The organism is Paenibacillus radicis (ex Xue et al. 2023) (assembly GCF_024722015.1).
Classification (GTDB): Bacteria; Bacillota; Bacilli; order Paenibacillales; family NBRC-103111; genus Paenibacillus_S.
In genome coordinates this window covers 1-115,343 of record NZ_JANQBD010000018.1, presented here as the reverse complement: position 1 = coordinate 115,343, position 115,343 = coordinate 1, and the positions used below count along the sequence as shown (strand labels likewise).

Below are 115,343 nucleotides of genomic sequence, written 5' to 3'. Positions count from 1 at the left end.
GATGTATTTAATAGTATACGTTGAACCCACGTTCACCACAATCGGAACTGAGCTTCTTCAAGCGAAGTTACTTCATTTTATTCCGGTTAGGGTACAGTCATACAAGCAATGCGTCATCCCTCTACATATCATAAGCCATGCATATCTTCACGGGAAAATTACAAGGATAGGAAGTGAAAGTCGTGGCACAAGGCGTCGTGGACGTATATGTCTCGAAAGATCAGAGCGAAAATTCATTAATGCTGATAGCCAATTGTGGAGGCGGACTGCCAAACGACCTTCATCTTATTAGAGATGGAGCTAAGGTAACGCTTAAAAGAGGGGATATAGAGAAGAGTATCGTAGTAAATCATGAAATAGGCGCTGAATGTGCTTTTAACTATATAGAAATGGATACTAATACTGCGAAAACTTTCGGGCTTCAAGACGGCAGCCGAGTATTGCTAAATTATGATCCGGAGTCAAGGAATCTCCAGATTCAGCGCTTGACGAAAAGTCGAGCCAACGGGCTTCTCCTGCCTGATCCTCGCAAAACCCGTACTGGAGCTATCATCATCGGGTTTTCTCTCTTGAGCTTGTTGGGCATTCCGCATAAACCCGGCACCTCCATAACACTTCGGTTAAATTCGGTCAGCCAAAAAATGAAGGTTCTCGTTCCATCCAATGAGTTGGATAGCGACCTGCGTTTAGCCCCAAGTACGCTGCGTAAATTCGGACTTGTCCCCGGGAAATTTCTCACGCTGGAATACGACCAAACCTCCAAAACATTATCGGTCTTGAACACTTCAGCTATAGCTTCCAAACAGAGAAAATCCACTAGAATTAAACCCATAAAAGCGATAAAACCGGCAACGATGGAAAAACCAGTAAAAGCATCGGGAGCTCCCATGAAAATGAAGAAAGTGGGAAAAAGTATCGCACAAAAAATTTCAAAGAGATCAAACAGCGTAAAAATAACGGGAGCGTTGGCGATACTAGCTAAAAAAAATCGTATGGGAACATTAAAAACATTGACCAAAAACAGAAAACGAATATTATGAGCCCCTTGTCCACTATGAAATATCTCTCAGAGTCAAGACACAAGAAAAGACACTGTAAACAGAAAATTCTGTAACGGTGTCTTTATTATTTGGAAGCTCGATATTCCCAGAGCTGCAATGCCGCTCCGATCATCCCGCCCCAATTGCCATTGTACATATTAGAGTGAGTGACAATGGGGTTGGCATGGATGAGGAACAGCTTCAGCGGCTGAAGGATCGTCTTGCCTAGTCAAGCCAGCTTATCCAAATAAATGCTGCTTACAGGCTGTCTAAGTTGTAAAATGGTATTAAAAATCTTTTCTGGAGGCACTTAGTCATGGACATCAAAACGTTAACCCGTTACAGTTTGTCAAAAAAAGGATCATTTGAAGAATACCCTTTCGGTGCTGATGTTTTAGTAATCAAAGTGGCTTCAAAAATATATGCGCTGCTTACTGTACGAAATAATCAACAAAATATCAGCTTGAAATGTGATCCTTTTATAGCCGAAAGCTTAAGACAGCAGTACCCGTCTATTACTCCCGGCTATCACTTAAACAAAAGTCATTGGAATACAATTATTTTGGATGGTTCTGTTTCAGAGGCAGAATTATTAAAAATGATTGATCATTCCTACGAACTGGTTTTTAAAGGATTAAAAAAGTCAGAGAAGGAAGCCATTCTTCAGCAATTGTAGACTAAACTTATCTTTAATCTTTGAGTTTGACTTCAACCCCGGTTTTGAATGATTGTGTGGCCGCTTCAGCGATCTGCTGTGCCGCTTTGCCATCTTCTGCCGTAACAGACGGCGATTCACCCTGTAGTATGCAATCGATAAAATGCTTCATTTCTAGCTGATAAGCATCCTTGAAGCGCTCAGGAAAAGAAGGGACAATATCGTGGGTACTGCCTTTTAGTGTCAATATACGTAAATCATGATGCTGAAGCGAACCAATCTGTATAGTCCCTTCCGTTCCCACAACCTCACTGCGAATATCATACCCGTATAAGGCGTTGCGGCTCGCCTCCACATCCCCCGCCGCGCCCGAAGCAAACCGCAAATAGGTAAGCGACTGATCCGAATCATGCAGCTCCTCCATGAAGGAATGCACCAGAACAGCGCCATGTGCGGTTACAGAGTCCACCTCGGAGTTCATCAGGAACCTGGCAAGGTCATAATCGTGAATAGCCATATCGAGAAAAATCCCGCCGCTGCTGCGGATAAACTCGGCTGGAGGAGATGACGGGTCGCGTGATAACGCTTTAAAATATATCGGCTTACCGATATCCCCTGCAGCAATTCGTTTCTTGGCTGCGGCATAAGCCGGGTCGAAGCGGCGCATAAACCCGACCTGGCATTTAACATTGTACTTCGCAACGGTGAGAATCACATCATCGGCTTCTTCCAAATGCAGGGTCACCGGCTTTTCTACAAAAATCGATTTTCCGCATTGGGCTGCCTTTTTGATCAACTCTGCATGTGTGCCTGTCGGGGTAGCAATTACTACAGCATCAATATCCGTGCTTTCTAACACCTCATTCGGATTATCTGACCACCTCCCAACACCCAACTCCAGAGCTACTTGCTCAGCTCGCTGCAGATTAGCATCCACAACACATACAAGCTCCGCGCTGTTGATCCGTCCTGCCACGTTTTCTGCATGCCAATAGCCTAACCTCCCTAAACCAATCACCGCAACACGAACATTACCTTTCATCTTAACATCTCCACTCTAATGGAATAGACTGCTTAATCACTCATAGAAAGCGCTATCATCTTAATCAGATTATCATAATCCTTAAGGGTTGGATACACATCCTGTTCCTTATTCTCACTTCTACCTGGGCCTATGGCTTCGTTCAACCTTAGCCGCAGCGGCAGTAACCACCATAGTAAGGATCGCCCCATACATCGCTAATTCCATGTCATGCTGAGTGTCCCAGGGGTCTCCCTGCGTTCCAAGAAATAACGTGCCGATCTCGGGCGCAACCAGTAGAGCAACCCACATTTCAAACAGCTCATAAAAAGCTCCGCTCGCAAGCACCAGCACAACAGGCAGGGCATAATCCCATAATCCTTTTGGTCCCATCGATCTCACAATGAACTCCCTGATAGGATAAGCTAGGAGCAAGCCGTATGAAAAATGAACAACTCTATCGTATCCATCCCGTTCCGTATGAAACAGCTCCCGAATCCACGAGTCCAATGGTGTAGTGTGATACGAATAGTTAGCGCCAAAAGTATGCAATACAAGGAATACGACAATAAGAAGATAGGACATATTCGTAAAAGCAAACCGCCGATAGGTCCCTACCAATCCTGTAATCGTTGCAAAAATCAATAAATTTTCCAAAAACCAATTAAACCGGTTGTATGGCTCTATCGCCATTAATACCCAGAATAGTAAGTAAACCGCTAACAAAGCTTGCAGCATACGGTTGCTTCTAAACGGGCGTGTGAAATCATATAGACCATCTATCATTGTTGGTACCCCCTTTTTTAAAATCAGTGTACCAACACGCCCCATTTTCCATAAGTACTAAATTTGCATAGAACCAAACATTTGTTCTCATTTGGATCACGTAACAGACAAAAGGAAAAACGGAGACGCGAAAACGCGTAACTCCGTTGGTTTGGGTTCTATCAATATTGATCGTTTATTTCCTAATTACTTCAAGGGGCTCATGATGTCCATAAAAAGTTTTTTCTCTTTTTACCGGGGCTGTCCATTTCACAGCATTGGAGATGACACGATGGATATCTTTGTTGTGATAAGTAGGATAAGTCTCATGACCCGGCCGGAAATAAAAGATTTTGCCTTGACCGCGACGATAAGTGCAGCCACTGCGGAATATTTCCCCTCCCTCAAACCAGCTAACGAAAATCAATTCATCAGGCACAGGGATGTCAAAATGCTCCCCATACATTTCCTCCTCCGGCAAATCTATAAAGGGGCCGATTCCCTCAACAATCGGGTGAGAGGGATCAACTACCCAAAGCCGCTCCTTCTCATCCGCCTCTCTCCATAGAAGGTCGCAGGATGTACCCATCAGCTTGCGGAATAATTTCGAATGATGCCCTGAGTGCAGCACGATTAAGCCCATTCCTTCATGAACTCTTTTGCAAATACGATCGACAATGTTATCTTGAAACCCCTTATGATCAACATGCCCCCAATAAATGAGTACATCCGTATCATTCAGCACTTCTTCAGTCAATCCATGCTCAGGTTCGTTAAATGTGGCCGTTCTAAGCACAAGCCCATTCTGCTCAATCCCGTCGGCAATAGCTCCATGTATTCCTTTTGGATATATTTCGGCTACCTCCGGTTTCCTCTGCTCTTGCAGAAATTCATTCCAAATCGTTACTTTAATCATGCATTCAGCTCCTTTTTAAGTTAATAATGGATACCATTCCGTCAATTGCTTCTCGCAACGCCATCACTCGATGAATCAATAATCATTTGCATCACTTGTTGATTGCGGTAACCATCCATAAATGTTGGGAACAGAGGGGAATTGGATTGATTTTCTAAAGTGTCCACAAAGTCCTGAAGCATCAGTTTCATATTCCCCGCATCCAGGTGAACGATTTTATCAATCCGCTCCAAGTTTTCTCCATTTCTAACACTCAAATGAACTTCATTCGGTTTTTCAACGGAAATTCTAACGGTTCCCAAATCACCAAACAAAGTTATATTAAACTGATTATCCGTTCCAATTGCATTCTTATGCGTATAAAATGTGCCCATTACACCTCCAGCAAGCACACATTGGAATCCAGCAAAATCATCAACATCTACTTTAACGAGCTGATTAGTTCTTGGATCCACACGATGATCGATAAAGGTACTCATCATGCCACTCACCCTGGTAAACTCTCCTACAAAAAAACGGGCCGCATCCACCATATGAGATCCAATATCAGCTAAAATACCTGTACCCGCGACTTCTTTGCTAAATCTCCAAGTATATTCATGGTTAAACATGGGGGCATTTTCCTCTTGTAAATAGTGGGCTGCAATATGCCGTATTTGACCTAGCGCCCCTTGCTCCACAAGCTCTTTAACATATTGAAAGCAGGGTCTGTAGCGATATGAAAAACCAATCATACAAGAAATCGGATTTTTCTCATATAAGGCTAACAACTCATCCGCCTCCTCCATCGTTCGTGTGAAGGGCTTTTCCGAAACGATTGGTTTACTGAATTCAATAGCGCATTTTAATATGTCAGCATGATATTTATTGGAAACACCTGATATTACAAAATCGATGTCAGGATCAGCGATAAGCTCCTTGAAATCGCTGTACCTTTTGTCGGAAGCCAAGCTTAAACGGTCACCCACTTGTTCAACTGCTTGCGTATTCACATCACAAATGGCGGCAACCCTTGTATTTGCGAGCTTCGACAGATTGTTCATATGATAATCGCCGATTCCCCCAAGCCCAATAATGCCAACGTTCCATATTTTTCTACTCATTTTATCCTCCTTAAAGTGAGTTTCGCTATAGCGAAACTTTCTTCGTAAGCATTTGCTCAGGAAATGGATGAACAAGAATCTCTTTCTATTATTTTGCTTTCCACCCATATATTTTCCGGGAAATATCCTGGCAGCACATCTAATTTGTGCATTAACATTTTGACAGCTTGAACCCCCAGCTCCGAGGGCTGCAAATCCATGCTTGTTAAAGAAGGGTTCGATTGATACATCATGGATAGATCTCCGCATATTACAAATAAAGACACATCTTCTGGCACCCTAAGCTCCAGATCCTTGATAGCATTCATTACGCTAAATGCAGTGCGGTCATCATCTGCGATAATAGCCGTTACTTTTTTCTCAAACTTGCCTAGTGTTCGTATCGTCTCTTCATATCCGTAATCCATATATTCACTGGAAAGTATAGCAGGCTTATGATGAATCATGTGTTCTTCCAGCTCGATATGATAATCCTCCATTGCCTTTATGAAGCCCGCTTTTCTATCAATCGATACGGTCATAAGCTCGTTTGCATTTAAAAACATAATGTTCCTATGGCCCTTGTCTATCAAATATTTGCATATGGAATAAATAATCATCAAATTATCACTATCCACACTCGATGTGTGATTTATATTGGCATTCATTACCCGACCGACTGTGACGAATGGAATTTGTCCTTGATGCATAAGGTTGATTCGCTCATCATCAATGGCAGGACTCATGACAATCGCACCATCAATTGGATAACTCGACAGGAATGGTGTTTTTACTTTTTGCACAGGAATCATATCAAGTAAAACCCTGTATCCGTAGTAGGCAGCCTCTAATATAACTCCGTTAATAAATTGATTGTGAAACGCGCTAAAGAAGAAGTTTCCATGAGGGATCGTTAACCCGATAGCCATTGTTTTCTTGGTCACCAAGCTGCGCGCAATATGATTAGGCACGTAATTCAATTGACGGGAAACCTTCATAACCCTGTCTGTTACTTCTTGGCTCGTACGTCTTTTTTGGCTAAAAACATTGGATACGGTCCCTTTTGAGACTTTCGCCAATCTGGCAACATCATCAATTTTGGCCATCCCTTGTTAAGCTTCCTTTCCGCACTCCAATTGTTGATTAAGCTTTTCCGCTAAATCAATCAATTCCAGCGGTTCGCTGATCGTATAGTCCGGTATCTCGCTATCATCTGCATGCAGCTTAGGATATCTTGGCGTCCAGCTCAGGAAAACACTTCTAATCCCCATTTGATTGGCTCCCTTAACATCCCGGCTCAAATTGTTGCCCACCATAATAATTCGGGAGCAGTCCTGCTCGCTAAGATCCAAAGCTCCAATCGCTGCTTTGAACATACGGGAACTTGGCTTAAAAGCCTTAACGGTTTCTGAATACACCATCGTAGTAAAATAATCGTACAAGCCGTTTTGCGTCAAAATATTTTTGAACGATTGCGCATAACCATCCGCTACAATAGCAAGTGTATAACCACGCTCAGCCAGTGTCTTAACCATCACATCTGCTCCTGGAATTACATTGGCTTGAATGACGATATCGTGCTCATCCCGTATCTCCGTTCCCTCGTCAATAATCGTATCCCCACAGTCCAGAAAAATAATTAGCTTCTTAGGTTCGGTAACATCCACTGTATTAGGATTCATTTTTTACACCCCTCAATTTCAATTCGTCTGCATAGTGGCATGAAACATAATGGTTTTCACTTACTGCGCGAAGCTCTGGCTTCTCCTGGGTACACTTATCAGTCCTGTAAGCGCATCTGGGATGAAAATGACAACCGCTAGGTGGATTCGCCGGATTGGGGACCTCTCCTTCAAGTATAATTCTATCCTTTTTATAATTCGGGTCAGGCTCGGGTACGGCGGACAAAAGCGCTTCCGTATAAGGATGCTTAGGGTGAGTAAAAAGTGATTCAACAGATGCTAATTCCACAATTTTACCCAAGTGCATAACAGCTACCCTATCCGATATGTTCTGGACAATAGATAGATCATGGGAGATGAAAATATACGTGATCTGCAGCTGCTCCTGCAGGTCCTTCAGCAGATTTATAATTTGAGCTTTAATCGAAACATCCAGAGCTGAAACAGCTTCATCGCAAACGATTAATCTGGGCTCGGAAATTAGTGCTCTGGCGATAGCTATACGTTGTCGTTGCCCACCGGAAAAGGCGTGGGGATATCGTTTGAGGTAGCTGACATTTAATCCTGTTTTTTGTGCGATTTGGGTAACCTTGTCATCAACTTCCGATTTGGTCAGCTTAAAGTTGGCAATCAACGGCTCGGAAATAATATCATACACACTCATTCTAGGACTTAAAGATGAATAAGGATCTTGAAAAATCATCTGAATATCTTTTCTGTATGTTTTGAATTCTTTACCGCGAAGCCCTAGAAAATCAACCTTTTCTCCGCCATCCGTATGATAGATCACTTGCCCTGACGATGCATTCATTCCCCTTACGATACATCTGCCTAAAGTCGTTTTTCCACAGCCAGACTCACCGACGATGCTCAAGGTTTCACCCTCTAACAGCTCAAAAGATACATTGTCCAGCACTCGAATGGAGGAAGGCTTACTAAATAATTTGTTTTTAGATTTCACTTGGAAATCTTTGTTCAGATTGTTTACAGCTAATATGGGTTTAGACATATTGATCACCTTCATCCTCATCCTTATACAAAAAGCATCTAACCATATGATTGTCGGAGAACCGAGTTTTGGGTACGGCTTGCCTATCGCATACACCCTCAATCCTATCGCTGCAGCGATCATAAAAGCCGCACATGGGAGGCATATTTATAGCCATCGGAACTGTACCCTCGATAGATTCCAAACGCTTATTTTTGTTCCCGCCTAATCTTGGCATCGATCTGAGCAGCCCTTTCGTATAAGGGTGTTTAGGATTATTGAAAATCTCCTCTACTGTCGATTGCTCCACAATTTTCCCCAAATACATAACAGCCACTTCATCGCACATTTCTGCGATTATGCCAAGATCATGTGTCACTAAGAGAATGGCCATACCAAATTCCTTTTGCAGCCCTTTCATTAATTCCAGCACTTGTGCCTGAATCGTTACATCCAGTGCCGTTGTTGGCTCATCAGCGATCAACAATTCCGGATTGCAGGACAAGGCCATAGAGATCATCGCTCGCTGCCGCATTCCACCGGAAAACTCATGCGGATATTGATCGAATCGCTTCTCTTGATCGGATATGCCAACCTTGCTAAGCATTTCAAGCGCAATTTGCTTAGCTTCTTTTTTATTTTTGGTGCGATGGATTAAAATCGATTCCATGATCTGATTTCCGATTGTGTACATGGGTGAAAATGCAGTCATCGGCTCTTGAAAAATCATTGAGATTTTTCTGCCTCGAATAGAACGAATCTGTGGGCCACGCGGATCCAAGGATAGCAAGTTCAATTGATTTAACGTCTTCTCAGAGGAGGAGTGATAAACAATTTTGCCTGAAGTTTCACACTCTTTGGGATTGATGCTAATAATAGCTCTGCTGGTTAGGCTCTTACCACAGCCTGACTCCCCAACAAGACCTAAAGTTTTACCTTTTTTTATTTCGAAGTCCACTCCATCTACGGCGTTCATTTCCCCGTTATCCATTTGGATTCGAATTTTCAGGTCCTGAACGGAAAGAAGGGGCTGTTCAGATTCAATTGGCGATGCTTGAGCTGTCATAATATCCCCTCACCCTACGCTAATATGGAATTCAATTATTTCTTATATGGATCCGCCGCATCACGTAATCCATCGCCTAGAAAGTTAAAAGTTAATACAGTAATGATTACAAAACCTAATGGGATCAGCTTCCACGGGTATAACGCAATATTCTCAATCTGCTGAGCCTCCTGAAGCAATACTCCCCAGCTGGTAGCCGGTGAACGGATACCAAGTCCAAGAAAGCTCATTGCCGTCTCACCTAGAATCATACTCGGTATGGCTAATGTGGTTGCTACAACCAGATAACTAATAAAACCTGGTAAAAGATGCTTAATAATAATTTTCGTATCGCTTACACCTGCGATTTTGGCTGCTAATACATATTCTTCATTTTTTAAAGAGATAAACTTCCCTCTTGCAACCCTTGCCAGCTCCGTCCACCCAATAAATGCGAATATAATTACGATGTAAATATACATCGTTACGACGGGTATGCGTGCCGGTATTGCTGCCGATAATGCCATCCATAAAGGAAGTGTAGGAAATGAACGAATAATTTCAATGATCCGCTGAATCACAGAATCTATCCATCCCCCAAAATACCCCGATACTCCACCGATAATAAGTCCCAAGACAAAACTAATAGCAACTCCTAATAGAGGAATACTTAATGAAATTTGACTGCCCAGAACAATGCGTGATAGTAAATCTCTCCCCATCCCATCCGTACCGAATAAAAACAGGCGCCCTGGCTCATCCACTCCAAATAAATGTTTATTGGTTGAAAATAAGCCTAGAAACGTATAGCTTTCACCCTCGACAAAAAAGCGGACAGAATAGCGGATTTTCTCGTCTTGCACAAACACTTTTCGTAGCGTAACCGGGTCTCTTGCTGATTTTAGTTCATTAACAGCAGGTCTAAGCTGAAACTTACCGTCTGCATCTTTAAAGCTCACCTTAGTCGGAGGGGCATTCACATATTTGCTGTCATAGCTCTGTAGACCATAAGGCGCTATAAACTGTGCAAATATGGCGGTAATATAGAACAGCGATAAAATAAATAAGCTGATACGAGCCAATTTATGCTTCTTCAGCCTTACATACATAAGACGCCATTGCGAGCTGTAATACGCATCATTGGATTTGGCTGGTTTACTAATATTTGTTCTTTGTTTGCCAATTATCGGTATTGTTTTCATAGATCACATTCCTCTGAACTCTGTACGAATTTTTGGATCCAGCCATGCCAGTAAAATATCCGAAATCAATGTCCCGAGAACGGTTAATATAGCCATGAACAATAACCATGTACCAGCCAAGTACATGTCTTGACCTAATAAAGCGTTATACATCACGGGTCCCTGAATCGGTAAATTCAAGACAATCGCCGTAATGGTCGAGCCAGTGAAGATCGATGTTAGTGACCACCCAATTGTACTTACGATAGGATTCATAGCCGCGCGTGTTGGATATTTAAGCAATATTTTCGTTTCGGACAAGCCCTTGGATCTTGCCGTTACCACATTCGGCTTATTTAATTCGTCTAACATTTGTCCCCTCATAACCCGAATAAGCTCAGCTGTATTGGCCAGACCTATAACAATCACAGGGATAATCATATGCTTCAATAAGTCAAGGACTTTGTCCAGAGACCAGCCTGCATTCACATATTCACTTGAGAAAAGACCCAACAGCGGATTGCCAAAATACACATAAGAAAGATACATCAATATGATCGCCAATAAAAAATGCGGTGTAGCCATACCAAGAAAGCCAATTGCAGAATACAAATAATCGCCTATTGAATATTGCCTTACCGCACAGTAAATGCCTATAGGAATCGCCACTGCATAAGTAAAAGCCATAGTTACTAAGGAGACGATTATCGTTAACCCCATGTATTGCTCAATGACGACCATCACAGGCTTGTTATAGGTGAAGGAATAGCCAAAATCGAAATGAATAATAATATTTTTCATCCAAACCAGATATTGGATATACCAGGGTTGATCTAATTTAAGACTTGCTCTCATTTCATCCATGTCCTGCTGTGTCATTACATCACCCGCAATAGACATCTTAGCCGCGTAATTAGATACATAATCGCCGGGAGGAAGCTGAATGATGTAAAAGACGATTACGGAAATAAAAATAACGACGGGTATTACCAAGATGATTCTTCTCAAAATATATTGGAGCATCTTGTATCCTATCCTCTCCGGTTAATTCGAAGATGCAGCTTAACCCCATAGAGGGGAATTTAAATTCCCCTCATTATTATTTAAAACTACTTACGGTTTGATAAAAAATTGTGAAGGATGCCCATGTCCAAGGCTGCGGAATTCATCCGCATACACCAAATCCTTAGGAACATTGCCCACCTTGTTTGATGCAATTACAAGCCGAGGTGTCGGGCCTGCATAACCAATAATCCACTGATTTTTTTGATGAAGCTTAATAATCTCATTGCTCCATTTATTTATTTCCTCTTTACTTGCAGAAGCTTTTACTTTATTCCAGTAGTCAAGGATCAAGGCTACATCCCCTTCGGGTTTAACCCCTTCTTTACCATTTGAAGACGAATACAATCCATAATGTCCATACCATGGGGTAATGACTCTTAAAGGAACAAGCGTATCAGGACGGAAGGCAACATTGACTACAGAAATATTCTCGGTAGTTGCCGGGATTTTATTTGAGTATTTCAACTCTTGGTGGGTTCCTTGATCCACAACCTTCAGGTCAACTTTAATACCGACGCCTTCATAGTACTTTTTAATTAATTCCAAGAAAGCTGCGGTGTTGGTGCTGCCTTCAATAATGGTAATGGTTAAATCCGAACCGTCAGCGTTTAAACGGAAATTATTCTTATCGCGTTTGGTCAAACCCAGCTCATCCAAAAGCTGATTCGCACGGTTTTTATCGAATATACTCCACTGATCTGCCCAGCCTTTTTGATATCCAACCAAGCCTTCAGGTACAGAAGCCTGCTGGGGAGCACCTAATCCGTTCGTCGCAATCTCCGAAATTTCTTTACGATCTACAGCAACCGACAATGCTTCTCTAAATTTAATATCCTGGAACAGCTTTCGCAGATTAGGATCCGGAATGGTCTGATTGAATTGCAGACCCGCGCTTGACCAGGTTGGAGTAGTCCAAGGGAGCACCCGGAAATTCGCTTTTTTCTCATTTTCCTTCAGTACTGTGAAGTCTTTAAAGTCAAAATCCAGCAGGTTATAATCTCCCGCTAATGTGCCAAGAATTCTTTGCGCAGGATCTTGAACCTTGGTAGCTACGATACGATCCATGTAAGGAAGCTGATTTCCTTCAGCATCGACTTTCCAGAAATAAGGATTGCGCTCCATAATAAATTGGTCGCTATTAGGGTCGTTTTTAGCTACCCAAGCTCTTACTGTTGGAATTTGCGGATATACCCAATAGTAATAGCCTGTTGCAACCAGGAAAGATTTCACATCTTCAAAGCCCCATTTTTTAGCAACCTCAAGAGCTTTATCATTACCTATAAACTCAGGAAGAATCGTTTTTTGGAAATGCGCAGGCGCATGGAACCACTTGTTGTCAATGGCGACACGCTCCAAGAACTGCACGCTTGGATATTTATGTACGACCTTAAAGCTATAATCATCAATTTTGGTAACCGTAGCTAAAGCTTTTTCTCCAGTCACAGGATCAATGGAGTAATAGGCATCATAGATTTTTTTGCCGAAGGTTTCTTTAGTAAGCATATACTCCCAATAGAAAAGAACATCATCGGCCGTGAAAGGCATCCCATCTGACCATTTCATGCCTTTCCTTAAGTAAATGGTGAATTCAGTTGAATCTTTATTAACGTCATAGCCTTTCGCTACATTCGGTTCAATTGTACTTCCATCCTTGTTGAATCGGAAAAGCGCTTCCTCTGTTGGTTGGCCAACAGCCCAACGGTCATTAGGACCTCCCCACGGCATTTTCCAATCACCGCCGAATTTGCCTATCTCCTCTACAACCTTCTCAACCATGATATCTTCCTTAACTGGCATACGTTCAGTCACAGCTTTTAAAGATCCTGCACTGACAAGCTTTGTTAACATTGGAGCTTCTTTAAAGGCTTCAATTTTTTGTGGAACAACAGGTATGGGAGTCGGCTTCACTTCTACAGTTGTTTTTGCAGTTGGATCACTTTCACATGCTGACAAGATTATGACTAGGATCAGAATCATCAAACAAAGCAACCCATTTTTTTTCAAACTAATCCCCTCCATATGGATATAACGTGCTTCAATTCTTATTCGTAAAATACTTGTAAAAATCTACTGTTACTGTAACCTCACCTCCAAGCGCATTAAACCGGTTTAATAAACTTCAATATTTATTGCTTCTGCCTTTTTTGTTGGCTGAAATCACATTTTATTAAACCGGTTTAATAAAATTGATAAAAGAAAAGTTTACACTTAATCTCTCTCTAAAGAAGAACATTTGGTGTCTGCTTTACAGTACAACTCATCTTCTCTTAAACCGGTTTAATAAGTAATAAATGGAATTGTAAGCGTTTTATTATTTGTATCGTACATCTTAATAAATCTTATTGCAATAGTTTTTTTGCAGCGTTTAAGGAAATATTTGTTAAACATCCATTAATAAGGATGGCTTCAGGCAAAATAAAAAAGCCTATCACTCCATAAGGGGCAAACAGGCTTAAGCTTTATTAACGTTCTTATCTTTGTCATCGCCATGCTCGTCTTCTTCTTCTTTTTCTTCCTTTTGCTCCTGAAATTGAACATTTGTTTGCCCTGTTATGTAATCAAACGGGTTATATCGACTGTCCGGAATTTTGTTCTTTATAATTGTTTTAGTCATAATATAAATGATCAAAATGAACACCGGAGCAATTAAAGATAATAAGACAATCGAAGTAAAATCCATACCTTGATCCTCCTTTAACCTTAGCATACGAAAATTAACAGGCATATATACAAGCACATGAGCTTAAAGGAAAATCATTTAAAAAGGTACCCTTAGAGACTTTTCCCTTAGGATACCTTTATCTTATACTATCTGGAGTCGAACTAGCAAACTTTGGAAGTCTCCTTGAAGTGTCTCGGTAAGCTTAGAGCCGCGTAAAGAAGCTCATCTCCTCCAGATATCTCATTTTGATCCACCCACAGGCTTGTGTTCATATAATTTATTTCCCGTAAAATTGAATTCTTTGAATAGCTCCATCCTTGTCTATAATAACCAAACGACCGCTGGATTCCATACTCATTTTTACGATTCGTGTCTTATCCTTTATATGCATGGACAGGTCTTCTTTCAATAAAATGTTTCCATTAACATCAATGTGGTATAATGTCTTTCCCGAAATCACATAAAACTTCTCCCCATACGCACAAATTGAATCAATTGCATCCGGGATTAACAACGCCTTTGCAGAGGACTTGTATTGGGTTGAATTCAACTCCACTTGAGTTAACTGCTTGCTGCCTGCATCAAGTATGGTCAGTTTGTTGGAGTCCCATATAGCGGTGGTCGCTCCGCCTGAGAAGCGAATATGGTTCCCAACCTCTAACGGAGAAGCTAGTACGCCCTGCCTATCCCAGTCGATGATCCAGAGATTGCCTTGCTTAACATCACTTACCGCCATATGCCCTCTTCCATCGGAAACAACGAAGTCATGCTCGGTCAGCGCCTCTCGATCCTTTATAAAGCCTACAGCCAATATATCAGGTACGATTTGATTAATTATGGCTAATCTTATATCCTTGCTCCAGCTAGAAGTCAATACATAATTATTTCTCTCGTCAAAATAAATTCCATCTGGATTATCTGCGGTTTTCACTAGGGTCGGGGGTTGTTTCTCATCCTCATACACGAATGTCGGGTAAGGACTCAAGTCCTTCCATGCTTTTGTGTCGTAACTCCATATCTTAATCATTTGATTTTCCGTTTTGATCCATATATTTCCATGTTCATCCGTTATGAGTTGTTGAATTCGGCCACTAGTCTTTTCATTGTAAAGTCCTTGCTTGATTAATATTTCCGCTTCCGGAACCTTTAGTTTGGGACCAACAGGAATAATCCTTGGGAGCGGTACGTACTTGAAGTCTTCATTCGTTATAAACCTCAATCTGCGAATATTTCTCAGTTCTTCATCATAAAAGATCAAGTTCCCTGAAGAATCGAAAGTAAAAGAAGTGAACTCCTTTATGCTATATAATGACACTGGGTCAAGGGCTACTGGATACATTAGTTTTAATCCGTTATAGACAAACTGATTCCCATCATCAATAAATGGCTCCAGCTTTCCTTCCAGATCTAACGTCGAAATGCTTTTTCCTTGAGAAATATAAAATCTATCCTCTCTAACCGTTGCAAATTTAATATTGTCCGCTTTTACAAAAACTTTGGAAATTAATTGTTTTGTATTCAGATCAACTTTCATAAGCACCATAGTGCCTTGGTCCAGAATATAAAGTCCTGAATCTTTCACAAGAGCAGTTAGCGGCTTTCCACTGAAAGCAATATTTATTGTCCAATCCACTTTGGGTCCATTAGAACCAAATCTACCTATGTAACCTTTCTTGCTGTTACTGAAGATATAATCCCCATCTTGAAGTTGAATGATAAAATCTTGCGCTGCAATCGAACTTCCTTTATCCGCTTGCGCCACCAGCTTGCCAGTTGAACCAGTAAGAGATTGAATGGATACAAAATCAGGAACATTCCAGTTAGCTGCAAGCTGCAAATCCTTTTGATTAGATGATAGCAATAGCTTGACAGGAACCATACCATCCACAAACGGTTTCTGTTCCTTCGTATTAGCATTGACCTTGTCAGTACCAGAAATATTAAATGTGTCCGAAAACTTAAAAGTGCTTATGGCCCCCCCATTTTTGTCCAGACTGCGAACGGTGGGCATCGGAGTCCCTCTGTAATATTCAGTTTGGATAAAATAGATGTTATTCTGAGCATCTAGTTTCAGATCATTAAATTCATGATTGATTCTTGTCCCTTTTGAGCTAGATGACCCACTATCTTTACTATAAGTAACGGCTATATCATCAGCAAGCGTATCAACGATTGCATAGAGAGGCTGCACAGCTCCCTTATGAATCGAAGCTGCTCCTGAAGATAGTGCTGGAGAATCCGTCTTCGACGCTGCACCTCCTGCCGGTAGTGGAGCATCCTGAGGGAAAGCTTTCGCCAGCATTACTGCCGCTTCAGCTCTCGTGAGAGCAGACTTGGCACGTACTGTGCCATCCTCGAAGCCTGAAAGGATTCCTTTTTCAACGGCGATTTCCAAATCTTTTACAGCACTGGGCGCAATTGAATTAACATCCTTGAACCGCTCTTTCAATTGCATCTGTTCGCTGCTGCTCCACTTCTTGATGCGTACAATAGCTGCTGCTACATCTTCGCGCAATGCGGGTGAGTCTGGAGCAAATAAATCCTGTTCTGACTGGGCTTGATTTTGTACAAATGCTCCTTTGAGAGCTTCTGCAAAAGGCTTGTACCAGGCAGCTTGATCTACATCACGAAATACAGAGACAGATGATGCACTGGAATCTGTTCCACTTAATTGAGCCGCTTTGTACAGCAGCGAAGCAAATTCAGCTCTTGTTAAGGTCCGTGAAGGCTGAAAGGTTCCATCCTGATAGCCTTCGATAATTTGTTTGGCAGCCATCTTTTGAACGGCTTCATAGCTCCAATGCGATTCCGTAAGATCCGGAAACGATCTTTTTTCTACAGCGGCTGTTTCTGCACTAGCTGTTCCACACCATGCTGCCAAAAGCAATCCACTAACTAAAACAGTCCTCAACCGACTTGAATTGCTCAACGACCCCACCGACCCATAACATGTATTTTTATGCATTTTCAGCTATTCATTCTATTACAGCCTTATTATAGAATATAACGAATTCTTCTGCTCTGTCTAAAGAAATTTTGACAATTCACCCCATTTTTTTTGCTATAATAGCTAATAGATAGTGCATACATCACAAATTTAAGATGGAGGTTGAATCAATTTGAGTAAAGAATTGTCTCAGGAAGGATATTTCGGAGAGTTTGGCGGCAGCTTTGTTCCTCCGGAACTGCAAGAGGTGTTAGACTATTTAGCTGCACAATTCAATAAATATAAAGATGACCCTGAATTTAATGAAGAATATCGATATTATTTAAAGGAATATGTGGGTCGTGAAAATCCGTTAACCTTTGCCCAGCAATTGACGGCCAAATGGGATGGGGCTAAAATTTATTTAAAGCGCGAGGATCTCAATCATACTGGAGCACACAAGATCAATAATGTCGTAGGCCAGATTCTGCTTGCCAAACGTATGGGAGCCAAGAGAGTCATCGCAGAAACAGGCGCGGGACAGCATGGTGTAGCTACTGCAACTGCGTGTGCTATGTTCGATATGGAATGTGTCATTTATATGGGAGCGGAGGATACACGTCGTCAGGCTTTGAATGTATTCCGTATGGAGCTGCTCGGGGCTACCGTAATTCCTGTCACCAAAGGACAAGCCCGATTAAAAGACGCAGTTGACGAGGCTCTCAACGATCTTATTCAAAATTATAAAAGCACCTTTTACTTATTAGGCTCTGCTGTGGGACCTCACCCATTCCCAACCATGGTCAAACATTTCCAATCCATCGTAAGTGAAGAGTCCAAACGTCAAATATTGGAGAAGGAAGGACGTCTTCCCGATGCTGTATTAGCATGCGTAGGCGGCGGAAGCAACGCAATAGGCGCATTTGCTCACTACATCGAAGAACCTTCCGTTCGACTGATTGGGGTTGAGCCCGACCAGGCTCCCACATTAAATGAAGGTGTACCTGGTATCATTCACGGATTTAAATGTTTGGTATTGCTTGATGAGAACGGAAATCCAAAGCCTACCTATTCGATAGCTGCAGGCTTGGATTACCCTGGTATCGGCCCAGAGCACAGCTTCTTAAAAGTATCCGGACGCGCCGAATACGTAACCGTTACAAATCAAGAGGTTTTGGAAGCATTCCAGGAGCTATCCCGTGTTGAAGGAATTATACCTGCCCTTGAAAGTGCTCATGCCGTGGCCTACGCTAAGAAGCTCGCTCCGACAATGAGTAAGGATCAGATTATTATCATCAATCTATCCGGACGCGGGGACAAGGATGTTGAGCAAGTATTTCAAATGCTTAAATAATTGCCTTTCCGGCTCATAAAGTTATACACTTGGTATAGAAAAGGAAGCTTACGGATTTCCGCAGGCCTCCTTTTTGTCTTATTTTTTGGCTTCATAGAGCTGTACTCTTTGTAAATTGCCTCTCTCATCGAGCAGCATCAGTCGTCCATTCAAATCCATACTCATCTTGTGAATGAGCTTGCGCTCCCTCAGATAACCCGCTAAGTCTTCTGTCCAACTGATGCTCCCATTGGTTTCAATACAATAAAGCACGGTCCCCGACATCACATAAAATTTATCTTCATGGGTGCTGACGGCATCAATCGTGCCTTCGATTTTTAAATCTGCTATTTGTGCAGCATACTGGTGATCATTTATTTTCACTTGCGTTAATGTTTTATTGCCTGTATCCAATACACTTAGCTTTTGTTCATCCCAGATAGCCGCTGTAGATTTCCCTGAATAACGTATTTCTAGACCTACCTCAGACGGTAAAAGCTTATAGCCCTTGCGATCCCGATCAATAAACCACAGCTCTCCCTGGCTTACATCACTCACAACCATTTGACCTGTGCCATTAAAAGCAATGAAATCTTTTTCAGTAATTGGACCTTTATCTACCATATAACCAACGGTTATTGCTTCTGGAGCGATTGCATTTATCGATGCAATATTCAAATCCTGGCTCCATGCTGTCCTGTATATCATTTTATTTCTTTCATCGAAATACAGTCCACCCGTAAATGTGTACATCATAGGATCAAGTCGTTTCTGTTGGGCATCATAGTAGTCAAACTTCAGACCAAAAAAGTAATCCATACTTTCCCATGTAAATGAGTCTTGACTCCACAATCGCAAACGATTTAAAGGTCGTTTTTTTTCTAAGACGTATAAATTACCTTGTTCATTGTTAACCATGCTTATGACCATATTTCCTTGTTCGTCTTTTTGATAACCTATGTCTTGGTTAATGAAATCCGCCTTGGGTTTCGCCAATCTATTAGCTGTTTGAGCAACAGTGAGAGGCTTGGGTTCAATCGTCTGCTCCTTGACAAATCTTAGCCTGCGAATATTCGAAGATTGGTTATCTAAAAAAACAATATTCCCTGATGGTTCGAAAGCAAATTCACTAATCTCCATAATGCCAGGTTGATTCCTTGTATTCGAAAAAGATATATTACTTGAGCTTAAATCATTATAAACCAGCTGCTTCTCCTCTAAAAATGGCTCGATACGGCCCGCTAAATCAACCGAAAGCAGATTTTTACCCGTAGAAATATAAAATTGGTTGTCTTTTACAGCAGCGAAAACGATGTTATCTGCTTGAACAGCTATTTTTTCGACTACTTTTCTTAATTGAAGATCTACTTTAATGATAGTTTTCGAACCAGGATCCAATATATATAACAGTTCTCCTTGTACAAGTGCAGTCAAAGGCTTTCCACTAAAGCCAACCGCCGCTATCTGCTCATTTTCCCCATCTCCAGGTTTAATCCTTTGTACATTTCCATTCGTTATATCACTAAAAAGATAGTCTCCATTCGGGTGCTGAATGATAAAATCTTGTGTTGTCATCGTGGTGCCTTTTATCGTGTTCACAAGAGCTATCTTTTTGTCAGAAAAAGAGAATAACGACCAAAACTTACCGTTAATCCAGTTCACTATAAATTGTTTTTCTGAACTATTGACGGAAGCTAGTATTTTGATTGGTGTAAGATCATGCTTCGTAATAAGCTTTTGCTCTCTCATCTTATCAAATAGGGGACCAGATAATGAGGCTATCATAGAATCATCCACAGTCTCTACGGTTGAGGCAAGATGAGCATCCACGTTGAGCCGCTCTATCGTAGAAAAACTTACTGAAAAACCTTTAGTCGTTTGTACAAAATAAATATTTCCCTGAGAATCGACTGTTAAATTAGTTATGGGGAGTTTATCAAGTACACTGCGACCCGAATCATAGAGATTACCCTTATAAGTTACACCGACATCTTCCCCCAGCAAATCAACAATTGCATAAATCGGTTTTGGATTCAACGCTTGGGTCTTAATTGGAACCTCAGGGATTTGGGCTGCAGCCTCCGATTTCTTAGCCTGCTCCTGTTCCGTCGATGAAGATATCTCTTCTGAAAATGCCTTTGTTAATACGACAGCTGCTTCCACTCTTGTCAAAGCGGCTTTCCCGCGGATTGTTCCATCCTCGTAACCAGAAATAATGCCCCGCTCAACCGCGGCAGCCAGATCTTGCGCCGCGCCTTCCGATATACTGTTAAAATCATTGAATTTGGACTGCAAATCTGCCGGCTTTCCTCCAGCCCAGCCTCGTAATCGTACAATGGCAGCCGCCACATCCTCACGCAAAGCAGGTGCATCAGGATTAAAAACTTCCGTTTCGCTCTTTAACGAATTTTGTACAAACGTCCCTTTCAACGCATCTGCGTAGGGCTTGTACCAGGCAGAGGAATCCACATCTTTAAACACTGTTGCGGAGTCCGCCTTTTTTTCGTTCAGTTGGGCTGTTTTATACAACAACGCTGCAAATTCCGCTCGAGTCAGTGTCTGATTGGGGCGAAAGGTTCCATCCGGATAACCCTCTACAATCTTTTTCCCATACATTTCTTGAACAGCCTTGAAGCTCCAATGGCTCTCCGGTAAATCGGTGAAGGAGCTCTTATCAAGCGCAGCCACCCTTGGTTCATCGATATGGCTTAATGCTGATAGCAAAATAACAGCCATCATAAGCTTTGGCATAGTTTTATAAACTTTCAAATTTGCACCCATCCTTTTACCTATATGAAATCTTTTCAAATACTTATTTTAGCATATTAAGGAATAAATTGGTCAAAAAAATCATAGGACAAATTTACTGGAGCATACAATTATAAATAACTAATTAAGAGGTGAACCCGATGACTAAAAAATCAGTGACTTCCATGACGTTGGGACAGTTCATGGACAGACCGCAGAAAAAAAACCGTCACCGTTCTGTATTGTTTATGAGACTGCCTGGCGGGAAAAATACAGTAAAGTTTTTCCGCTATATATTCAGCTAACAAAAAAAAGCTTGAGGCACAATCATGCCCCAAGCTTTTTTTATGATTTTGCTGCTATTATTTGCGGCCCAACACATGAATCGGATGGCCCAATGCCACTTCAGCAGCATCCATAGTAATTTCACCTAATGTAGGATGCGCGTGAATCGTTAATGCAATATCTTCAACAGTTGCGCCTAATTCGATAGCCAGTGCCATCTCAGCGATCAGGTTCGATGCTTCCGCTCCAACAACCTGTGCACCAAGCAGCAATCCGGAATCTTTATCGCCAATCAGCTTCACGAAGCCTTCAGACAGGTTCATCGTCAAAGCGCGGCCATTAACGCCATAAGGGAATTTACCGACAGAAAGGTTGATTCCCTTCTCTTTGGCTTCGGTTTCGTTCAAGCCTACACTTGCAATCTCCGGATCGGAGAAAACAACGGCAGGGATGCATTTGTAGTCTACTACACTTGGAAGTCCAGCAATGGCTTCTGCCGCGATCTTGCCTTCGTAGCTGGCTTTATGAGCCAATGCCAAGCCTGCAACGATATCACCAATTGCATAAATATGCGGCACGTTCGTTTGGCACTGCTCATTTACCTTGATAAACCCACGCTCGCCGATTTCAACACCTGCTAATTCAAGCGAGAGATCTCCATCTGTATTAGGACGACGTCCAACTGTTACCAGTACATATTGAGCGGTAACTTTTTGTTCTTCGCCTTTTACTGTGAAGGTTACTGTAACATCTTTATCCGTTTGTTCACAGCCTTGAGCCAGCGCTTCGGTGAATACTTCAACGCCGCCTTTTTTCAAGTTGCGTCCAACCAAGGTTGACAGCTCTTTCTCAAAGCCAGGAAGTACAGAATCAGAACCTTCCAGCACCGTTACTTTCGTACCCAGCTTGGAATAAGTTTGCCCCAGCTCGATGCCAATATAGCCGCCGCCGATGACAACCATGCTCTCAGGAATTTCCTTAAGATCAAGGGCTTCCGTAGAGGACAAGATACGGCCTCCGAACGGGAAGGTTTTTAACTCAATCGGACGGGAGCCCGTAGCGATAATGCAATGGTTGAAACGGTAGCGAGCTGTTTCATTATCGTTAAATACTCTTGCTTCATGGTCATTGATGAACAAAGCTTCACCATTAAACACTTGAATTTTATTGCCTTTAAGCAGTTGACCGACACCGCCGGTCATCTTCTTCACAATACCTGATTTCCATTCTTGGACCTTGCTGAAATCAACCTTCACATTCTCAGCTGTGATCCCAATGGAATTATTATGGGTAGCAGCTTCATACTGATGGGCTGCATTGATTAATGCCTTGGAAGGGATGCAGCCACGGTTCAAGCATACGCCCCCAACCTCGGATTTATCGATAACCAGTACGCTTTTGCCTAGCTGTGAAGCACGAATTGCCGCCACATAACCGCCAGGACCCGCACCGATGACTAATACGTCTATTTCGACGGAAGCATCTCCTACTACCATATCTTACACCTCCATAATTAGAAGCTCTGGATCAGCCAACAGCTGCTTAATGTAGTTCAAGAAGTTTTGAGCTGTTGCGCCATCAATAATACGGTGATCAAAGCTTAGGGACAATGCCATAACTGGAGCGATAACGATCTCACCATTTTTCACAACCGGCTTCTCAGTGATACGGCCTGTTCCCAGGATCGATACTTCAGGGAAGTTAATAACCGGTGTAAAGAACATACCGCCAGCGGAACCAATGTTAGTGATAGACAGTGTGCCGCCTTTCATTTCCGCAGGAGCCAGCTTACCGTCGCGTCCCCGTGTTGCCAAATCTTTGATGGATTCAGCGATAGACCAAATATTTTTGCGGTCCGCGTCATGGATAACCGGAACGATCAAGCCGTTATCCGTGTCCGTTGCGATTCCGATATTGTAATATTTTTTGTAGACAATTTCGTTCTTCTCTTCGTCGATCATTGCGTTCATTGCCGGGAATTGACGTGCTGCGGCAACCAATGCCTTAACAATGAATGGCAAGTAAGTCAGCTTGACGCCTTTCTTCTCTGCCGCTGCTTTCGCTCTTCCGCGCAAGGCGACGAGCTGTGTGACGTCGACTTCGTCCATCAATGTCACGTGCGGAGCCGTGTACACGGATTTGACCATTGCATTCGCGATTGCTTTGCGAATGCCTTTCAATGGAACGCGTTCTTCGACGCGTTCGCCTTGCACTGCTGCTGCCGGTGCTGCAGCAGCAGGAGCCGCTCCAGCTGCTGGCGCTTCGCTTGCAGCTGCAGGTGCCGCCGCAGGCACGCCGCCGCCTGCCGCAAAAGCAAGAACATCTTCCTTCGTCACGCGGCCATTAGGCCCGCTAGGTGTGACTTGTGCGATGTTCAAGCCTTTCTCGCGCGCGAGCTTGCGCACGCTTGGCGTAGCCAAAGCCTTGCCAGCGGATGCTCCCGCTGTTGGTGCGGCCGCAGGGGCTGCGCTAGCCAGCGGTGTGTCCAGCTGCGAGTTCGCGACGTTCGCCGCGATAGCTCCGCCAACCGCACACTCAGCTTCCGGCTCAGCAGCAGGAGCAGCTGGTGCCGCAGGTGCGCTTTCGCTGTGTCCGTGGCTCGCTTGCTGAGGCATTTCGCCTTCAACTTCGATTGTAGCGATTAAATCGCCGATCGTACAAACGGTGCCTTCGCCAACTTTGATATCGACGATTTTACCAGCTACTGGGGATGGCACTTCTACTGTGGACTTGTCATTCTGCACTTCCATGATGATCGTCTCATCATTGACCACGTCTCCCGGCTTTACAAGCCACTTGACGATCTCACCTTCGTGAATTCCTTCGCCAAGCTCAGGGAATTTATATTCGAATACCGCCACGATTTGCAACCTCCTAAGTATGGCGTACGCGGGAGTTGTTGGTTTGGGTCAATAGGTAGGAGCATCGCAAAAGCAACCGTTCCGGTTCCGACAAATACAACCGCCTCCGGCCGCTCTTGAAACCAGGTTTCCTTATTCTATAAGACATCTCAATGAAGAAACCTGTTTTCAAAGGCGGCACGTTAACTCTCCGGTCGGTCGTATTTGCCTCCACCTGCACTAACTATGCGGTGACCATACCTATAAACTCCAAAAATCACAATCCCGATACGCTTGGGATATATAGAGCAGGCTTGCATGTGTATCTGCAAGCCTATTAGTATTTATTAACCATGCAAGGTGCCATGTACCTCAGCACCTCCTAATTACTACCTCGCCTAGAAGTACGGTGATTAAAAAGCGGAGAGGGCGGAATCATTCTGGAGAAGCGTTAGCGTTCCCCTTTGTCCCCGGATTTTTACCGCTAAACGGTAATTATTCAGAAAAATCGGGGGACAAGAGGGATCGGAAGAATGATCCGCACTCGCAGCGGCAGTTGATCATCGAACTTCTAGAAATCCAAAACTTTATTTAAACCAGCTACGATACGAGCCGGGTTAGGCAGCCATTGGTCTTCAACTTGAGCAAAAGCATATACAGTGTCCGGAGGTGTTACGCGAAGCACTGGAGCTTCCAGGTGAAGGATCGCTTTCTCATTAATTTGAGCGATAACTTCAGCAGCGATACCTGAAGATTTTTGTGCTTCTTGTACAACAATTGCACGGTTCGTTTTCTTAATGGATTCAACGATAGTGTCGATATCAAGCGGCATCAAGGTACGAAGATCGATAACTTCGACTTTGGCTCCGCGAGCTTTTTCGATTTCTTCAGCAGCCTTCAAAGACGTATGAACCATAGCACCGTAAGTAATAATGGTAACGTCTGAGCCTTCGCGAACTACGTTCGCTTTACCGATAGGCACGGTGTATTCGCCTTCCGGCACTTCGGCGCGGAAAGAACGGTACAAATTCAAATGCTCCATGAAAAATACAGGATCGTTATCACGGATTGCAGAAATCAACAAGCCTTTTGCATCATAAGGATTGGAAGGAACAACTACCTTGATACCAGGCGTTTGTGTAAGCAAGCCTTCCAACGGATCTGTGTGAAGCTCAGCTGCTTTTACGCCGCCGCCAAAAGGAGTTCTGAATGTAATTGGCGCATTGTAGCGGCCGCCGGAACGGTAGCGCATACGTGCTGCCTGGATGGCAATTTGATCCAAAGCCTCATAGATAAAACCAACGAATTGAATCTCGGCAATCGGACGAAAGCCTTGAATCCCCATACCTACAGCTAAACCGCCGATTGCGGATTCTGCCAGAGGCGTATCAAATACGCGATCTTCTCCGAACTCAGCTTGCAGTCCTTCCGTTGCACGGAATACACCGCCGACTTTACCTACATCTTCCCCGAATATTACAACGTTAGGATCGCGCTGCAGCTCTACGCGCATTGCGTCCTTGATCGCTTGAATCATTGTCATTTGTGCCATGGTCTGCTTCCTCCTCTTTAACCGATATAATCCGCTTTTTGCTCTTCCAAATGATGCGGTGTAGTTTCAAACATGCTATCAATCAAGCCTGGAATCGTCATTTTTTCCGTTTGCTCTGCTTTTTTAATTTCTTCGGCAACTGTATTTTTTGCGTCTTCCACAGCTTTATTTTCATCTTCTTCAGTCCAAAGACCTTTAGCTGTCAAGTAAATACGGAAACGGTTCAAAGGATCTCTTGTTGATTCCCAATCAGCCGTTTCTTCCTTAGTACGATATTTGGACGGATCATCACCGGACATGGAGTGAGGCAGGAAGCGGTAAGTGATAGCTTCGATCAGCGTTGCGCCTTCACCGTTACGGCCGCGTTCAGCAGCATCTTGAACAGCTTTCACTACAGCAAGCACGTCCATTCCATCTACTTGAACACCTTTAATACCAGCAGCTACTGCTTTATGAGCTACCGATGCTGCAGCAGTTTGCTTGGAGAAAGGAGTTGTGATCGCATAACCGTTATTTTGAACGACAAAAATCGTTGGCAGCTTGAACGCTCCGGCAAAGTTCATGCCTTCATAGAAATCGCCCTCAGAGGAGCCTCCGTCACCCGTGTACGTAATCGCCACACGCTTTTCGCCGCGTTTTTTAAATGCCATGGAAACGCCCATCGCGTGTAAAATTTGTGCTCCAATAATGATTTGCGGCATAAGTACATGCGCATCGGCCGGAATTTGTCCGCCATGCTGATGGCCGCGTGAATATAAGAAAGCTTGATACATCGGAAGACCATGCCATACGATTTGCGGCATATCCCGATAGCCTGGACAGATAAAATCATCTTTATTTAAAGCGAACTCGCTGCCGATCATTGTCGCTTCTTGTCCGGAAACCGGAGCATAGAAACCAAGACGTCCTTGACGGGTCAAGTTAACAGCACGTTGATCCCATGTGCGCGTAAATACCATGCGTCTCATCAATTCTTTCAATTGATCGTCAGTCAATTTCGGCATTTCATTTTCATTTACAATGGTACCATCAGGTGCTAAAACGGATAAAGGAAGCACCTCAGATACGGCCACTTCGTATGGCTTACTCATGTACATTCACCTCAACGATAGATTTTCGTGCCTTGAAACTGGAGTTTCTGTTATAGTAGTATTATAAACCTGTTTTCCGTAATAAAACAACTACCCTCCTGAATTATATGATCTTTTTCGAGAATACGCTATATAACAGTTTCAAAAAACATATAATACAGATGATTAAATTTCAGCAAACTATTATAATACAACAGGAGGACAACCCTATGGATGACTCGTTCTATTACAAACGAAACATTGTCAAGGAGCTCGTTCCGTCCAGCATTTTAAGTGAACACCGTACAGTACGTATCTCATTACCGCCGGGCTATCAGGAACTTATCTCCTACCCTGTTATTTATTGTCAGGACGGAGAGCAGTTCATAAATTTCGGCAGAATCGCCACTCATATGAACCGTTTGGTTTACGATGAAGGCGTTGAGCCCGCTATTATTGTTTGCGTCGATACGATAACAGACGTCCGTACATCCGAATATGCCCCTGAAGGTGCGCTTTTTGACGATTATTGTCGATTTTTCACTCAGGAGCTGCTGCCGTTCGTCGAGCAAAAATACCCGGTACGTACTTCCCAATCGGAGCGCATTTTGGCGGGGGATTCATTGGGAGGTACCCTATCCTTACATCTCGCCTTAGATTATCGTGACCTATTTGGCAAAGTTATATCCTTATCAGGGGCATTTTTACAATCAACACAGGAACGGATTGCGAAGGAAGCCGATTTATCTTGGTTGGAGCTGTATATGCTGATCGGCTTGGACGAGCAGGAGGTAATAACGGAGCGTGGAACGTTCGATTTCCTTGAGGCAAATCGGCTTACCCGGGAGCTCCTCGAAGCAAGGAACTGTCAGTTAACTTACTTCGAGAAGCCGGGCAAGCATTTATGGGGCTTCTGGCAAAACGAGTTGCCCGCCGCGATGAAGCTTTTTTTGTAAATCTAACTTATCGTCTATACCTCGAAGCTGCTCATCAATTCGCGAATGAAGGTTTGGATCGAAGCACACATGTACGTCTCTTTTCGATAAACAATTCCGACGGATTTTTGAGGCACCGGGTCTTGGATGGGGATAGCCCGGATGCCCAAGCTCCCGATATTTTTTAAATAAGACCGCGGCAGGACGGCTCCTCCAATGTTGCTTTTAGCCATCTGAAGTAATGAATCCAGGGTGGACAACTCAAGAATTGGCTTTACGACAAATCCATACTGTGCGCAGTAGTTGTCCATCATTTGACGAACCAGGAATTTTTTCTGAAGCATCATGATCGGGTAGCTCTGGAGATCCTTCATTTCAATGAAACGAGCCTCTGCCAAGCTGCTGCTATCTGAAACTACCAACTGTAATTCTTCGTTATATAAAGGAATACTTTCAAGCAGATCGTCCTCAAGCGGCAAAAATATAACGCCTATATCCAGTTGATTCGTCAATAACCCTTCCTTAGTTTCGTCCGTAGCCAGCTCTGTCACAGAAAGCTCAACGCCTGGAAATTGTTTGTAAAATGAGATCATCGCCGATGTAAGCAGATGGTTGCCAGAACAGCCGATACGCAATCTTCCCCGCTGCATGCTGCTTAATTCATTTATAGCGGCCTTAGCTTGGTCTAACTCGTGAAATAAATTCAGGCTGTGTTTTAAAAGAATTTCTCCCGCTTCCGACCTATAAGTTTTTTTACCTATTCTCGTAAATAAAGGCGCCCCTACCCGATGCTCCAGCAGTTGGATTTGATGACTTAGTGTGGATTGACTGATCCCAAGCTTTTCAGCCGCTCTCGTAAAATGCAATTCCTCACATACCGCAATAAAATATTCCAAAAGCCGATGCTCCATACCCGTTCACCTCGCCCTATAATAATCGATGTTATCTATAATAATAAGAACCAATTCATAATTGATCAATGATCTATGATCTCTTATAGTTGGAAGTAGAGATGTATTTATTGCCAATTGAGGGGGAACCTGATCGTGAATCCAATACGTATAGAACTAAGCAATCAGCTCAAATCGAAGCCAGACCAACAATCATTAGGCTTTGGCAAGCATTTTACCGACCATATGTTTTTGATGGATTATTCCGCAGCTGAAGGCTGGCATGAACCTCGTATTGTCCCTTATGCCCCATTTGTACTTGATCCTGCAGCTATGGTGTTTCATTATGGCCAAGCCGTTTTCGAGGGATTAAAGGCTTATCGTTCACATGATGATCAAATTCTGTTGTTTCGTCCTGACAAAAACGCGCAGCGAATCAACCTCTCAAGCGAAAGAATCAGTATACCGCCCATTGATGAAGCTTTTTTCGTGGAAGCCCTCCAAACCCTTATCCGCATTGAAGCGGACTGGATCCCCTCTACAGAAGGAACCTCTCTATATATCCGCCCCTTTATAATTGCCACTGAAGCGGCTCTAGGCGTACGCTCATCCGATCATTATTTGTTTGCTATCATTCTTTCTCCGGGGGGTGCCTACTATGAGGAAGGCCTGAAGCCTATACGTATCTTCGTTGATAATCATTATGTAAGAGCCGTTCAAGGCGGCACCGGTCATGCCAAAACACCGGGCAATTATGCATCCAGCTTAAAAGCACAAATGGAAGCAAAGGAACAGCATAACTGTTCTCAAGTACTGTGGCTTGACGGTATCCAGAGATCCTATATCGAAGAAGTAGGGAGTATGAATGTTTTTTTCAAAATAAACGGCGAAGTGATTACCCCTGAATTAAACGGCAGCATTCTGGAGGGGATTACCCGCAATAGTGTTATCCACTTGCTAAGGCAATGGGACATCCCGGTAACGGAACGAAAAATATCTATAGATGAAATCATGCGCGCATCCGATAATGGATTATTGGAAGAGGTATTCGGCACCGGAACGGCAGCCGTCATTTCACCGGTAGGCGGGCTGTATTGGAACAGCCGCGATATTGTAATTAATCAGGGCATAACAGGGGCCTGCTCGCAAAAGCTATACGATACTTTAACTGGGATACAATGCGGTAAAGTGCAAGATGAGTGGGGATGGACAGTAAAATGCTAAGCTGCTTATATAGCAGCTTTTTTGCTGTCTGAAATTAAGACTTTCAAGGGAACTCTGAACATTTCTGGTTGAGGGAATAATAGAGTATACTTTTGATAGAATACGTACTGGAGGAGTGAAAAACGATTTTATGGAGCAATATAGCACTTTAATTGGCGTTGTTTTGGAAAAGCTTGATCAAACCTATAAGGATTTGAAGTTCAATTATAACGGCCTGGATTCTATTCTTAAGGGACATTCTGCCGAAGAAGCAGCTAATACCCCTGAACTGATAACTATAAAAGACCTGCGCGATACTTATGGCGAGCTTATTGAGCGGCTGGAAAGTCGTCTCCCCGGCATAAAGGAATGAATACTCATTCCTTCACGACTGGCAGGTATACGTTGTGATGACGACACTGCTCTGCTTCCAACCGCATATTTCGCTGCAACTTGCCCTCTTGCTCATGCTATCCCATAGCGTGCCTTCAGCATGAGCACTGTCTCCGCAATTTGCTGCTCATCAGGCAGTTGAAGCGGAGCTTCGCCTGCCGCTGCTGCCAGCTTGCGCTCTCGTACCGTTTGCTTCACGGAATCAACGAACCGCTGCTCATCGCACAGTCCGATCAGCTCCTCCAGGCTCCCCATGCTGTGCTCGTCCACCTCCGGAAAGGACTGCTCATCAGCTCCCTCAGCCGCTATGCGGTAAAACTCGCGGGCCAGCGCTGCTTTGCTTTCGCCGTCGCCGCGAACGACTACGAATGCCTGCACAACGATAGCTTTTGCCTGCCGCCGCTGTGCAATGCCACAAAACTTGCGCCCTCCGATGCTGAGATCATAATCTCCCGGGCAATAGGAGCCCTTGATCTCCCCCTTTTCCACATCTGGAGATAAGGTTTGCAGCGTGTCCTTGATTAAATGATACATCGTCTCGAAATCATGCCGATAATCGATCTGTCCTTGACGCTTGGGCATCACGAGTGAAATATTAACGACCCCCAGATCAAGCGGGACCGCAGCTCCACCGGAGTTGCGTACGGCAACCGAATACCCTTGAGATTCCAGCCACTGCTTAGCTTTCACAGCTTGCGGCAGACGGCTGTCTCTAAGTCCCATAACCAGCGCTCTCGGATGCCGCCACATATGTACAATCGGCGTCCCTCCCTCGCCCACCTGCCTGCATAACAGCTCTTCCATCGCAAACGGAACAAGCACTTCGTCATGTGCAGTATGCTGTGTACGGTCCCAAATCAACATACCGCCAGGTAAAGACCATTGCTTTGCTTCCATACGTACACACCTCTTTTTTCTACCAAATTTAGTTTCTCAACATAGGCTCGTATTGCCTGAATGCTGCCGCTAGCAAACCGCTTCTATTCCATCAAGTTGCAACTGAATCTTGTGAGGAAGGCTTTTTATCCAACAAGTAAGCAAGCCCCATAGTCGAAATTAGCAATAAGCCCGTAACCCAAAATACACTGTGGATCGAGAACACGCCGCTTATTACACCTCCTACTAAAGGTCCAAGCATCCCACCCAATTGATTAGCTGTCTGGTTGAGTCCAAAAGCCTGCCCACGGAAATCGCTTGGAGTTGTTCGAACAATAAGCGCATTCAATGCCGGAAACACCGCACAAAAGAAAGCCCCATAAATAAACCTGACAATAGAAAATCCCCATATATCATGAAACGGAATTTGCGCAAGATTGCCAAGCCCGCCCACTAATAATCCCACTAGCAATATTTTCCGAAATCCGATTTTATCTCCCAATCTCCCCCACCGAGGCGCAAAAATAAGACTGGCTACTCCAACTACTGAAAACACTATACCCGCCAACAGCGAGGCATCTTTGACTGAGCCGCCAATTTCAACAATGTACAAAGGCAATACCGGTTCGATAGTCATTACAGATAACTGGGTGAGAAGGGTTAACAGCAGCACGGTCATGAGTGCACGATTTCGCGCCAACAGCTTAAGTGATCCGAAAAAAGGAGGGCGCAGCTTGCCTGCAACAATTTTTTCCTCCTTCACCCAAATCAGAATTAATAGTGTCGCCATTAAAACTAAAACTCCTGCACTGGCAAAAGCAACCCGGTTGTCCAATAATTTGGAAATAATTCCCCCAAGCAGCGGTCCCATAATACCGCCGGTTGCTGTAGCAGTAGACATCATAGAAAGCGCATAACCTACTTTATTCTCAGGTGTGTTCGTACCGACTAACGCAATCGATCCTGGAATAAACCCGGTCAGCAATCCTTGCGCGATACGCAAAGCAAGCAATTGATAGGGACTTGTAACAAATGCTGTAAGTATGTAGATCGCACATATGACAAGACCTGCCCGCACAATCATAGGCTTTCGCCCATATTTGTCACCCATTGCCCCCCAGAATGGCGCCGAAATGGCACCTGCCAAAAAAGACGAGCTAAACAATAAGCCTGACCACATTTCCAAATTTTCATTTACTCCAATATGAATTAGAAATAATGGCAAAAAAGGAACAACCATAGTAAAACTAGCCGAGGTAACGAAGCACCCGACCCATAACAACCATAAATTTCGTTTCCATGTTTCCATTCCGAACTTTTCCCCCTCTTGCTGCGTTCGACCTAGTCCTCAACTGTATTCGGCAATTATTAATATTACAGGTAATGGTATCACCGTTGCATTTTTCTGTAAACCTTGCACCTTTCCATTAAAAGCTTTTCGCAGAAAAAAAATGCCTTGCAGCATCCTTGATGTTAACCAATACGTTTGTGGGTGGGGAGGGAATGGTCGTGGGATTCCGGCCGCTGTTGAAGTCGTGTTCCTTTGATTTTATGGCTTGCAGCAGTTGGAACACGAGCTTCAAAGGTAGGTAGCATACTCGAGCAGTCATCGAAGGTGACGACCAGGGCGGAGACTATCCTACACCCATTCCCTTTTCTGTTCTACTTTACTGCCTTCTGCTACTTTTCCTTTTCTCCTAGCAACATGTGAAAAATTTAGAGAGGGTACCCCTGCTTCATACTTTGATGCTGTAAAGGAACTTAATTGCAAAAAAAGACAGTCAGGGCTCCCGTTTCTCCCCAACCGTCCAACTGATCTGGATCAATATTCCAAGCCGGCAATTTTAGCTTGCCCCCAAGAGGCAATTTTTACAGCGACAATCATATTTCTTGCTTTCTCCTCCAGCTCTTTACCCGTACCTTCTGGAACATAGTATTGTTCTATCCCATATTCCACACGGATCATTTCATTCCAGCTGTAGCTGACCCGCCCTTTCAAAACAGCTTCTCCCGGGATGGCCGCCGGCTTGTCGGAATAAATACCTGAAGCAACATACAGGCCATTCTCCGGTTTCAATTGAACGAACACCCGGCTGCCCTGTTTAGGCAGTTCACCTTCGCCCTTCCACAAGGCTGGGCTCAACTGACTAACCTCATAGCTCAAAGTCACGTAATCACCATATAGCATATCGCGGGGATCAACCGGCACCGTTTTCAGCTTAATCTCTTCACCAAACCAATCGACTGCATAATAAGAACCAGCTATTCCGCCTAAGAAAAGCACCTGAAGCAGTACGATCCAGAGCAGCCATATAGCGCGGCGTGGGCGCTGTTGTGTTTGTTCGCTCATGACGGATCCCCTCCTTTGCCTTCTTCAAAAAATTTCTTTTTCCTCCGGTTCAAGAACCAGCTCAGCACAAGCAATAGTAGTCCTCCGATTATAAAAAACAGCGACTTATCCATAAAAGCCCAAGTCAACTTGCCGTAAGCGACCATTGTTGTACATATAAACAGAACGGTACCGAAATTGATTTTGAAGCGCCACTCTTCGATATAACCTCTCCAAAGTACATAGAAGGAGAAGAAGAACAAAGCGAGCAAATATAGCAGGGCAGCCCCGGATGGCAGGTAGGCGAAGGGCACTACCAGAATCCATTCGAACGAGCTGGAGAACCGTTTGTTTTTAAGCTTGCCTAAGACGGAAACCGCTAACAGCACCAGCATGCTTACGATGAAGTAATAATTGTCAGGGAGCAGCTCCTTAAGATCGGAAACTCTCGAATGGTCATAGAACAGTACGACAATTACATTAAACACAAAAGCCGCTATAAGCGGAACTGCCTGCAGAGCGTACCCGGAGCTCCGATCCTTAAGATAATCCCCCCATACGTACAAAGCCATGATCGGTACGAAAAACCAGAAAAACTTCCAATCCATAACAGCTACCAGCATTAGCGATTGTACGACATAGCTTAAACTGAAGCACCAGGCCAACAGCGCATTTTGTTTCCTCCAACTGTAATAGCCGAGACCGATAACCATAATAGCAAAAGCAATGAAACTGAAATGATCCATTTCAACGGTGCTGTACCATTGAGTTAATGTTAAAATCAGCAAGCTGATTAAATACAGAAAACGACTTCGGTACAAGTAAGTCAATACTATGCCAGCTGTCCCCCACACGATAAAAGAAGTGCTGTCGTATGCCATCAAATGGAACATTTGCCCCGTAAGTATGATCCCGCTGCCAAATGTAATCAATCCCAAGGCTATTAATGCGATACCAAGCTTTTCGTTGCCTTTCTTCAAAAACGTTTCCCCACCCGCATAGAAAGCAATCATGAATATAGCAATCATGAATAACCTGGCTAATTGTGGAATATCCTGCCAGTTGGCCGCGACAAAGCTTAAAATTCCTAATCCGACTAAAATACTTCCCAACAGCGGAAGCACGCCTACAGCATGCTTTTTATCATCATACAAGCTTACAATTTGATTATATTGCTCACGGGTTACTATATCGTTTTCCACCCAACGCAAGCCTTCTTTTTCAACCCATTTTCTGCTCATTTATCGCACCCACTTTCTCCAATTACCTTAAACTGCATCTTTAATTCTAAGTATAGCCATCCCTGTGAATAAATTAAGTACTATTTTTATCTAGTACCCTCTAACTGCCCGCCAGACGCAGTAAAAACAAATCTAAGCGTAATGCTGACGGTCCTTTTTTGTGTAGACTCATTCGTTTGTGCGTGGGGAGGGATGTGGGATTCCGGCTGCTGTTGAAGTCATGTTCTTTTGAAACAGCTCTCTACTACTACACCCACCGTAGTGAAGAGCAATAGAGGAAGAACTTGTTCCGCTGCCACCTGGAAAGTCCAGAAAACTGAGTGATAAGGGAACGGCTGCTTCCGCTATCTCTCTGATTTTGTGCATAATTCTCGTATCCACCCAACATAACGGAATTTCTACTTCCGTTATTGCCTCAGATTGGAGGCGGAAGATGGAATAACGGAACTTTCTGTTCCGTTCAAATTTTTCAGGGATCGTAGCAGCGCAGCTTCGCCGCTATCCATATCGAACTCCCTCGCCCATGGCATTTTAAAAGATCTCAAGCTCTAATGTAACTCTAGTCCAAATAAGGTGGCTGCTCGCTCATTCTTCATTCCTGGGAAAAGCATCTGATCGAAGCCCTTTGGGTGATTCATTTGTATCTTTTAGGCATATTTTTCTTATACCCCTTAAATATCCATTTCTTAATAAAAAAACAATCTCTCGCCATAGGCAGCTGCCTTATAACGAAGGATTGTTCGAATTTAAAATAATGAATAAGTTCAGGCAGAATCAGGGTGCCAATAAAACTTTTCCAATGATTTGAAGCATTTTCTCCGCTTCGAACGGCTTTACGATGTAGGATTTAGCACCGCTTTTGATAGCCTCCAAAACTTGCTGCTTTTGACCCAAAGCACTAATCATTACAACCTTGGCAGTAGGGAACGAACGAATTAACGTTTGCAGCGCCTCAATTCCATCTACATTCACCATACTGATATCCATCGTTACCAAATCTGGCCTATGGTTAATATAACGGGTCAATACTTCCCTGCCATCGGATGCTTCCGCAACAATCTCATGTCCGCCCCGCTCCAAGATGACCTTTATATTTTTGCGCATAACCGCTGAATCGTCCACTATCATTATTGTTGCCACAACTGTTTAACCTCCAGACATTAATTAGGTACCGGCGAAAATGCTCGCTAATTCCGACTTATTTTCGGTGGGTATGTAAATGCACTTAAATGTGCCGGCTTCCGTAGTAAAAGGCTGAACAAGCAGTCGATTGCATTTGGACCGCATCTCCGCGCGTTTGGTAACAATCATCAAGGGTGTTCCTAAAAAAATATCACGATCCGGGCGCTCTGTCAAAGCATTGCCGGTGATAACATTAGCAATTTCAGCTATAACCTCAACTGCACATTGGGAAGCTTCTTCATCCGTGATTTCCTCCAGCATGTAATGGTGGGCTAGCACCAATGACAAGCTGTCATCTACCGTTACGAGCAAGCCGCCCTCTACAACACCGCTAATTTGGATAAATGCCGTTATATCCTCTAAATATAAGCAGTCGCTGTCATGGTGATCCTCTGCCCGCTCAACAGCTTGAATCCCCAACTTGCTAAAATAGCAGACCGCATTATCAACGATAGCTTGGAAGTATTCTTTATCGGGATGCATAGTTAACCTACCTCTCCGCAGCCCCCTCATGGTAAGGCAGTTTAATAATGAAGGATGTCCCAACCCCAGGGGTCGTGTCTACCCTAATGGTACCCCCGAGCTTTTCTGTTTCCGCCTTAACGGCAGATAATCCGATACCACGCCCCGACCACTCCGTCACCTCATGTGTAGTGGACACTTGCTCCATGAAAATCAGCTGTGCGATCTCATCTTCTGTCATTGCATCGGCGGCCTTAGCTGTACCTCCAGACGCACTTGCCGGCCATAGTCCTTGGCGCTCCGCTTTTGACCGAACCGCTTCCAGATTAATACCTCTTCCATCATCAGCTATGGTCACTACCAGCTCATCCTTACTGCTCTCAACAGAAAAAGAAACCGTTGCATATTCATCCTTGCCTTGCTCAATCCGCTCCTCTGGTGGTTCAATTCCGTGTACAACGATATTGCGGATAATATGTATCAGTGATTGCGCCCATCCGCTCAACCGTTCCGGGTCAACAGGATTGTCGCCTCCCTTCAACTCGACTGGCTGAAGCAGCAGCCCGTTTCTGTCTGCCAGCTCTGCTAAGTATACAGGATAATGCTTTATGTAAGCTTTGATCGGTTTGTACCGCCATTGTTTAAGCTCGGCAAGCCACTTCCTGTCCTCCGGATCCGTCAGCTTCGATTCCAGCACCTGCTCCAGAATACGCCATTGCACTTTGGTCAGCTTCACTTCATATTCCGTCCCCATATCAGTGAAGGTTGCCCCTAGTACCTGCCGGAGCATCGCTTGATCCTGCTCAAGCCACACTGCCAAATCCAGCGAGCCGACAAAGTCTGCGAACTCCTTGGAAGTAGGCTTTTCTTCTTGTTCCAGCAGCTCCATCAGTTGATTCTCCAGTTCATGAAATAGCGGCACTATATGAATAAATTGCAGCAGTGCAAAGCTTCCCTTCATCGTATGTACGGATTTGTACATCGACAGCAGCTTCTCTTCAACCGACTGGGCTCCTATTGCCAGCTCCGCAAGCTCAGTAGTATGGAAAGCTTCAAAGCTGTGCATGATCTGGGCATAATCCTCAGGATGGGTGACCGTATGAACGACCATCTTCAGCATCTTACGCTCACGACTCATTTGGTACTCAAGCTGGCGTGTACTCGTAATATCAGTCAGCATTACCATAATAACTTCATTAGATGGCCCACTAAAATGCAGCTTTCCTGAATCCGTATCCGGTAAGTACTTGTATTCAACCTTAACAATCATCCCGTTTATCTGGATTTCCTCCGGTAGTAAGGAGAAAAACAATTCCTTCTTCCAATCCTCCTGCTCCTGGAAAAATTCACTCAAGACCGAATCGAGCAGCTCCCTTTCCTGTCCATCTTCAGGATAAAACAACTCCGACAGCCGAACACCAGCAATATCGCGAGCGAATATACGTGTGCATTCCACACTGTATTCCCCTAGCATTGACAAGTTGGTGCTTATTGACATAAACCCTTGCCCTGCATTATCAAGCAAATGGCGAATTGCGGAAGTGCGCTGCTCCACGGTGCGCTCCAGCACTTGATTCCATTCCCTGATCTGGTGAATAGCGCTCACAATTTGCGCCTCGGCTTGCTGCACATGCTTAGGTATAGCGTGAACCTGCTTGCCCGCTGCTACTTCTTCCAACGTTGCTGTAAAATGACGAAGCGGAAGTATGATCCTGTGCCGGATTAGCGTAACAACAAGTACGAATAACAGCAGCATAATGCCAAGCGCATAAAATCCCAACGTCCGCAAACCATCTGCGGCCTCGGTAGTCGAACGAGTCGGCATCTCCGTATAGATTACGCCGATCGCTTCGCCTGACATATCAAGCAGCGGTGCTGCTGCTTCCGCAACAAAGACCTGACTACGGCGCTCCAGCTTGAATGGCTTCGCGTCTTCTCCCGAGCCTGCGTTCAAAAAAGGCTTAAGCTGATCAGCCTTTAGCGCCTCGCTAGATGATAAAAATTGACCGGACCCGAGCAACAAACCGATGTCCGTTTGCAAGGTATCCTTCAATCCTTGAATAATCTCGTTAGTAAGCAGTCTGCCAGTGATCAATAACCCCACTGGGGCTTCCTTCCCCAAATCACCCGTAACTTGAGATACTGCTATTACGGCAATGCCTTTGGAAGTGTTAACGAGACCCGTAAATTTACGCTGCTTATGAAATTGCTCGAGAATAAACGGAAGCCTGATATAGTCTTGAAACTCTGCTATATCCCCCGATTGGACAAGCACTTTGCCTGAAAGATCCGTTTCGGCAACAAAATCAACATCAGGCACCACTCCAGGCATGTCCTTAATATTTTTATCAAGCCAAGCTTGGTCGGAGTCTAGAACCGCCTGCCGGTTATCACCCCAGTATCCATTCGTGATCGTTACACCCAGGATCGTATCCCCTAGCCTTGCCACTGATTTTTGCGCAGCCTCATTGGTTAATGCTGATTTCTCCTGCTCAATCTGCCTCCAGCCCGACATCTCATGCTCATAGAAATAAAAAGATATAGCGACCAACGGCACTACAATAAGCAGAATAGTCCAGATGAGCAGCTCTTTTGTAAAAGAACGCTGTTTGCGGGTTCGGTCCATAGGATGCCTCCTTGGCAAAATCTTGATTATCGCTTGCAAGCTCAAAGCGATTTTTATGTAGAAATAACTCGAAAATTCAAACAGATATTTCCATGTTACAGCATAAGATTGCGGCTGAATAGCTGCAAGATATTAATTATTAGTCAAATCTTTAATCAATAAAGAAGCCCCCATGTCCACTGTTTAGTGGAATGGAGGCTGCCATGGTTTCATTTATAAAAATGCTACATTTTTCTACAACAATTCTTTAAGAAGCTCATCCGAGTATTTCTTTAATTGTTCCACTATTATTCGTTGATGAGGCTGAAATCCTGCTGCATCCTTAACACGGGTAGTCAATGTCAGAGGAAGTCCGGCAAGCTGCATGCTGTATTTCGCATCTACAGGGTAATAGAGTCCCTCCATGCCTGATGCTATACCCAGAAAGTTTTGTACCCTCTCTGCTGCTTCCGGCTGCGTCCGCCAATTTTCTAATAACCATACGTACAAGGCTGGATGATGGTTGGACATTATGCCGCTGAAGCCTGCCGCTCCGAGCTTAAGAGATTCAAGGAGCATGGCCGCATTGGCGTTAAATAGCTGCAGACCGGTTCCTCTCAAAGCCTCCAGTCTCGCCCCTATTTCATCCAAATTGCAGCATGTATCCTTTAGAAACAGAAACCGTCCTGTAGATTCGCACCATTGCAATAACGCGGGATTCATCAGCCTTTTATACGGAACCGGACATTCATACAGACCAAAAGGCACATCAGGGACAGCCTCTAATAATCGTTCTACATTGCCTTTCCAAATATCCTCGGATTCATTCACAGCTGCAGGACGGTTGCTCAAAAGGACGAACGCATCGATCCCTGTCGCAGATATGCGGGTAATTTCTTCAATCTGGTCCTCCATATGCTCCGAGATATGGCCGGATGCGATAACAGGTACACGTCCGTCAGCCCTCCGAACTGTAATTTCAGCTACTCTTACTCGCTCTTCTAGGCTTAGCTTAAACATTTCACTTGAGTTGCACACGGCAAACAGACCATGAACGCCTTGATCTATATACCAGTCAACAACCTGTTCCAAGCTATGTTCATCCAATGCGCCTGTTTCCGTGAATGGTGTCAGCATGGTCGGCCATACGCCGCCAACAATTGTTTTTCCCATCGTAAATGCCCCTTTCTCACATTATTTTTTGTTGTGGAAAATAACTCTTCGATTCATCAAAATCATGTATGAGCCCCTTATTAAATCAGCTGATGCATCGCTACAGACAACCCGGCGTAATCCCCAACATTATCTTTCAGTCCGGAAGGCAGCACCTTGCAGACAGCCAAGGAATGAGGCAGTGCTTCACAGTGCAGCTCCTCCCATAGGATAGGCTCGATAATAGCCTGCTGTTTTCCATATATGCTGCCGATAACGATACAATCAGGGTTTAAAATATCGATCAATATGGCTAGCCCTCTGCCTAAATTATAGGCAACCTCCTGGAAAATAAGCAGCGCATCGATCTCCCCCCTCTGTGCGGCCTCACCGATTGCTTCTGCAGAAATAGCGTCAATATCATCAGGCGTGTGACAAAAGGATGGGGCCTTCCCTTCATCAAACATCTTCTCTGCCATCATCTTTCCAAGCTCGGCAATACCTCCCCCACTGCAAAAGCCTTCAAAGGAGCCAAGCTTTCCATATCCCATCGGTCCTGCCGGCTCCAGCCGGATGTGGCCTACTTCTCCAGCCATATCGGACGCACCTGAATACAGCCTGCCATCCAATATTAATCCGGCGCCCATCCCTGTACCGAAGGTCAGAAAGATCATATTGCGGCTGCCGCGGCCTGCTCCCCACTGCCATTCCGCCAGAGCGCATGCGTTGGCATCGTTTTGCAGCGCAACGGGAACTCTGAACCGTTCACGAAAAGGTCGAACGATATCAACCCGCGACCACCCCGGCAAATTGGGAGGTGACAAGATTAATCCGGCTTTGCTGTTAAGCGGCCCGCCGCAGCTAATTCCTATTGCCGCGAGCGGACCTACCGTCACATGCTCCTGCAGCAGCTCTTCCAGATCATTCAACAGCCTCTCTATTGTAGAAACCGGAGAACCTAAGGTGAGAAATCTGCGTTTGGCTATGATCTGTACCTGATCACCATCTTGAATTCCCAAGCTTACAGCGCATTTGGTGCCCCCTATATCGATTCCCGCTAGAAGTGTCATGAAGGGAAGAACTCCTCCTCCAGCACGATGCACAAAGCATGATATATGGGCAGATGACGCTCTTGTATATCCGGGGTTAAATCCCATGGTACACGGATAGTTACATCGCATAATGCTGCCATTCGGCCTCCGCTTCTGCCAGTAAGTCCAATGGTTTGCAGCCCGCGCACCTTGGCCACCTGCACAGCCCTTATTACGTTGAGTGAATTGCCCGATGTGCTGATTCCGAGCAATATATCATTCGTCCTTCCGTAACCGTACACTTGTTGGGCAAACACCATTTCAGAGGAAACATCATTGGCATACGCATTAGCAAGAGCTGTGTGGCTTACTAAGGAGATCGCAGGAAGAGCCCCTTGCAGATGGCCTGCGAGAAAGTTACCTTCCTCCGGGAACTGCTGAAGGAACGGCTCCCTATCTTCATCGTTCAACAGCCTTGGAGATCGAAAGCCTTTCATCAGCTCTCCTACAATATGCTCGCTATCGGAAGCGCTTCCTCCATTGCCGCACAGAAGCAGCTTCCCATCTGAGTGAAAGGCGCTTTTCAACAGGGTAATAGCCTTTTCCATATCGGGAATGCATACCGTTAGTTCAGGGTATTTATCACACATAGCGCTGAGAGTTGGGTTCATAGCTTTAAGCTCCTTTATTCAATTTCGATAAAATTGACCTCTTTAACAGCAGCTTCCGGATCGGAGGGAATTAGAAAAGTTTTGATTTCACATTTACCAAATTTACAACTCCACTCCCGCTTCAGGGCAGGTACTGCAATAACGGCTTCAGTCTCCCTCCCCGATGTTTCATAGCAGCGGACAATCCAGCCATCCCCCGACTCTGCCGGTTTAAAAGCAGAAGCCACAACATGATTCGAGGAAATAATGATCCCCTCGGCAGCCTGAGGAAGTATCCCTTTGTGATAAGTCTCCCAAATTTGCAGCAGCGGAACATTAAGCTCGTAAGCCTTCCGTACTATCCCGCTATCTCTCCAGTCACCTGTATGAGGCGATAATGTGTAAGCAAATTCATGGACCCCTTGATCCATATATTCAACATGATCATCACGTTCACCGAAATGATCCGCATATATCGGACTGCGCACTACGGTCATTCTCAGCTCATTGCCAAGTACGTCGTAGCTGTATTTGGAATCGTTAAGCAGCGCCATTCCATATGTGGATTGAGCTTCTATACCGGATATATCCACCCACTGCTGCCCCGGAACCTCATCTCCGACTGCCGATCGTTCGATAAAGCCATATGGGATCTCCGAAACTGCACGAGGCTGCTCAACATTTACCGGAAAAGCAAGCTTCAGCATGGCATGCTGTTCTCTCCAATCCAGCTTTACCCTTACTTGAATATCCGAAGAATCGTGAGACAAGCTTATATCCTGGCGCAATACGGAACCCTTGTAGCGGCTGGTTACACGAATCGTGCCTCTGAGCGGTCCGGTTTCCAGAACCTTCACTTCAGCATCTGCGAATCGGCCGATTTCATCGCGATACTGTGAAAGCCCATGGCCCCATGTATCGCTGTGCAGCTCGTTGATTACGACTGGTACTGCCCCAGAGCCGTTAAATACATCCCTGTTGGCGTTTTTGTCAAATAGACGCTGAATATAACCAGTTTCCGGGTCCAGCTCCATTCTGATTTTATTATTCTCCAAGGCGTAAGCTTCAACTTGAACCGCTCCGATTAGTGCCGGCGGCTGTGCCTCTTTATCGCGATAAACCCAATAAACACGGTAGCCAAAAGCAGGAATTCGAGCGGTAATCATTGTATCCCACTTGTCTTTGGCATTCGTCCGGGATGCCCGCACCTCCTGAATGGACAAAGGCTCGCCGGATTCGTCCGTTACGCTTGCAAGCTTTCTATTGATATGAAGCGGTGCCACCACTTCCCAGGATAATGGATTGAATACGACGAGTGGAGTCCCCAAGTCATCCTGCTCCCAGAGCTGCCAATCCTTGTCCTTGCTGAGCGATTTAACCTCGGGCTTCATCGTATCAATCGACCAAGAGAGCTTTTGCAGCGCAGCATTTAATGATTTAGCCCCCAAACTCAACGCCTCGCCGTAAAATTCACGGACATCCTCGAAGGCTTCCTTTATACTGCAGCCACCCATAATATCGTGGAACTGGTTAAACATGACGTTTTCCCATGCCTGCTTTATCGGCTCCGTCGGATACGGCAGCCCAAGCAGCAGGTTGGCATAGGAAGAGAACTTCTCAGCGCTCAGAAGCCGATGCTCCGACCTGCGGTTGCTAGCCTTTGATTCTGAATGAGTAGAATAGCAGCCTACCGCATGCCTCTGCATTTCATCCTTAATGACCGGAACCGGAGGATTGAACCGGACCATTTCCTCAAAATAACGATTGGGGGAGCTAAGCTGAATAGCCTCCAGTCCGTGCTGTTCTCTTATTTCCTTGATCAAACGAAGATTCGCAACAGTTGGTCCTCCACCATGATTGCCCACACCGTAAAAAGACATGTACGCATGTCCGTCCGCCTCCGCCCGCTCTTTGTGCCTGGTGATTTTACCTTCCAAGCCGTTCTCCGCCCAATTGCCATAGCTGTCAGACAGGCGGAACGTCATAACACGGCTGCCATCCTCTGATTCCCACCAGAACAAATCGCTCGGCAGCTGCTTTTCATGCGCTTCCGGTCGCATAAACAGGTAATAATCCATCCCGCACTGTTTCAATAGCTGGGGCATCATGCCGTGATGGCCAAACGAATCCACGTTATAGCCTACCCGAGCCATAACGCCGAACTTCTCCAGAAAGTACCTTTGACCGTATAATCCGTGCCGGGCAAATGACTCCCCGGAGGGTAGATTGCAGTCAGGCTGAATCCACCAGCCTCCTGTTATAACCCAACGTCCCTCTGCAACACGCTGCCGGATTTCAGCGAACATTTCGGGAGCATTTTCCTCTACCCATTTGTAATAAGCCGCGCATGCGCATGTAAATACAAAATCCGGAAACTCCTCCAATCGGTCCAGCGCAGATCGAAAAGTTGCTTTAATTTCCGCATAACCCTCCTGCCAACGCCAAAGCCATACCGGATCCAAATGGGCATTACCAATCAGATGAACCTTGCTTCCTTCACTCTTCACACTTTCACCCTCCATTTCCTTCATTCCTATTTGTATTTCATTCCTGCTATCCTTTGACCGCTCCTAGCATCGCTCCCTGAACAAAATATTTTTGCACAAACGGGTATATGGCAAGGATGGGAAGGATCGCAATGAAAACTACGGCATATTTCACATTTTGGGCCATCAGAGACGTTCCTTCATTCGAACCCATCTCTGTAATTTGCGACGAAAGCTCACCCTGGATGACGATATTGCGGACCAAAATTTGCAGCGGAAACATGGTTTTATCATTCAAATAAATTAATGCCGGGAAAAAGCTGTTCCAATGTGACACTGCGTAGAAAATAAACATGGTTGCCATAACAGGCATACATAAGGGCAATATGATTTGCAGCAAAATCCTTCCTTCACCCGCCCCGTCGATAGTAGCCGATTCATTCAGCACCTCGGGAATCTGCTCGAAAAAAGTTCGCATCAGCAGCATATTAAATACATTGATCGCCGTAGGAATTAAGATCGCCCATATCGTGTTAACCATCCCGAGAGAATTGACAACCATATATCTAGGAATTAATCCCCCGTCAAAAAACATCGTAAAAACAACGAAAAAGGCAAACAGTGATTTTCCGTATAAATAGGTCCTGGATAATGGATAGGCGCATAAGGTGGTCATAATTAAGTTGACCGTGACACCTAGAGCCGTATATAACAACGTATTTCCATAGGAACGGAGGATGGCAGGATCGTCCAGCACAACGCTGTATGCTTTAAATGAAAGCTCAACTGGATATAGAAATACATCTCCCCGCTGGACAGCGAGACCGGAGCTGATGGAAACAATCCCCATATAATATAAAGGGTAAAAGGTAACAGCGATTAACAGCAGCATACCCATTATATTGAGCGTATCGAAAAAACTTATTTTTTTCAGATTCATGATGGCTCTGTCTCCTTAGAGTTTTGCGAATGCAAAACTTTCTTCGTAAGCATTTGCTGAGTTTTGCGAATGCAAAACTTTCATCGTAAGCATTTGCTGAGTTTTTCTCAAGAAAGCTTTTTGCTTAGGCATAGGCATTGCTTAGAACAAACCGGTTCCATTAAATCTTTTGGCAAACTGGTTCGCGAAAACAATCAAGACCAGCGAAATGACGGATTGAAAAATTCCTACTGCAGCGGCAAAGCTGAAATCAGCATCGATCAGACCTCTTCGGTAAACATAAGTTTGAATGACATCCGCCGTTTCGTAAGTAGGACCGCTGTATAGCAAAATGATTTTCTCGAAGCCAACGGACAGCATATGACCTATTGAAAGAAGCAGTAGTATCGTAATGACGGTAGAAATACCCGGAAGAGTAACATGGCGGATTTTATGCCAACGGTTAGCTCCATCGATGGTTGCAGCCTCATACAAGCCTGGATCTATGGATGATAAAGCCGCCAAATAAATAATCGAATTCCAGCCAATGCCTTGCCAAATTTCTGAGCTGACGAAGATTGTGCGGAACCATTCAGGGAAAGCCATAAACGTTCTGGGCTCCAAGCCCAAGAGCACAAGGAGTTGATTGACCAAACCGGAGATGGACAGAAAATTAATAATAATCCCCGCAATGACAACCGTCGACAGAAAATGGGGTACATAAGTTACCGTTTGAATAAACCGTTTGAATTTATTGCTTCTAAGCTCATTTAACAATATGGCAAAAATAATCGGAGCCGGAAAATAGAAGATCAAAGAATAAAAATTAAGCAGCAAGGTGTTGCGAACTACTTTCCAGAAGTACGGATCGGTTAAAAATTGCTTGAAGTACTTTATTCCCGCCCATGGACTGTCGAAATATCCCTTAATTATGGAGTACTCTTGAAAAGCCATAATATTACCTATCATAGGAGCATAGTGAAAAATGGCAAAATATATAAAGGGCAGTACGAACAAGGCATATAAAAACTTGCTTTTATGCAGCTTTCTTTTCACTTCCGACCATTTGTCCGCTTTGTCGGCCGCTCCAGAAACTAATGATTCCTCTATGAACGCAGCTATGTTGAGCACCTCCTAAAAGGATATTTGGGGGCAGCCCCGCCTTCTTAGCAGGACTTGCCCTCATTCCTTTATCCTTATTTCACCCTCGCCAATGCGGTGTTAAATATTTTTTCAATCTCGTCAGCGCCTTTTTCTTTGGCTTGCTTGATAAATCCGTCCCATTCCTTGTCGATGGCTCCCTCGGTCATAATGAACTTATCCATCGTTTGCGTTAAATAGGCGTCCAGCTGCGTTCTTAGCTGCTTCAATTTTTCACGTTCGTCTTTGGTGAACGGTGGATCATAAGCCATTCTGAACGCCGAACCTTCTTTTATAAATTGATAGTTTTTCTCAGTCCACTCCAGCATTTCTTTGGCTTGGGAAGCAACATTCGGCGAATCATCGGTATGAAGCGCTAATCCGAGATATCCCGTTCCAAGCACGGATTTCATAGCTGTGTATGGATCCGGTTTTTCTTTGAACTGACTAAAGAACTGCTCATTGATTTTGTATTTGCCGTTATCCATCGTATAGTGATCGTTCTCAAGGCCCCAAGAGGTCAAGCGGACTCCTTCATCAGAGTACAGCCAATCCATATACTGGATGACCCTCTCAGGATCCTTCACCTTGGCGCTGATCGCATATGACTCCTGCAAATGGTCAAGCTGATAAAGCTGTACCCGCTTCACACCTTTGGGACTTGCCAGAATTGGGAGCATATCAAATTGCGCCTCCGGATCCTTTTTCTTCAAAGCAGCATTGAAGTTAGCCCCAAACCCAGTGTTATCCATATAATAGAGCGATTTGCCCGAGCTCAGCTTCTCCTGCCAAATTTGCGAGGTAGCCGACGCATAGTCCGGGTCAAGCAGCTTATCCTTATAAAGCTTCCGCAGGTAGCTTATCGCTTCTTTGAACTCCGGCGAAGCCGGGCCGAATTTATACTGCTTCAGAGTGGGATCGTAATAAACCTTTGCCCCAGTCGTATTCGTGTATCCGCTTCCGAATGCAAAAGCAATAGGATTAATCAAGTTTTCAGTCCCAGTCAAGCCATTGGCTGCACGGCTAGTGAACGGGAATGTTTCGGGATACGCTTCCTTCAGCTTTTTAAACGCTTGATACAATTCTTCATAAGTAGTTGGTGTCGGCACATTTAATTTCTTGAGTAGATCGACTCGAATGACAGGAACCTGCCCAGACTGTGATGCGGCAAATTTCTGAGTCAGTGGAAATCCATATAGCTTCCCGTCCATTTTGTTTTTGTTAATCTCAGGGAATTCCTGCATAATCTTTTTGAAGTTAGGCATTTTGTCGAGATAAGGAGTTAAATCCAGAAAAATTCCAGTATCCGAAAAGTTGGAAAGATCATCCTGCTTAACGAGCAGCACATCCGGAATCGAATTGGTAGCGATCAGCGTCTTTTTCTTATCGTCATAATTGCTCTGAGGTGTACTTTGAACATCCAGCTTCACATTTTTCTTCTTCAATATTTCCGGAAAAATTTTGGAGTTTGGGTCCAGCGGCTGTGTCGGATGCTCATATCTCATCCAGGTCAGCGCCAAGGGCTTATCGGATTGAGCAGCCGCCCCTGCCGGTTTCGCCTTTTCCTTCCCTGTACCGTTCGCCTGTTTCGAATCCCCTCCGCAGCCGGATAACACACTAAGCAGTAATACGGTTGAGCAGCCTGCAGCAACATACCCCTTTTTTGTCAATCGCATGTTTTGCCTCCTAATAAATCGTTATTTGTAACCTGCTGCCTCAGTGTAAGTGCTCGGGAAGAGGTTGAACATTGTCAAAACAGCGCAAATGGTTCCGTTTTGACACATCAAAGGAATGCTCCGTTTCTTCGCATAGGATTCATAATTCCGCATCACTAACGTCACGCTCATGAATATGGGCATTGCGGTAATCTACAGGCGATATGCCTTCAGATTTTTTGAATACACGCAAGAAAGTTGTCCGGCTGCCAATGCCAACACGCTCGGCAATCTCGTTTATTTTGTAATTGGAGTGGATTAACAGCTCTTTGGCTTTTGTCATACGAATAAAGCCGATATAATCCGTAATACTCGTTCCCGTTCCTTCTTTAAAGGTCCGGGAAACATGCTTGGCAGATAAACCGATTTCAGTCGATATGCTTTCCAAATAAATGTCTTTGTGATAGTTTTTCTCAATATATCCGGTAATTAAAGAAATAACGGTCTCAGCTCGCGTTTCTCCCTTGGCCGCTGTCTCATGAATAATACGCTGGTAAAAATCGAGCAAACGTTGTACACGATCATAAAATTCATTAGGAGCCATATTTTTATTGAGCAGCACCTTATACTCTTCCTCTGCAAGCAATTGATTTAAGCTAAGCTGCTTTTCATGGATATACCGAATACCCGTGTTCCACAGCTCCACAACCAATGCCCCAAGATATGAATACGAAACGCCACGGTTTTTATTCAGCCGTATCAGCTCATCCACATCTGCCTTTAACCCTTCCATATTGCCTGCTCTCAAACCGTTAACCAATTTATTCTCATCCAAAAAGGAATAGTAATACGTTTGCTCGATCGTCAAATCGGCCGCATCCGCTATCGGATTATCCGAACCGTTCAGCTTCTGGTCCATTGCAGTCATCGCATCGCTGTAGGACATAGCAATATCTTCTACCTTCGGATACATTTTCCCCAAGCCGATCGTCAGCTCACAATAGACCGTATCGTACTCGAAGGTTTGCTTCATTGTTTCTAGCGCCAAGTTAAGCAGCGAGCGATCCTCCTCCCGCTTCATACATACCAGGCATACATAGAAATTCGGCTCATACTCCAACAAATAGCAATCTACATGCTGCTGCATGATGCCCCAAACGACTTTTTTCATTTTTTCCTGAATGAGCAATCGGTCCGTTTCCTGAATTTCATGATAAAACCTTTCCTTATAACGGAACATGAAATTGCAGCATAAGTAACGCTCGGCCTTAAAGCTGATATCCTCTAATATTTGGCTTAATGTCTCCTGCTGAACCCAATGGTTTCCTCTGAGTAAATTCATAAAAAACTGATCGAGCAGCTCGCTCGAATATTTATTTATTTTAAGGGACGCATCCTGGTGCTGTTGAACCAATTGATGGACTCGATTCCCAATCATTTTCAATTCGTCATTACTTCTAAACTCGTTGCCGAAATTAATTTGCTTCTCGCTTTGAATCAGAATGTCCCGAATATTTTTAATGGGATTGTACAGATTCATGCTGAATACGAAGGAGAATAGCACTCCAACAACTATCAACGTAATGCAAATCCAGAACACCAGGCTAAGAATGCTCGAGGATTCATTGCTGAACGACGACACGGGAGTTATTGAAAAATAATTCCAGCCAAAATTTTCGGAGGAAATCCTTACGACCAATGATTCAGAATCATCGACCTTCATATATTCGGTTCGCCCTTCTTCAGGGAACTGTTCAGCGATACTGCGAATGATTTCCGGGCTAAGACCGCTGTTATTGAGAATAAGATTTTGCTTTTTATCTACGATGAAATAAGACGTTGTTGGAAAAATGGAGTTGTTTTTAAAAGCAGCCGTTATAGCTGGAACGGAAATACTGGTGACCATCGTGACCAGCCTTCCATTGACGTACTGAGTTGTTACGCTTGGAATGGACTGTTTCAAATGAATTCCGTTATAGTCCCCGACAATGCTGGGAGGAAGCAGCTCAAAGAAACTGCTTTTCAGCAGCTTTTGCTTCCAGTACGATTTGGAATACCGCTCCATTTGATAAAACTCATCAAAAAAAGTGTTGAAATCAGCCAGTTCTTGACTTGTATAAATTTTATCCGTATCGGTATACATAAAAATATGATCGACAAAGGAGCTCAGCAGGTTAAGATTTTCCGCTATGGCTCTTATGATTAACGGTACATTCACTTTATCCGAATCGGGCAATTGCCGATAAGGCTGCAGATACCTCTGGAACGTATCGCTCATTATCAGGTTGTTGTTAGCCGTTTGTGCCATTCCCAAGTACCCGTCAACCGTTCTGGATGAGAAAATGAGGTTATCCGTCAGCTTCTGGGAAACATCCTTCTTGACCAAATGATCCACATTCAAATAGACAATTAAGCCAATGATCACAATAGGGATTAATAAGGATAAGAAATACAAAAGAATTTTATTAAAAAGCTTATTTCCCGGTAAAAGCAAAGCAAGCTGCCGCCACCCCATATTCAAACCCCCAATCTTTGTGCAACCCCTTACAATATGTTTTTGGGGAAGGATTATCATATGGGGCTCCTACGTTAGTAGAAAATCATAACTTCGTGTCGCCCCACACTTATTCCCTTTCATTCTAGCGGAAAATTCCCGCCTCTATCTTACTTTCTCCCAGCGGCTCATTATCTCTTGCGGAGAAGCTGTTCCCGTCTCTCCTATTTTGCCAACGGACACGGCGGCAGCCAGATGGGCAAAGGCCGCTGCTTCAGGACCCGCGCATCCCGCTCCCCACGCCGATAGAAAGGCTGCCGTAAAGGAATCTCCTGCTCCAACAATATCAACAGGCGGCGGAACAGGCTTCGTTGGCACCAGAGTCGCTTGGCCGTCCTCGAACCACACCGCTCCCTTCTCCCCGACTGTGATGCAGCAAGGAGCGCCGGAGCTTCTGCTAAGCTGCAGCCCCGCTTTCAATATTTCCGCCTCTGTTGGCTGAAGCTGCAGCTTCACGCTTCCGTGGTACCAGCGAAGCGCCTCCAGCTCATTGGGCTTGAGCACAACTCCGCTGTAAGCACCGATCCGGTCCCGGCTGTCCACGATTACCTTTTTCCCGTTCAAGGACCAATATTGCAGCCGTTCTCTTAAAGCAGCCCCCATGATACCATGGGGCAATTGATCGGTTACACTTATTACGTCAACCTTCATAGCCATAAGGTCCAGCTGTGCTACAACACGCTGCTGAGCCGCTTCGGATAAAGGCTCCCTGTTAATGAAATCGATGCGGGGCGCCTCCTGCCTCACGCCTTGTATTCCCTGCATGATTACCTTGCAGTAAGCCGGAGTTACCCGGCCTGCCTCAACAAGTACAAACGAATCATCGATCCCCCGGGTAGTTAAAGCTTCCTTGAGCAAAGCCCCCCGCCAATCTGCTCCTGCAACGGAGCAAAAGCTTACTTCCGCAGCGCCAAGACTTTTGAAATTGACAGCGACATTGCCGGCGGCACCTGGTGCAAAGCGCTCTACGACAGCTGGAAGATTATAATGCGGCGTCTCCCTCGACAATTCGCTTAAGATCATATCAGCCTCCCAATACATATCAAGGCAGCCATCACCGATCACACCAACTCTCAGAGTTGAGATACGCTGTAAAATATGTTCTATTCTCTCCCTTGTCAATCCTGTGAATTGTAAAATGTCAGAAAGACTATGCAATTCCTCTGTACTCATTAGCTTCTCCCCCCTTAGCGCCTTTCAAAGGCTATTCTTATGAAATTTCGTGTGCCTCTGAAAGAGTGAGCCGGAATGTTTTCAGCTCGAAAGGGTTGAAATAAGCTCCAAATTCATTTGCCTCATGGCGTATAGCCTCAGCTTCAAGCTCGGCAAGATTAACTTCCGCCGCCTCTACAATGGAATAATGGGTATGGAACATGACATGTCCACGCTTGCCTGCATATTCATAGCAGCGCACAATCCAGCTGTCCGAATCTTCCGCTTTCTTGATCGAATCGATCATCACGTGATCCCCGGCTACGCCAATGAAGCTAAGCTCAGCAGGCAGTATATTGGCGGCCGTTCCAGCTGAAGAAGCATGGTTTGCCACGGTCGAGCTATCGGCAATTTCCATAACCGTTACCGGCACATTCAATCTGTGCGCCTGCTCAGCTGTACCCGCCGTGAACCAATCCCCTTCATGCGGGAGCAAGGAATAAGTAAAGGTATGCTCGCCTTTATCGCATTGCGGATCGGGCTTGTTGGATGATTTAATTAAAGTAAGCCTCATTACATGATCCTTGATATCGTGGCCGTACTTGCAATCATTTAACAAGCTGACGCCAAATCCCCGCTCGGATAAATCAACCCATTTGTGGGCGCATGTTTCAAACCTCGCATAATCCCAGCTTGTATTCCAATGCGTCGGACGCTGCACATGCCCGAACTGAATTTCATAGGTCGCTGCCGCCGCTCGAACGCACACCGGGAATGCCACCTTTAACAGCGTTTCCCTTTCATGCCAGTCAACCCATGTGGAGAAGTCGATTCTCGGATGATCCGCATACAAGATCATATCCTGCTCGATCCTTGTCGGGCCATACTCCCATTTGAAACGGATGACTGCGCGGAGCGGCCCCTCTTCTACAACAGCTGCACTCCGCAGGTCAGTTACATGACGCAATTTCTCCGTATAAAAAATATCGATTTCCCAGTTGTCGTGGAACGCCGGTTTATCCTCATGAACATCAAATCGGTTGGCGGTCTCTCCTGCTGCAATGACCTCACGACCGGTACGTTTATCGAATAGCCTGCTGAGCTGTCCAGCTTCATTCCATTCGATCTCATAATATGGTGTGGTCACACGCTGCTCTCCAAAAGTAAATGACGAGGCCCGCTGCGTTGTACTCGCTTCTGTCACTTCTACCAGCGCTGCTGTTTGCATACGCAAGGTCGTATATCCCATTGCCGGAATGTTCCCCACAAGGAGCTGGAGCTGACCTTCTCCACCATCCGGTCCACTGACGCGGCTCGCCGCCAATATTGCGCCCGATGCATCTGTCCATTGCCCGCCCTCATAGCTTGGCTTCCAGGGAAGATGCACAATCTCGCTGCGCTTCCATGGCAATGAGTTAAACACAAGCCATTCTCCTGCTTTTGCTGCTGCACATGACGCCAATAGCTCTAATCCGTGCGAAAAAGCATCTTCAGCCAAATGTTCAGCTTCCGCATATTCGACACGGCAATCCTCGTACACTTCAGTTATCGATGAGCCTGGCAAAATATCATGGAATTGATTGCGAAGTACGATTTTCCAGCTGTCATATAACTGCTTCTGTGGGTAAGACGCATAGCCTACAAGCGGACTGCTGAAAACCGAAGCCATCTCCGCATCCCGGAGCAAAAATTCCATACGCCTGTTCATCTTTTTCACATAACCCTGAGAGGTGTAGGTGCCCCTGTGCAGCTCCAAATACAGCTCCCCGTCCCAATGGTGGACATAGCGGTCTGATTGCTCGACAGTTTGCTCCAGCTTATTGAAAAACTCATCAGCGCGCCCTGTAGTTGCTTTCGGCATTCCAGGCATGTTTTCCAGCCTTCTGCGCATTTCAAGCATCGTACGGGTAGGGCCACCGCCGCCATCACCCCAGCCGTAGGATAAGAGCAGCTGGGAGTCGTTAACCTCCTTATCCCGATAATTATTCCATATCCCGTTTAAAGTTGCTGGCAGCACCTGACCGTTATACGTATAGAACCGGGTGAACGTGCTTTCCTTAATGTCCGGGTCGGGCGTTGTAATGTAATGCGTTAATATTTCTGTACCGTCAATGCCTTTCCAATAAAAGGTATCATGAGGAAACCGGTTATATACGTTCCAGCTGATTTTAGTTGTCATGAAGTGACGCAGGCCGCTTTTTTGTAATATTTGCGGTAATGCCCAGCTGTAGCCAAAAACATCAGGGAGCCATAAATATTCACATTTAACTCCGAAGGTACGTTCGAAATAGCGCATCCCATATAATAACTGGCGTACAAGAGACTCACCGGAAGGAATATTGCAATCCGATTCCAGCCACATAGCGCCACCGGCTTCCCATCGGCCTTCTTGAATGCGTTCTTTGATTTTGGCGAAAATTTCCGGATAATCCTGCTCTATATATTCATACAGCTGTGGCTGCGTCTGTAGAAAGACGTACTCCGGGAATTGCTCCATCAACCTCAGTACGGTAGAAAAAGACCGAGCCGCTTTCTCACGAGTGTGCTTCAATCTCCACAACCACGCCACATCTATATGCGTATGACCAATGCAGCGTACTGTCAGGGGCTGGAAGGCAGGCAAGCTCGCCAGCTCCTCCTTTAATTTCCGGTTGGCCGCGTGAACGCTTTCGTAGAAAGCATCGTCGCCCGGCACCCGCCAATTCAACAGCAGCAGCGCACGATCAAGCGCTTTGACCAGCGCCTGCCTTTCCCAGCGATTCTCATCCAGCACTTGAATCGTATGCCAGACAGCGAACGCCGTATGATAGAGATCATCCGTCTGTGTTTCAAGCACAGCCAGCGCCGACATACGCAGCTGATGCTCCTGCACCGTTTTGGTTCCATCAGCGCCACTTAAGCCGCTCCAGACCTTGAACAAGAGCTCAATCCTTTGTCCCAGGAATGACTCTGGAAACCAAACCTCCGTATGATTGCTGCCCACCCCTTGATAGGGCTCTCCATTTACATAGAGCAGCGATTCAAAGCCCCAATTATGCCCTGAGCCGGTTTTACCGAAATCGAATAGACCAACAATTTGTTTGCCTGACCATTCTGCCGGAATTACGGCATCCGTCTTCAACCAAGCGGTCAAATCCCAGCCTTGCCAGCGATCACCGACTGCCATTTTTCCCCACTCTGCATCTTCGGGCGGCTTCTGTGCAATCTCTGCCTCCTGATCGATCCAGAAGTCATAAGAGGGAAGCTCGCGATGATCGACATAACGATGACCCTTTAATTCCTCAATTCGTTTCCACAATTTATCCATTGTTAAAAACATGCATAATCCTCCCCAAGTAATAAGTCTTGTACTTGCTTCAACCTGCTTGTTCGTCAGCTCTGCTGCTCTGTCCTATTATCAATTCCCAGCCACTCAAGCCATTGTGCAGTATCCGTGAAATCACCGGCAATAAAGTCGGCTCCTGCTGCCTCCAGGCGCTTCTGCTTTACAGGATTTATCCCTTCCCGTTTGATTTCATCGCTTGCAAGCCCGAGGGCCACAGCACCATTCTCTTTGCCCAGCTTGATTTCCACCTTACCGTCCCCTATTACCGCTAGCCCAACTTCTCGAAATTCCTGCTGCGCCAAGAGCTCCTGAATTACTTTTTCTTTGGAGCAATCCGCACGCCCCACCGGAGCACCAGCGATTTCCTTGAAATAATGCTTGACCCCAAGCACTTCAGCCTCATTCACTACATCCGGATGATCCGTTCCGCTTGCTATGTACATGGGAATGCCTTCCTTATTCAGCTGCTCCAGCAGTGCTTCTGAGCCTTTGATCAAAAAATCTGTCGGATTGTATAACCCTTCGCGCAAACCTTTCACACGATCCTCCACCTTTAGCAGCAGCCGGCGGTTATATTCTGCTTTGTAATCCCATTCCCCCAGAGGCTCACTATTCCAGCCCTTCTCCTTAACCTTCTCTACCAGCCATCTCATCTGGAAGATCGTTTGAATACCTGTCGATTGATCTATATAAGCTTCAATTTCCTTCTCAAGCAAAGCGGATTCCTCCGATGTCAGGTTATAGCTTCCAGCAATTGCTTCTTTGAAAAATGGAGCCATCGTTTCTTCCCAGCCTGCTCTTAGTGTGGACAGTGTACCGTCAAAATCAAACAGTATGGCTTTAATTCTCTCAGACTGCTTCGTGCTGCTCATTGTGTCTCACTCTCCTTTATGTGATTGCATCTCATGCCTTCAGCTTGCTTCTCCATAGAAGCGAGAGCTTTCCATACGGCGGGAACCGTATCTGAATGCAAGCCCTCCCAATGAAAACCTTTCCCGCCAAGGCTCGTAGGCCGATGAATAATATTTTTACGCGGCCGATAATAATAGTCCCAATCCTCGTATCCAACTTTTTTCGAGTAATCTCCCAGCTTAACAATATCGAAGTTCGCAGTTGTAATATGGTGTACCTGATGCTGCAAGTTTCTCGAGATGGACAATGCTTTAAGAAAAACCTCCGGCCCCGTCACCGCTGAGCCAAAATTGATAAACACCCCACCTTCCAAATTCGCCACTGAATGACAGTAGGACTGGAAGTCATATCCGCTTGCTTTCGCTTGCTCGGCAAAATTGGAATCCGGATGAAGCTGAATATCATCGGTCCCGATTGTAATATGACAAGTATAAGGTATGCCATAGCGCGCACATGCTCCTAGCAGACTCTCTTCTATATAAGGAAAGCTTTGCGGATGCTTGCCGGCGTAAGCTATTAAGCTTTGCCCATATCCTTTTCCTTCAGCAAGGCCCTCCGATAATGCCCGATGTAGGATATCTCCTGCTTCCTTCCACATGCCCAGCTTGCCGGCCTGCAAATATCCTTCCTCAAGCTCTTCTGCCCGACCACATACAGCCAACTCTATATCCTGACTGCAGGCGGCGCCAGTAACGGCAAGATGAGTTATATAACCGCGTTTTATCAAATCGGCCAAATATCGGTTCACTCCGCTTCCTACCATATTGCTTCCTACCGATACCAGGACGCGGCAATCATTATTTCGGGCAGTCCATAATCGCTTAATAAAATCATCGAACTCAGGGCCATTCAAGCTTCCCATACCCGGAGTGCTTGCACTCTCCTTACCATATCCCAGCTCTGATAACGCTTCCACATGCAGTCTGCTATTTCTCATACTTACCGGAAACATTGTTACCTGATTGTCTCCAGCTATTGGAGTATTTGGGATAGTCGATATTTCAGGAAACTCAACTCCCTGCTTCTCCTTCTTCAATAGCAATGCGTGAAACAATGCCGGTATCGTCTGCTGGTGCAGACCAGGAAACAGACAACCCATTCCGCCAATCTCATTCAATCTATCGATAAAAACACGCCGTGGTCTATAATGGTAGGACGGGTCCGTATCTTGAAGCTTGCCCCCGGCAGGCACGGAAACGATATCGAAATTGGCAGCTGTAATTCCGCTCATCGGCAAACCTCTGTTTCGAGCGAGCGCTAAACATTTCAAGAAAATTTCCGGACCCGAAATAGCTGAGCCAAAGTTTAAAAACACCCCTCCAGCTTGCATCCCCTCTACAGAACGGCTCATAAGACGGAAATCTTCACCGGAGGCTGCCCCAAGAGCCGCAAACTCAACCGTTGGATGCTGATGAATAATATCCGTACCAATCGAGATATGGCATGTATAAGGAACTCCATATTTCTGGCATTGTACAAAAACACAATCATCATAATAAGGAAATTTTTCCGGATAATCCGATAAATATTTATAAAGACTCGCACCGTAGCCCAATCCAAGCTGGACTCCCTGTTGTACCGCTTCGTTCATATAGCTTCCGGTTTCCTCCCACATGCCAAACGATCCGTCCTCTATCGAACGTGCCACATCCTCTGAGGTCTCGCCAAGAAAAGCCAGTTCAAAATCATGAATGCTTGTAGCTCCGTTGCCTGAAACATGAGTTAGAAATCCGTGTCTAACCAATTCAATGATATATCGTGAAAGTCCATTTTTAATTACATGAGCCCCCATGGACCATATGACAGGCAATCCAGCCAAACGTGCTGCTATTATACGATCAACCAATTGCTGAAACTCGAGCGAACTCGAGCCAGACCACTCCTCAAGATTATCTTCGTAGGGTCGAGCCATATTTTTTATTGTGACGAGATTGGTCCGGTCAAAAACAGAGTTTGTTTTAATGCCTTGAAACGACAATCTATTTTCAACAGCCATGGGCCGCCTCCTTTCTTAAATCAACAGCCTCAATTTCCAGCCATGAGGATATATTCCCTCCAGCAGGAACCTTTAAGGCTAACCCCAGCTTAGCTGCCTCGCTCAACGTCAGTTTGGGCGGGACATTGAACATCTCCAAGCCGATATTATACTCACAGCCATAGAAGGGAGCGTCACAGTCTGCCTTGAAATTTTGCCAATACCATAAATAGGGCCAAACCGATCCATCCCATCGAACCTCGAGAGCAACCTGCTTGCGCGGATTGGTCAGACGGTATCTGTGCTCTGTCATTCTAATATAAAGCAGCTCGCGTTCAGTCCCCTCAGCAGGCATAAGTGACAGGTCTGCGATAATTCCGTCATTCTGCACGAGTTTAGGCCAATCCCAGCTTTCTCCAGTACGGGGGTGAACTATTTGGGCCGCATCGCCCAATGTAATGAATGATTCTTGATCAAGGAATGGGAATCCGTAAGCCAAATGATGCCCCCAATTAACTTCCAGCTCCGTCGAGTCAGATCTATTATGAAGAGTTTCCTTAATAACCACAGTCCCGCTGCCAGACTTTAGAGTCATTATTTTTTCCGTAACTATCGGCATAGAGCGAATGCGGTTGATGAGCCGTACTTGAATCTCGTCCCTTTCATCCTTAATAATTTGATACTCCCAAGGAGTGACAGCGGATTCTCCCCGATGCACCGTTGCCCCGCGATATTGGGAGGTATAGCTCACTTCAGGAAGCATTTCCTGCCAGCCGCCTATGTAATTGTCCTGATAATCTGCATACAAGGGCTGCGCTCGGCTCAAGCCTTGCTCAGTAAACCAGATAAAATCGGTATCCGTCTCCTTATGCAGCCAACGAACGGGCTCCCCACCCTTATCCAGGAGCAAATGAACGAGCAGCTTCTCATTTTCCAGCAATAGGGAACGATAGCCTTTAAAAACAATATCATCTATAATTCTACAGCCGGAGTTCCGGAGAGGACGATACAGCGAGCCTTCCAAGGCTAACACACCTCCAAAATGTATTTTCTTAATAATTAAGTTAATTCATTAAAAAAATTTGGTCGATCTTCTCTCTATTTTTAAAAAACAAGCTAATCCTGCCTGGAGCTATTTAATCCGATGTTCACGATCATCCTTCAGTTAACGACAGCAGCCTGACCGGTTCGGATAGAAGAAAATTCAGCAGTAAGGCAGCTGCTCCTACCGCGCTTTGGGAGGTTCCAAAAGTAGAAGATTCGATTCTCAATTTGTCTTTGGCGAAGGCGTATAATCTTGACCGGAAGCGCGGCTTCAGTTTATCCATGCTATCTGATAATAAAGGATACAGTCGGCCGCCAAGCACGATCAGCTCGGGATCATACAGGTTCTGTATATTAACCAAAGCAGTTTCCATATAGCTAATGGTTTTATCTAAACATTGAAGCGCTTCAGGATCTCTATTCTGAACAGCTGCTTGAAATTCTTCTATAGTACGGCCTTGAGGCCATCTGCTTAAAATGCCAGGAATTGATCCTACCGTTTCCCAACAGCCACGGTTTCCACAATCGCACATTTTACCATCCTGTACAATCGTCATGTGCCCTACTTGACCGCTAAGCCCGTTAGCTCCCCTGACAATCACCCCTCCGGATACCACTCCGCCGCCAATACCGACTCCCATAGTAACGAACACAAGATTTTGAATGCTTTTACCTAATCCATACCAGCGCTCAGCCATAGCAGAAGTCCGTGCATCATCATCGATAAGCGTAACAAGACCGCATTGCTCTTCTAATACACGCTGCACAGGGTAACCCTCCCAGCCTGGAAAGTTAGGCGGTGAAAGCAATGTGCCTTGATCATAATCAATTGGACCCGGTATTCCTGCACCCAAACCAAGAATTTTGCAGCCCTCTGCTTCAAGACCTTTTTTAACTTCAATCACTAGAGGGGTAATGATACGGAAATAGTCATCAGGTCCCTTACAACCGCTCATATCCCTTTCGATTGATTGCAATATTTCTCCATTAAGATCCATGACTACGATCTCCAGAGCAGTCCGACCTATATCCAGGCCAATGATCCGGTAAACACGGGGGTCAAATCCGAGCATAACTCTTCTTCTTCCCACGCTGCCCGAGATCGACTCATTCTCACGCAATATGTTCATCTCAATCAATTCATGTGTAAGATTAGTTAGCGTTCCTGAGGTTAATCCCGTTTGTTCAACCAATTCAACACGAGAAGCTTGCCTGTATTGCCATAGGCGTCCCAGCACTTCTGACATATTATTTTGTTTAACCTGCTGCAAATAAATCATTTTATTGGAAACGATTGTTCTCTCATCCTTTATTTTCTTAATCATTTAGTTAATTAATTATACTTGATGTTTTCGCTTTTTGTAAACCCCTAATATCCTCCATCAGATCGACTCATTCGACATATCCTGACATCATTTTTACCAAGTATTGAGATTGCCTAATTGTAAAGGTATAATTAAGATGGCTTTATAGAGAGCATTTTAATGGATAAGTGATGGTGATGATAGCGAGATGAACCGTAGAAGTTTTGTTAAGAAATTGCTGATGTCTCTAGCCTTTTTGTCAGCAGGAGCAACTGCCTCGATTCCCTTTGTCCGTCGTTGGATGGTAAATGCCGAATCGGCAAACGTGAAATTTGGTCAACCCAGTTCCTCTGCACAAGAGCCTTCCAATACTCCGCTGGCTTCCTTTTTTTTACTGAGCGATCTTCATATATCGGTTAGTGAATCAAGTATGACGGATAGACTTCACATGGCACTTAAAGACATTGCCGCATGGGAAACACCTCTTGACGCTATTGTTTTTGGAGGAGATCTGACGGATTTCGGAAGAGCCAGCGACTATAAGCTGCTGAAAGATATTTTAAGCGGTTACACGCTTCCTCAGCTTTATGCCAACATGGGCAACCACGATTATTATGACATCTGGCTGACATCCAAAGGCGGCTTCTCCACGGAAACAATGCCTAACGGCAAAACGGATGCCATGGCCCGCGAACGCTTTATCAATTTCATGGCCTATTATACAAAAAAACCGTATATCGACGCCTGGGTGAATGATGTCCATCTAATTATGATGTCACAGGAGGTATACGTTCAAGAGAAGCCTGAGGTCGGTGAGGGCGCTTGGTATTCGGATGAACAAATGGAATGGCTCCGCAGCATCATGAAGGCTCATAAAGATGGACGTCCCGCAATCGTCTTTATTCATCAGCCATTACCGGATCCCGGAACGGACGGAGGGTCGCACCGTTTAATTAGAGCCAAAGAATTCAGAGCTATTCTTGCACCTTACAAAAATGTGTTTGTGTTATCCGGGCATACCCATCGTAATTTCGTTGGTGAAGAGCATTATAATTGGCAAAATTCATTCCATTGGTTCAATAATGCTTCTGTCGGCCGTTCAAGAGGTGTTGAGGGTGGAGAGCCAAATCCTGCACAGGGATTGTATGTGGAGGTTTATCCGCATCAGGTAATATTGAAGGCAAGGGAATTCAGCAATCGCACTTGGATAGAATCCTCACAATGGAAAATACCTTTGTGGTAGACTCCTGCAATACGATATAAATAATTAGGACCTTTTACTTAATGAATTTTCATGAGGTAGAAGGTTATTTTGTTATTCCAGTAGGAAATTTGAAAATTATGTCGAATATCGTAGGAGTCCTAATCTGAACGATCACATCCTATTAAACGTAAGGTGGTCCCATTGAATATAATCCATGAGCTGCTCTTAAACATGCTTATTATCATTGCCCCGGTCATGATGTACCATCTGTTTTGGGTGGATCGGATCGATAAGTACCAAAAGATCGTCAACCGCGGCATCATTACGTTCCTCTGTACTTGTGCAGCTGTACTCTCCTTGATTATAAGCTTGGAACTGCTTCCAGGTTATTTCTACGATCTACGCGCTATTCCGTTAGCAATCTGTTTGTTATATGCCGGCTTGCGGTCTGCTTTAATTGTTTCCGCTGCAATAATTGCATTTCGCTTATATATAGGTGGAAGCGCTTATGCCTATGTATTGGCTATTATTATTATCGTCTTAACACTGGCACTTTTGTCATACTGTAAGCCATTTGTCATTAGCCAAGACCGAACAAGGAATATCGCTTATGCTGCATTAGCAGGGTTTGTTATCGGTTTGCTAGCGTCGGTCGCTGCAGTGGCCACATTGCTGTGGGAAGGCTTTGCCATAAATCGGGGAACAGCAGCCTATCTAGGATTATATTGTATTATTCATAGTATTACCCTTGGATTGGCCGTCTATATTATCGAACAATTTAAGATCAACTTAAATTTGCGTAAGCAACTTCAATATACAGATAAAATGAATACATTAAGCGAGCTGGCCGCTTCATTCGCACATGAAATCAGAAATCCTATGACTGTAGCCCGCGGTTTCATGCAATTCCTTAAACAACCAGGCACCAGTGAGGAAAAAAGACAAATTTATACGCAGATGGTTCTGGATGAAATTGATAAAGCCCAATCTATTATTTCTAATTATTTGGTTTTTGCCAAACCTCATTTGGAGTCTATTGAGCTGGTAGACGCTAAGCTTCTGATCCAGCAAGCCCTTGATTCCGTTAAATCCTATGCTGTACGCTACCAAGTGGATATGGAAACACAGCTCGATGATAAGCTGTTCATCAGTACCAACAAAGATAAATTCGTCCAATGTATCACACAACTGTGCAAAAATGGGATCGAAGCTATGCCTGCTGGCGGGAAGCTGAAGGTGATTGGATGCTTGCAAGCTAATCAGGTAAGCATCAACATTATTGATCATGGTATCGGGATGACTAATGAGGAAATCCGCAGACTGGGAACACCCTTTTATTCCACACGGGATAAAGGCACAGGTCTCGGTATGATGATTACATACAAAGCCATTCAAACCATGCAGGGCAAAATTGATGTAACAAGTGAAGTAGGCAAAGGGACCTGTTTCTCCCTCCTTATTCCATCGCTCTCCCCCTCATCCTTTCATTGAGCGGTCGCTAATATATCCATAACTTCTTTAAACAGGGGCAGAGACTTGCTAGCAGACGTTTCTGGCATATTCTGAACCATAACAGCCGCTGCATACCGTGGCTGCTTCACAGGTCCATAGCCGATAAACCATTGATTAACTTGCGGTACCCCCTCTTTATCTGCTGTCTGAGCTGTCCCAGACTTCCCGGCAATCGGCCATTTGGCAGAGCGAAGGGCTGTCCCTGTACCATGGTCAACAACATCGTTCATCCAAGACAATAATCTTGCAGCGGTCCCCGAAGAAATGCTATTGGATAGACCCTTCACACTTTTTTCATCGAACGCCTCCATCAATCTGCCATTTTGAAACCGGACCTCTTTTACAATACGTGGTGAAAGGACTTTCCCTTTCTGCAGTAAAGTTACAACCATATTAGCAGCCTGAAGTGGAGTTATCATCACATCTCGTTGACCAATCGCCGACTGCGCCCTCACTCCCCCGTCTTCCCTTGGGGTTGAATCGGCAAATATTTGCCCTTTCTCCTCACCGTCGAGCTCTTTAAAATGAGCGTCCTGCATAAATTCACCTTGCCATCCTACCTCTACATTTAAGCCTAATCGATTTGCGTAATTATCCAAAGAAACTCCTTTTAGCCTCTCTGCAATTTTCGCAAAAACAATATTACATGATTCTGCATACCCCTCACGAAAGCTTATTCTCCCGTGCCCTTGTTTGTTCCAGCAAGTCAATCCGTATTTCCCCAGCACACCATTGCATTCGAACATTTCATCCGGCTTTGCAACATGCTCCTCCAAAGCTGCTGCTGCAGTAACCGTTTTAAAGATTGAACCCGGAGCTGTTGCCTTTAAAGCCCGATTTGCCCAAGCTCCATTCTGCAAATCAATATGCTGCGGGTTAAACTCAGGCCGGCTGGCCATCGCAATAACATCTGCGTTGGCTGCATCGAGAACAACCACTGCTCCTTCCTTGATTTGCAGCTTGGCCATCGCTTTTTCGATTTTCAGCTGAATGGTTGCATCTAAGGTTGTCATCACCTTAACAGGGTAATAGTCGTTACGAGGTGTAACAATTCTTGCATCAAGCCCTGGAAGCGGTCTTTTGAGAGCATCCGTAAACAAGGATACTGAAGTAGCTCCTATACCTTGCAGCCAAGGATCAAATGTTCTTTCCAATCCCGCTCCACCTATCCGGCTTGTAAGCTGAAGCTCCCCTTGATGAATCTGGTTCGTATACTGCCGCGATATTCGTTCAGGGTCTTGACTTATAAAGCCAATTACATGACTTGCAGTCTGTACGTTATCATATCTCTCCTTCAAACGTGAAACCGTCAATTGAGGCAGCCCAAGTGCTGTAATTTGAGCGATTTGTGCGTCGTTAAGTGGAATATGCTTTCCTTCAACTGCCCACACCTGAGGGGCCTTCAGTGACTCTACGAAGCTTGTCCATACAGGCTCCGCTACTTGCAGAATACGGGCAATTGTGGCATTGATCTCTCCGTCCTTTAATGAGGCTTCTTTTCGAACGGGAAATACGGTCAAAACCTGGGTTTCACGGCCTGTTAATGCTTTCCCGCTGCGGTCATAGAAGTCCCCCCTACCGCTATCCAGCACAATGCCTTTTTCACGTTGGATAACCGAATTTTCCACCAAATCAATTCCATGCTCGGTCCAGTTGCGGCTAGCCGCTACTTGGATCCAAAACAACCGGATATTCAAAACCGCCAATAACCCAATAACCCCGATAAGTATATAAAAAAGCCGATGCTTTTTTAGTGCTTCTCCATCCTTCATCCTGAGCATCCTTTCGCTGACTCGATATACTGAGTATTACTACCAGTATGATCGACTCCTCGTACGCTCAAACAAAAAAAAGAATCTTTTTAACAGTGAGGTACACCGTTAAAAAGATTCTTTCATACGAATTATGTAGCTAGCGAGAACTAAACTTCGAATTTGGATAACGAGTCTTTTAATGAATTAGACAACTGATCCAGCTTATCAGATAGACGAACCAGGCCATTACTAATGTTCATTTGCTCTGCACTTAAGGATGCAACTTCCTGAGAAGTCGCTGATGACTCTTCAGCTACAGCACTAACATTAGACATTGCATCGGAAAGTACGATCTGAGATGCGTCCAGATTGCTGATAGACTCGGTAACCTCCGACAACTGACCAATAAAGCCGCCCATATGGGTTTGAACTTGTTTAAATATGGTGTCGGCCTCTTTTACGGAAGAAATCTGCTCTTGAAAGATCGGATAAGCCGCTGATAGTACATTGACGGTCTCATCAATTTCTCTTTGAATGGTTTCCGTAATCGTGCCTACAATAGCAATGGATTGGCGAGATTGATCCGCAAGCTTACGTATCTCATCAGCGACAACCATAAACCCTTTGCCGGCAGCTCCCGCACGTGCAGCTTCGATTGTAGCGTTAAGAGATAATATGTTCGTTTGTTTAGACACATTGCTCAATACTTCAAGAATTTTGCGGATCGAGCGTGTGCTTTCTTTCAGATTATCAACCTTTTCCACCATATTGCGTGTCATCGCTTCGGTGGCGTTCGTTTTGTTGATCAGCTCGGACATGTACTGAATCCCTTGCTCACTGGATTTCTGTACATCGGAAGCAGCTGTTCCCATCACGATATTCCCATCAACGACCGCTTTCATCTGTACGCCGATGTTGTAGGTCAACTCATTGCCTCGTTCGGATTCAACAGCCAAGCTGGACGCGCCTCCAGCAATTTCTTCCGTTGCAACTGCAATCTCTCTGGCTGAAGTTGCTGTTTTCTTCGAAGCATCTGATAGTTCAGTTGCAGTGTCGAGTACTTCCTGCGCGGAAATGTTCGTTTGTTGCACCAATACCGTAATTTTCTGCATCATTTCGTTGAAACTGTTCCCCAGCTGTCCAATTTCATCCTGTGAACTTACGGACATACGTACAGTCAGATTCCCCTGTTCGCCTTCTTTCATCAAGTTGCGAAGTGTAATAACGGGACGTCCAACCATTCTCGCAACGAGGAACCCTATACCTCCAGCTATTAGTGCAGCAACCGCAGCCATAATCCAGGTCATGTCAGAAATAGTTCTGGCATCTCTAACCAGCTCGGCGACCGGCATAGCACCCATTAGATACCAGCCCGATTTCGTAGATTTGAAATAAACGAGCTGCAAGTCTTTCTTAATATTCATGATACTGTGGTTCTCACCCTCAAGATTCTCTATTGCAACATCAATCGTGCTCTTCTGCCCTAATGTTGCAGCATCCGGGGAATAAACCACTTTAAAGTCGGGTGCAAGCACTAATGTCTGACCGCCTTCACCCATTTTAATCTCGGCAAGCTCCTTGCTGATTACATCGATATTAACCTCAATCACTAATATGTTTTGCTGACTGTTGTTTGTCGTATTTTTAAGCACGCGCCCAATGGCAAATGACGGGGCATTGCTCGTACTGGCGTCGCCATAACCCTTGCTCTTGGTTTCCAACCAAGTGGCTTTGCCGCTATTTTCAACTATTCTTTTAAACCAATCCTCTTTGGAAGGATTTTCTTTCATCCCTGAAGCTCCTGCCGCGCTGATTATATCACCTGACAATGTAAACAATTGAAGCGACTTGATCGTTTTGTTTGCGTAAGCATAAACATTCAACTTATCGCCTAGCTTTTGGCGCAATTGCAAATAGTCAAAGGTAGCTTTGTCAAAGGTTGTAATATCCGAAAGCATCCTCTTCATTTCTTCGTCCAAAAGAATTTGCATCGTTACATCTTCATATGTTCCATATAGCAAGTCAAGCTTTTGCCCCGCTTGTATAATGGTTTGCTCCGACGCGTCAGCAACCTTTTTCTGTATAACCCCTTTTGAAATATTATAGGAAGTAAACCCTACGGTTAAAACAAAAAATAAAATGCTCACAAGGAAAATTAAAAATAATTTCATCCCAATTGATTTAATCGGATTCTCCAACCGCATACCTTTCATTGACTGTGGCATACCTTGCAGAATTGTTGTCCCCTTGTTACCTGTGCTGCTTGCCGCTGTCTGTGTCGTGAACTGTTTACCGATCTTAGCTGTCCATTGCTTTAGTATAGACAGTATTCCCTTCAAAGGAACCACCACCCTGGTCTGAAATAGTTGTTTTATTTTGTTAAATGTTTCTTCGTTTCCCAAGTATTAATTCGACATCCTTTGGCATATTCCTTTTAATAAATCGCTTTCATTGCAAATAAATAGTTCCACCGCCTTAAAATCGCAATAAAATGCTATGTATTTGAATCCTTTTCGACACGTTGGATGATATTCCTTTTCAACATGTTTGTCTATGGGTCCATCGTCCCATCGGTAAATAATTCCCCTGTATCGCATGAAAATTACAAAAAAAAGAACCCCTTCCAAGAAGAGATTCTCCCGAATTTTATAAGATGCATTTAAGCCTTCTTCATCTTTTTACGCATCATATCAAAAGGCTTTACAGGTTGTTCGACCTTCATTTGAATCAATTGCAGCGGGTGACGTGCCGCATCGAGCTCTTGACCCGACTCATCTTGAATCGATGGAACCAATTGTTTAAAAAACGTACCCTGAGGACCAAAAAATTCAATTTCTTGACCAGGCTTGAAATGATTGCGCTGCTGGATAGTAGCTATTCCGGACACCTCGTCGTAAGCCATAACCACTCCGACAAAATCAAAAGGCGCCGCTTTGTCCTCCGGTTCAAAGATATGATCCTCATGATCAGGATGCTCATAGAAGAAACCTGTATTGAGTGGGCGGTTCGCAGCCTTTTGGATCTCGTACTGCCATTCCGGTTTCATCTCATAGTTCTCCGGGTCAGCAAAATAGGCATCAATCGCCTGGCGGTAAGCATTAACAACAGTTGCTACATAGTGGACACTTTTCATCCGACCCTCAATTTTGAAGCTGTCTACCCCGGAGCGAATAAGCTCAGGAATATGCTCAATCATACACAAATCCTTGGAGCTCATTGAAAATGCATCATCGGTTTCGCTAAACAATGGAAGCTCCTTAATGCCAATCTGTTGATTTTGATCCTCTTCTGTAGTAAAAAGATCATACTTCCAACGACAGGACTGTGAGCATCCGCCACGATTGGAGTCTCTATCTGTAAAATGGTTCGAAAGCACGCAGCGTCCTGAATAGGAGCTGCACATTGCGCCATGAATGAACACTTCGATTTCTACGTCCACATTTTCCTTAATATCGACAATCTCCTGCATGCTCGCTTCACGTGCTAATACAACCCGCTCTGCGCCTTCTTCCTTCCAGAATTGCACCGCTTGCCAGTTCATCGTTGACTGCTGTGTGCTCAAATGGATTTCAAGCTTGGGCGCAACTCTCTTACAAGTTTCTATTATAATTGGATCCGCTACGATGATAGCAGCTACACCCGCGTCTTGAATGCCTTTCAAATACGCTTCCAATCCATCGATATCTTCGTTATGCGCAAAAATGTTAGTAGCCACAAATACTTTGGCCCCATAGCGGTTAGCAAATTCAACCCCTTCGCGCATTTCGTCGAACGTGAAATTATCGGCATTGGATCTAAGCCCATACTGCTGCCCGCCAATATATACAGCATCAGCGCCATAGTGAACGGCAAACTTAAGCTTCTCCAAGCTGCCGGCAGGAGCGAGCAGTTCCGGCTTCTCCAGACGGACGCGTTTGCCTAATAGTTGTTGGTTGATCAAAGTCATGGTTTCCACCCCTTTTGAACTTAGTATACTTGCTCTTTATAAAAGAATCCGTAAGACAGCTCGCGCCGCGGGTCCTGAATTTCCTTGATTGCATCAAGCCATTCCTCTTGAAACACATAATTCTGAGGATCAGCCAAATAAGCGTTAATTGCTTTCCGGTAGCTTTTGACAACCGTCTCGTTGTATTCCACGCTTTTCAACAGCGCTTCAATCTTCAAGCTGTCAATCTGTCCATCGATAAGCTCATTAAGATTTTCCAGCATGCACACATCGTCAGAGCTCATAATATGGGTACCATTCTCATCCTCATACACTGGGTAACGCTCATCCTTACGCTCCTGCTCGATCAAGAACAAGCCGTCACCAGGCCCCTTGCTCGCTTCCTGCCCGCTGCGTCCCTGATGGGCCTCATAATTCGTTACTAAGCTGCGTTTGGAATGATAGATATTGGTAATTCCATGTACTTGTACCTGAACCTCCATGGTTGGCAGCTTACTTTTAATATCCAATGTTTCATCCATATTCAACTCGCGAGCCAGTACTACACGTACAGCGCCTTTCGATCCCCAATAGCTTGCCGTCTCCGAATTTGTGGACGTCATCTCGGCATTCCAATGCAGCTTCATTCCAGGCGCTGCTTGTCGGATTGATATCAACACCGCTGGATCACCGAACACGACGGCATCCGCTCCAAGTTGCTGTACACTCCGCAAATAACTAGGTAAAGCTTGCAGCAATTCATTATCCATTATCTTATTAACGACTACAAATACCTTTGCACCGCGTTCATGCGCCCATGGAATTAAGCTGCTTAACTCTTCCAAAGAGACATTCCCGGGCAGCCTCATACCGAATTGATGCTCTCCGACTGCAACAGCGTCCGCCCCTGCTTCAATGTACCGCTGCGCCTCTGTTATAGAACCGGCCGATATATACAGCTCCGGTTTTTTCATTCTGAAATTCTCCTCTCTCTATCCGCTGTTCTTTTTACTGGCTGTAATATTTTGTTGATGCTGTTCGTAGGTTTCTGCAAATAAATGCGCTTTGCTTCCGTCTTTTTTGGTTACATAAAACATATATTTGGTATCTGACGGGTATATCGCCGCTTTGATAGAAGCCAAGCTAGGACTCGCAATCGGACCCGGCGGCAAGCCGGTATGAAGATACGTATTGTAGGGACTCTCCAGCTGTAAGTCCTTCTCAAACAGGCGGTCTTTCGGCTTATCGAACATATACTGAATGGTTGCATCAATCTGCAGAGGCATCCCTTTCTTAAGCCTGTTATGGATGACTCCGCTCACCAGCAGCCGCTCTTCGTCCACCGCTACTTCTCTTTCAATCAACGAGGCGATTGTCATCATCTGATGAAAGCTATGCCCATGAGCTGCCATTGTCTGCTGCCAATCATCCGGGAGCATTGCCAGCTTTTTATCCAGCTCCAGCATCATATTGTCAATCAATTCCTCGAGCTTGATATCCTTCTTCCACTCGTAGGTCTCAGGAAACAGATAGCCCTCCAGCCTGTTTCGAAGCTTCGAATCATTAGGGATCTGTTGAAATACTTTGGCCGTGAAGCCTGAATATTGCTGGGCAGTCTGCATAAACAAGGCTGGGTCCAGCCCAAATTGCTGGCTTGCTTTATCAGCAATTTGCCTAACTGTATATCCTTCAGGTACCGTAAGTTTAATTCCCTGCTCCTTAACGACCAATCCTTTATTAAGTATATCAATAATAGCATCTAACGTAATACCTGGAGCCATTTCGTATTCTCCGGCCTGGAATTTAGAACCCTGCTCCTTGTATTTCAAATAATAAGAAAACATTTGGGCATCGCGGATTATACCCTGTTGCTCCAATATTTTGGCTATTTGTGCGGACCCGCTTCCTGATGGAATCAGCACGTGTACCGTTTGCTCTGAAGCCGGCATAGGCTGTGTCAGTTCCTTAACATACAACGCCAGACCGATAACACCGACTATCGCAATAATCAAGACCGTTAAGCCGGTCCATGCTACTAACGACAATCTTTTTGCGGAAGCCACCTGTACTCCTTTCGGCTACGTGAGCTCAAACAACGAAAAGAGCGGATCGTCTCCGCTCGCCCGTTTTCAAACAAGTTGTAGTCTACTTTGTATCATTATCCGAGAATGTCATCTCATCGTACAATTCTGAGACGTTCTCCCATTCATCATCATCGTCTATCGTTTCCAGCTCCGGCTCCCCTTCTGCATCGAAGGTCACCTTGTAAATTTCAGGCTCTCCATCCTTGGAGTTCTCCTGTTGGAGTGCTGCATAGATTTGGTCGCCCAGCTGAAATTCAGAAAGAAGTTTATATACAACGGACTGATCACGGTCATCATACAAAATAATATCATCTCCGTATGCGCTGCGCAACCGATTCGTTTCCTTCAAATCTTTTAATTCATACAAAAGTTGGTCCTCCCAAGAGCTTTCCGAAGGAAAGCTTCCTTCATTAGCATAATCTGGAATTGGCTTCAGCTAAATTCACGAGCATGATATCATTTGGAGCTCTCTTCTTCATCCTCTGAGAATTCATCCATCAGTGTGTTGAAGGTTTCCTCAACGATATTCCATTCTTCCTCATCATCAATCGTGTACAGCTGTAAGTCATCTCCGTCCTCTTCGTAACGGAATGCATACACTTCATCGGATTCCTCATCGGCATCGACTGGAACAACCATCATATACTTCTTATCCGATCCGTCGACTTCGAATTTCATGATGACTTCGAATTCTTCTTCATTACCTTCTTCGTCCGGGATAAAAATAATTTCCGGCTCTTCTTGTACTTGTTCCTCTTTGGACATGCCAATCACCTCTTCGTTTTGGAATCCATATAGTTTTGCAAAATGAGTCCAGCTGCCATCTTGTCTATAACAAGCTTGCGTTTCTTGCGACTAACATCAGCTTCTATCAGTGTACGCTGTGCAGATACTGTCGTCAACCGCTCATCCCATAAATGCACGGGCATACTTAGTGTTTCTTGTAGAGATTGGGCAAATTCTATACAAATTTCCCCACGTGGACCAATTGTATTATTCATATTCTTCGGTAATCCGACAACCAATTCTCCTACATTGTACTGATCGATCAATTCACGCAATCTCGCAAGATCCCGTTCAACTGTCGTGCGTCGAATGACTTCAAGACCTTGCGCAGTCCAACCGAGTTCATCACTGACCGCGATGCCAATCGTTTTATCCCCGTAATCCAAACCCATTAATCGTTTCATTGTTCTTTAAACTCCTAAGGGGCGGGAAGACATATTCCGTTCCCCCGCCCCGCATTACTTATGATTTATGCTGCTGCAAATAGGAACGAACCAGTTCTTCTATCAGCTCATCGCGCTCCCGTTTACGGATCATACTTCTTGCATTGTTGTGACGAGGAATATAAGCCGGATCTCCAGATAATAGATAGCCGACAATCTGATTAATCGGATTGTAGCCTTTCTCCTGGAGCGCGTCATATACCGTCAGCATGACATCCTTGGGTGATGTTTCGATCTCTTCTGCTTTTACATTAAACTTCATCGTTTTATCCATCGAACTCATCCCAACACCCCCTTAACACAAAAGTGTAAACCTCTATGATTAAAGCTGATATCTTCTTATATTCGTGATTTGTCGAATAATTCCTGTTGACAAACCAAATTTATTTTACTGCGACCTGTTGAGCCACCCATTGTTCCGCTTGCTTCAAGGCATCCTGCAGCTTGGCAGCATCCTTGCCCCCTGCCTGAGCCATGTCAGGACGACCGCCACCGCTGCCTCCTACGACCGCCGCTGTCTCCTTGATCAGTTTGCCGGCATGATAGCCTTTCGCTACCCAATCCGGGGTAACTGCAGCAACGAGGTTAACCTTATCGTCTGCTACTGCCCCAAGCACGATAACGGCTGAGCCAAGCTTCGTTTTCATTTGATCGACGATGCTGCGAAGCGACTCCATGTCTCCTGCGCTTACTTGAGCCATAAGAACTGGAACCCCATCGATATGTTTCAATTGATCCGATAAAGAGCCTGCCTCAATTTTACCCAGCTTGGCTTTGAGAGATTCATTCTCGCGGGAAATCTCCTTCATTTGGGCGAACAACGAATCGATCCGTTTGGGAACGTCCTGGATATTGGACTTTAATAATGCGGCAGCATCGTTAAGCAGCTCCAGCTGCTGATCCAGATATTGATAAGCATTGCGGCCTGTAACAGCTTCAATCCGGCGTACACCGGATCCAATACCGGATTCGCTCACCAGCTTGAAAAGACCAATTTGACTCGTGTTGCTTACATGACAGCCGCCGCACAGCTCGAGGCTGTAATCGCCAACTTGTACAACCCTTACCACATCGCCATATTTTTCTCCGAATAATGCCATTGCCCCCATAGCTTTCGCCTCGGCAATCGGCTTCAAGGAGATAGTCAGCGGTGTACTTTTCCATATCTGTTGATTAACACGCTGCTCAATATCACGCAGTTCCTCTGCAGTAATACTGCCGAAATGCGAAAAGTCAAATCGCAGCCGTTCCGGAGCTACTAATGACCCGGCTTGGTTAACATGCTCGCCGAGCACTTCTTTCAATGCTTTATGAAGCAAGTGTGTCGCCGTATGATTCTTGATAATATCGTCCCGCACCGCAGCACTGACTGAAGCCTGTACAGTATCGTCTTTACGCAATACGCCAGACTCTACAACAACTGTATGCACATGCTGTCCATGAGGCGCTTTACTTACATCCTCGACCTTAAGACGAAGATCGCCAGCCGTAATATACCCGTGATCACTTACTTGACCGCCGCTTTCCGAATAGAAGGGAGTACGGTCCAGAACAACCTGGCATGTTTCGCCAACGCCAACTAAATCGACGAATTGGTTCTCATGCACAAGAGCGATAACTTTAGCAGTAGTTACCAATTCATTATAACCAACAAATTCGCTTTTAACCGTCAGATCAGCAAGCGGGCCGCCTTGTACCTTCATGCTGCCGGAATCTTGACGGGCCGCTCTAGCACGGTCACGCTGCTCCTGCATGGAACGGTCGAAACCTTCACGGTCAACAGTCATCCCTTTTTCGGAAGCAAAATCCTCCGTCAAATCAAATGGAAATCCGTACGTATCGTAAAGCTTAAAAGCATCAGGCCCGCTAATTTCGTTGCGGTTCTCTTTGCGTGCTTTCTCGGTCATTTCAGCTAAAATAGCCAAACCGTCCGAAAGAGTCTCATGGAAACGCTCCTCCTCGGTACGGATTACCTTCTCTATAAACTCGCGTTTCTCAACCACTTCCGGGTAATAAACGCCCATAATTTCGCCAACGATCGGAGTCAATGAGTATAGGAACGGCTTATCCATACCAATCACTTTACCATAACGAACCGCACGGCGCAGCAAGCGGCGTATTACATACCCGCGGCCTTCATTTGAAGGCAGTACGCCATCGCCTACAGAAAATGCCACTGTACGTACATGATCGGCGATAACCTTCAAGGCAACATCATGCTCGTTGTTTACGTGGTATTTCACGCCTGCTAGCTCGCATGTCTTTTGAATAATCGGCTGGAACAAATCGGTGTCGAAGTTGGAATCAACGTTTTGCAATATCGAAGCAAACCTCTCTAGTCCCGCACCCGTATCAATATTTTTGTTAGGAAGCGGCGTGTAGCTGCCATCTTTATTATGGTTGAATTGGGAGAACACGAGGTTCCATACTTCCAGGAAACGTTCATTTTCTCCACCTGGCCAGCATTCAGGATCATTAAGGTCGCCATACGCATCGCCGCGGTCATAGAAAATTTCTGTACATGGTCCGCAAGGGCCTTCACCAATATCCCAGAAGTTTTCTTCCAGCTTATAAATACGCTCGGCAGGCAGCCCGATTTTCTTATTCCAGTACTCAAACGCTTCTGTATCCTCAGGATACACGGTAACGGACAAACGCTCCGGATCAAATCCGATCCATTGCGGGCTTGTAAGAAACTCCCATGCCCAAGTAATAACTTCTTCTTTAAAATAGTCCCCAATCGAGAAATTGCCCAGCATCTCAAAAAAAGTATGGTGACGACGGGTTTTGCCCACATTCTCAATATCGTTGGTTCTGATGCACTTCTGCGAGTTGGCAATGCGTGGATTATCCGGTACCACCCGTCCATCAAAGTATTGCTTCAACGGCGCCATACCAGCGTTAATCCATAGCAGCGATGGATCATTATGCGGCACCAACGGGGCGCTTGGCTCGATCTTATGCCCCTTCTCTTCAAAAAAAGCTAACCATTTAGCGCGTATTTCACTTGCCTTCATTTCCCTGGCCTCCTTTTAATCTTTACAGTTATATTCCCGCTTCTTGCTTCTTCTCGCTAGCTCACCCATACTTTGAGCTTGCGCCTGCTGCTGTTTGTGTTTGATTGTTAGATCGGATTAGGTTCTAGTCTTCATTGTTGTAAGCTTTGGACTTTTTACAAAGGGTTCCCCGGAGGGCAAGGGAATGCCCCGAAGAGTTTACGTGCCGCCTTTGAAAATGGGATATAACCTTCTAATCTAATAATCGATATCCCATTTTCAACAGCGGCCGCAGGGGCATCCCTTGACCCGCAGGGGTCGTTTCTTTGTAACAAGTCCTTGAACTTAAGGTCTGAACCTAATCTTTTTTATCAAGCCCATTCATCACAGCCTCAGGCGAAGCCTCAAAAAACACTCTCTTAACAACAAAAAAACGCCCCTCCAAACAGGGACGAATTCATCGCGGTACCACCCTGGTTACTGTACAGCCGTGCCTGCTAAGACACTGTGGTATCTGTACAATCTCCTTCAATAAGACAATAACGAGTCCAACCGGCGGATTTGTTCCGCACTCCGAAATGAGCTTTCAGCCATCCTTCATTAATAAGGTTCTCACAGCTAGACCTCGTAATAACAAGATCTAGAACCAATTCTCTGGATAATGGACTATGGCTTACTTGATTTCATCAACGTTTTAATTCATATACTTACAGAAAATTATATACGTTTGACAATAGCATTGTCAACTGAGCCGCTGCCTTAAGACAACCTCTTACAATAGATATCTAATATAAATATATAAGTTCGCTATTACAATAGACAGGAGCATCAACGGAAAAGCGACTTTCAAAAAAGCCATGAATGAAATAGGATGCCCCTCTCTTGCCGAAATACCTGCGACGATCAGATTAGCGCTCGCTCCTATCAATGTTCCGTTGCCTCCCAGGCAAGCCCCCAAGGCAAGGCTCCACCACAGCGGTTCCAAATTGTCCACCCCCATAGCTCCCATTTCCTGAATCATTGGAATCATGGTAGCCACGAAAGGAATATTGTCCAGAAAAGCAGAAGCTATAGCACTCAGCCAAAGAATTAGCACCGATGATTTCGCAACATCTCCCCCGGTAATACTCATTGCATATTTAGCCAGAGTAGCTATCACCCCTGTATCCACCAACCCGGCAACAAGCACAAACAGGCCTACAAAGAAGAAAATCGTGGTCCACTCCACCTTTTGAAAGGCTTCCTCCAAATAGTGCTCCCCCGTCATAAGAAGCAATAGGAACGCACCAGCCAAAGCTACCGTAGCTGATTCAAGATGTAGAAGCTGGTGGATAAAAAATCCGAAGATTGTTATCCCGAGCACGGCCAAACATTTTTTCATTAACAGCGGATTTCTTATTTCCACTTTCTCGTTCAATTCCATAACACTAAGCCGGAGCTCCTCTGTTGTTTGAATTTGCTTGCGGTACAACAGCACGAAAAAAGGCAGTGTCGCTAATAAAATAATGAATGAGATCAGGCTCAGATTGTTGATAAAGGCCATAAAGGTTAGCTCTTTAACCGCACTGCCAATCATTATATTCGGAGGATCGCCAATTAGAGTTGCCGTTCCGCCAATATTGGAAGCCATAATTTGCGAAATTAAGAATGGAATCGGCGTAACTCGAAGCTGCCTCGTAATACTGAATGTAACAGGAGCCATAAGCAGCACCGTTGTCACATTATCCAGAAAGGCTGAACTTATCGCTGTAACTATGCTGAGCACTACAAGAATACGTACCGGATGGCCTCCAACCTTCTTGGCCGACCAAATCGCTATATACTTGAATACACCCGTCTCCGCTGTAATACCTACAATAATCATCATCCCGATAAGCAAACCTAACGTATTGAAATCAATATGATGAAGAGCCGATTCCTGACTGACCCCCCCTAAGGCAACCATCAATAGCCCGCCAATCATAGCGACAATCGTACGGTGAATTTTTTCGGTAATAATTAATCCATAAATAACCAGAAAAATACCAATTGCAAGCCAAGCTTGATGTTCCAAAAAAATCCTCCCCTTTTCCAATAAGAACCCATGAGTTAGCATGGACGATTCGATTCTGGAGTATCCCTAAAAATGCAAAAAGAGCCCTTGGTGACAGGCTCCTCCAAAAATCGTTTTATATTCTGTTTTGTAATAACACCTCCATAATTATAGGTCGTGAATGAAAAAGTTTCAATAACTTCCGGATTTTTTTTACTACTTACCTAATCAGGTTGTTCTGCGATGAATGTAATACATAAATACATGTTGAAGAATTACCTTCATCACTGCAAAAAAGGGCACTGCCAGGATCAGCCCAACCACCCCTGCAAACTCCCCTCCTACAAGCAAAGCAAAAATAATGAGCAGAGGATGCATCTTTAACGATTTGCCAACAACCTGCGGCGAAATTACGTTCCCCTCAAGAATTTGACATACGGTATTAACTACGGCAACCATCAGCACCATTTTCAAGGAAATAGTAGATGCTAAAATTAACGCCGGAGCCGCCCCGAAAAAGGGACCGAGATATGGAATAATGTTGAACACTGCAACCAGACAAGCCAGCAGCAGAGCATACGGCATCCCAATCATCCAATAGCCCGCATAAGATAGCAATCCAATAATCATACATACTAACATCTGACCCCGAATATAGTTGCCGAGTGCTGTATCGATATCAACCAGAAGCTTGATGACTTGTTTGCGTTTCGCTTTGGGAACGATCGCCAGAACCGTTTTTTCAATCAACTGAAAATCCTTTAATATGTAAAAAGCGAGAAAAGGTATGATAAACGCAATGAAGAGCATGTTGATCGTGCTCCCGATGCCATCAATATAGTTGGAAATGGTTCCTGATATCCCGCTCTCCAGTTTTGCCAATGATTGATTAATTCCGACACGTACGCTGTCCGGCACAAACTTCAAACTGTTTAAATTATCCACAAAACCTTGAGCTTTTATAGCCAATTGAGGAATATGCTCATTAAATTCACCAAGCTGCCGAATGAAGATGGGAATGATATTCATAAGTACTACTGTCACCGACATTATAAAGACGGCATAAATAAGAAGCACAGCTACGGTTCTCGGCACCTTGCGCCCGTTCAATAGCGAAACCACTGGATTCAGTAAATAAGAAATAATCATTGCTATAATAAAAGGTGTCAAAATTTCTGCCAGAAATTTATAAATACATATCAGCATGGGACGTATTTGCAGCAGCATAAACAATATCAAAAGGCTTAATAAAATATAAACCATAATAATAAATAGCTGATTTTTAGAAAATCGGTCCAATCTGTGTCACCCACCTAACTTTCACCAACTATGACTGTGCTGCTTAATGTTTGCTAACCCATATCTCTACTAACAGTATATGTACAACCTTGAAGTCTTAATCGTTCACCCGACATTCACGACAAAGAAAGCATAACCTTAGCTCCGCAGAATAAAATGATATAGAGCAGGCAGCTTGGTTAGTAAGTACAGCTCCGCCGAAAACTTATAAAGGCTAATATTTTAAACAAAAAAATCGTACCTGCTCCATCCGTTTACCTTAAGTAAGGCTTCAGGAGCTGATACGATTAGTGTTTATATTATTTGTTAATCCATTAGTTGGCATGTACTTGAGGCATTTCTTCCTCAAAAAACAAATCGTCTAAAGAACTCAATGTGCCATCTTCTTCTACTTGATAGACGGACATCTTTTCTCCATTTACTGTTAATTCAATAAAGCAGCCCCAGCAATAAAACTGGTGCGAACCAATTTTCCCAATATCTTTGGAATTACAATTTGGACAACGTAACATAAATATCACCCTATTCTTCTTTTGATATGAAGATTTCTTCTAATAACTCATTACAATGAACGGGTACAATTATCGCGTCCTCACCCAAAGTTACGGATTCCGGCAAGGGCAACCACTTACGCCCTTCCTTCAAATCAGAAATGAAACCCTCGGTCAATTCATATCCTACTACAGTATTACCCAGTTCTTGGTCTAAATAAACATCATCTACGACGCCCAATTGCTGGCCGTTTATCGTTAAGACCGGCATTCCCTTCACTTTTCGATCACCATTAATCAAAGAAGTATAGGCCATGCTCTCATCCAAACGGCTGATTGCCTCTTCGTTATTAATGGTAATAGCGTCCTCACCCAAAGAAATGACATCTTTCCACAGGATACAGCTTGTAGCGGAGAACCAATGTTTGGTTTCCAGCAGCACTGCTTCAATCTGCCACTCATCACCCATTAGAAGGTCCTTAGCAGTACCCACCTGTTTACCCGATTGCACACAAATTATCGGCAATCCGATTACATTACGCGCTTTTTTCAATGAAGACTTCCTCCAAAAACAGCAGCTAATAATTAGTGATTAGCTTACTAATTATTACGGATACGGTTCACGATGGTTGCAATTTTGTGAGCAGCAATTTCGATCTCTTTGGAAGTAGTTCCTGATCCAAAGCTAAAGCGCACGGCCGACTTCATGATCGCTTCAGAAAGCTGCATAGCCTTCAGTACATGCGATACTTCCAAGGAGCCGGAGGTACAGGCTGAGCCGCTGGCAGCAGCAATTCCTTCAAGATCCAGATTCATAAGCATGGATTCTGTAGAAACTGCTGGAAAGCTGATATTTAAAATGTGCGGAAGCCGTTCGACAGGATGACCATTAATTACAAACTGTTCATTACCCAACAGCTGATCAAGCCTTGTTACCATTTCTAAACGTAGCTTTTCCATCTTTTGTTGCATTTCATACATGTTGCTATCTATAATTTTTACGGCTTTTGAAAATCCAGCAATGGCTGCAGTATTTTCAGTTCCGGCCCGGCGTTTTCTCTCTTGATTGCCGCCATACATGAACGGCTCCAGCTTAGCATGCTTTGCTATATAAAGTGCCCCGATTCCTTTAGGACCGTGAAGCTTATGAGCGCTAAAGCTCATTAAATCAACCGGCAGCCGGTTCAAGTCAATCGGAATATGTCCTAAAGCTTGCACAGCGTCTACATGAAAAATGATTCCTTTAGATCTAGCGAGCTCTCCTATTTGCTGTAGAGGCTGCATAGTACCCACTTCATTATTTACGTACATAATACTGATTAATATCGTATCTGGACGTATAGCTTGCTGCAAATCTTCCAGCCGGATCCGGCCTGTCGTGTCTACTGGCAAATAGGTAACTTCATACCCTAGCCTCTCCAGCTGTTCACAAGTATGAAGAACAGCATGATGTTCGGTTTGTACAGTAATGATATGCTTACCCTTACCCGCTTGAGCTGCTGCTGCACCAAAGAGAGCCATGTTGTTGCTCTCCGTCCCACCGCTCGTAAAAACGAGCTGCGAGGAGGTGCAGCCTATAAAAGAAGCTATTGTATCTCTTGCTTGATGTACAGCAGCACGCGCTTCTCTTCCTGCACTGTGTGTGCTCGATGCATTCCCATAGAAACTTGTGAAATAAGGAAGCATCGCATCTACGACCTCTGGAAGGACCGGTGTTGTAGCTGCATAATCCAAATAAATAATTGTCATAAAGACTCCGTCTGCTTGAAGTTTCCCTTAAATATAGAACATGTAGTTATCGTTTACGCCTTGATCCTTGAAGCTGATGAGATCCTCCAATGTCGTAGAGTCCAGAACCCCGGCAATGCTGTCACGAATACGTACCCATAAATCACGTTTTGCCGGATCGTCTTCCTCTGTGAAATCAACCGGGCTGATTGGCCCCTCTAATACACGAATCACATCGCCAGCAGAAATCTGATCCGATGTTTTCGATAGAATATACCCACCGTAAGCGCCTCGAATACTTTTGACCAAACCTGCATTTCGCAAGGGAGCAACCAATTGCTCTAAATAATGCTCAGAAAGCTGATGCTTCTCGGCAATGCTTTTCAAAGAGGTGGGGCCTTCTCCAAATCTGGTTGCAAGTTCCATCATGATGGTTAGTCCATAACGGCCTTTAGTAGAAATCTTCAAATAGTACACCTCATTTACATTTCATACATATATGTATCTTTTATATGGTATCACATATCCCTGTATATTGGGAGAAAAACCTTGACATATTGATGAAATATTTTATTTATATAGAAAACCTATGTTAATATAAGTAGGGTAACGTAATGCTCTAGAAAGAGGTATAGCAAAATGAATAAACAAACACGCGTTGTACTCGGTATGTCCGGTGGAGTTGACTCCTCCGTTTCAGCATTGCTGCTGAAGCAGCAAGGATACGAGGTTATCGGCGTTTTTATGAAAAACTGGGATGATACCGATGAATTCGGCAATTGCACCGCTGAAGAGGATGCAGAGGATGTTCGCAGAGTATGTGATCAAATCGGTATTCCCTATTATACGGTAAATTTTGAAAAACAATACATGGATAAGGTGTTTCAATACTTTTTGGATGAATACCGCAAGGGACGAACACCGAATCCGGATGTGATGTGCAACCGTGAAATCAAATTCGGAGAATTTCTGAATAAAGCCCTAGAGTTGGGCGCTGACTATATCGCAACCGGCCACTATGCTCAAGTTGACCAATTGGACGGGAAATTCCGGTTGCGTCGCGGCGTTGATAATAACAAGGATCAAACCTATTTCCTCAATGCTCTTAATCAATACCAGCTGTCCAAAGCCATGTTTCCTATCGGCCACTTACCCAAGCCGGAGGTTCGGGCAATCGCTGAAGCTGCTGGACTTGCTACCGCCAAGAAGAAAGACAGCACAGGTGTATGCTTTATAGGCGAACGAAATTTCAAGGAATTTTTGAGCGGCTATTTGCCGGCCAAATCCGGTGAAATGAGAACGGCCGCCGGTGAAGTGAAAGGTCATCACGATGGACTCATGTACTACACGCTTGGACAACGCCAAGGGCTTGGCATCGGCGGCTCTGGAAACGGGGAGCCTTGGTTCGTCTCAGGCAAGGACTTGGAAAACAACATTCTGTATGTTGTTCAGGGAGAGAAAGATCCCAGCCTTTATTCCAGAGGTCTCCGTGCCACCGACCTGAATTGGATCAGCGGATCTTTGCCGCATGGCGCATACTCCTGTACAGCCAAATTCCGTTACCGCCAACCCGATCAAGGAGTTACGATCGTATGCAATCAAGAAGACGGCAGCTGTGAGGTTACTTTCACAAATCCTCAGAAAGCTATTACGCCGGGACAAGCCGTTGTATTCTATGATGGGGATGTTTGCTTGGGCGGAGGAACCATCGATACAATAATTAACTGAGCGTACTTATAAAATAAAAAACCATTCCCGCCACACATCTTGAATGTGATCGGGGATGGTTTTTTATTATCTATCTATACGCTTATGGGTTCAGGTTCAGATTCGGCTTGTTCCTCCTGCCCTCGCTTCTTAACAAGGACACGAGAAATACGCAGTTGGTCCGTTTCGTCTATAATAAATTCATACGAATCATTATAGCCAATCCGTTGATCTCTCTTAGGTGGTATTTCCACTTGAGAATAAATCCAACCTCCGATTGTATCGTAATCATCCGATTCAATTTCGATACCGAAGTAGCTGTTCACTTCCTCGATCAACATGCGTCCATCTATCGAATGTGTATGGTCATCCTTTTTTTCAATTTGCGGCCGTTCTTCGTCAAATTCATCCTGAACTTCGCCGACAATTTCCTCAATAATATCCTCGAAGGTAACCAATCCGGAAGTACCTCCGTATTCATCGATCAGCAAGGCCATTTGAGTTTTCTTTTTTTGCATCAGCTTAAGCAGTGCGCTGATTTGCATTGATTCAGGCACTTTGGTTATAGGTCTAATAATACTTTTAATATTTTCTATTCCACGGTCGGATTTCAACAAATCCTTGATGTGGACGAACCCGATAATATTATCCTTATCCGGATCACACACTGGGTAACGCGTATGCATTTCTGTAACGGCGATGAGACGGTTTTCCTCGTAGGATAAATTTGAATATAAACAAACCATTTCCATTCTGGGAATCATAATCTCCCGCGCATTCGTTTCAGCAAAATCAAAAATATTGTCCATCAATGTTAATTCCGTATTATCAATAAGTCCGCTTTTATTACTTTCCTTCATCAACACACGGATTTCTTCTTCCGTATGCGCCGTATCGTGCTCATCCGTAGGTTCAATTCCTGCTCTGCGCAGCATCCAATTGGAAATGCCGTTAAGAAACCAAATGAAAGGATACATCAGTTTATAAAGGAATATTAAAGGTCCCGCAGATAATAAAGTTACTTTCTCAGACATACGAATCGCGTATGTTTTGGGAAACTGCTCGCCTAACGTTATATGAAAGGCCGTAATAATTGTAAAAGCGATCACGAAGGATATCGTATGAACAATCGCTTCAGGGAATTGTAGCGGAAGCAGCACCGGCTTGAGCAGATCAGCAATTGCAGGTTCGCCAATCCAGCCTAACGCAAGGGACGCTAATGTGATCCCAAGTTGGCAGGCTGATAAGTAAGCATTCATGTTGCCCATTACTATTTTGGCAAATTTGGCATTTCGGTTTCCTTCCTGCGCCAGCGTGTCGATCCTGCTGTTGCGGACTTTGACCATAGCAAACTCGGCTGCTACGAAAAAACCGTTAACAAATACCAAAAGCAATACTAAACCTAAATTCAAGAGTATCGGTAAAGGGTCACTACTCAATGAATTTCCTATTCCCCTCCTTCGAAGTGAATAGGTACACCTCCCTTAAGTTCACAATTTTTTTGCGACTTTTAAAATAAGCTTATAAAGTCGATTAAACAAAATACAGTACAGTATATATAAATTATATATTATTAAGCTATACAGTCAAACCGCAAGGTATGCTCAAAACTAACGAAATTGGGCCGTAATAGCTTGAACTAATTAAACTTAAGGGCGAAAATGGCCTAAAATAGGCGAAAAATGAGCCTGCTTGACCAATTATGGCTGTTTCTGCTGCTGTTGCTTTTTCCTTCGCTCTTGATTGTGCCCTATTTTCTCCTCCATCCCCTGCTGGGACGCTTCATAAAAATAACGCCCTTTTATGCGTTCCGGAACATAATTTTGCTCCACATAATGCCCCGGATAGTCATGCGGATACTTATATCCTACATGACCCAGCTTCTCTGCTCCCTTGTAATGAGTGTCGCGCAAGTGCATTGGAACCTCTGCTGCGCCAAGTGCTTCGAAAGCATTCATCACCTTGGCAATCGCTATAGGAATTGCGTTGGATTTGGGGCTTTCGACGGCAAACAGAATGGCTTGGGCGATGACATACTTGGACTCGGGCCAACCAATCTTGTGATAGGCATCCATTGCCGTCACTGCTTGCACCATTGCCTGAGGATTCGCAAGGCCGATATCTTCGCTGCACGCGACGATCAGACGGCGCAGGAAGGTCATTGGATCCATGCCGAGCTTCTCGACGGCATAGAGGAACCAGAACAGCGCGGCATCGCTGGAGCCGCGTACGCTCTTGTGAAAGGCCGACAAGACGTCGTACTGCGTCGACTCGTCGGCTTTCACAGTCGGTCGCCGGATGGATTCCTCGGCGACCTCCAGCGTTACGTTGATGACGCCGCTAGCACCAGGCGGCGTCGTCAACGCGGCGAGCTCGAGCGCATTGAGCGCACGGCGGATATCTCCGCCGGCCATGCGCGCCATATGCGCGAGCGCCTCGTCCGCGGCCTGGAGCGGCAGCGACCCGAGGCCGCGCTCGCGGTCGGTGAGCGCGCGGCGCAGAGCCGCAAGCGAATGCTCATGCGTCAGCGCGTGCAGCTCGAAGAGCGTGGAGCGCGACAGCAGAGCCCCGTTCACATGGTGAAAGGGGTTCTCTGTCGTTGCTCCGATGAAGATAATGATCCCCTGCTCTACGGCAGGAAGCAAGGCATCCTGCCGGGACGTATTAAAGCGATGGACCTCATCCAGGAATAAAATCGTTTTGCGTCCATAGAGGTCCTTATTATTTTTAGCCTGCTCAATCACATCGCGAACTTCTTTTACAGTAGCATCAACAGCATTAAGCTTAACAAAAGAACCCTTAGTTGCATGGGAAATGATGTTAGCGAGTGTAGTTTTACCTGTTCCGGGTGGTCCATATAATAGTATCGAGGTAACCTGATCAGCTTCAATCGCCCGCCTCAGCAGCTTCCCGCGTCCAACAATATGCTCTTGCCCAATATATTCATCCAGCGTCACCGGCCTCATCCGGTCCGCCAGCAGCTTGCCCATAGGACTCTCTTCAGCCGCTAATGAAAACAAATCCATTCTATACTCACAACCTTGTTTGAAATGATAAGGCTATTAATTGTCTACTCTATTATAAATGACATTAATAAATAAACAAAGTCTACTGGGATTGTTTAGCAATCTCCCACCATCCTGCTCCCGTTTTCAAAGAGATACCTGTTCATGTGTCACACATTTAACAGAAAAAAAACATGCCCCACAGAACAAGCAGCTCTGTGAAGCATGTTTTTGATATTCGCTTCTCTATTCAACAAAATTCGTTAAAGATCCGCTTTGTCCAGCAAATCCTTCACTACCACGCTAACAGCAATTAGACCGGCAACTGGCGGTACAAATGCATTGCTTGCCGGCGGCTGCTTAGCCTTACGGATTTCAGGGGCATTTTGCGGCACGATCCGTTGAGTAACGTCCTCACGTGGCTTGATTGGCTGCTCGGTCGAGAAAACTACCTTTACGCCCTTCTTAATACCCTCTCTGCGCAGCTTATGTCGAATGACACGAGCTAATGGGTCCATTGTGGTTTTGGAAATATCCGCCACCTGAAATTTCGTAGGATCCATCTTGTTAGCAGCACCCATGCTGGAAATGATCGGAATTTTCCGTTCCAGACACTGCTTGATCAAATGGATTTTGTAGCTTATCGTGTCTGAAGCGTCAATTACATAATCAAGCGGATAAGCAAACAGCTGCTCATAGGTCTCCTCTGTGTAGAACATGCGCAGAGATGTAACATCACACTCCGGATTAATCTGCAAAATCCGATCGCGCATTAAATCCGCTTTGGGCTGTCCGATCGTTGACACAAGGGCATGAACCTGACGATTGATATTCGTAATGTCTACGACATCCTTGTCGATCAGGATCAAACGTCCGACACCTGTGCGGGCCAATGCTTCGGCAGCAATAGCGCCGACTCCGCCAATGCCAAGAACGGCTACACAGCTGTTGCGCATTACCTCCAAGCCTTCGGGCCCGATAGCGAGCTCTGTTCTCGAAAATTGGTGCAGCATAGGGCTGCCCTCCTTATTTTAAACTCTTAGCATTTTAACTTATTTCCCATGGAACTTCGCTTCTGGCTAAAATAACCTAAGCTTTGGATGCAGGCTGCTTCAACGCTACGCGAATGGACAATTGCTCCAGCTGCTTATCGTCAACCGTTCCCGGCGCATCTGTCAGAAGATCTGTTGCACTTGCTGTTTTTGGGAAAGCGATAGTTTCACGCAGGTTGGTACGCTTGGTAATTAACATGACTAAACGGTCAAAACCAAAAGCAATACCACCATGCGGAGGCGTTCCGTATTCAAAAGCTTCCAGCAAGAAGCCGAATTTCTCCTGAGCTTCTTCCTTGGAGAAGCCAAGCGCCCCAAACATCTGCTCTTGTACTTCACGCTTGTAAATTCTCATTGAGCCGCCGCCTACTTCATAGCCGTTTAATACAAGGTCATAGGCTTGCGCGCGAATTTGTCCCGGATCTGTGTCGAAGAAATGCAGATCTTCTTCTTTAGGACGAGTGAACGGATGATGCTCAGCCACATAACGTTTGGCTTCTTCATCGTAGCCAAGCAGCGGGAAGTCAACAACCCATGCGAACTTGAATTCGTTCTCGTCAATAAGACCAAGCTCACGTCCGATTTTCAAACGAAGGTTTCCGAGCACATCCGCTACCACTTTTTTGGTATCAGCAGAGAACAGCAGCAAATCTCCTTCTTCGGCGCCAAGTCGTTCTTTCAAAGCTTCCAGCTCCTGCTCTGAGAAGAATTTCACGATAGGTCCCTTCATCTCGCCTTCCTTCAGAACAACCCATGCCAAGCCTTTTGCCCCGTAACGCGAAGCATACACGCCCAGATCATCGATCTCCTTGCGGCTCCAGGCCCCGCAGCCTTTCGCGTTCAGCGCTTTAACCTGACCGCCTTTTTCCACGACACTGGCAAATACTTTAACGCCTGAACTCACAACAATATCTGACACATCTTGAAGCTCAAGACCAAACCGCAGATCCGGCTTGTCAGAACCGTATTTGCCCATTGCATCCGCATAGCTGATACGTTGGAAAGGACGAGGGATATCCGTTCCAGTCGTTTCCTTGAACAGTTTTACCGTCAGCTCTTCCATTAAGTTCAGAAGTTGATCCTGCGACATAAAGGAAGTCTCAATGTCGACCTGCGTAAATTCAGGTTGACGGTCAGCACGCAAATCCTCATCGCGGAAGCAGCGAGCAATCTGATAGTAACGCTCAAGACCGCTCACCATCAAAAGCTGCTTGAAAATTTGCGGTGATTGTGGAAGGGCAAAAAACTCACCAGGATGCACACGGCTTGGAACTAAATAATCACGGGCACCTTCCGGTGTGCTTTTGGTTAAAATTGGCGTTTCAACTTCAAGGAAGCTGTTTTCATCAAGGAAATCACGGAACACTTTTGCCGCTTTTGAACGAAGCGCCAAAGTACGCTGCATTTCAGGACGACGCAGATCCAAATAACGATACTTTAAGCGCAATGACTCGTCGATCTCAATGCCATCCTCAATAAAGAATGGAGGATTTTTAGCAGCGTTCAATATTTCAATCTCCGTGACTTGAATTTCAATCTCACCTGTTGCCAGATTCGAATTGACGGTTGCCGCGTCACGCTCTACCACTTTGCCGCTGACAGCAAGCACGTATTCGTTACGGGCACGGTCCGCTGTTGTTAACGCCTCGCCTGAGAAATCCGGGTTAAATACGATTTGTACCAGTCCGCTCCGGTCGCGCAGATCAATAAACAATACGCCTCCCAAGTCGCGTCTTCTTTGTACCCAACCGTTTAATATAACGGTTTCTCCCACGTTCGCTTTCGTAAGCGCTCCGCAATGGTGTGTTTTTAACATCATGATTCCATCAGCCTCCAGATTATAGTTAACCCTAATAAAATTATAAAGTTTTCTCCTGCAATACTTGTGTCACTTGATTAAGCTGCACCGTCTGCTGTTCCCCGGTGGCCATTGCTTTAATTGTAATTTCACCCCGGGCCAGCTCATCCTCGCCAAGTATGGCAACAAATGATGCTTTAAAACGGTCAGCGGATTTCATCTGAGCTTTAATTTTGCGGCCGAGATAATCCTTCTCCGCCCTCAAGCCTGCCAGCCGCAGCTGCTGCAGAAGCTTGGTGACTTCCTTCTCCGCTGCTTCACCCAACCCAATCAAGTACACGTCAAGCGGCTTCACCTGGGGAAGCTTGGCACCCTGTGCCTGCAATATAAGCAGCGTCCGCTCCAGGCCAAGACCCAGTCCGACACCTGGCTGATCATTGCCTCCGATTTGACCGACAAGACCGTTGTAACGTCCTCCGCCGCCTATCGTATCAATGGCGCCAATACCTGCTGCTTTGTATTCAAAAGCAGTGTGAGTGTAGTAATCAAGCCCCCGAACCAATCTTGGATTGATACGGAATGGAATATCCATTGCGGACAAATGATTTTGTACGCTTTGAAAATGAACGGTGCACTCTTCATCCAGATATTCCAAAATGGTTGGAGCGCCTTCACCGTACTTTTGATCTATTTTACAATCCAGAATACGCATTGGATTACGCTCATAACGGGACTGGCAATCCTTGCACAGCTTATCCTTGACCGGAGCAAAAAACTCCTGAAGCTTCTCCTTGTACACGCCCCGACAGGAAGGATTCCCGACCGAGTTGATCTCAACCGTCACATCCTTGATGCCAACCTCGTCATAGAAGGTATAGCCCAAAGCGATAACTTCCGCATCGATGCTCGGATCGACAGATCCGAACGCCTCGACGCCGAATTGATGCAGCTGGCGGTATCGTCCTGCCTGAGGCTGCTCATAGCGGAACATCGGACCGATGTAATACAGCTTGCTGACATCCGGCTCCCCATACAGCTTGTTTTCCACATAAGCGCGAACTACGCCTGCAGTTCCCTCCGGTCGCAAGGAAATGCTGCGATCTCCTTTGTCCAAGAAGGTGTACATCTCCTTCTCGACGATATCAGTCGTTTCTCCAACACCGCGTTGAAACAGCTCTGTATGCTCGAAGATCGGGGTGCGAATTTCCCGGTAATTAAACCTTTCACACAGCTCCCGTGCTTTTGCTTCGATATACTGCCATTTCTCAATTTCACCAGGCAGTAAATCCTGCGTACCTTTTGGCTTTTGAATGCTCATGTCAAGTACTCCTTTCTCTCTGTCTGAAAATGCCATACAATGAAAAAAATCCCTCGCCCCTGACGATTAAGTCAGGGACGAGAGATTGTTCATTCTTATTCTCCCGCGGTACCACCCACGATTCGTGCCTTAAGCCACATATCGACGTAACAGAATGTCGAATAGCATTAAGATACACACTCAAAGCGGTTAACGCCCGCGTTACGCAAAACAGCTACTACACAGCAATCATTCCTGTGGTTCCCCGCTTGTCCTCCGGGAGGTCTGTTCGTCCGGTTCGCATAAAGAAGCTTTCAGCTAAGGCTTCTCTCTCTGGATATGCAAGATTCGAAGTACTTGTTCCCTTCAACAGATCATTGTTCATTTTCAATAACCATAATTGTAATATCGAAATTTGGCAAAGTCAAGCAAATTGCATAGTTAAGCCTTATTAATTCAGCTTCTTAGCCATCAAGCATCTTTATTTTGCCGTTTTCAGCTGCTTATATACATCGTTAATCAACATATAAGCGTCTCCGTTGGTAAGCTCTTGTTTGTTGGAAATCGAATCCACCGTAGCTTTGCTAATGAAACCAGTTGCCTGCAATCCCTCCACAAATTTGCCTTGCGGGATATTCTGCTTAAGCAAGCTGGCAATCATTTGCGCTGCAGAATCCAAGGATACTGGCTGCTTCTGAGGCTCCTTTACCCCCGAAATGACCGCCGCGGCACTCCCCGCCATAGCGGCCGGATTAAATTTGCGCATTCCCTCCAGCACATTTACCATTCTTTGCTGATTGGAAGGCTTGTCCAGTTCAAATTCATTTTTGTAGCCGCCGGTCGAAAGCCCTAAGGTAATAGCTGTTTTCAAACCTGCATAAGATTTATGCTCCATATACGGAGCCGCTTTAATGGCAAATGGCTTCAGATCCATTCCTTGCTTATTCAATATATCCTGGAGTTTGGCGATTGTTTCCTTGGATGCTGACATTTGCCGGAATGTGGCATTTTGCTCTTGTGCCAGCTTAGCTGCCGCACCCGCAGCTTCTCCTTCAGCCATACCGACAGGAACGACCCGTGCGCTTCCATGTGGCAAGGTATCATAACTGGCTGCCCTGCCGACTACAAGCAGTCCGTCTACTTTAAGCGGAACCAGGCTGCGGAAAGGCACCGCATATTTATCAGGGTCTATAACAACAGCACCGTTATCCTTAGGGCTTGTTCGCTGAATATCGACCGGATAACCGCCAAATGCGATTCTATCCCACTGATCCCGATTTTCAAGCAGATCTATTATCGAAAGTCTGTATTCACCTTGCATATGCCGTGATTCACGTACATACAGCTCCGGAGCAATCCCGGCTAATTCAACACCTTCAAACTCAGCATACTGCTGCTTCAAGTAGGCAAGCACATGCGGCAGTTCATCCTCGGCGATTTTCCGCGCTTCCTCTCTGGATTTAGGGTCAAACGGATCGATATTAAAAATTTGCAGAGCATTTACAAGCATCGTATTATCATTTTGCAAACCGCCATTTAGCCCGCGCATACGAACACGCTCTTTATTGACAGCAGGATATTCCTGCATTTTATCAAAGCCCCATAGGCTCTTTTCATTGATCCCGTATTTCCCCTGCCCTTTGTCCTCGGCAGCAATGGTTTTGCCAAACTGCTTCCACCGTTCCGGTGTTATATTGTTCAATCGGAATACCGCTGTAACAGCCATTCTGCTTTTCGGATCGGCAAGATCCTCGCGGCCTGTTGTGAAAGGTACTCCGGCTGCAGCAGCAATATCACCGTCTTGTGTTGCATCGATAACGGAATTGGCTTGTATTGCCTGCTTACTGCCGTCTGCTTTAGTAACTGTAACCCCGCTAACTTTTGCAGCGCCTCCTGCAGCAGCAGTTATTGGATCAACGGCTTTTGCTTTCATTAACAAATCGATATTTTTCTCTTTTGACACTAATTCATAGAATGCATTGGCCGCAGTAGTCACATCGAAGGAATCTCCTTCAATTTTGCCATACCATTCGCTAAAAATCCCTTTATTCATAATATCGTGCTTGGAGATCAAATTTTTCGTTGGCTCATAGTTCATATCGATACTATTTAACCAGCCCTCGGTAAGAAGCCCTCCCAGAACATCACGATTTCTAGTTTCAACCAGCAGCGTTTTCAGCCCATTCCGCGCTGCGGATACAGCAGCTGCAACCCCTTCAGGATCTGTCCCTACCACAATAACATCATAATTGTTTTTGATATCCTTTGAAGACTTCACTTCCACTAATGCCTGTCGATGGCCGCCGGCTCCCGCTTTTTTAACAACAAGTGAATAGACTGCAGCACCAGCAGCAGCCACCAGCAAAACTGCAATTATAACGAGTATCCATCCTCTTAGATTTCCGTTAGAATAACCTGATTTTCCCATTTTGCACCTCATAAGCTATGTATTTTCCATGAATCGGTATATACTATTAACGTTACTAATTACATTTGGTTACAATTTTTTTGTTATAATTGCTTATTTCATATAAATTCCCTAAGCAACTCTCTCCGTTTATCCTAAAAGAGCTGATCCCAGTGCAGCTTAGGTGGGGATTAATAAAACGCGTCAAAATAGACCTTCGGGGAAGGCTGTCACTCCGGAGGTCTACTCGACTTACTGTTTATTAACGAAAGGTTTTACGCGGCTGCTGCTTCATTTGTTCGCTAACCGAGGAATAATCCGCATGCAGCTCATTCCCGCTTAGCCCGGCAGCGATCATACCTGTCGAATCTGCCACACTGCAGGCCAGCAGCTGCTGTACCGGCATCGTAGCGATTTTTTCTTTGGCGGATTGTTGCATGGCGAATAAGCTCCTTAATCTAGTTGTGTAAGGATATGCTTATTTTGTCCAAATCCGTCCCAGCTTAACCAATCGTGAACGAAGTCGATTCGCCAGCTGCTGCTAGCGGCTTTCAATAATTAACGTAACCGGACCATCATTAACTAGAGAAACATCCATCATAGCTCCGAATATCCCCGTTGCAACCTTCAAGCCTTGCTCCTGCAAAAGCTCATTAAACCGCTCGTAGAGAGGCTTGGCCTGCTCAGGACGAGCCGCAGCCATAAAGTTGGGCCGCTTTCCTTTACGGCAATCTCCGTACAAAGTAAACTGAGAGACTGATAGAATTTGCCCCCCCGTTTCGGTAACTGAACGATTCATTTTGCCTGAATCATCCTCGAAAATACGGAGTCCTGCAATCTTCTCCGCAGCATAACGTGCATCTTGCTCCGTGTCGTCATGCGTTATGCCTACCAGCAGCACAAGTCCGTGCTCAATAGCACCTACAGCCGCCCCATCAACGGTTACATGGGCCTGCTTGCTGCGCTGAACTACAATTCGCATCCTCTTACACCCTCACTTTTAAATATACTTGCTTTTATACTTGCTTTAGGACTGCATAATCCGCTGCACGGAATAAACATCCTTAACCCTCTTTATTTTCTCAACTACGGAATGCAGATGCTCAATATTACGGATAAGAATGGTCATATGAATAACGGCCATCTTATTTTTGTCCGAACGGCCGGAAACTGCTGACATAACCGTTTTACTTTCCGAAACCGCCTGCAGTACTTCGTTTAAAAGTGCTCTGCGGTCATGGCCGGTAATCTCAATTTCCACATTATAATTGGCCTCTACGGAATCCGCCCATTCAACCTCAATCATCCGGTTGCTCTCGTCACCGCTTTCGGGAGCAGGAATATTCGTGCAATCCGCTCTGTGAACGGAAACGCCTCTACCACGTGTAATATATCCAATTATGGAGTCGCCGGGCACCGGGTTACAGCATCTTGCGAAGCGAACTAGTAAATTATCCACACCTTTAACCCGAACACCATGTGTAGGGCGTCCTTTTCGCTCAACAGGCGCTTTAACTTCCTTAATCTCGTTCGTAAGCTGCATCGCACTGAGCTGAGCTTCCTCCGCTTCCTTGCGCATCTTCTCGGTCAGACGAGTTACAATCTGAGCGGCCGTAATACCGCTAAAACCAACAGCAGAGAACATATCCTCAACTTCGTGGAAATTGAACTTTTTGGCAACCTCGAATAATTCATCTTCTTTCATCAGCGTATGCGGTTCTATACCGAGCCGCTTTAGCTCACGTTCAATCGCATCCTTGCCTTTCTCAACATTCTCCTCGCGTCGTTCCTTCTTAAACCATTGGCGTATCTTGCTCCTCGCATGTGAGGATTGCGCCAGCTTAATCCAATCCTGACTGGGTCCATACGAATGCTTAGATGTCAAAATTTCGATGATATCGCCTGTCTTCAGCCTATGGTCAAGAGGTACAATACGTCCGTTGACTTTGGCGCCGATCGTTCGATTGCCCACCTCCGTATGAATCCTATAGGCAAAATCAAGCGGAACGGAGCCGGCCGGAAGCTCGATAACCTCGCCTTTGGGCGTAAATACAAATACAAGATCGGAGAAAAAATCCATTTTCAACGATTCTACGAACTCAGAAGCATCCTCTGCATCCTGCTGCAGCTCGAGAATTTCACGAAACCAGCTGACTTTATCCTCGAATGTTCCTGACGGCACTGGACTGCCTTCTTTGTAAGCCCAGTGCGCGGCTACGCCGTACTCGGATGTTTTGTGCATTTCAAAGGTTCTGATCTGTACCTCAAGCGGTTCACCTTTGGGCCCGATCACCGTTGTATGAAGCGATTGGTACATATTCGGCTTGGGCATGGCAATATAATCCTTGAAGCGTCCGGGCATTGGCTTCCACAGCGTATGAATAATACCGAGTGTTGCGTAGCAATCCTTAATATTTTCGACAATGATACGAAGCGCGAGCAGATCATAAATTTCATTAAACTGCTTATTACGCGCAGTCATTTTCTTATAAATACTGTAAATATGCTTAGGCCGGCCTGAAATATCCGCTTCCGTTCCCATTTCAGACAGCTTCTCTTGAACATTATCTATAACATCCGCTATATATTGCTCACGTTCCGTTCGCTTTTTCTGCATCAGGTTGACGATTCGGTAGTATTGCTGCGGATTCAAATAACGCAGAGCAATATCCTCCATCTCCCATTTAATCGCAGAAATACCCAGTCTATGGGCAATTGGACAAAATATTTCGAGCGTTTCATCCGCTATCCGGCGTTGAGCTTCCTCGGATTGATGCTTTAATGTACGCATATTGTGAAGGCGATCCGCCAATTTAATTAAAATAACACGGATATCTTGAGCCATCGCTACAAACATTTTCCGGTAATTTTCGTTTTGATGCTCTTCCTTGCTCTTAAACTTAATTTTCTCCAGCTTAGTCAAGCCGTCAACGAGCATAGCACAGGTTTTACCGAATTTTTCGTTAACCGTTTCGAGAGATACCGTTGTGTCCTCGACAACATCATGAAGCAGCGCCGCTATGATTGAAGTCGTATCCATTTGCATATTAACCAAGATTTCGGCAACCGCTAATGGATGCAAAATATAAGGTTCACCAGACTTGCGAACTTGGCCGGAATGCGCCTGTTCCGCAAACTCATAGGCTTCTCTTATACGCTTCAAATCATTTTCTTTTATAAAGCCGGACGCTTTCTCAAGAAGCTGCTCAATCCCCATTCGCTTATCCATTCCCTTAATTCGATTTTAATTCATTATGCCTTTCAAATAGGGGTGCCGTCAACTTATTTGCGCTATTTCGACATATTTTGTCGATAACAAGAGCCTATTATTACCAGAAGTGTTAGCGGAGCAATACCATCAAAGATTTCTAATCGCTTCTTTTATAAAATTCCTTCGCTCCAAGATATAACTACGAATCATCTCAGGCTCACCGTCAAATACAGATAATGCCCATTTTCTAGTTAAATCGCTGTGAATATGCGGAGCAATATGACGTGTCATTAGCTTAGCTGCCGGCAAGATCTTTTTTACTGTAAAATGCCGCTTCAAAATATGATTAAGTAAAAGTTTATATTTTTTTCTGATTAGAGGAAATGCCAGCAATTTTTTTGTAAGCTCATTGTATCCGGTCACTTTAACGAGATCACTTCCGATTTGTTTTCCGAAGCAATTCCGCCCCCAAGTGCCTTCATAGTCCCAAGGGATCATCCGATATTTAAGTCTTGTTTGATGAAGATAAATCGCGTAATTTTGATCAAAACCGTCATAATTGCCTGTAAAAACCGCACCCGCCAACCAACGCAAATAGTTATCAATATCGAGTCTTTGATCCAAGTATCGTCCTAATTCCTTGCCTTTAAGCGTGTTGATCTTAAGAATAAAAGACTTTAAACGATTTATGTCTGCTTGTTTGCCAATAACCCTTTCATAGCCTTGGAATAGTGAAGCCTTTTTGCTTTGTGAATCCGGATTATAAAGTCCAAAATTGGCACTATCATTTCCGGCATAAAACAGGGATTGAACCGGAATCCCCCTTTGTCTGAAAAAACGTTTGTCCACAGCTTCAATTTCTAAATAAACTCCCAAACTTTGTCCGTTGATTTTAAGAAGACAGTAACGGGTTTTTGGGCTTGGCACACCAATCCATTGGAAAAATTGAAAGGATAACGCATTCCTAATCATAGAGGGGTCATCGTATTCCGCATTGTAATGATAGGTTCTACCTTTGTATATAATTTCGTATGATTTTTTTGGGTATTCCCTTGTATGTCCGCCGCGGTACCGCAGTTTAACCAACTCTTTTTTTCCTTGTATGACCATGTAAGCCTGCACAAAATTCGGACTCCAAACATTTTTTTGCAGCAGCTCTTGTTGCTTGGGGCTTATGGTTATAGTTCGAGTGATCCATTCCATCACATAATTCCGCCCTTCATTGAAAAAACAAAAAGCCTATCAGATTCGATAGACTTTATACGGTAATTCAATTTATTCAACTAAGTCCGCTACTGCCACTGGTTCTACTCTTCTACAACTTCATTTCCTCTGGTGCGGTTACCTATAGAGCGATTGCCAATCAAATGATGTCCGCATGGACAAATACGGCCTATACCATTTAATCTGTTGCCTATTGAGCGGAATTGCCCGGAACGGTTTCCGAATGACCGGTTACCTATTGCTATAGGACATACTCCAACTGACCGGTTGCCTATTGAGTGGAATAATCCGGATCGGTTGCCTATTGATCGGTTTCCTACAGATCTGTTACCTGTAGAACGGTTTTTTACAGAGCGATTCCTCTTGTTACAACCGCACTTTATTCTAGCCATAGTAAACTACCTCCTCATATAAGATAGTATAGCTTATGAAAAAAATAGAATAGATGACATGGACAACTCTACAAATTTCATTAACAAGTTTAATATAAATTGAATTTCTTTACTCTCATCAAGGTTTGAGGGTCCTAAAACAAAAAAGCCCGTATACACAAGGTATCGGACTTGATAGTCAATTAAATAGGGTTGCACTTCCCAATTAATAGGTAACCAAAGAAATCACATCAATATTGCCAAGCTTCTCTCTTCCGTTCAAATCAGCCAGTTCAATCAGGAACGCTGCACCGACAATGTTACCACCTAGCTGCTGAATAAGGTTAATGGAGGTTGCAATGGTTCCGCCCGTTGCCAGCAAATCATCGGCAATCAACACCTTTTGCCCAGGTTTAATAGCATCGTTATGCATAGCCAGCTTATCCTTACCATACTCTAGAGCATAATCCGCTTCAATGGTTTCGCCAGGCAGCTTACCGCTCTTGCGGATCGGGATAAAACCAACGCCCAAAGCTACAGCCAGCGGTGCACCGATTACAAAGCCACGAGCCTCTGGCCCCGCGATACAATCAATTTCAACATCCTTTAATTGGCGAGCCAGTTCGTTAATGACCTCTTTGTAGACCGGACCATTTTGAAGCAATGTAGTTATATCTTTGAAGCTAATTCCCGGTTGAGGGAAATCTTCAATAACGCGAATGTATTCCTTGAAATTCATATGATATCCTCCAATAATTGAATAGTTTGTTTCCTTTGGTCTAAAAGCCATTGAAGCAGCTCATGTGCGCTGGAATAAAGCAACGTTTGCTCGGCCTCAATACCATTCTGGCGACGTTGGTACAATAAGGATAGGCTTAACTCCTTCTTCCCGGTATTCACCGCAGGCATATAGCCATCTTCAGTCCGGTTGATTAACCCCAGTTCCATAAACACATCCAGCATAAACTGAATTAATGTTGGGGAAAGGCCTGAGCGTTTGGACAGAACTTGGAGAAAAGAAGCGCTCGGCAAGCGCTGCACTTTTTGCTGCTGCACAGCCCCATAAACCGTTTTAAACATATCTCTTGAGGGCAATGTTCCAGTATTTCTATCTCCACCCTCGAATACTGCATAAACCCTCTGAACATTTTGAGCCATCAGGAGAGCCCCGGCTAACTGTGGGAGATCCTCCGGAAGATCATATAAAATAAGATCATAGATGGATTCAAGGGACTGCTGTCGCGCTTGCTCATTAAGAGCAATACAACCGCCCTTCACTGACTTATCCACTCGCCAAACAGGTAATTTACCAAATTTATCCATCAAGGCTATTCCCTCTTGATGGAATATGAGAATAGCGGGACTCTTCTTCTCCCCTGTGTGCGCCCCAGACAATCTATCGGCAAGCTCGCTTAGTTTATGCTCAAGCTTTGACGCTCCTCGCCAATCAAATAGTTGTATGTGTGGAATCCGCAAATCCTGTATCATCATCTGCGGCTTGCGTACACCGTTCCATTCATTTATAGACAGCTCACCTATTACATCCAATGTTGCAGTTGATGAAATCCACGGAATCATTGTACCTTTATTAAACCCCACTGCATCCAAAGTAGCCGCGGCCGCAGCTTCAGCTTTACTCTGCTGAAGCGTAACTTTGATATGCTGATGCTCTTTCCCAATGGTTCTGAGCTCTTGGCATTTTATATTCGACAGCACAAACTTGGGTGTAGGATTGCCCATGCCGAATGGGCCAAGCTGCTCCAGCTGCTGAATCGTTTTCAAGCCGATTTCTTCAAGCGAGCAGGTCAAATCTGCCTGCAGCAAAGGCAACAAATCATCTGGAGTCAGCCACTCCTCCGCCAAAACATTTAACCTTGCTTCAAGCTCGGGCAGATGCTCTCTTTCCAAAGTCATTCCTGCTGCCGCTTGATGGCCTCCAAAATGCTTCATCAGATCCCCGCAATGGTGTAAAGCTTGATATAAGTCAAAGCCGGCAATTGAACGAGCCGATCCCTTGGCTAAGCCGGATTCCTTATCAATACCCAGAATAATTGTCGGGCGATAAAATTTATCGACAATCTTCGATGCGACAATTCCAATCACACCTACGTTCCAGTCCTCATGAGCTAACACGATGACCTTATTTTCGATGCCTGCCGCTTTCTTCTCTTCCATCATCGACATAGCCTGCTTCGTCATTTCTTCCACGAGCCGCTGTCTTTCTTTGTTAAGCTGATCCAAATCGAATGCTACATTTTCAGCTTCCAGCTCATCATCTGTAATTAGCAGCCGTACAGCATGATCCGCCTTATCCAGTCTCCCGCTTGCGTTAATTCTCGGCGCTAAGGCGAAGCCGATATGCGTTGCATTAACATCCTTAGGCTTAATTCCCGCCACATCAAGCAGCGCCCTTATTCCTGAATTTGAAGTAGACTGCATTTGCTTAACACCAAGCTTAACTATAATCCGGTTTTCATCCAACAACGGCATCAAATCCGCCACAGTTCCTATGGCTGCATACTCTAATAATTGCTCCGGCCAATATCCCAATAGAGCCTGTGCAAGCTTGAGCGCTACTCCTACACCTGCAAGCTGTTTAAAAGGATAGGAGCAGCCCGGCTTCTTGGGGTTTATTACTGCATAAGCATCAGGTAATAGCGGAGGCGGTTCATGATGGTCTGTAACGATGACATCGATCCCAAGTTCTCTAGCATAAGCAATCTCTTCAACCGCGCTAATTCCAGTATCGACAGTTATTATTAAATGAATTCCTTGCTCCTGGGCTGCAGCTAGTGCAGCTTTATTCAAACCATAGCCTTCAAGCACTCGATGAGGAATATAGTAATCGAATGAAGCCTCCAGCTGCTTCAGCAAATGCACCATCAATGCGGTGCTGCTAACCCCATCCGCATCGTAATCGCCATACACCCGAATTTTTTCCCCATTCTTCAACGCTTGGCGAATACGATTAACTGCTTTTTCCATCCCATCTAAAAGGAACGGATCATGTATACGATCCGTTCCTCCATATAAAAAGGCTGCGGCTTGCTCTTTTTCGGTTATTCCCCGAACAATAAGCAACTGTGCTAGCAGCGGCTCAATTTCAAGTTCCTTCGCAAATTGTTCGACCTGATCGGCATCCGCCTTGTTTGTGTTCCACCTTGCTCTAGCGTGAAGCATGCCGTTACCTCCTAAGTCCGTAAGCACATAAAACAACTATGCTCAACTTACCACTGTATACCATACTTTAATTATATCCCATTTTTCCAATGAGAGGTAGCTTTAATGCAATAAAGAAGGATGATCGTCATATTCAGGGCCTACATTATTTTTATATGGATATCCTGGATCATAAGGCTGGACTTGAATGAAAACATCCGAAATATGAATAAATCGCTTCATTAACGTTTGCTTCACTATTTTGGCTACATCATGTCCTTCCAATACGCTAATTCGAGGATTAACACTGATTTTCACATCAATTATTACATAATGCCCACGTTCGCGAGCTCTAAGATCGTCAACAGCAATAACGCCTTTAATCATCTGAACGGTGCGAAGCAGCTCAATCGGGTCTTCATTATGGATAATGGAGTTTATTTTCTTATGAATAGTACCTTTTAAAAGCCGGTAGCCTCTTATGAAAATAAGCATAGATATAAAAATTCCAGCAGCCGGATCTAAATAATACATATATTTATTTCCCAGGTAATTACCCCATATCGCTCCGCCGGTACCAACAAAAACGGCTATTGAAGAATAGATATCGGACCTGCGATCCCAAGAATTAGCAATGGATGCTTGACTTGATAATTGTTTGTTCACTCTGGATTTAAATATAAGTATGGCTTCTTTCATGATAATTGAAATAACAACTACAATAAATGCGATGGTTCCCGGAGGGGAATCGATTCCATTATAGACGGCTCTTGCAGATGAAATAAAAATTTCAATGCCAACAAGCAGAAGAAGTACAGAAACAATAATAGACGTAATGGACTCCGCTTTCACACTTCTATAAGGATCATCTTTATCAGACGAAGATTTAGCCGTGCTTAATCCAGTCAAAACAGCAAATGAACTCGCAACCTCGGAAGCTGAATGCAGCGCATCGGCGATCAGAGCCTTGCTGCCCGAAATATACCCAACTGCACCTTTCACTACCGTTATGACCATATTACAGGCTATTCCAATCCAAACGGCAAACTCCGTTTTTTTGAAACGTTCGTTCGACATGAGGCCACTCCTCCAAGCAATAAATGGTTTCCAATGTGCGTATTTCACTAAAGAAAAGCCGCCGAAACTCACCGTTTCGCGCGGCCGGGTATATTGTTGTTTTACGCTGCAACCTTCTTTTTAGAACCAATGCTTTTATTTTTGAAGTAGTAATACAAAGGTCCGGCAATACAAATTGATGAGTAAGCACCGCTGGTCAAACCAATAATCTTCGCCAGAGCGAACAATTTAATTGACTCGCTGCCGAATATCAACAAGCATATAGCAGCAATCAATACCGTTATTACTGTATTAACGTTACGGGCCATCGTCTGCCAAATACTGTCATTTAGCAAATTCGATAAATCATCGGAGGTTTTCAGCTTTGCAAACCTGAGATTTTCCCTCACACGGTCAAAAATAACGATTTTATCATTGATGGAATAACCGATAGTAGTAAGAATCGCTGCCATAAACGGTAAATTTACTTCAAAGCGAAAAATCGCAAAGAAGGAAATAACCACAAACGCATCATGAAGTATGGCAATGATCGAAGCAACTGCAAAACGCCATTCAAAACGGATCGTGACATAAATACAAATGGCGACACTTGCGATAGCAATTGCGACCATCGCTTTATTTCTTAGTTCTATCGCCATATCGGGAGAAACTGTATTGATCTCTTGGGATACTTTATCTCCGAATGCAGCAAGAAAAGTATCTTTAACCTTTTTCGTGGTGGCATCCGGCAAAATATTATCAAACCTCGCCGAAATACGATCCCCTGAAGTTCCACCTATCGTAATTACAGAAGGCTCAACTCCGGCATCCTTAAACACTTGCTCGGCCTTTGCTTTATCCACTGCTTGTCCAACGGTAATATCCATGGATGTACCTGCACGGAAATCGACACCGTAATTCAATGAGCTAACGAGGAGCATAATTAATCCTAGCACTGTGATGGCCAACGACAGGAAGTAAAACTTTTTCCGGTTCTTAATAAAATCAACTTTATAATCCACGGATTTCCGACTCCTTTACACCAAAGTAACCTGGCTTCTTGAACAAATTGCCACGTATGAGCAAATGGATTAAGAATCGGGCAAAAAATACATTCGTTACAATACTGAGAATGGTACTAAGTATCGTTATTAAAGCAAAGCCCCGGATTGCCCCATTACCTATTGTGTAAAGAACCGAGCTTGCAATAATATTCGTAATATTCGCATCCATTATAGTTCTGAAGGAATGCTTGGAGCCTGAACGAAGGGAAGACAGAATACTTTTGCCACTTCGAATTTCTTCCTTGATCCGTTCATATGTAATGATATTAGCATCCACGGCTATCCCAATACCCAATATGAAGGCCGCAATACCAGGCAATGTTAAAGTAGCATTAAGTAGATCGAATACAAGCAGCAGCAGCCAAGCATAAGTAATAATCGTAATAGCTGCTACAACACCAGGAATACGGTACAAGAGAAGCATAAAGATTAGAATCAATACGGAACCAATGATCCCGGCTTCAACAGTTTGATGCAAGGACAGCTGTCCGAGCGTAGCACCCACACTTTGTGTGTACTTCTCGGTCAACTTCAGAGGCAGAGCTCCTAAGTTGATTGTATCCGCCAGTTTCTTGGCTTCATCAAATGTGTAGTTACCGGAGATAGATGCCCGGCCATCAGAAAGCACCTGCTGAACGGTCGGGGCGGACAATTGGTTTTCATTCAGGTAGATAGCAAGCGGTTTACCAAGCAGCTTTTCTGTCACCTTACGAAACTTCTCTTTGTCCTTTACTTGGATTGAGATGTTTGGACGGTTGCCTTGGTCGAATTCCACCTTGGCCGCGCCCTCCACAAAGTCGCTCCCAATCATTTCTTTGGTTCCATCCGGTCCACGGAATGTTAATTCGGCCGGTTCTTTCATGATTTTACGAACTTCTTCTTCATTGGCGACGCCCGCAAGCTTAACACGGATACGGTCATTGCCCTCGGTTGTAATTTCCGGTTCAGCAATACCCAGATCGTCTGCACGTTTTTCTAGACTTGATGCCGTTTGTTTGAGTGAGTCCATGGTTACGGGTTTCCCAGCTTCGATAGGCTCAGCCACATACAAAATTTCAAAGCCACCTTTGAGGTCCAAACCAAGCTTTATGCTCCTAACCAGCTGCGGGCTTGTTATCGCAACCGATGTGAACACAACCACTACAATGGCTAGAAAAGCGATGATTCTTTTGATGTCCATTTACTTTCTCCTTCCATACTCAATATTCCTATTATACCCACCTGCGAAAATTGAGTCAATTTGACAATTTACGCAACAATAATTTGCCCAAGTATCCACAGAAAAAGACCCTCTCATCACTTGAAAGGGTTGGATTTATATATACTCATCGTCATCCAGTTCATAAAAGACGTGACTTTAAGAGATAAAATATCATTAACAATTTGATGAAGTCTGGGAACACCGGTCTTTTTGTACTTGTCACTAATACATTCCCATACTTCTCTGCCCGTCACATGCTCATATCCCAACATCCGAAACTCCTCAGCCTTGCTGTTGCATATATTCTCAATAACCTCATTGAGTTCAATCTCAGATAACTCTACGGCCTCCGTCTCTACATATTCCGACTGGACAGCCCCGTCAAGCTCTGCCTCCGACTCCATAAAAGCATTATCTTCCAGTGCCGAGGCGTTATTCGAATCATCCCCATCTGTTACAAGATCACCCGAGGAGTCCGTTTCATGAATAGACGAGTCCACCACCGTCTGCTTGTCTTGCTCCAACATTTCGAAATCTCTTCTCGCTTCTACCTCTTCCGAAGCATCCATCTTCCGACTCTCATCATCCATCTGCCTTAACCTCCTGCCGAACATCATCCTTAATAAACACATATTCGATACTTTGATGTTATTTCCTTCCTATTCTGAAGGTATTGCTCAAATATTGTGCATGTACTAGGACAGGTCCCGCATATCCATTTAATAGAGCCAATGAATGCTTGTCAAGACAGCTTTCACAAGGAAAGCTCAGCTTATGCTAACGAAGATAGCTTTCCTCTGGAAAGCTCTAAGGAGGAAGAGGAAACCAAGTGACCAAACAATCATTTATAAAAGGTACACTTATATTACTTACGGCAGGCATCATCAACCGCATTCTCGGTTTCATTCCCCGAATGGCGCTGCCCAGAATTATCGGGCCCGAGGGGGTGGGATTATATCAGATGGGCTACCCGTTCATGATTGTCATTCTGACGATCATCACCGGAGGTATCCCTATAGCTGTTGCAAAGCTTGTGGCAGCAGCCGAAACAGAAGGCAATGAATCCAGAGTTAGGCGCATCTTTCGTTTGGCACTAGCCTTCAGCTTCTCTCTTAGCCTCCTCTTTACATTGATCAGCTTGCTGGGCGCCCATTGGATCAGCTCCAATCTTCTCACCGATTCAAGAGTCTATTACACGTTCATCTGTATGACTCCAATTATTTTATTTGTTGGAGTCGGCTCTGTTATCCGCGGATACTTTCAAGGCAAGCAAAATATGATTCCTACTGCTGTCTCCCAGGTTGTGGAAACACTCGTTCGAATCATAACCGTACTTTCGCTTGCTTATGTAATGTTGCCTTACGGGATCGAATATGCAGCTGCAGGGGCTATGACAGGCGTCATGATCGGTGAAGTTTGTGCCCTGCTTGTACTCTATCTGCACTTTAGACGGGATCGAAAAAGGGCGCCTCACACTCCTACTGCCAAGATTGGTTCTGCCCCCATAGTAGGAAGATGGGCTAACCTAAAGCAGCTGCTGAAGCTAGCCATGCCAATTACCGGAAGCAAGCTGGTAGGCTCATTCTCCTATTTCCTTGAATCGATCCTCATCATTCAAAGCTTAGCCGCGGCAGGAATAGCAACATCGTTGGCAACCTCACAATATGGCGCCCTGCAAGGGATGATCATTCCGATATTATTACTACCGAGCGCTCTAACCTATTCTTTGTCTGTTTCTTTAATCCCTTCACTGTCTGAAGCTGCCGCCAGGGGGGATATGAAAACTATTCACATGCGGCTTCATCAGTCGTTAAAGCTCGCATTGGTGACAGGCGCCCCCTTTGCCATGATAATGCTGGTCTTGGCTGAGCCGCTATGTCATTACTTATATGGACAAAGTCAAATCGCATCGATGTTAAAAATGATGGCACCTGTCGCGATGTTCATTTATTTTCAAGCCCCGCTTCAGGCAACACTTCAAGCATTGGATAGGCCGGGCAGCGCATTAGTTAATACTTTAATCGGCTCAGTAGCCAAGCTCACCCTGATCTACATGCTTGCCTCAAAGCCAGAGTTCGGAATCTTGGGTGCCGTTATGGCTATCAATATTAACATCATGCTGGTTACAGCGCTGCATTGGCATAGTGTGGTGAAGCTGCTTCAATTCCGCATGCAAATGCTGGACTTTGCAAAGGTCGGCCTAGGAATGTTGATTTCGGGATGGGCAAGCTATCTCATTATGTATAGCAATTGGCTTCCCAATGATGGTATGCGGTTTTTGATATCATGTTCTACAGGCATTATGCTTTATTTATTTTGCTCAGTTCTGTTAGGCTTGATTGACCGTAACGATCTGCTGCGGGTTCTATGGCTTGGACGGAAAATCATCAAATAATTTACTTTTTGCGATCAATGAACCATCTTCCACGTTGATCATAAGAACAATAGAATACATCCTTGAAATCCTTCACACCTTTAGCCTGCAGCTCGCTTTTCAGCCAAAAACGCGTTTTATCCAATTTCTGCAGGCTATCTTCCTGTACCTTTCCGTCCATAATCATCGGCAAAGGCAAACCTTCGAATTTAATTTTAGACAATTCATCTGATTGCTCAGCACCTTGAGATTCCTTTTGTTTATCTTTTTCTTTATCTTTTTCTTTTTCACTATCTTCCTGTCGTTCAACCTCTTTCTCAACCACGGTCAGCTTACCCGATGACTCCAATATGGCAAATTCAACATTCGCCACATCCATTACTTTACTTTGCCTCAATTGAAGCAGCAGATCATCCAGATTGTAACGCTGACGTTTCATTTCGGCTCGATCCAGCTTGCCATGCTTAATAATAAAGGAGGGTTTACCTTCAAAAATACGGCGAACTTTTTCATTTTTAAGTGAAACAAATGCTATTAGCAGCTGAACGGCCACTAAGGTTAACATCGGCAAGACTCCTGCAAGAATCGGCTTTTCCAAATCCTCAAGTACAAAAACTGCAATTTCCGCAATCATTACAGATATTACAAGATCAAAAACAGACAGCTTCCCGATTTCCCTCTTCCCCATGATGCGCATAGTAAAAAACACAACAAAGTAGACCAATACCGTACGAAAAAAAAGGGCCAGCATATCCATAGTCATCCCTCCCAACTAGATGCCATTAAGGCTCAAATTCCGTTGATAATTATTTTTCTGCTAGTCAATAACTCCTTGAAACCGGCTTTTAAGAGGTATCGGAGGCGAGGTAAGTTTCCAAGGTATTTTGACCTCAACTTGTTAATGTCATGCAATAATGCCTTTTACGAATTGTTGCCAATAAACTGATAATGGGTTATAAATTCATATAACTTTGTCCTAGAAATCACTTCGCTCCTACGGGTTAACCTGTACTAATTTTTTAAACAAGCCCATACAATGGGATTAAAGAACCTATAACTTGCCCTTTTAAAGGCTAGCTCAAATAAACCATATTACTGATTGGAGGTAGAACAGGTATGAAACAATCCCCTATATTCTCCGGTTTAATGTACGCCATGATTTTCATGCTGCTTGGTACACTTATGACATCATTGCTTATGCTCACTACAAATTTGCAAGAAAACTCCTTATTCAGCTATACAATGAGCGTTCATGGAGTTGCTATGTTTGTTGGAGGACTTGTCTCCGGAAAGCGCAGCGGCAGTAAGGGGTGGTATAACGGAGGACTTCTAGGATTGGTCTACACTTTAATTGTTTGGATTATCGGATTTTTAGCCTATGATGCCGGACTATCCTGGCAAACGCTTTACCTCCTGGGTCTATCTTTTATGGCAGGCAGCTTGGGAGGCATGATCGGGGTTAACCTCAAAAAGTAGCTTTCTTGTTTAAAACAAAAAAATGCGAGCTCATCCTTGTGGATGACTCGCATTTTTTGTTTCATGCTACTTCTTCTCTTCTACAGAAACACTGGAAACAGCATTGATCGAGGAACGCTCGAACGTTAGCTTCGTTACATCGTTTACACGAAGAATAATCGTGTCGTCTGTAATTTCAAGAATCGTACCATGCAAACCGCCGATGGTAACGACCTTGTCCCCTTTTTTCAAGTTGTTAAGCATCATACTGCGCGTCTTTTGACGCTTTTGTTGAGGACGGATCAATAAGAAATACAAAACAACAAACATTAAAACCAGTGGACCGTATGTAACTAAATATCCTTCTATTCCTGGAGCTGCTGCAGCTTCTTGAGCCACTAATGACATTGCATATCCCCCCTTTCTTTATACTATACGTTTAAAATCCTTTTCCGTTTTCATCTAGGCCGTATTTTTCAAAAAAATGATCACGGAAATCGAGCAAACTATCATTTTGGATCGCTTGTCGAACCTGACGCATCAATTCCAGCAAGAAATGCAGGTTGTGATACGTTGTCAGACGAATGCCGAACGTTTCATCTGCTTTAAGCAAATGTCTCACGTACGCACGAGAATAATTCTTACATGTGTAACAAGAGCATTCCGCGTCCAACGGTCCAAAGTCTTCAGCATACTTAGCATTACGAATTACAAGTCTTCCGGAGCTGGTCATAACGGTTCCATTGCGAGCAATTCTAGTAGGCAATACGCAATCGAACATATCGATGCCTCGAATAGAACCTTCCAACAGTGCATCCGGAGATCCGACTCCCATTAAATAGCGAGGCTTGTTGGCTGGCATCAGAGGAACCGTATAATCCAAAACTTCATACATTAACGGTTTTGGCTCACCAACGCTCAATCCTCCAATAGCATACCCCGGGAAATCCATGGAAGTCAACTCGATAGCGCTCTGTTTTCGTAAATCTTCGTACATTCCGCCTTGAATGATTGCAAATAATGATTGGTCCTCAGGACGACTGTGGCTTTGCAAGCATCTCTCCGCCCAACGTGTTGTACGCTCAAGCGATTGCTTGGCATAGCTGTGTTCAGCCGGGAATGGCGGACATTCATCGAAGGCCATAATGATATCTGCCCCGAGTGCATTCTGAATCTCGATTGATTTCTCAGGTGAAATAAACAGCTTGTCCCCATTGAGGTGAGAGCGAAAAGCAACTCCTTCCTCGGTAATCTTGCGCATTTCGCTTAATGAGAAAACTTGGAAACCACCGCTATCGGTCAAAATAGGACGGTCCCAATTCATAAATTTATGAAGCCCCCCTGCTTGACGCACAATTTCATGCCCGGGTCGCAAAAATAGATGGTAAGTATTACTCAAAATAATATGAGCATCCATCTGTTTTAATTCTTCCGGACTCATTGTTTTTACGGTTGCCTGAGTTCCAACAGGCATAAAAGCAGGCGTCTCAATTACACCGTGAGGCGTATGTACACGTCCCAGACGCGCACCGGACTGCTTGCAAGTTTTGATTGGTTCATAGGTTACTGCTGGTGCCATAATGATCACTTCTTTCCTACATATACTAATAAATAAACATAGCGTCGCCGAAGCTGAAAAACCGGTATTCTTGCTCTACAGCTTCCCGGTACGCTGCCAATATACGCTCTCTCCCGGCTAAAGCACTGATCAGCATGAGCAAAGTCGACTTGGGCAGATGGAAATTCGTAAGCAATGCGTCGACAACTTGAAAGGTATAGCCCGGATAAATAAATATGCTGGTCCAACCGCTGCAGGCCTGAAGCTGGCCATGAACTTTACTTTCCCGCGCCGCCGTTTCTAATGTTCTGGCCGAGGTTGTCCCGACAGCAACAACTTTGCGTCCATTCGCCTTGGCAATGTTAATTAACATTGCGGTTTCTTCTCCAACTTCATAATACTCCTCATGCATATCATGAGTTTCTACATTTTCTACAGAAACCGGCCGGAATGTACCTAATCCAACATGCAAAGTTACATAAGCTAATTGTATTCCTTTTACAGCTAGTCTATCCAAATATTCCTTTGTAAAATGCAAGCCAGCAGTCGGTGCCGCTGCTGATCCTTCGTGTTTAGCATATACCGTTTGGTAACGCTCACGTTCAGGCAGCTGCTCTTTAATATAGGGAGGGAGCGGCATATGTCCTAATCGGTCAAGGAGCTCGGGAAAAATGCCGTCATAAGAAAAACGCAGCACCCGGTTACCCATTGTACTCTCTTCCTCCACGGTTGCTGTAAGCAATGGGGAAGAAGAGCCGTCCGGATTCATTTCACTCCCAAACGCAATCACAGCTCCAGACCTCAGCCGTTTTCCAGGACGCACGAGCGCCTCCCACCTATCGCCTTCCAGCTGTTTAAGCAGCAAAACCTCGGCTTTGGCACCAGTATCAGCTTTCACGCCAAAAAGCCGGGCTGGCAGTACCCTCGTATCGTTCAACACGAGTACATCCCCGGCTTCCAAATAATCGATAAGGTCTTCAAACTTTTGATGTTTAATAGCTCCATCGGATTTCCCAAGCGTTAACAGTCTTGAGGAAGTCCGATCCTTTAGTGGGGTCTGTGCAATAAGCGACTCCGGTAATTCATAATCAAACCATTCTACCTGCATATTCACGTCATTCCTTGATTATCGAGACTCCATCATAGTAGGTCTGCAATATTTTTTTATAATCATAGCCGAGCTCGGCATAACCCTTGGCACCCCATTGGGACATGCCCAAACCATGACCGAATCCGGTCCCTTTGAAAATAAACTGGGACGGCTGGTCTGTCATTCTTACCTTATTATTCCCGCCCATAACAAAGATCTGAGAGCTGGCTGATTCTTTAGCTTGACCGCTCCCAGCAGCAATTACGACTTTTGGGGAAGATGCTGTCTGCTTGCGTACAGTACCATTCGCTCCTTGTATAGTATAACTGCCTGTTTCCTCAATTTCAAACCGGGTACTAGGCAAATTGTTAAAAAGGGTGCGAAGGGCGTCCGGATAGGCTGGTTTAAGCTCTTGTCCATTAGCCTTCATGCTTGTAACACGACCAGATGCACCACGTGCGGATACCTCCAGTCGCTCCAATGCGCCTCCAATCGGCTGTGCAAGCACCGTGTTGACCTTCTCTTTCAGCTGGTTAGCAGCAAAGGGTCCACGAATCCAAGAATAGGCATTGGATTCCACAGCCTGATCAATCACAATGAACTGATCTCCTATATTTACCTTGAACAAGGCAGGATTAGCTGTATTGTCAACATAAGGGGCGGAACGAACACTAACATCGGTTCCTGTGGCTTCATAATAAACAAGCCCTGCAGCATTTTTTTGACCGGTAGCTTTGGCATAGGACGAATGGATAAATCCTGTTTTTCCATTGGGCAGAATAATTCGGTACCAGATGGCTTTACCTTTTTCCGCTCCATCATCCGGCGTTGCCGCACTCTTTAAATAATCAACCTTATTCCCCCATACCTCGGTCGGGTCGGCTGTCATGCCCCCTGCATTAGAGCTAAATAACGGCGTAATTAGGCCAGCCTTATCGGCAAGCACTTCCCCTTGTGTTGCCGATGTTGCAGCAAGGGCGGAAGCAAATTCAGCGCCGGCGCCTTTGTAAGCCTGATCTAGCGTCGTATCCGTCACATGCGCGATCTGGTATTTAACCCCCTGCTTAAGCGCGTAGGTTCTTGCCGCAACAGCCTGAGCCTTCAGCGCTTCCAACGGCCATTCTTTACTTAATTCCGAGCTAACTACGGAAGTCACATACTGCTCAAAGGGCAGCTCATTGATGACTGCAAGCTTCCCGTTCAATCTCGACAGCTCTACCAAGCCACGATAAGTCCGCTCCGACCGTTCCAACACCTTAACCGTTTCAGTAGGCTTAGGCGAAACAAGAAGCTTCGCATTGGTGCCGCCAAGCAGCACACGTTCGATCGTGCCTGCCGCCGTATTGTCCGGCGCATCATCAAGCTCCGTGCGCTTCAGCACATAAGACGCTGCTGCATCGACAGGCTGCAGCACAACAGCCGGCAGCGCAGCATTCAGCTGCTGCTTGGCTGCGGAAAGCTCAGCGGCATCGGAAGCTGCCGCCACCATAACCGCGTATGCGGGCAAACCCGCCGCTACGTCCAAAATCGCTACATCCGCGTCAATACCGGCCTGCCCGATAGCAGCAGCTTGCTGCTGCGCCTCCGCTTCCGCTGCGTATACGCCAGCGTTCAAGTGCAGAGGGCCGGTTACTGCGGATGCATAGCCCTTGACCACGCTGCCGACTGCCGGCAGCGCGACCAGCTTCGTGAGCGCAGCTGAAGCAGCCTCCTTCGAAGCATAAGGCCCTACGCTGACTTGGTAAGCGACCTTGCCCTGCTTCGTTCTTTTGACCAATGCCGCATCAACGTTCGCGTCACCGAGCTTCTGTGCGAGTGCCTTAACCTGCGTGGCATCCCCGCTCTCCCACAGCAGGACACGATGAGTGTCAAGGGAAGCCTTGACGCTCGCCTTATCCGCTGTAGAGAATGCCGGCTTGGCGCCAGCAGATGAGCGAAAGGCCAGGTCCAGCCCTTTGTCGGAAGAAAGCGTGACAGATGGCGTATTGGCGGTATATTTGCCTGTATCCAGAAATAAAGCAACTCGTATCGAGTCAAGCTTAGGTACGACTGCCGCGTAAGCTGTGTTAATAGGCCCACCCACCGGAGGTATCAGACCAGCAGCAGCTCCAAACGTTGTTATACAGCTGACAATCAACCAGCTTTTTAATGAAACCGGTCGTTTGCACAGCTTGCTTATATTTAATGAAGGCAGATGCTTTCTCATGTTCTACAGCATTCCTTTCTCAAGTTGGTTAATCCGCACCATGCTGCCGCAAACAGCTAACATAATACGAAAAATGTTAACGGCTCTCAGGTACCGGCAGCCCCAGATGACTATATGCTGTGTGCGTGGCCATCCTCCCTCTTGGAGTACGCTGCAAAAAACCAATTTGAAGCAAGTAAGGCTCATACACATCTTCGATCGTCTGACTTTCTTCCCCGATTGTAGCCGCAATAGTATCCAGGCCGACAGGTCCCCCTTGAAAGCTCTGGATAATGGCTCGAAGCATTTTATGATCGATTTCATCAAGACCTAAATTGTCGATCTGAATGCTTAATAATGCCGCCTTGGCGATATCCAAGGTAATAATACCGTCTCCTTTAACCTGTGCAAAATCCCGCACCCGCTTTAACAAACGGTTAGCAATACGTGGCGTTCCTCTTGATCGCATGCCCACTTCTCTAGCAGCTTCCCCAACGATCTGAACCTGCAAAATGTCCGCTGTCCGGCTAACGATATAGGTCAGCTCGTCAACCGTGTAATATTCCAATCGGCTTATTACACCAAAACGGTCGCGAAGCGGAGCCGATAATAAACCTGCACGTGTCGTCGCTCCAACCAACGTAAATTTAGGCAGATCAAGACGGACCGAGCGAGCGCTTGGTCCCTTACCAATAATGATATCAAGCGCGTAATCCTCCATCGCCGGATACAGGACTTCCTCCACAGTACGATGCAGACGATGAATTTCATCGATAAATAGAACATCGCCCTCCTGCAAATTGGTTAATATCGCTGCCAGATCTCCCGGCCGTTCGATTGCCGGACCAGATGTGGTGCGCATATTAACTCCCAATTCATTGGCTATAATGTTGGATAAAGTTGTCTTTCCCAGTCCCGGCGGGCCATACAGCAGGACGTGATCAAGCGCTTCCTTGCGCATCTTGGCAGCTTCTATATAAACCTTAAGGTTTTCTTTAGCTTGCGATTGACCGATATATTCAGCCAAATAGCGCGGGCGGAGGCTGAGCTCCATCGTCTGCTCCTCCATCATCAGATGGGCCGAAATGATGCGGTCGTCTTCCATGGTGTTCCGATCTCCTTCCTAAGCATTATTTCGTGGATTGCTGATACAACGCCTGGAGCGCCAGCTTCATTACGACATCCACAGCTTCGCCCCCCTGCAGCTTGGGCTTGATTGCGTGCCCTGCACCATCTGCTTCTGCCTCCGTATAGCCAAGCGCCAGCAGTGCTGCCTTCGCTTCGCTCCATGCCCCGCTGCCTTGCGGCACTGTAAATAGATCTCCGCCGCCAGTAAATGCAGACAGAGAGCTCGCTTCCGTTGGGATACCGCCCAGCTTGTCCTTCAAATCCAATATCATTCGCTGCGCTGTCTTGCGTCCGATTCCCGGAAGCTTGATCAAGAAGCTGATATTTTCCTGTTGTATAGCGGCAGCAATAACTTCAGGGCGGCCACCGGCCAAAATGCCTATCGCTACCTTAGGACCGATACCGTTAACCTCAAGCAGCATCCGGAATAAAGACTGCTCCTCCCGTGTCTGAAAACCGAATAGGAGGTGCGCATCCTCCCGCACCTGATAATGGATAAACAACGTCGTTTCTTCTCCGTCTTTGGTCTGTACGGCATAAGGATTCGCGCAAAAAACCCGATAGCCGACCCCACGTACATCCAAAACAACATATTCAGTTTCTCTATGTGCAACTAACCCTCTTAAATAGTCTATCATCGCTTATGTACCTCGTCTATTTTCTGCTGCATCGTGCAGGAATGGGCATGACATATAGCCACTGCCAGGGCATCCGCCACATCATCGGGCTTAGGTACCGCAGATAAATGCAGAAACATCCGAACCATTTCCTGCACCTGCTTTTTCTCAGCCTTCCCATAGCCAACAATCGCCTGCTTCACTTGCAGAGGTGTATATTCTCCAATCATTAATCCTTTCTGTATGGCGGCGAGAATCAGTACTCCTCTTGCTTGAGAGACAGCCATAGCTGTCGTTACATTGCGGTTGAAAAAAAGCTTCTCAATTCCTATTGCATCAGGCTTATAAGTATCAATGAGCTGCACCATCGAATCGTAAACCATCTTCAATCGCACAGCACTGTCCGTATGAGCCTCCGTCTGTATACAGCCGTACTGCACCGGGACTAACCGGCTTCCCTGCTTATCTATCAATCCGAAACCGACTATAGCAATTCCGGGATCAATTCCCATAATCCGCAACACTTACACACTCCCATCATCCCCAAAAGCGAACATATGTGTTCACTTGCCCATTATATCAGAAATTACCACTTCTGAACACAGTCCCAAAAGGCACAAAATACTTCGAGCCACTTCCCAAAAAACGCAAAAAAACGAACCCGCCAGCTCTTGCAAGCGAGTTCGTTCCACTTTTAAATGACTAATTTAATAATTGTTCCATTTCCTCAACGGCAAAATCAGCAAAAGTAGAAAGCACACTGTTGTATTCTGTCAGGTTATTAACAGGTATACCGCGGTACAATTGCTTCACTGTCTCATGAGGCAAGCTACTCTCCAAATACTGTATATTGAGCTGAAAAAAAGTACGAATGACCTGCTTGTCCTCCGGAACACCTTCAAATAGCGACAAATTACCGCCAGCATCCAGACCAAAATAAGCATTTTTTTTGCATTGCGGTGACAGATCCTCAATTTTTTCGTTAAAGATTACACCACCAGCATTATTCAATCTGACAGATAAATTTGGATGTTCCTTATGATATTGTAAAATTTGCTGTGCATTCATCATACCGAGCATTTGTACTTCTTCGCCGCATACATATGTTTTTTGTGAATAGGCTTCACGCTGTCCACTCATTTGCTTCATCATCGCCCGCACTTCTTCCTCTGGCTGCACCCCGTCAATTTGATGAGTAAATACTTCTTCTGTTGTTCTCATGCCTACGTCTATGGAATGGGAGCTGTCTTGTCTCAATAACACAAAAGCTATTGAACCAAGCCCCACCAGTAATAAAACTGCCGCCAAATTCAACCATCGACGCTTCCAACGCAGCTTTTTTTTCAATTTGCCCAGCAAGCTGAAAAGCATCTTCCGTATCCCCTTTTATGTCAGATAGTATTCTTACTATTTTTCCCATGGATACGTATGTTTATACCGAATTACTATTCACCCCTCAAGGAAGCAGCCATTCAATTATGAAAAGCCATGAATACCCTGGTCATATTCCGTGTACATAACTTCATCACCTACTTCGCACCTAAACGGTGGTGGCACTTCCAGATTCCAAGCCCCTGTTCTTCCCATAATCCATTAGTTTGAAGCATAGTTGAAGCATTAGCGGAAGTAATCATTCCGTTATGATGAGAAAAGCACAACAAACAGAGAGATAACGGAACAACCTCTTCCGGTATCTCTCTGTTTGTGTTCAATATGTCCCTACTCGCTCCAAATAGTCGAGTAGGCGGGGCCTCTCCTTCTCTTGGATTGCGCCCCTTACCCCTCACAGATCCGTACGTGCGCTATTAACGCATACGGCTCTTCACTTCACCATTACAGGTCGACTGACGAACAGGTTC

At 45.0% G+C, this 115,343-nt stretch carries 95 protein-coding genes; 13 read left to right on the top strand and 82 right to left on the bottom strand.

All coding sequences use genetic code 11. The features are described 5' to 3' along the window. The first annotated feature begins 182 nt into the window (after positions 1-182). The 3 genes from NV381_RS23525 (at position 183) to NV381_RS23515 (ending at position 1,716) form a co-directional block, all read left to right on the top strand. Complete coding sequence (locus tag NV381_RS23525; protein WP_258215730.1) at positions 183-1,040, top strand: hypothetical protein; 858 nt, start codon at positions 183-185, stop codon at positions 1,038-1,040. A gap of 76 nt (positions 1,041-1,116) precedes the next feature. Beyond that, positions 1,117-1,269: an ATP-binding protein gene (locus tag NV381_RS23520; protein WP_258215729.1), complete on the top strand. Its 153-nt coding sequence runs from the start codon at positions 1,117-1,119 to the stop codon at positions 1,267-1,269. Between the two features lie 87 nt (positions 1,270-1,356). Continuing rightward, entirely contained in the window at positions 1,357-1,716 is a 360-nt protein-coding gene (locus tag NV381_RS23515; RefSeq protein ID WP_258215728.1) for an MmcQ/YjbR family DNA-binding protein, read from the top strand. Between the two features lie 13 nt (positions 1,717-1,729). Here the strand turns inward: NV381_RS23515 and iolG are convergent, their stop codons facing one another. The 13 genes from iolG to NV381_RS23450 form a co-directional block, all read right to left on the bottom strand. Next, positions 1,730-2,737: an inositol 2-dehydrogenase gene (iolG, locus tag NV381_RS23510; RefSeq protein ID WP_258215727.1), complete on the bottom strand. Its 1,008-nt coding sequence runs from the start codon at positions 2,735-2,737 to the stop codon at positions 1,730-1,732. 120 nt (positions 2,738-2,857) lie between these two features. Next, complete coding sequence (locus tag NV381_RS23505; protein ID WP_258215726.1) at positions 2,858-3,502, bottom strand: DUF2238 domain-containing protein; 645 nt, start codon at positions 3,500-3,502, stop codon at positions 2,858-2,860. A gap of 175 nt (positions 3,503-3,677) precedes the next feature. Next, on the bottom strand, positions 3,678-4,397 hold the full coding sequence (locus NV381_RS23500; protein ID WP_258215725.1) for a ThuA domain-containing protein: 720 nt from the start codon (positions 4,395-4,397) through the stop codon (positions 3,678-3,680). 41 nt (positions 4,398-4,438) lie between these two features. After that, complete coding sequence (locus tag NV381_RS23495) at positions 4,439-5,500, bottom strand: Gfo/Idh/MocA family protein (RefSeq protein ID WP_258215724.1); 1,062 nt, start codon at positions 5,498-5,500, stop codon at positions 4,439-4,441. A 56-nt stretch (positions 5,501-5,556) separates the two neighbouring features. Next, positions 5,557-6,585, bottom strand: a complete 1,029-nt coding sequence (locus NV381_RS23490; RefSeq protein ID WP_258215723.1) for a LacI family DNA-binding transcriptional regulator — start codon at positions 6,583-6,585, stop codon at positions 5,557-5,559. 6 nt (positions 6,586-6,591) lie between these two features. Beyond that, a complete protein-coding gene (locus NV381_RS23485) occupies positions 6,592-7,161 on the bottom strand; it encodes an HAD family hydrolase (protein ID WP_258215722.1) in 570 nt (189 codons plus the stop codon). Beyond that, positions 7,151-8,170, bottom strand: coding sequence for an ABC transporter ATP-binding protein (locus tag NV381_RS23480; RefSeq protein ID WP_258215721.1), 1,020 nt, complete (start codon positions 8,168-8,170; stop codon positions 7,151-7,153). The genes NV381_RS23485 and NV381_RS23480 overlap by 11 nt, the downstream gene beginning before the upstream one ends. Next, positions 8,163-9,215: an ABC transporter ATP-binding protein gene (locus NV381_RS23475; RefSeq protein WP_258215720.1), complete on the bottom strand. Its 1,053-nt coding sequence runs from the start codon at positions 9,213-9,215 to the stop codon at positions 8,163-8,165. The genes NV381_RS23480 and NV381_RS23475 overlap by 8 nt, the downstream gene beginning before the upstream one ends. A 35-nt stretch (positions 9,216-9,250) precedes the next feature. Next, a complete protein-coding gene (locus NV381_RS23470; protein ID WP_258215719.1) occupies positions 9,251-10,396 on the bottom strand; it encodes an ABC transporter permease in 1,146 nt (381 codons plus the stop codon). 3 nt (positions 10,397-10,399) lie between these two features. Next, entirely contained in the window at positions 10,400-11,398 is a 999-nt protein-coding gene (locus tag NV381_RS23465; protein ID WP_258215718.1) for an ABC transporter permease, read from the bottom strand. Between the two features lie 90 nt (positions 11,399-11,488). Then, complete coding sequence (locus tag NV381_RS23460; protein WP_258215717.1) at positions 11,489-13,444, bottom strand: ABC transporter substrate-binding protein; 1,956 nt, start codon at positions 13,442-13,444, stop codon at positions 11,489-11,491. 448 nt (positions 13,445-13,892) lie between these two features. Further along, positions 13,893-14,120: a DUF3951 domain-containing protein gene (locus NV381_RS23455; RefSeq protein WP_258215716.1), complete on the bottom strand. Its 228-nt coding sequence runs from the start codon at positions 14,118-14,120 to the stop codon at positions 13,893-13,895. Positions 14,121-14,379: 259 nt separating this feature from the next. Further along, entirely contained in the window at positions 14,380-16,983 is a 2,604-nt protein-coding gene (locus NV381_RS23450) for an S-layer homology domain-containing protein (RefSeq protein WP_258215715.1), read from the bottom strand. Between the two features lie 238 nt (positions 16,984-17,221). On the opposite strand from NV381_RS23450, the gene trpB reads away from it, so the two are divergent. Further along, on the top strand, positions 17,222-18,382 hold the full coding sequence (gene trpB, locus NV381_RS23445; RefSeq protein ID WP_258215714.1) for a tryptophan synthase subunit beta: 1,161 nt from the start codon (positions 17,222-17,224) through the stop codon (positions 18,380-18,382). Positions 18,383-18,460: 78 nt separating this feature from the next. On the opposite strand, the gene NV381_RS23440 is transcribed toward trpB, so the two are convergent. After that, positions 18,461-21,130, bottom strand: a complete 2,670-nt coding sequence (locus tag NV381_RS23440) for an S-layer homology domain-containing protein (protein WP_258215713.1) — start codon at positions 21,128-21,130, stop codon at positions 18,461-18,463. 140 nt (positions 21,131-21,270) lie between these two features. Between NV381_RS23440 and NV381_RS23435 the strand changes: the two genes are divergently transcribed. Next, entirely contained in the window at positions 21,271-21,414 is a 144-nt protein-coding gene (locus NV381_RS23435; protein ID WP_258215712.1) for a hypothetical protein, read from the top strand. Positions 21,415-21,471: 57 nt separating this feature from the next. Here the strand turns inward: NV381_RS23435 and lpdA are convergent, their stop codons facing one another. The 4 genes from lpdA to pdhA all read right to left on the bottom strand — a co-directional run bounded on the left by lpdA (position 21,472) and on the right by pdhA (position 26,877). Continuing rightward, on the bottom strand, positions 21,472-22,890 hold the full coding sequence (lpdA, locus tag NV381_RS23430) for a dihydrolipoyl dehydrogenase (RefSeq protein ID WP_258215711.1): 1,419 nt from the start codon (positions 22,888-22,890) through the stop codon (positions 21,472-21,474). A 3-nt stretch (positions 22,891-22,893) separates the two neighbouring features. After that, the gene (locus NV381_RS23425) at positions 22,894-24,255 is read right to left on the bottom strand and encodes a dihydrolipoamide acetyltransferase family protein (protein WP_258215710.1); all 1,362 of its coding nucleotides are present in this window, start codon (positions 24,253-24,255) and stop codon (positions 22,894-22,896) included. A gap of 550 nt (positions 24,256-24,805) precedes the next feature. Further along, positions 24,806-25,786, bottom strand: coding sequence for an alpha-ketoacid dehydrogenase subunit beta (locus tag NV381_RS23420; RefSeq protein ID WP_258215709.1), 981 nt, complete (start codon positions 25,784-25,786; stop codon positions 24,806-24,808). Positions 25,787-25,803: 17 nt separating this feature from the next. After that, positions 25,804-26,877, bottom strand: coding sequence for a pyruvate dehydrogenase (acetyl-transferring) E1 component subunit alpha (pdhA, locus tag NV381_RS23415; protein WP_258215708.1), 1,074 nt, complete (start codon positions 26,875-26,877; stop codon positions 25,804-25,806). A 209-nt stretch (positions 26,878-27,086) separates the two neighbouring features. Between pdhA and NV381_RS23410 the strand changes: the two genes are divergently transcribed. Next, positions 27,087-27,812 carry an alpha/beta hydrolase gene (locus NV381_RS23410; RefSeq protein WP_258215707.1) on the top strand — a complete coding sequence of 242 codons (726 nt, stop codon included), beginning with the start codon at positions 27,087-27,089 and terminating at the stop codon, positions 27,810-27,812. 14 nt (positions 27,813-27,826) lie between these two features. Here the strand turns inward: NV381_RS23410 and NV381_RS23405 are convergent, their stop codons facing one another. Beyond that, positions 27,827-28,702, bottom strand: a complete 876-nt coding sequence (locus NV381_RS23405) for a LysR family transcriptional regulator (protein ID WP_258215706.1) — start codon at positions 28,700-28,702, stop codon at positions 27,827-27,829. A gap of 129 nt (positions 28,703-28,831) precedes the next feature. On the opposite strand from NV381_RS23405, the gene NV381_RS23400 reads away from it, so the two are divergent. Then, positions 28,832-29,905, top strand: a complete 1,074-nt coding sequence (locus NV381_RS23400; protein ID WP_419182294.1) for a branched-chain amino acid aminotransferase — start codon at positions 28,832-28,834, stop codon at positions 29,903-29,905. Positions 29,906-30,035: 130 nt separating this feature from the next. Continuing rightward, positions 30,036-30,257, top strand: coding sequence for a hypothetical protein (locus NV381_RS23395; RefSeq protein ID WP_258215705.1), 222 nt, complete (start codon positions 30,036-30,038; stop codon positions 30,255-30,257). 92 nt (positions 30,258-30,349) lie between these two features. Here the strand turns inward: NV381_RS23395 and NV381_RS23390 are convergent, their stop codons facing one another. From NV381_RS23390 to NV381_RS23290, 21 genes are all read right to left on the bottom strand, one after another. Then, on the bottom strand, positions 30,350-31,174 hold the full coding sequence (locus NV381_RS23390; protein ID WP_258215704.1) for a lipoate--protein ligase family protein: 825 nt from the start codon (positions 31,172-31,174) through the stop codon (positions 30,350-30,352). Between the two features lie 91 nt (positions 31,175-31,265). Continuing rightward, a complete protein-coding gene (locus tag NV381_RS23385) occupies positions 31,266-32,462 on the bottom strand; it encodes an MFS transporter (RefSeq protein WP_258215703.1) in 1,197 nt (398 codons plus the stop codon). Between the two features lie 513 nt (positions 32,463-32,975). Further along, positions 32,976-33,503 carry a GDYXXLXY domain-containing protein gene (locus NV381_RS23380; RefSeq protein ID WP_258215702.1) on the bottom strand — a complete coding sequence of 176 codons (528 nt, stop codon included), beginning with the start codon at positions 33,501-33,503 and terminating at the stop codon, positions 32,976-32,978. Continuing rightward, positions 33,500-34,723: a DUF2157 domain-containing protein gene (locus NV381_RS23375; protein WP_258215701.1), complete on the bottom strand. Its 1,224-nt coding sequence runs from the start codon at positions 34,721-34,723 to the stop codon at positions 33,500-33,502. Before NV381_RS23375 ends, NV381_RS23380 begins: the two co-directional genes overlap by 4 nt. Positions 34,724-35,497: 774 nt before the next feature. Further along, positions 35,498-35,863 (bottom strand): response regulator, encoded by a 366-nt coding sequence (locus tag NV381_RS23370; protein WP_258215700.1) that lies wholly within the window; start codon positions 35,861-35,863, stop codon positions 35,498-35,500. A gap of 24 nt (positions 35,864-35,887) precedes the next feature. After that, positions 35,888-36,388 carry a chemotaxis protein CheX gene (locus NV381_RS23365; RefSeq protein ID WP_258215699.1) on the bottom strand — a complete coding sequence of 167 codons (501 nt, stop codon included), beginning with the start codon at positions 36,386-36,388 and terminating at the stop codon, positions 35,888-35,890. 7 nt (positions 36,389-36,395) lie between these two features. Next, on the bottom strand, positions 36,396-38,993 hold the full coding sequence (locus NV381_RS23360; RefSeq protein ID WP_258215698.1) for an ATP-binding protein: 2,598 nt from the start codon (positions 38,991-38,993) through the stop codon (positions 36,396-36,398). A 234-nt stretch (positions 38,994-39,227) separates the two neighbouring features. Continuing rightward, positions 39,228-40,145: a dihydrodipicolinate synthase family protein gene (locus NV381_RS23355; RefSeq protein WP_258215697.1), complete on the bottom strand. Its 918-nt coding sequence runs from the start codon at positions 40,143-40,145 to the stop codon at positions 39,228-39,230. 80 nt (positions 40,146-40,225) lie between these two features. Beyond that, a complete protein-coding gene (locus tag NV381_RS23350; protein ID WP_258215696.1) occupies positions 40,226-41,194 on the bottom strand; it encodes an ROK family protein in 969 nt (322 codons plus the stop codon). After that, positions 41,191-41,826, bottom strand: coding sequence for a D-sedoheptulose-7-phosphate isomerase (locus tag NV381_RS23345; RefSeq protein ID WP_258215695.1), 636 nt, complete (start codon positions 41,824-41,826; stop codon positions 41,191-41,193). The genes NV381_RS23350 and NV381_RS23345 overlap by 4 nt, the downstream gene beginning before the upstream one ends. A gap of 14 nt (positions 41,827-41,840) precedes the next feature. Beyond that, the gene (locus tag NV381_RS23340) at positions 41,841-44,312 is read right to left on the bottom strand and encodes an alpha-mannosidase (RefSeq protein ID WP_258215694.1); all 2,472 of its coding nucleotides are present in this window, start codon (positions 44,310-44,312) and stop codon (positions 41,841-41,843) included. Positions 44,313-44,358: 46 nt separating this feature from the next. Beyond that, entirely contained in the window at positions 44,359-45,231 is an 873-nt protein-coding gene (locus tag NV381_RS23335) for a carbohydrate ABC transporter permease (RefSeq protein WP_258215693.1), read from the bottom strand. Between the two features lie 141 nt (positions 45,232-45,372). After that, a complete protein-coding gene (locus NV381_RS23330; protein ID WP_258215692.1) occupies positions 45,373-46,266 on the bottom strand; it encodes an ABC transporter permease in 894 nt (297 codons plus the stop codon). A gap of 140 nt (positions 46,267-46,406) precedes the next feature. Next, positions 46,407-48,026 (bottom strand): extracellular solute-binding protein, encoded by a 1,620-nt coding sequence (locus tag NV381_RS23325; RefSeq protein WP_258215691.1) that lies wholly within the window; start codon positions 48,024-48,026, stop codon positions 46,407-46,409. A 139-nt stretch (positions 48,027-48,165) separates the two neighbouring features. Beyond that, complete coding sequence (locus NV381_RS23320; protein WP_258215690.1) at positions 48,166-50,520, bottom strand: helix-turn-helix domain-containing protein; 2,355 nt, start codon at positions 50,518-50,520, stop codon at positions 48,166-48,168. A 144-nt stretch (positions 50,521-50,664) separates the two neighbouring features. Next, positions 50,665-51,732: a bifunctional heptose 7-phosphate kinase/heptose 1-phosphate adenyltransferase gene (locus NV381_RS23315; RefSeq protein WP_258215689.1), complete on the bottom strand. Its 1,068-nt coding sequence runs from the start codon at positions 51,730-51,732 to the stop codon at positions 50,665-50,667. Positions 51,733-51,769: 37 nt separating this feature from the next. Then, positions 51,770-55,030: an alpha-mannosidase gene (locus tag NV381_RS23310; RefSeq protein ID WP_258215688.1), complete on the bottom strand. Its 3,261-nt coding sequence runs from the start codon at positions 55,028-55,030 to the stop codon at positions 51,770-51,772. 53 nt (positions 55,031-55,083) lie between these two features. Next, the gene (locus NV381_RS23305) at positions 55,084-55,908 is read right to left on the bottom strand and encodes an HAD family hydrolase (protein ID WP_258215687.1); all 825 of its coding nucleotides are present in this window, start codon (positions 55,906-55,908) and stop codon (positions 55,084-55,086) included. Next, positions 55,905-57,944 (bottom strand): deoxyhypusine synthase family protein, encoded by a 2,040-nt coding sequence (locus NV381_RS23300; protein WP_258215686.1) that lies wholly within the window; start codon positions 57,942-57,944, stop codon positions 55,905-55,907. Before NV381_RS23300 ends, NV381_RS23305 begins: the two co-directional genes overlap by 4 nt. After that, positions 57,934-58,947, bottom strand: a complete 1,014-nt coding sequence (locus NV381_RS23295; protein ID WP_258215685.1) for a hypothetical protein — start codon at positions 58,945-58,947, stop codon at positions 57,934-57,936. The genes NV381_RS23300 and NV381_RS23295 overlap by 11 nt, the downstream gene beginning before the upstream one ends. Positions 58,948-59,077: 130 nt before the next feature. Continuing rightward, positions 59,078-60,292: an ROK family protein gene (locus NV381_RS23290; protein WP_258215684.1), complete on the bottom strand. Its 1,215-nt coding sequence runs from the start codon at positions 60,290-60,292 to the stop codon at positions 59,078-59,080. Positions 60,293-60,479: 187 nt separating this feature from the next. Here NV381_RS23290 and NV381_RS23285 point away from each other — a divergent pair, with 187 nt between their 5' ends. Together NV381_RS23285 and NV381_RS23280 are read left to right on the top strand one after the other, a co-directional pair. Then, the gene (locus NV381_RS23285) at positions 60,480-61,514 is read left to right on the top strand and encodes a metallophosphoesterase family protein (protein WP_258215683.1); all 1,035 of its coding nucleotides are present in this window, start codon (positions 60,480-60,482) and stop codon (positions 61,512-61,514) included. A 162-nt stretch (positions 61,515-61,676) separates the two neighbouring features. After that, positions 61,677-62,966, top strand: coding sequence for an ATP-binding protein (locus tag NV381_RS23280; protein WP_258215682.1), 1,290 nt, complete (start codon positions 61,677-61,679; stop codon positions 62,964-62,966). Here NV381_RS23280 and NV381_RS23275 read toward each other — a convergent pair. The 16 genes from NV381_RS23275 to cymR form a co-directional block, all read right to left on the bottom strand. Next, positions 62,960-64,759 carry a peptidoglycan D,D-transpeptidase FtsI family protein gene (locus NV381_RS23275; protein ID WP_258215681.1) on the bottom strand — a complete coding sequence of 600 codons (1,800 nt, stop codon included), beginning with the start codon at positions 64,757-64,759 and terminating at the stop codon, positions 62,960-62,962. The two genes, NV381_RS23280 and NV381_RS23275, sit on opposite strands and share 7 nt — an antisense overlap. A 149-nt stretch (positions 64,760-64,908) precedes the next feature. Beyond that, entirely contained in the window at positions 64,909-66,954 is a 2,046-nt protein-coding gene (locus NV381_RS23270) for a methyl-accepting chemotaxis protein (protein ID WP_419182293.1), read from the bottom strand. Positions 66,955-67,400: 446 nt separating this feature from the next. Continuing rightward, a complete protein-coding gene (locus NV381_RS23265; RefSeq protein WP_258215679.1) occupies positions 67,401-68,687 on the bottom strand; it encodes a peptidase U32 family protein in 1,287 nt (428 codons plus the stop codon). A gap of 20 nt (positions 68,688-68,707) precedes the next feature. After that, entirely contained in the window at positions 68,708-69,640 is a 933-nt protein-coding gene (locus NV381_RS23260; protein ID WP_258215678.1) for a peptidase U32 family protein, read from the bottom strand. An 18-nt stretch (positions 69,641-69,658) separates the two neighbouring features. Next, entirely contained in the window at positions 69,659-70,729 is a 1,071-nt protein-coding gene (gene mltG, locus NV381_RS23255) for an endolytic transglycosylase MltG (RefSeq protein ID WP_258215677.1), read from the bottom strand. 82 nt (positions 70,730-70,811) lie between these two features. Continuing rightward, complete coding sequence (locus NV381_RS23250) at positions 70,812-71,117, bottom strand: DUF1292 domain-containing protein (RefSeq protein WP_171654302.1); 306 nt, start codon at positions 71,115-71,117, stop codon at positions 70,812-70,814. A gap of 89 nt (positions 71,118-71,206) precedes the next feature. After that, positions 71,207-71,515 (bottom strand): DUF1292 domain-containing protein, encoded by a 309-nt coding sequence (locus NV381_RS23245; protein WP_258215676.1) that lies wholly within the window; start codon positions 71,513-71,515, stop codon positions 71,207-71,209. A 5-nt stretch (positions 71,516-71,520) separates the two neighbouring features. Further along, positions 71,521-71,940, bottom strand: a complete 420-nt coding sequence (gene ruvX / locus NV381_RS23240; RefSeq protein WP_258215675.1) for a Holliday junction resolvase RuvX — start codon at positions 71,938-71,940, stop codon at positions 71,521-71,523. Positions 71,941-71,998: 58 nt separating this feature from the next. Continuing rightward, complete coding sequence (locus NV381_RS23235) at positions 71,999-72,262, bottom strand: IreB family regulatory phosphoprotein (protein ID WP_171654299.1); 264 nt, start codon at positions 72,260-72,262, stop codon at positions 71,999-72,001. Positions 72,263-72,362: 100 nt separating this feature from the next. Continuing rightward, on the bottom strand, positions 72,363-74,996 hold the full coding sequence (gene alaS, locus NV381_RS23230; protein ID WP_258215674.1) for an alanine--tRNA ligase: 2,634 nt from the start codon (positions 74,994-74,996) through the stop codon (positions 72,363-72,365). A gap of 751 nt (positions 74,997-75,747) precedes the next feature. Beyond that, a complete protein-coding gene (locus NV381_RS23225; RefSeq protein ID WP_258215673.1) occupies positions 75,748-77,028 on the bottom strand; it encodes an ArsB/NhaD family transporter in 1,281 nt (426 codons plus the stop codon). A gap of 207 nt (positions 77,029-77,235) precedes the next feature. Then, a complete protein-coding gene (locus tag NV381_RS23220; RefSeq protein ID WP_258215672.1) occupies positions 77,236-78,306 on the bottom strand; it encodes an AI-2E family transporter in 1,071 nt (356 codons plus the stop codon). A gap of 314 nt (positions 78,307-78,620) precedes the next feature. After that, positions 78,621-78,818, bottom strand: a complete 198-nt coding sequence (locus tag NV381_RS23215) for a hypothetical protein (protein WP_028549805.1) — start codon at positions 78,816-78,818, stop codon at positions 78,621-78,623. Between the two features lie 10 nt (positions 78,819-78,828). Then, positions 78,829-79,350, bottom strand: coding sequence for a PRC-barrel domain-containing protein (locus NV381_RS23210; protein ID WP_258215671.1), 522 nt, complete (start codon positions 79,348-79,350; stop codon positions 78,829-78,831). 47 nt (positions 79,351-79,397) lie between these two features. Further along, the gene (locus NV381_RS23205; protein WP_258215670.1) at positions 79,398-80,546 is read right to left on the bottom strand and encodes a cysteine desulfurase family protein; all 1,149 of its coding nucleotides are present in this window, start codon (positions 80,544-80,546) and stop codon (positions 79,398-79,400) included. Between the two features lie 27 nt (positions 80,547-80,573). Then, entirely contained in the window at positions 80,574-80,993 is a 420-nt protein-coding gene (gene cymR / locus NV381_RS23200) for a cysteine metabolism transcriptional regulator CymR (RefSeq protein WP_258215669.1), read from the bottom strand. Between the two features lie 171 nt (positions 80,994-81,164). On the opposite strand from cymR, the gene mnmA reads away from it, so the two are divergent. Further along, positions 81,165-82,253, top strand: a complete 1,089-nt coding sequence (gene mnmA, locus NV381_RS23195) for a tRNA 2-thiouridine(34) synthase MnmA (RefSeq protein ID WP_258215668.1) — start codon at positions 81,165-81,167, stop codon at positions 82,251-82,253. A 74-nt stretch (positions 82,254-82,327) separates the two neighbouring features. Here the strand turns inward: mnmA and NV381_RS23190 are convergent, their stop codons facing one another. The 17 genes from NV381_RS23190 to NV381_RS38260 form a co-directional block, all read right to left on the bottom strand. Beyond that, complete coding sequence (locus NV381_RS23190; RefSeq protein ID WP_258215667.1) at positions 82,328-83,671, bottom strand: hemolysin family protein; 1,344 nt, start codon at positions 83,669-83,671, stop codon at positions 82,328-82,330. A gap of 261 nt (positions 83,672-83,932) precedes the next feature. Beyond that, the gene (locus tag NV381_RS23185) at positions 83,933-85,258 is read right to left on the bottom strand and encodes a replication-associated recombination protein A (protein WP_258215666.1); all 1,326 of its coding nucleotides are present in this window, start codon (positions 85,256-85,258) and stop codon (positions 83,933-83,935) included. Between the two features lie 242 nt (positions 85,259-85,500). Continuing rightward, positions 85,501-86,250: a tRNA threonylcarbamoyladenosine dehydratase gene (locus NV381_RS23180; RefSeq protein ID WP_258215665.1), complete on the bottom strand. Its 750-nt coding sequence runs from the start codon at positions 86,248-86,250 to the stop codon at positions 85,501-85,503. A gap of 76 nt (positions 86,251-86,326) precedes the next feature. Beyond that, positions 86,327-88,105, bottom strand: a complete 1,779-nt coding sequence (aspS, locus tag NV381_RS23175; protein ID WP_258215805.1) for an aspartate--tRNA ligase — start codon at positions 88,103-88,105, stop codon at positions 86,327-86,329. Between the two features lie 43 nt (positions 88,106-88,148). Then, a complete protein-coding gene (gene hisS, locus NV381_RS23170; protein WP_258215664.1) occupies positions 88,149-89,405 on the bottom strand; it encodes a histidine--tRNA ligase in 1,257 nt (418 codons plus the stop codon). A gap of 460 nt (positions 89,406-89,865) precedes the next feature. Continuing rightward, entirely contained in the window at positions 89,866-91,812 is a 1,947-nt protein-coding gene (locus NV381_RS23165; RefSeq protein ID WP_258215663.1) for an FAD-dependent oxidoreductase, read from the bottom strand. Between the two features lie 241 nt (positions 91,813-92,053). Then, positions 92,054-92,230 (bottom strand): hypothetical protein, encoded by a 177-nt coding sequence (locus NV381_RS23160; protein ID WP_258215662.1) that lies wholly within the window; start codon positions 92,228-92,230, stop codon positions 92,054-92,056. 102 nt (positions 92,231-92,332) lie between these two features. After that, positions 92,333-92,773 (bottom strand): D-aminoacyl-tRNA deacylase, encoded by a 441-nt coding sequence (dtd, locus tag NV381_RS23155; protein ID WP_258215661.1) that lies wholly within the window; start codon positions 92,771-92,773, stop codon positions 92,333-92,335. 45 nt (positions 92,774-92,818) lie between these two features. Then, positions 92,819-95,008: a RelA/SpoT family protein gene (locus NV381_RS23150; RefSeq protein ID WP_258215804.1), complete on the bottom strand. Its 2,190-nt coding sequence runs from the start codon at positions 95,006-95,008 to the stop codon at positions 92,819-92,821. Between the two features lie 141 nt (positions 95,009-95,149). Continuing rightward, positions 95,150-96,124: a CotH kinase family protein gene (locus tag NV381_RS23145; RefSeq protein WP_308862174.1), complete on the bottom strand. Its 975-nt coding sequence runs from the start codon at positions 96,122-96,124 to the stop codon at positions 95,150-95,152. A 185-nt stretch (positions 96,125-96,309) separates the two neighbouring features. After that, on the bottom strand, positions 96,310-96,618 hold the full coding sequence (locus tag NV381_RS23140; RefSeq protein ID WP_258215659.1) for a hypothetical protein: 309 nt from the start codon (positions 96,616-96,618) through the stop codon (positions 96,310-96,312). Between the two features lie 205 nt (positions 96,619-96,823). Continuing rightward, entirely contained in the window at positions 96,824-97,336 is a 513-nt protein-coding gene (locus tag NV381_RS23135; protein WP_258215658.1) for an adenine phosphoribosyltransferase, read from the bottom strand. Beyond that, positions 97,333-99,777, bottom strand: coding sequence for a single-stranded-DNA-specific exonuclease RecJ (recJ, locus tag NV381_RS23130; protein ID WP_258215657.1), 2,445 nt, complete (start codon positions 99,775-99,777; stop codon positions 97,333-97,335). Before recJ ends, NV381_RS23135 begins: the two co-directional genes overlap by 4 nt. Positions 99,778-99,879: 102 nt before the next feature. Further along, positions 99,880-100,833 (bottom strand): cation diffusion facilitator family transporter, encoded by a 954-nt coding sequence (locus tag NV381_RS23125; protein WP_258215656.1) that lies wholly within the window; start codon positions 100,831-100,833, stop codon positions 99,880-99,882. A gap of 101 nt (positions 100,834-100,934) precedes the next feature. Then, positions 100,935-101,834, bottom strand: coding sequence for a protein translocase subunit SecF (gene secF / locus NV381_RS23120; protein ID WP_258215655.1), 900 nt, complete (start codon positions 101,832-101,834; stop codon positions 100,935-100,937). Further along, on the bottom strand, positions 101,824-103,056 hold the full coding sequence (gene secD / locus NV381_RS23115; protein WP_258215654.1) for a protein translocase subunit SecD: 1,233 nt from the start codon (positions 103,054-103,056) through the stop codon (positions 101,824-101,826). The genes secF and secD overlap by 11 nt, the downstream gene beginning before the upstream one ends. A gap of 116 nt (positions 103,057-103,172) precedes the next feature. Further along, on the bottom strand, positions 103,173-103,667 hold the full coding sequence (locus tag NV381_RS38260) for a post-transcriptional regulator (protein ID WP_308862170.1): 495 nt from the start codon (positions 103,665-103,667) through the stop codon (positions 103,173-103,175). Positions 103,668-103,906: 239 nt separating this feature from the next. On the opposite strand from NV381_RS38260, the gene spoVB reads away from it, so the two are divergent. After that, a complete protein-coding gene (spoVB, locus tag NV381_RS23105) occupies positions 103,907-105,472 on the top strand; it encodes a stage V sporulation protein B (RefSeq protein ID WP_258215653.1) in 1,566 nt (521 codons plus the stop codon). A 1-nt stretch (position 105,473) separates the two neighbouring features. On the opposite strand, the gene NV381_RS23100 is transcribed toward spoVB, so the two are convergent. Continuing rightward, entirely contained in the window at positions 105,474-106,208 is a 735-nt protein-coding gene (locus NV381_RS23100) for a DUF421 domain-containing protein (RefSeq protein WP_258215652.1), read from the bottom strand. A 359-nt stretch (positions 106,209-106,567) separates the two neighbouring features. On the opposite strand from NV381_RS23100, the gene NV381_RS23095 reads away from it, so the two are divergent. Next, on the top strand, positions 106,568-106,927 hold the full coding sequence (locus NV381_RS23095) for a TIGR04086 family membrane protein (RefSeq protein ID WP_258215651.1): 360 nt from the start codon (positions 106,568-106,570) through the stop codon (positions 106,925-106,927). 66 nt (positions 106,928-106,993) lie between these two features. Here NV381_RS23095 and yajC read toward each other — a convergent pair whose 3' ends face one another. The 8 genes from yajC to NV381_RS23055 all read right to left on the bottom strand — a co-directional run bounded on the left by yajC (position 106,994) and on the right by NV381_RS23055 (position 114,843). Beyond that, positions 106,994-107,314: a preprotein translocase subunit YajC gene (gene yajC, locus NV381_RS23090; RefSeq protein WP_258215650.1), complete on the bottom strand. Its 321-nt coding sequence runs from the start codon at positions 107,312-107,314 to the stop codon at positions 106,994-106,996. 31 nt (positions 107,315-107,345) lie between these two features. Next, positions 107,346-108,485, bottom strand: a complete 1,140-nt coding sequence (gene tgt / locus NV381_RS23085; protein ID WP_258215649.1) for a tRNA guanosine(34) transglycosylase Tgt — start codon at positions 108,483-108,485, stop codon at positions 107,346-107,348. A gap of 25 nt (positions 108,486-108,510) precedes the next feature. Beyond that, positions 108,511-109,572, bottom strand: a complete 1,062-nt coding sequence (gene queA, locus NV381_RS23080; protein WP_258215648.1) for a tRNA preQ1(34) S-adenosylmethionine ribosyltransferase-isomerase QueA — start codon at positions 109,570-109,572, stop codon at positions 108,511-108,513. A gap of 7 nt (positions 109,573-109,579) precedes the next feature. Continuing rightward, complete coding sequence (locus tag NV381_RS23075; protein ID WP_258215647.1) at positions 109,580-111,760, bottom strand: SpoIID/LytB domain-containing protein; 2,181 nt, start codon at positions 111,758-111,760, stop codon at positions 109,580-109,582. A 76-nt stretch (positions 111,761-111,836) separates the two neighbouring features. Further along, positions 111,837-112,844 (bottom strand): Holliday junction branch migration DNA helicase RuvB, encoded by a 1,008-nt coding sequence (gene ruvB, locus NV381_RS23070; RefSeq protein ID WP_258215646.1) that lies wholly within the window; start codon positions 112,842-112,844, stop codon positions 111,837-111,839. A 25-nt stretch (positions 112,845-112,869) separates the two neighbouring features. Beyond that, positions 112,870-113,505 (bottom strand): Holliday junction branch migration protein RuvA, encoded by a 636-nt coding sequence (gene ruvA, locus NV381_RS23065; RefSeq protein ID WP_258215645.1) that lies wholly within the window; start codon positions 113,503-113,505, stop codon positions 112,870-112,872. Next, positions 113,502-114,005, bottom strand: a complete 504-nt coding sequence (gene ruvC, locus NV381_RS23060; RefSeq protein ID WP_258215802.1) for a crossover junction endodeoxyribonuclease RuvC — start codon at positions 114,003-114,005, stop codon at positions 113,502-113,504. The genes ruvA and ruvC overlap by 4 nt, the downstream gene beginning before the upstream one ends. A gap of 181 nt (positions 114,006-114,186) precedes the next feature. Next, complete coding sequence (locus NV381_RS23055; protein ID WP_258215644.1) at positions 114,187-114,843, bottom strand: BofC C-terminal domain-containing protein; 657 nt, start codon at positions 114,841-114,843, stop codon at positions 114,187-114,189. Between the last annotated feature and the right edge of the window lie 500 nt (positions 114,844-115,343).

Excerpts from the sequence above, each read along its gene's own strand:
- NV381_RS23515 (WP_258215728.1), top strand. The coding sequence starts at position 1,357 with ATGGACATCAAAACGTTAACCCGTTACAGTTTGTCAAAAAAAGGATCA.
- iolG (WP_258215727.1), bottom strand. The coding sequence starts at position 2,737 with ATGAAAGGTAATGTTCGTGTTGCGGTGATTGGTTTAGGGAGGTTAGGC.
- NV381_RS23505 (WP_258215726.1), bottom strand. The coding sequence starts at position 3,502 with ATGATAGATGGTCTATATGATTTCACACGCCCGTTTAGAAGCAACCGT.
- NV381_RS23500 (WP_258215725.1), bottom strand. The coding sequence starts at position 4,397 with ATGATTAAAGTAACGATTTGGAATGAATTTCTGCAAGAGCAGAGGAAA.
- NV381_RS23495 (WP_258215724.1), bottom strand. The coding sequence starts at position 5,500 with ATGAGTAGAAAAATATGGAACGTTGGCATTATTGGGCTTGGGGGAATC.
- NV381_RS23490 (WP_258215723.1), bottom strand. The coding sequence starts at position 6,585 with ATGGCCAAAATTGATGATGTTGCCAGATTGGCGAAAGTCTCAAAAGGG.
- NV381_RS23485 (WP_258215722.1), bottom strand. The coding sequence starts at position 7,161 with ATGAATCCTAATACAGTGGATGTTACCGAACCTAAGAAGCTAATTATT.
- NV381_RS23480 (WP_258215721.1), bottom strand. The coding sequence starts at position 8,170 with ATGTCTAAACCCATATTAGCTGTAAACAATCTGAACAAAGATTTCCAA.
- NV381_RS23475 (WP_258215720.1), bottom strand. The coding sequence starts at position 9,215 with ATGACAGCTCAAGCATCGCCAATTGAATCTGAACAGCCCCTTCTTTCC.
- NV381_RS23470 (WP_258215719.1), bottom strand. The coding sequence starts at position 10,396 with ATGAAAACAATACCGATAATTGGCAAACAAAGAACAAATATTAGTAAA.
- NV381_RS23465 (WP_258215718.1), bottom strand. The coding sequence starts at position 11,398 with ATGCTCCAATATATTTTGAGAAGAATCATCTTGGTAATACCCGTCGTT.
- NV381_RS23455 (WP_258215716.1), bottom strand. The coding sequence starts at position 14,120 with ATGGATTTTACTTCGATTGTCTTATTATCTTTAATTGCTCCGGTGTTC.
- NV381_RS23435 (WP_258215712.1), top strand. The coding sequence starts at position 21,271 with ATGACTAAAAAATCAGTGACTTCCATGACGTTGGGACAGTTCATGGAC.
- lpdA (WP_258215711.1), bottom strand. The coding sequence starts at position 22,890 with ATGGTAGTAGGAGATGCTTCCGTCGAAATAGACGTATTAGTCATCGGT.
- NV381_RS23420 (WP_258215709.1), bottom strand. The coding sequence starts at position 25,786 with ATGGCACAAATGACAATGATTCAAGCGATCAAGGACGCAATGCGCGTA.
- pdhA (WP_258215708.1), bottom strand. The coding sequence starts at position 26,877 with ATGAGTAAGCCATACGAAGTGGCCGTATCTGAGGTGCTTCCTTTATCC.
- NV381_RS23410 (WP_258215707.1), top strand. The coding sequence starts at position 27,087 with ATGGATGACTCGTTCTATTACAAACGAAACATTGTCAAGGAGCTCGTT.
- NV381_RS23405 (WP_258215706.1), bottom strand. The coding sequence starts at position 28,702 with ATGGAGCATCGGCTTTTGGAATATTTTATTGCGGTATGTGAGGAATTG.
- NV381_RS23395 (WP_258215705.1), top strand. The coding sequence starts at position 30,036 with ATGGAGCAATATAGCACTTTAATTGGCGTTGTTTTGGAAAAGCTTGAT.
- NV381_RS23390 (WP_258215704.1), bottom strand. The coding sequence starts at position 31,174 with ATGGAAGCAAAGCAATGGTCTTTACCTGGCGGTATGTTGATTTGGGAC.
- NV381_RS23385 (WP_258215703.1), bottom strand. The coding sequence starts at position 32,462 with ATGGAAACATGGAAACGAAATTTATGGTTGTTATGGGTCGGGTGCTTC.
- NV381_RS23380 (WP_258215702.1), bottom strand. The coding sequence starts at position 33,503 with ATGAGCGAACAAACACAACAGCGCCCACGCCGCGCTATATGGCTGCTC.
- NV381_RS23375 (WP_258215701.1), bottom strand. The coding sequence starts at position 34,723 with ATGAGCAGAAAATGGGTTGAAAAAGAAGGCTTGCGTTGGGTGGAAAAC.
- NV381_RS23365 (WP_258215699.1), bottom strand. The coding sequence starts at position 36,388 with ATGCATCCCGATAAAGAATACTTCCAAGCTATCGTTGATAATGCGGTC.
- NV381_RS23360 (WP_258215698.1), bottom strand. The coding sequence starts at position 38,993 with ATGGACCGAACCCGCAAACAGCGTTCTTTTACAAAAGAGCTGCTCATC.
- NV381_RS23355 (WP_258215697.1), bottom strand. The coding sequence starts at position 40,145 with ATGGGAAAAACAATTGTTGGCGGCGTATGGCCGACCATGCTGACACCA.
- NV381_RS23350 (WP_258215696.1), bottom strand. The coding sequence starts at position 41,194 with ATGACACTTCTAGCGGGAATCGATATAGGGGGCACCAAATGCGCTGTA.
- NV381_RS23345 (WP_258215695.1), bottom strand. The coding sequence starts at position 41,826 with ATGAACCCAACTCTCAGCGCTATGTGTGATAAATACCCTGAACTAACG.
- NV381_RS23335 (WP_258215693.1), bottom strand. The coding sequence starts at position 45,231 with ATGAATCTGAAAAAAATAAGTTTTTTCGATACGCTCAATATAATGGGT.
- NV381_RS23325 (WP_258215691.1), bottom strand. The coding sequence starts at position 48,026 with ATGCGATTGACAAAAAAGGGGTATGTTGCTGCAGGCTGCTCAACCGTA.
- NV381_RS23320 (WP_258215690.1), bottom strand. The coding sequence starts at position 50,520 with ATGGGGTGGCGGCAGCTTGCTTTGCTTTTACCGGGAAATAAGCTTTTT.
- NV381_RS23315 (WP_258215689.1), bottom strand. The coding sequence starts at position 51,732 with ATGAGTACAGAGGAATTGCATAGTCTTTCTGACATTTTACAATTCACA.
- NV381_RS23310 (WP_258215688.1), bottom strand. The coding sequence starts at position 55,030 with ATGTTTTTAACAATGGATAAATTGTGGAAACGAATTGAGGAATTAAAG.
- NV381_RS23305 (WP_258215687.1), bottom strand. The coding sequence starts at position 55,908 with ATGAGCAGCACGAAGCAGTCTGAGAGAATTAAAGCCATACTGTTTGAT.
- NV381_RS23300 (WP_258215686.1), bottom strand. The coding sequence starts at position 57,944 with ATGGCTGTTGAAAATAGATTGTCGTTTCAAGGCATTAAAACAAACTCT.
- NV381_RS23290 (WP_258215684.1), bottom strand. The coding sequence starts at position 60,292 with ATGATTAAGAAAATAAAGGATGAGAGAACAATCGTTTCCAATAAAATG.
- NV381_RS23285 (WP_258215683.1), top strand. The coding sequence starts at position 60,480 with ATGAACCGTAGAAGTTTTGTTAAGAAATTGCTGATGTCTCTAGCCTTT.
- NV381_RS23275 (WP_258215681.1), bottom strand. The coding sequence starts at position 64,759 with ATGAAGGATGGAGAAGCACTAAAAAAGCATCGGCTTTTTTATATACTT.
- NV381_RS23270 (WP_419182293.1), bottom strand. The coding sequence starts at position 66,954 with ATGAAAGGTATGCGGTTGGAGAATCCGATTAAATCAATTGGGATGAAA.
- NV381_RS23265 (WP_258215679.1), bottom strand. The coding sequence starts at position 68,687 with ATGACTTTGATCAACCAACAACTATTAGGCAAACGCGTCCGTCTGGAG.
- NV381_RS23260 (WP_258215678.1), bottom strand. The coding sequence starts at position 69,640 with ATGAAAAAACCGGAGCTGTATATATCGGCCGGTTCTATAACAGAGGCG.
- NV381_RS23245 (WP_258215676.1), bottom strand. The coding sequence starts at position 71,515 with ATGTCCAAAGAGGAACAAGTACAAGAAGAGCCGGAAATTATTTTTATC.
- ruvX (WP_258215675.1), bottom strand. The coding sequence starts at position 71,940 with ATGAAACGATTAATGGGTTTGGATTACGGGGATAAAACGATTGGCATC.
- NV381_RS23235 (WP_171654299.1), bottom strand. The coding sequence starts at position 72,262 with ATGAGTTCGATGGATAAAACGATGAAGTTTAATGTAAAAGCAGAAGAG.
- alaS (WP_258215674.1), bottom strand. The coding sequence starts at position 74,996 with ATGAAGGCAAGTGAAATACGCGCTAAATGGTTAGCTTTTTTTGAAGAG.
- NV381_RS23215 (WP_028549805.1), bottom strand. The coding sequence starts at position 78,818 with ATGTTACGTTGTCCAAATTGTAATTCCAAAGATATTGGGAAAATTGGT.
- NV381_RS23205 (WP_258215670.1), bottom strand. The coding sequence starts at position 80,546 with ATGACAATTATTTATTTGGATTATGCAGCTACAACACCGGTCCTTCCA.
- mnmA (WP_258215668.1), top strand. The coding sequence starts at position 81,165 with ATGAATAAACAAACACGCGTTGTACTCGGTATGTCCGGTGGAGTTGAC.
- NV381_RS23185 (WP_258215666.1), bottom strand. The coding sequence starts at position 85,258 with ATGGATTTGTTTTCATTAGCGGCTGAAGAGAGTCCTATGGGCAAGCTG.
- NV381_RS23180 (WP_258215665.1), bottom strand. The coding sequence starts at position 86,250 with ATGCTGCACCAATTTTCGAGAACAGAGCTCGCTATCGGGCCCGAAGGC.
- aspS (WP_258215805.1), bottom strand. The coding sequence starts at position 88,105 with ATGTTAAAAACACACCATTGCGGAGCGCTTACGAAAGCGAACGTGGGA.
- hisS (WP_258215664.1), bottom strand. The coding sequence starts at position 89,405 with ATGAGCATTCAAAAGCCAAAAGGTACGCAGGATTTACTGCCTGGTGAA.
- NV381_RS23165 (WP_258215663.1), bottom strand. The coding sequence starts at position 91,812 with ATGGGAAAATCAGGTTATTCTAACGGAAATCTAAGAGGATGGATACTC.
- NV381_RS23160 (WP_258215662.1), bottom strand. The coding sequence starts at position 92,230 with ATGCAACAATCCGCCAAAGAAAAAATCGCTACGATGCCGGTACAGCAG.
- dtd (WP_258215661.1), bottom strand. The coding sequence starts at position 92,773 with ATGCGAATTGTAGTTCAGCGCAGCAAGCAGGCCCATGTAACCGTTGAT.
- NV381_RS23150 (WP_258215804.1), bottom strand. The coding sequence starts at position 95,008 with ATGGGGATTGAGCAGCTTCTTGAGAAAGCGTCCGGCTTTATAAAAGAA.
- NV381_RS23140 (WP_258215659.1), bottom strand. The coding sequence starts at position 96,618 with ATGGCTAGAATAAAGTGCGGTTGTAACAAGAGGAATCGCTCTGTAAAA.
- NV381_RS23135 (WP_258215658.1), bottom strand. The coding sequence starts at position 97,336 with ATGAATTTCAAGGAATACATTCGCGTTATTGAAGATTTCCCTCAACCG.
- recJ (WP_258215657.1), bottom strand. The coding sequence starts at position 99,777 with ATGCTTCACGCTAGAGCAAGGTGGAACACAAACAAGGCGGATGCCGAT.
- NV381_RS23125 (WP_258215656.1), bottom strand. The coding sequence starts at position 100,833 with ATGTCGAACGAACGTTTCAAAAAAACGGAGTTTGCCGTTTGGATTGGA.
- secD (WP_258215654.1), bottom strand. The coding sequence starts at position 103,056 with ATGGACATCAAAAGAATCATCGCTTTTCTAGCCATTGTAGTGGTTGTG.
- NV381_RS38260 (WP_308862170.1), bottom strand. The coding sequence starts at position 103,667 with ATGGATGATGAGAGTCGGAAGATGGATGCTTCGGAAGAGGTAGAAGCG.
- NV381_RS23100 (WP_258215652.1), bottom strand. The coding sequence starts at position 106,208 with ATGGATATGCTGGCCCTTTTTTTTCGTACGGTATTGGTCTACTTTGTT.
- NV381_RS23095 (WP_258215651.1), top strand. The coding sequence starts at position 106,568 with ATGAAACAATCCCCTATATTCTCCGGTTTAATGTACGCCATGATTTTC.
- yajC (WP_258215650.1), bottom strand. The coding sequence starts at position 107,314 with ATGTCATTAGTGGCTCAAGAAGCTGCAGCAGCTCCAGGAATAGAAGGA.
- tgt (WP_258215649.1), bottom strand. The coding sequence starts at position 108,485 with ATGGCACCAGCAGTAACCTATGAACCAATCAAAACTTGCAAGCAGTCC.
- queA (WP_258215648.1), bottom strand. The coding sequence starts at position 109,572 with ATGCAGGTAGAATGGTTTGATTATGAATTACCGGAGTCGCTTATTGCA.
- NV381_RS23075 (WP_258215647.1), bottom strand. The coding sequence starts at position 111,760 with ATGAGAAAGCATCTGCCTTCATTAAATATAAGCAAGCTGTGCAAACGA.
- ruvB (WP_258215646.1), bottom strand. The coding sequence starts at position 112,844 with ATGGAAGACGACCGCATCATTTCGGCCCATCTGATGATGGAGGAGCAG.
- ruvA (WP_258215645.1), bottom strand. The coding sequence starts at position 113,505 with ATGATAGACTATTTAAGAGGGTTAGTTGCACATAGAGAAACTGAATAT.